A 115,343-nucleotide genomic window follows, 5' to 3' on the forward strand; every position below is an offset into this window, starting at 1 on the left:
TCATAGCAGCGCGCTGTGCAGCCTCATGGCTACCTGCAAATAAATAGTTTCGGAGTCCTAAACAGCAAGGCCTAATTGCATTTTCGCATTGATTTGTATCAATCTGTAGATTTCCATCATATAATTACGCTGAGAGCGCATCCCATCTGGTGTATGCATAAGTCATTGCTTTTCCGATCTGACTTTTAGGTAACGTATTCTTTATCTCCTGAAAGATCCATTTCCCCAATTCGTTGATAACGGGGAGCGATTTCTCAAGTCGCAGTTCCTTGGTCTGTTCTGCGGATAACTGCTGTTGCTTAGCTTGCCTTTCTATAGCATATAATTTTTGGATCATAAGAAGCGCTTTCTCTGCCCGTGGGCGATCACTATCCAACCCCCTTTCTAGTTCACGTCTCGTATGAGCCCAGCAGGCTAAATGTTTAACAACTTAGCAGGTTCACACTCGAGTTCTTCAGTAATTTCTTTACCGATGCAAACTATCTCCGACAAATCGCCTTTTGGGTGAATCTCAATTTCTTCTACAGGAAGATGTGCGGGAAGTTTCGCTCATCCTTTGTGGTTTGGACGTTTGCGAGTATATTCAATTTTTTCTTTGATATCTTCTTGCTGCTGTTCTATATCAGCAGATTCAGCTTCAAATGGCAGAGAAGTTTGACAGGGGTCACCTTCAAAGCGTTCACGCTTTTGACCGAATTGCATCCGTCGAAGCATGTCAACCTGTGCTTTTAACATGTCTCGTTCTTGAGAAAGTTCATCTATCTTTTCATCACGTTCAAGCAGTTCTTGATCACGGCTGGAAATGACCTTGAGAAGATCCTCTTTTGAAAGGTTTTCCAGTGCTGTTTCCATAGTATAAAGATACGTTTTTTTCTACGTTCTTGCAATCAAAAAGCCTGTTTTTACGGCGACGAATAGCGTTATTTCTGTATACTTTTTACAATCTGAACCCCCTCAATGAGCAATACTAGATCGCTCCACGATAGCTCACCTTATTAAGTGCAGATGTACCAAAAGTACCACTCTCTAGACGTTTGTAGTACAAAACAAAGCCGCCGTGCTCCCAGTGCAACAGCTTTATATGGGTGCGGCTACGGTTCAAGAAAACGAACACTTCACCACTGGTCGGCTGACGTTGCATCACCGAAATGATAAGACCACAAAGCCCATCAAATGATTTCCGCATGTCGCAATGCCCATCCTTATAAATAAAACTAAATTGGATAAGATCGTTGAATTTTCGAAGCAGGTTGTCTTTTGGAAGAATAATGTCATACAAACCTGAATAGCAACTGAATTGTGTATTTTTGTTGAGTGGAAAGCATTTTGGTATTCCTTATAGCCTACTTTAAGACACGAAAAAAGGAGCACCAAACTGTTGTTATCCACTCCTTTTTTTGTCTTTTTCGGTTTACACCTCTCAAGTATTTCTAAACTTATTTAAGTAGTTCTTGATATACTTATAGTAGAACATTTCCTTTCTTTACAGTGAATTATATCATATTTAATATACGTTAATACAATTTGATATAATAATTACAAATAAATAATAATTTAACATTAATTTGGTGAAAAATATTTTATCAAATTCATGACGTTACTCTTAGTATATTTATTTACAGCATTATTTATTTCATTCATTTGTTCGATAATGGAAGCAGTCTTACTTTCAACTCCAATCTCGTACTTGAAATCAAGACAACAAATGGGAGATAAATCTGCGGTTGATATGGTTAATTTGAAAAATGACATAGATAAACCATTATCAGCAATTTTGTCTTTAAACACTGTTGCACATACAGTAGGTGCAGCAGGCGTTGGCGCTCAAGCAAACTTAGTTTTTGGTGAAGCTTATTTTGGAATTGTTTCCGCTGTGTTAACTATTTTAATATTAGTGTTGACTGAAATTATTCCAAAAACTCTTGGCTCTAATTATAGTAAAGAATTAATCGGATTTGCAGCAAAGACAATTAAAATTATGATAATAATAACTTATCCTTTGGTATGGTTGTCTTCTATTTTGACTAAATTATTATCAAGAGATAAGTCCCAACTAACAACTAGTAGAGAAGAAATATCAGCGTTAGCAAGTATAGGTACTCAAGAGGGAATTTTTGCTGATAAAGAAAATAAAATTATTCAAAATCTTATTAAATTAAAAACCATCAAAATTAGGGATGTAATGACTCCTAGAATAGTTGTTGTTACTGCAGATGAAGAAATGACATTAAAGGAATTTCTACAGAATAAAGAATTTCTTCATTTTTCGCGTATACCAATTTATAAAGAAAACAGAGACAATATAACTGGTTATATATTTAGAGAACAGGTGTTTGAAAAATTAGCTGAAGATCAATTTACATTAAAGTTGAAGGATTTAAAAAGAAATATAGTTACATTTCCTGAAACTAAAACACTCTTTGAAGCTTGGGAAGAATTATTAATAAAGAAAGAACACATATCTCTTATTACCGATGAATATGGGGGAATGGATGGAATTACTACCTTAGAAGATATTATAGAATCACTTTTAGGTTTTGAAATATTAGATGAAAAGGACAAAATTGATGATATGCAAAAATATGCTATGAAAAGATGGCAGGAGAAGCAAAAAAAATATGAATTTTTAAATACAGATGAACAATTAAAAAATTTATAAATGCTTGAATAATGGATGCCCTTATGGATCAAACCGAGATTAAATCTATCAATGGGAGTCTAAAATAGACTGTGTCACATGTTCAATTACCGCCACGCGGGGCGGTAATTGAACATGTTTGTTTACTGCAAATCTAACACCATTCTTCCTGGAAACCAAATTGCTAATTTCTGTGCAGTGGTTCCCCAATTTGCTAGTGGCATCGTCCATTTCTTCATAATATTTTTATGTGCTAGATAAATCAGTTTCGTTAGTGCCATATCCGAGGTAAATGAGCCCTTTGTCTTGGTTACTTTACGAACCTAACGATGGAAACCTTCAATAATTTTGGTAATGTCGATCAATTTTCGGATAGATTTATCATATCAAAATGACCTGATCGCACTTAATATTATACATTATCATTCTCGCAAAATGCTTGACTGGTTTAATATTGATCAAAGTGGTCGCAATTCCGCGGTTACAAAGCATGTAAAGAAGAAGTGTCCCATAATTCCCAGTAGATTGCATTGCGTAATGGAGTTCGGAATGTTCGAAGGTGGAAATAAGTTTTTGATACCTTTTACGTCGTTGGTAAATTTCGCTATTTTAGATTCTATTGATCCGCAATAAGCGACAACAAATGTTTCCTTTGCAATGTCGATCCCAATAACTTTCATAAGTTATAATTAGATTATAAATCAACATCTCTGATAACTGTCGTCGCATACACAGGCTTTTTGCTTACCGAATTATTAAAGTTTGAGATGTTAAAACGCATGGGACAAAACGTGTCAAACGGTATTTTCTACTAACAGTTTATCGTTCTTGTTCCATGTGTTAATTTGAATTTAATAATTCTAATTAAAACGTACGACAGATTATTTTACAGTCTCACATCCTCTTTTTTTTGTCTAATTTAGACACCTCTGATGAAGGTTTACTCATCTCGAGGGATATCTGTATGAGTCATTATGAGTATTGTTATTCAATTGAGCCTGATAATCCTTAACTGTAGTTTGTTTATCTAAACTATCTTTATTTTCCATAATTAGTTTTGCAAGAGTTTCATTGTAGTTTTTTGTCAAGCCCTCAGTCTGCTTATGCATATTATCTCTTAGATTTTTTAATTCTCTAAAAATAAGATAGGACAATCCTCCATCAATTAGTACAGAAAGGATTAACCTTTTTCTATCCGAGAGTATTCCTTGACTATCGGTGGCTGAATGTTGGAACTTTGTACCATCTTCTAATTCAATAAGTTTACCTTTTTTAAAATCCTCTTGCTGTGAAGCAGATAATGGCAAACCATTAACTTCAATTATTTGTGGTAATCTATTAGGGTCATAGGATACAAAATCTTTGGTTTGTTTATCGTATTCGATGTTAACGGTAATAATGTTATCATCTTTGGTTTTATGTAATTTACTTATTACGTTCACCTCTCCAGAAATAAGAGCCTCATTTTCCAATGTTGTTAGTAGGGGGTGTTTTTGTGGCTTATTATAAATGGGGTGAATCTGTAGAGTAATGTTGTCTAGCTCATCACGATATAGTGAAAGTTTGGCATCGAGTTTATCAATTTCGATGCCCTCAACCTGCAACCCCTGGAGACTAACCATATCAGTCCGTCGGCCTGAGAGTAAAGACTCAATATCTTCAGGTTTTAATTTTAAGTCTCCATCTCTATATAAGCCTAATTTTTCTAAATCCTCTAAGGGAAGAGTTTCCATTTTATTTTTTGTGTTTTCCATAATTGATAGTTTGAGCGATATTATCGTTTGATTGAAATAATATTAGAATGTTCTTCTTTAATTGGTATATGAGAAGCGTCTTGATTAATGTTAATTGGTATTATCTTAGTTGGGGTTTTAGCAGACAGTAAAGAATTATATAATACATCGGATTTTGAAAGGATGAAATTATTTCCCGTGGACAGATCTTCAACTTTAAAGCGGCCCCTTTTAAGCAGACTATGAATTTTATACGAGGTATTATTGTACTCTATTACTTCTCCCATATTGAGGCTTGAGCTCATTTTTTTATTCGAAACTTTAGTGTTTTCTTGTACATCTTTTTTAGTTGTAATATCTCTTTTAATTTCGAATGCCATTATATAGTTTAATATTTTTTCGGCATCTGCTGCTGCTGCATGTATTTCATAAGGTTTATCTTTTAGTAATTGGATCCAGCTTTCCACATAAGCAATATGTTGTCCAGGATCATGTCCAATGTTAAGTTCATGTCCTATTAGCATTGAAGCAATTTCTGCCCTCAATTCTTCTCGGGCATACTCTTGAGTTCCCATTCGATTAAAAATATCTCTATTCAAGCGGTCCTTATGAGAAGTCCAATGTCCCATTTCGTGCAATACAGTTGCATAATATTTATCAGCGGAATCAAACTGATTGCGTTTGGGCATTATAATCTGGTCAGTTTTGGAATTATAATAGGCTCTATCTTCATTATTATGAGTTATATTAGCTTTAGACTCTGTAATCAAATTTTCTACTCTTTGTAGATTTTCCCAGTTTAAAATTTTAGGTTCTTTTATTAAAGGTTCTATGCCGTTTATTTGCTGGGCATTAAATACCCATGCGGTAGTTATAATTGGTGTTTTAAGCTTTTGAAATTCTTTTAAAGGTTTTCCATCTTCACGGGTTATTATTTTCCCCTGTTGGTCTCGAGAGGTGAAATAATCATGAGTTTTTACATATTGAATAAGTGTTGCTTTTTCTCCTTTTTTGACACTATATCCTTTAGATTCTGCTTGTTTAAATGTCAACCATCTAGGGTCTTCTCTTTGGGTACTTAGTAGCGATAATATATTTATTCCTTTGTACCTGTTACCTGTAATGGCATTATATGGGAGCATAAATGATGGGCCATTGCTATTCCATGGTAATTGCCATGGCGCTGTTCCTTGCTCTAATTGTTTTATTATATTATTAGCTACAATTTCATGTAAAGCCTTGGATGTGTTATTATTCATCTTCATCTCCCTCCTTAAATTGATTAGAATGATCCAAATATTCTATTCCATATATCATGGATTCTTCAGTGGTTAGTTCAATACTTCCTAGAGTTGGTAGTAAAGCTAATTTCTCTTGTAGGCTTATAAAATGATTATCCATTTTTAGTAATTTATAGGGTGTTAAAGTGTTGCGTTTGAATCGCTTTAAGAAATGTTATAGGATCTATATACCTTCCCTTTACTTTTATCGATAGATGCAAATGTTCTGCTGTTGAAAGGCCGGTGTTTCCTGAGATTCCAATATTATCTCCTGCCCAGACCTGATCATTTATTTGTATGAGTAAACTATTCAGATGTGCGTAAATTATTTCCAATTCTCCAGATTTTATGGTAATATAATTTCCCAGATACCTATGGTGTCCAGTAAAAATCACCTCACCATTCAGAATACTTTTGATCGTATCAGATTGGCATTTAAAATCCACGCCGTAATGGAATTTAGGTATCTCAAGTATAGGGTGAATTCGCTTGCCGAAAGGCGAAGTGACTTTTAGTTCAGGCAAAGGGCTACTAATGTCTAGCTGTTGTGCAGAATGAATTTTAGGAATAAGTAATAGACATATTAAATAAACAGGCAATGCATGGGTAATACTTCTGCCTATGTAACAGGAATTTGGAAATTTATAAAACATGATCTTTATGAATTAAAGAGATAATTAAAAAGAGATGGGAATTATATTAGCTTTGGATAACATGGTCTACTATCTGGTTTACCTGCTGAATTATCAGGGAATAATTCTCAAGTAGTATTTCGTCTTGTTGATTTCCAAAGTCGTAATATAGGGGCATTTCTTGGTAGTTATTTTCCTCTTGACTCAACTCCTTCATATCTAGGTTTATTCTACAGTTGATTGCTGTAGTTTGAAATTCTCCAGTAAATTTTTCAATTCTATCACGTGCAAGAATGCCTACAACTTCTCCCGCTGAAAGCGATGCTATTTTTCCTGCTGGAATGAGCGTATCTAGCTTTTCATTGACCGAAATAGAGGTTTTTGTTCTATCTATACTTAAAGTTTCACTTTGCTGTTTAACTTTTCCAAAAAGTTTTTCTAACCAATCGAGTGTATCTTTACTTCGTACAGCTCCTGATATGATGTTGCCCATTATAGCCATGATGGTATCAGCGGCCTCTTTACCATATTGCTGTCGGAGCATGGGTAGTTCCTGGATACCTAACACTACAGCAGATAAATTTGATCTGGCTTGAGCGAGTAATACATCAACTTTATGTATATATACACTAGGTGCTTCATCCACCACTAGGCCTACAGGTAGATTTCCTTTGGTATTTATAAGTTTAGTAACTCTATTAAGAACAATAGACAGGCAGGCAGAGTTAATGCTTTGTGTACTTGGGTCATTAGCAAGCACAAGAATTGAAGGAGACTTAGGGGAAGATATACGTAAGTCAAAATCGTCACCAGAAAACACCCAAAATGTTTCCTTGGTAGCCATTCTTGAGATAAATATTTTCAGAGTCCCGACCTGTCCTTCCAATTGATCAAATGCTTTAGCCTTATAGGCAGACATAAATGGTGATAATAAAGAGGCCAGTTCATTATTGCTGAATAGCACAGTAAATATGTGATCGTATGATAAATTTAAAAAGGCTAGTACGTGAGGAAATGAGGAGTATCTCCCTTGCTGATGCTTGCTGAAATAATATATACATGCCGCCAGGAAATTTATGGCCGATTGCGTAAAAAATTGATCGCTTCCAGCTGATTTATCACCCTTTTTTAAAGCTTCCACTAATGCCTCTGCTGTCTCCGATGCATCAGCTAAGGTTTTTATATATTCGGACTTAAATGGATTCACTCTTCGGCTTTTTTGGGGCTCATTTAGATTTATCACATGAAATTTGTGTTCATATCCTTTATGAACCATTTTGCTATAATGATAGTACGCAATTTTGCCCAGGTCCGGGTATTTAAGATCGTATAGGCACATGGTAAATGACTTATTTATCATCTGTCTAATTATAGGCATAATAACGCCGAAACTTTTCCCACTTCCGGGAACTCCACATACTAAAAGTCCTCGAAAAAGATTCTCAAGGCTGATGAACCCTTTGTTTACTTTTCTATTATAATAAAAAAGCATAGGTATATTGATGGCATATGGTTTAGTAGATGCTTTTGTTTGTTGCAAAAAAGACTCTTGTTGAATGTTCCACTTATCTTTGCCAAGGTTAGAGTGTATGATTTTTGATATATTATCTAAGGCAACATGCAATAATATAATACCGGCTATGCTGCATGCAGTATAGGTTAAATTCAGGTTGTTAATTTTATTTTGACTTGTGGAAGTTGGAAATTTATAATAGAGCCAAATGGAAATACATAATAGTAGTATACCAAAGACTAACGGAAAAAGAATATGTTTCTGCGGGTTGAGATCTACCTTCTTTTTTGATAAGGTTCCTATGGCTACTAGACACAGTAAGCAAAGCGTAAATAATTTACTTGCTATAGGGGTACTATACATTGGTAAGCTTAAAACTTTGTATGTTAGATTTTCAACAAAAACATACTTGCTGTATATAAACGCTTTTGTAATAGCAAATAAATAGACATCAAAACATACAGAAAGATAAACTCCCAATTGAAGCAACCTATAAAGACTTTTTTGTTCTTTAGTTTCTTCCATGATCTCTTAAGTTTTTGGTTAATAAACTGCTAATCTTGCGAAGGAAAATCTGTTAAAGAGCTTTTGCATTTGATATATCATCAAAACCTATGTTCAGATCAAGCATACGTCCGGAAATCTGCTTTTCTGTTAAGCTAATTTTGAGAACTTTGCTATTTGGGAAAATAACTTTTTTAATGACGTAAATGTTTCGTTGCTGAGATTTTATAGTGCTTAACTCCTTAAATTCCCATATAGGTGTTATTTCAACGCTTTGAAAGTTAGTTGTTTTAAGTACTTTTTTGTCTTCAACAAAAAACCTAAACTCATCGATGTCATAAGATAGTTTTGTGTCGTTTAAAAAACTGATGTCAAAAAATATATATTCACCTACTGCATAAATCTCATTAACTGAAAGGGTTATCCCAAAATCCTTTTTCTTGGTGATTGGTTTGGATTTTTTTTTGGATAGGAGTTGCATTGATATTTCTTTTTTATTGATTTCGGTTAAAAGATCACTGTTTATTTCTAGCGGCTGGCTCCTGATTGGATCGAGCTGGATTAAGGCGGGCAGGTTTGCCTGAAATGTACCCAGGTAGCAAAGTCGGTATTGAGAAACAAAGTCTTCGGCAACTATAGTTAGCGTTCCAAGCTCATGACTTAATGGCGCTAGTGCTATAGAGTCGTTTTGAAACTTAATACGCAACATATTATCTAAGGGCAAATCTCCATGAACTAGCTTAGAGGATATATCTACATATTTGATGGGCTGTGGGGATAGAAAATGTACAGAGTTATCGGCGTACAGGTATATAATAGGGAGATCCTGCATGTGCGTTTGTGGGCCTAAAGTGTTTTGTGCAAAAATATGCGTGATATATAAAACGGAGAATAGGAGAGTTAAATTGATTTTTATGGTTTTCATAAGGTATGTTTTTACGTGTAAGAGAATATAAGTTCGGCACTATTATTTTGATAATAAAGGCCATGTTTAAAGCCTACATAGGCGTGAATGCTATAAATGTTTAGAAAAATACTTTGCTGTTAATTTGTGCTATTATTTGCACTTGCGTCTACTAAGTAGACTTGGGTATTGTATTTTATTTTTGCTTTATTTTTTCTTATATGTTTATTGATCGCTGAACTTGTGGATTGAAACATACGTTGAACTGTACTCATTAATAATTGGGCATTATTTTCAGCTTGTTGATTAATCGTTAATCCCTGTGCCGAGTTGCTGGTAATCTCCTTACTAAATTCTCTAAACTGAGATTCAGGAACATATAATCCGGCCTGACCATCTTGGTCGTAGATATCCAATTTAACAGGTAATATTTGATCATTATGCATGATAGAGTACACTGTTAATTGTACCCTTTGGGCAGAGAACCCCGATACTTTGGCATAGAGAAACGTTCCCTTTTCGATTTTATATTTTCCCACTTTTAAATCTTCAAGTAGTCGTAATCGAAGCCGCGAATCCACAAAGGAGGTTCTATTTTCATCTATTATTGCCTTTAATAAGCTTTCTTGTGTATCGCTTTTAATGGTATTAAAAACTCCCTTGCTATTCGTGAATTTTTCTACATTTAAATTTAAAGTAAGCTCGGTTTGTGCTGTTAGGTGTGGCCGTCTTTGTTCACTTTGCTCATTAGAAATGTATTCGGGATCATTTGCTTTAGCGAAACTGTCGGCTAATGCCATCTGTTTTCTGAATAAATCCAAAGGATCGTGCTGCTTTACGGGGGTGCTTTCTTTTTTTTCGTTATGTTGATATGGCAAATTTTTAAGTATATTTTCTAGTTCTTTATCTGTTCTATTTGCAGGGTAAGGTTTATTCATGTCATAAGAAAGTTGAGCAGAGGATAATGATTTTTCAATGGAGTCTAATTTTCTCTTTTCCTTTTCGTTGTAGAGCTCATCGAATTTAAATTCTGCTTGCTGCTCCTGGTGTATTTGACTTATGGCGGTATATCCGTCTGCATATTTATACTGATTTTTATATGCAGCAAGTTTATCAGCTAGCTCTCTTTTTTTTATTTCATCGGAAACATCGGCTATATGCTCTTGCAATGTATTTTCGCTAGGCTGATCATTAGTTTTTTTTTGCGCAAATACATCACTAAACACGTAATAGAATATACATAAAAAGGGAAGTGCAATAACAGGGATGATATACCTTGGTTTTTTGAAGTTAATTTTCATAATGTGCTATTTATGTGTGAGTGTGTCTGGCATTTTTGAATTAATTATGCTGTTTTCAATTTTCTGCATTCTTTCAAAAACATACAATACCATGGCACTATCTTGTTGGGTTAATGAATCTTTACGAACTAATTGTTCAACTATACTTTGGAGCTCAAATAATTCTTTAGTAGCTGATGCGGTGTAGGCGATGCTACCCATTCCAGAGTAAAAGCCAGACAGCAAACTTTTAGTAGGGGCTTGCGTTTTATCTTTTTTGGTTTTAGGTAAATAAAAAAAGCATCCTAAAGAGATTAGAATGCTAGATACCATGGCGGCATATACTATTTTAGGGTAGGAATTTATAATATAAAAGAAGCTGCGCTGTATTCTACGGATATGATCCTCCCAACGATTATATAACTCCTGCCATATAGGTGGTTTATCTTTGTTATTAGATGTTATTCTTCTGAACATGGCTGATATCTTTATTTTCTATTGTTTTCCATTTGGTAATTAATACACCATGCCCGTTATTCTCGGTTCTAAGTTTAAGATCATGGAGGTATCCTTCTGTGATAAGTGTTCTCACTACAGTGGAGCTTCGTCTATCAATAGTTTGTTTACCGTAATAGCGAAAATATTTTTTTTCAGGATCTACATGAATAGAATCAGTTTGTATAGTTAATACAGCGCTTGAAGAGAGTATGGAGTTGAAAAATCCCTTTTCTCGTAAGTTGTTGTATTGTAATGCCCCTGTTTCATCAATTAAGTACATGGCTTTTTTCATTTGGTACTCCATAAATTTCTCATCTGGCGCAAGTGTGAAAAAGAGCATATGAAATAAATTCACATGTGTTCTATATTCCAGCGGCCTGTTCACATTCACATCCAACTGGTTTGCTTGATAGGGGGTAGAATTTTGATCTAAGATATATACGGATTTTCGGGAGATATGAATCTGTTTATATGCAAAGAAGCTTACTCCAAGTGAAATTATAATACTAGTTATAAGGCTTGAAATCGAAATCCAGGAGGCTAGTCTGATCTTGCTCTCGATGTTTCTAATAATCATAATGAGAAGGTTTGTAGTTTATAGTTTAGTTGCAATTTTTGTTGCTGTACGCCATGCTGCTGATGAATTCCGAGCTACGGTGCTCACTGCAGAGGTAATTCCACTTGTAGATATAATCCATGTGCTGATACTAGGAACGGTTAACATGGTAAGGCCTCCTATTATAAAGGAGATTATAACAATACCGAAACTTAGTATACCATTGGAGGCAAACCAACCCATTTTTTCTAGAGTATCACCGGAGGTGGCTAATAACTGTTCATAGCGTGTAATCTCCGCTTCCATAGCATATTGTTGAAATAAACTGGAAATATGCATCACCAGGTAAGCAATTCCTGAATAAAGATTTACACTAACAAAACGCGCAATCCAGTTTGAAAACGAATCTCTAAAAGCAGGAAGTATACTCGTAGAGACAGAAAAAGGCCCTAATATGATTAGTATGGTGGAATATATAATTTGAATCATAAAAATTATATACACGCAAATTCTTAAGACCCATAGAGCAAGGGTTTCCAGTGTAAAAGTTAAAAGTAGTTGCAAGTTGACCTGCATTCTGTTTTTTAACTGTGTTACTGTATTCCATACGTTAGTAAAACCTTCTTTTACAGTAGAGGTTACTGATTCCCAGGCTTTACCATACCAAGAATCTGCTTCTTTTTGTGCCACTTCGGTTTGGGCTTGAATGGTGGTAAGTTGATCGGCAATTTTGATCATTAAATTTGCACGTTTTATACGTAATGCATTTACTTGTAACTGCCCTGTATCGAATAAAGCTTCTGTTTTCGCTGCAATTATATCTGTGGGGTATGCTATAACTCGTGTAAAGGGGCTCCACCATATTATTACCATAGCTAGGCCAAAGGGACGCAAAAGTGGCATTATTTCTAATTTTTTATCACCTGATATCATATCGTATGACCTTATGGCAAATGATATTAGCATAAAAATGGCTGCTAAGGCTTGCGCATCTGCTATAAATACATCAAAATGTGTCCACATCGTGTCTTTCATTCCCCGTAAAAAATGCATTACACCTTCTTCATAAACACCATTGCCTTGCAAGAAATTGAATGTATCCTGAAATGATTCCGGTACGTTGGTATTTATAGATGGAATGTTTATTTTGAAAAGTGAGCATAAGAAATTTAGAATTTTCATAGCATGTAGTTTATTTAGCGTATAAACGCGTAAGAATTTTGTTCGCTATTTGAATGTCTGTCTGCCCTAGCGGAATAGCAGGTAAATGGAGGCTTAAGGAATTCGGGGAAACATCTATTTTCTTTGCTAGCAATAAATACTTCCCTTGATACTGCACTTTTGCATTCCAATTACTACGGAGTAGTTGGTAGTCTTGAAGTATACGGTGATAACTTAGTATTCTACTTCCTCTATCCAAATAACTTTGATGAGCTAATGTGAGTCTCTGTCTTAAGCTTTCAAATTCTTGTATGTACCAGTCTAGCACTCCTTTAGCAATCAAGTTTTTCTTTAATTCTTCAGGGATACCTTTCAGATGATCAATATGATCTTCCATAAGTGGACTAAGTTCATTTTTATAGTATAGATTCCATAGCGGATCGGCAGAAATTACTTGTGGGGCATAGTTATATATTTCCGTGAGTGATGTGCTCCGGAGGGTATCGCTGTGTAATTTATAGTTTTCGGTAGATTCTTTCATTGCAAGTAGCATACCCATGCGGAGTGTCTGAGGGCCTCCAGCAGATAATGGGCGATGATCTACTTTAGGATAGTTTGGGTGAAGGCCCCATGTAAGCCAATACTGCGGATTTAATCCTAGAAACCCTTTTTGGGGGGTAAATTTATTTTTATCCCATTGCTTAAAAACCATTCGCTCTTGTTGGTTAACAATATGTTTATCATTTATTTTTCGTACAGTCTGCCCATTAAGCAAGTTGCAACTTAGGATGATATAGTATAGTAATAGGTATGAAAATTTTGATTTTAGCATTTTTTAAAATTTAGTGGATGATTTATTTTAACAGGTTGTAGTACCTTAAAATTTCGTCAGCTTTCTGCTTATCTGTATTAATAAAGCTGGCATATGGATTAATTGACCTTACAATACCATTTATTTTTGCCCAGTAAATGGCACGGTGCATGGAAAATATAAGGGCTCTGATTACTTTTAATTCTAAGCTTATTTTAGTGAGTAGGTAATCCCGCTTTTGGTAATCCATAAAAATTTCTGTCCCTTCTTTTAATACAAATTCAGATACCTCAAGAGCTAGTTTAAGGCTTCTATCTTTAAAAGATTTTGAGGCTTGCTCGGCCAAAAGTAATAGCCAGGGGGCAGAGGCGGCCTGCTGCAACACTACACTACTTTCTTTATATATCTCTTCTACAAGCTTACCAATACTAACAACTTGGATAGAGGATTTCAAACCTTGATCTATATGCGTTAATGATTGATGGATGATGTTTTTTACTAATACTACTGCGCTTAAATTTATATTGATATTATCTACCTGTTGATTTATTTTACTAAGTAGTGATTTGTGGTAGCTTTCCGCAGATAAGCGTATAGCTGCATTTTCATTAATTATCCGCAAGTGATTGGCATCATGAATTATGGTTACCCCCCCTTGAGCTAGGACAAAGTTTATCGGAAAGAAGAAGAAAGCTATTATATATATTAATTTCATGGGGTCAAGATTTTTATTTTCGATAGGATACGGTCTACGATTCGTTTATCTTCATTTATGAAATCAGAAAATGAGCTCTGGGATTTAACTTTTTTAAGTTCACTGGCGTAATACATGGAGTTTGCAAGGCTTCTAGAAATACTTAGTATATTTTTCAGCTCGGTGATTACGTGTGCATAAAATATACGCCGGTCACTTTGCTTCATCTGATTAATCTCTCCGATAGTGAGCATAAGTCCTAAAATATACTTGGCTAACTGTTGCGCTCGATGGATTAATTCTCCTTGAGCATTTACGGCAAGTATTAACATGCTTGGGTCATCTTGTACATAGTGCAGGATTCGCAATTGTTCCTTAGTAATCTGCTCTACTAATCTGGATGATTCCATCGATGTATTAAGGATAAGTAATGCTGTACCTAGTACTTGAAATCGCCTGTTGATCTCCCTATATCGACTTTTTAGCGTTGCGGTTTGCTGACTGTTTATTTCTTGGTTTGTTGTAGTTACGATTTGGGTGCTTCGAAGAGTTTGCTGCTTATCATATTCTTGTTTACTGTGCGCTACAAGCTGATGTATCAATTCAATATTAAGCTGTGCTTTTGATAATTGTAGTAGGCAGATATTAAAGGTAAAGATGAGCAGTAGGTTTTTCATTTTTTAACTAGTTTGGAATTCCTTATAATATCATCCGCTATATTTTTATCAATATTTATAAAGGTGCTATAAGGATTCAATGATTGTAATATTCCACGCTGCTGCGCCCAGAACATGCTTCTTTGCATGCCAAAGGCTATACCTCGAAGTATGTTAAGCTCAATTCTTATAAAGTTTAATAGTTTAGCCCTTTCACCAGAATCCATCAGATTTTCTTTTCCGCCTTTAAGTGCAAACGTGCCCACTTCTAAAGCTAAATTTGAAGCTCTAGCTTTAAATTCTCGGGCACCTTCTTCTGCAAAAAGTAGGAGTATGGGGTTAGTTTTTGCAATTAGCAATGCTTTGTCCACATTTTCTAGTATATCGGTGGAAATTTCTGTGATATCTTTAACGGCTAATAGTGAGCGCATCACAGCTGATACTTCAGAAAGACCTTTATATATTTGATTTTGCAGATCATTGGCTATAGTTAATTGACCAGTGATCGCAAGCTGTCCACGTTGAATTAATGTTAGGTTTTCATTGACATTATTAAGTTGGTTATTTATTACACCAGCATGTGTAGCTGTTGCTGCTGCGACAGTAGGGTCAACATAAATTTGGGCATTGGCTATATGTATGCACAATACCATTATGATAATGGAGAGCGTTTTCATGAATTAGATTTTTAAGGTTTACAAATTAATCGTTTCAACTGGTGCGCCGGTGAGGTTTACCTGGTTTACAAATTTTTTAAGACTCATTGCGGATTTGTTAAAGTCTTCCACAAAGGCTGTAAGGGCATTGGGGTAGGTTTTAAAATGTTGAACGTATATTTCCACAGCACTTTTCTCGGGCTTTTCTGTTGTAAATGCCAGATGGTGATATAAGCTAACCTCTACGCCATAAACCTCACCCGAATTTCCTCTTCGAATATAGAATTCATTGAATCGTGGGCGATTGTGTTTATTATCAAGCTTATTTATGGTGCTAATTTTTAGCTGCTCGACGGGGCTGATATTTAGAAGTTCTGCTACTTTTTTTAAATCAGATTCTTTTTGCTGCAGAAGTATAACAGTATCCGAGTTGTTAATAATGCTATCTTTAATAATGGGATTTCCAATGATGTCGTTTATCTCTTGAGTCACTTCAATTATCTCTCCATAGAACTTACGTACCGTCTTATTTAAATACAAAAGAAAATTTGCCATCATTGGAGAAGAGATAGCGCGCCAAGCTTCTTCTAAAATGAGCGTTTTTCTTCTGTTTTTTCTATGCCTCATCTTTTGGATAAACATATCCATAATAATAAGGGTGACAATTGGCAGTAATATAGTGTTAGACTGAATGTTGTCTATTTCATAGACTACAAATTGCTCGTCAAAAAGAGATTTGTCTGCAGGTTCATTCAAGATTTGCTCATATTCTCCGTCTTTATAAAATTTTTTAAGTACAAAACAGAATTCGTCTATATCGAAGGGAATGTTTTCCTGTTTCATGATAGTGGGAATCTGCTTTTTTGCGAAAAGATAAAAGCTGTTAAAATTCAGCTCGTCGGTATGCTTCTCAGCTTTATAAGAGAAATAGTCTATATAGTAATCAGAAATTACTTTTGATATTACGTCACGTTCTAGGGTTGACGTTTCACCGTTAGATCCTTTCCATAAAAGGCATACTAATGTGATAAGGAAGTCTTTTTTCTCAATATTAAACTCTTCTTTGGTGATGGCAAAAGGATTCATGGTGATGGGGTTTTCCTCACTATAGGTTATGTACTTTCCATTATAGGTACTGCATAAACCCGAGTAGGAGTGCCCCACATCCACAATTACTACATCCATATTATATTGTAGATACTGCTGAACGATAGCGTTAATAGCATAACTTTTTCCCGTTCCTGAGGACCCCAGTACGAATCGGTTTCTATTTTTTATTCTTCCAGTTTGCATAGGAAGATCTGATGGATCAATAGCTACAGGTATTCCCTGCCTGTCGGTGAAGTAAAGCAAAAAGTCAGATGGCTCATCGTTGAGCAATCGTTCTTTGAAAAACAAACATAGCGCAGCATCACAGGTTGTCAGAAACCAATCAAACTTCTTTAATTCCACTGCATTTGCAGGAAGGGTTGTCCGAAATAACTCCAGTTGATTAAAGGCATTTCGCGAAGTGATGATTCCCTGTTGAAATAGTGCTGCCTCTATAAAGTTAGTTGCCTTATCCAGACTACCCGCTTGCGTTGAAACTAAGATGTTAAAATGCGCATGTACCAAGATTTGGTTTTCACGTGCAACATCAACTAATAATCTGTCAATATCATCTACACATAATGTATTTGCGGGGTCAGGTATTCCAGCATGCCTATTTCTTTTTACTTCTAGTTTATTTATCAGCTGCCGTTGTCCTGGTATTTCGATAAATTGATTGTATATGATAATTTGATAGTCAGGGACATTGTACAGAAAGAAGAAATTGTCAATAGGGAAATTTTGTGCGCTTGAATCATTCTTTAGAGTATAAGGGCTTATCTTTTCAGGAAGATCAATACTTTGGGTGTTGATAAGTGTAATAGCTCTAACGTTCTTGTTTCCGATAGATAATTCTGAGTTATCAGGTTTAATATTATCCAAAGTAATATTTTCATCTTTGAAATTTAAAGACATAACCCGCTTTACAAACATATTTATTTGCGAGCGGGAAAGTATTTTTGGTTCTAGGTTTGCCTGAAAAAACAATTCATATAATTTTTGGATATTTACAATAAATGCGGAGAGCTGTCGGGCATCAAAAGTGTAAAATGAACCTTTTTTAACCGAACGGGTAATGGTAAAATAGGTTTGAATTTCTGTATAGTCTCTGCCGGAGAAATGCTCTTGATATTTTCTTTGAAGGAATTCTTGATCTTGATTTGCTTTGTACTGTTTGCGAATAAATACATCCTGCTTTTGTAGTAGATGCCCTTCACCTAATATTTTAACAGCATTAAGAAGTATCTGGTGATGCTTAATATAAAGATCCGCGTCTGCGGCGTACTGCATAATGGGATTATTAATTTTCATTATCACGGAATAATCTCCATTTACGTGATAAAGTATATCAACACCTTGGTAATTGTCTATACCAGCGTAGGGAATATCAAATAGATTTTTGGTTACTTTTCTCATAGCTAATTAATAGTTTGGTTTGAGGGACAAAAATTCCGGGGAGTTTTTTTCTATAGTATTGTCCCTTATTTTGCCAGTGAAGGATAAAAGCAATACAGCCTCCAATGGTTGAAAGGGCGCAAAGTCCAGCTATTATTATGTTCGTTAAGGCCGCGGCAATGGCTCCTATAACAAGCCCTATTATCAATGATCCTAGTGCCCAGTAAATATAATTTCCTTTAAACCCCTTGTAGGTTAGGGGCTTTTGAAGCCCCTTGTATATGGGATAGCTTTTAGGTGTCATACGCCAAAGAATGCTTTAATTACTACACTTACTAACACCAGAAATAAGCAGGACCCACCCCAGCTCATTAGCTCTTTATTAATATCCTGATCCCCACTGTTCCATTTTATATACACGCGTATTCCACCTATCAGGCCAACCACAGCTCCAATAGCAAGTATTAAAGTTGATATAGGGTCTATGTAACCTGTTAGAGATGATGTTGCTGCATTTATTCCCACAGTTCCTCCTTGAGCGTAGATCAAGTTTATTGAACAGATGGTAAGAATAAGTGCTGAAAATAGTTTTTTTAGATGTTGTTTCATGATTTATAGTTTTTTAGTTATTTAGTTGTTGAATGTTAGTTTATTGAAATAGCCCCTTAAGTACCGAGCTAAGTATAGATAGAAATAGGCAGGAGAAAAACCACCCAGCGATTTGCACATCTATACGATCTCTTCCTAGCTGCCAATTGTTGTAAATCCGCAAACCACCTAATACGCCACAGATTCCTCCAATGGCAAGCGCCAGATCAGAAAGGCTTATATAATAGCGGTCAATTTGATTACTTGCGCTATAGAACTCACTGATTGCTGGTTGTGCAACAATTGAATGGGTGGTTAGCAGAATACTAATGGGGACTAAAAGATAGCATAGCTGTTTTTGCATGATTTGAAGTTAATAGGGAATAGCCTTAGTGTATTCTATAACCTCATTGTGCATGAGCATGACGAGCTCTTTAATGCTTAGCGGGGCAGTGGTTGCAATAGGCACAATAGGTAGAGCCTTCGAAAAATTTTCTTCAGTAGTAAGGCCTACTTTGTAAGCTGCATGATTAGAATCTTTTTCTCTTAAAGTGACTTTTATTGGTTCACTAGCCAGGGGTATTATTATTTCCTGCTGCTGCTGGCTATCAGTAGAGATCTTTGGAGTGTTGATATATAGATCATAAATAATGTTAAGCACATAATAGATCACATAGCCTATAGAAAGGCTAAATAAAAAGGTAAACCAGTTCATAATTAATTAATAAAAAATGTAAATTTTAGATTTATCTCTGAAGATACTGATGGTAAATGCTGTCTAGGGTAGGAAGGATTAAATTTAATAGGCTAGTTGGCGTATGTATGTTGTTTAATTTTTGAAAATCAATCCTATCGTAAATTACCGAGGCAATGGTTCCAAATTTTGATAGTGTGAGCTCAATATCCATTTTAGATTCAATTTTTGTAAAATTCTTTATCCTATTGGGAATAAAGCAACATGGAGCTCGAGGATTCAATTTGGTTATTACTAAACTGAAAAGCAGCGTCGCATTAATCGTAAACTGGTCATAACTAAAAGGGCATAAAATAACATCGGCAAGTGAAACGTACTCACTAGCATAGGCGTCCTCTATACTGGAAGGAAGATCTATTAGCAGAATTTTATGTGGATTCTCTTTAATCTTTGTAAGAAGATTTATGCTTTCTGCTTTCTGTCTATCATATATTGTATATAAGGAGGGAGTTTGCAGAATTTGCGTGTTTTTCTGCATATTGATCAAGCAATGCTTGAAATCTAAGTCCAATATACCAACCCATCTTCTATGCTCTTGCGTGAGATAATTCGCAAGAGCGAGCGTGAGGGTACTCTTACCGACGCCCCCTTTTATATTTCCTATAAGAATGATCATAGCTGCCTTAGGTTTTATGGAATTGTGTATTTCTTATTTTTCCTTCTTTTATTTAGTGCATTAGGCTCCAATTCTTCGATGATATCGATTTGAAAATCAAGTATGGAGATGCCAGAACTTTCTTTATAATCAGAATCTAAAGCCTGAGTTCTATCTATAAAATCGGATTGCGCTCTACTTTCAGAAATGTTATTTTTATTTACAGACCGAATAAAGTCAGACAATGGCCATATGTAACTACCTTCAAAGACCGTCTTACTTTGATGATCTATTACGCAGTAGTCCGTTGGCATTTTACGACTTCTTCCATGAAAAATAAGCTGAATATTGTGGCTGTTTTTAAGCTGCAATATAAATTCGGATGTGCATCTTATTGGGGATGATGAAAATTTTTGATATTTCATATACTCTTTAATTTGTATTGATGCATCATATTTTTTCAGATTCGCAGCAAAAATTTCTCTAAGCTCTTGTAATCTCAAACTAGAGCGCTCACCGTTTGATATCTTGTTATATATGTTCTTAAGACAAACTTCAGCTTGTATTTTTCCATGTTTTATCAAAGCCAGCGTCTCATTTTTAATTTGTGCACTGTATCTTAATGCATATAAAAGCATGATAAATTCCATACGCGAAGAAAATGTATAGTTTAATGCCCTATCTAAATCATGCTGCGCTTGTCTTTTAGAATCTATGCCAAGAACTTTGTTAAGTTCACTATACGCTTTAATTCCTTCGAAGCTGTCACTTATACCTTTTCCATTCTTGTTAACGCGTGTAGAGACAATATGGACATGATTTATGTTTGTGTCGTAGTGAAAAAAAATTAAATAGGGCTGTTTGCCATATCCCATTTCTTCAAGCCAGCTTTTAGCCATGAACGTTAAGTTCCATTTACTTTGAATTTCTTGTTGGCAAGAAATTATAGCGTGAAATTGGGGTTTTTCAATCCGGCTGGCAGCAGATATGCTGAGTAAGTAATCGATATAATCATGAGGTTTTATATATCTTAATATGCCAAGGGCATGAAAATTTTCTGCACACATTAACTCAGCTCTATCACTGCTAACCTTCGCTATGTTATACATTACACCCTTAAAAGAGCTTTGATTATTAAATATTACAACTTTCATTTCATCTTCTTTATTATTTTTAATAATTCTGAAAATGCTGCTTCAATCTTCCCTAGCGTTTGAAAATAGTCTTCAATATTAGTTAGCGTTACAGAGCTGATATTCGTATTATCTTCTAAGGATTTCTGGTTGGTAAAGTAGTATGGTATTGTAGGCTCCAGTGAATTTCTAATCTTGGCTAAATGCGTTCCTAATGAATCTAAGGCTTTTATAAGCTCCACGGTATTACAAAGTATGATGTTGGATTCTTCAATAACCATAATCCTGATAATTTTTGTTTTACTCATGCCTAAGCTTTTCGCTAATTCCGTGAACTTAATATGTTCAGCTGAGGTAAGAGACAGATAGTATCTGCTTTTAGGTTCTTTGAGCTTGGATGCTAATATTGATGTTCTATTTTTCATACTAAAAGTGTTTTAGCGCTTTAAAAAATTATTGAAGGAATGATATTTACTACCGATTTTTTCTACTAGCATCTCGTTATAATCTTTGTATCCTTGATATTGATTTGAACGGTCTTGGGCATGCGGTATAGCATTTATAATGTTCCTAGTAGCTTGCTTTCCTGCTTTATCGTTATCTAGAAATAGATCTATTTGTTTGATGTTCTGAATTCTGTCTATTGTTTTATTTAATTGTGCTATAGAGTTAAGTACATAAATAGTAGGAGAATTCTGAGTCTCACCTGTGTGCTTTAGCCAGCTCAAGTAATCCATGTAACCCTCAAATACGGCAGCATGATTTTCATCAGATCCTGGAATTATAGAAATTCCTTTTGCCCCAATACTACTTTTAAAACCTTTAATGGTAGTGAATTCAAAATTCTTATGCTCATTTTGCCAACCTATAGCATAATAGCTTGTCAAAGAGTCTTTATTCAAGTGGTTTTTATAATATACTTCTTGAAGATGCCCTTGAGCAACATCATAAATCCCCCTAGATTCTAGGTATTTAGTAAGTAAAAAGTTTGTCCCTATAGGTTTGGTCTTAACCAGTTTAAAGGCATAGTCTTGAGACTTTTGAATATTTAAATTCTGTGCTATGGAATTATTTATAGAATTGATGGACTGTGTATTAAGAGTATTTCGCATTTTAAGTAGCACTTCTTTAAAGGAAAGCTCAGGCCAGTAAGCAAGTGCGAGTTGAATAATCCCACCACCGTAAATTCCTGTATGGTTGGCGCCACCTCTATCAATCCATTTACCTCCATCATCCCAAACGCTAAAAGAAGGCGTGGATTGAGAGGTTTGCCGAAGCATGCTATGATAGAAAAGTTCTTTACCAGATTTCTTTACAGGTAGATGTCCTAGGGAGGCAAGAAAATCTGAAATCCGTATATTTTGAAATTCTTCAATATTAACATATGTTGACATGTTTAATGATTTATAAATAAAAGATTTTATTTTTCTAAAGGTTAGTGGCCCTTGATATGCTATCAGTTAAGTATATATGCTCACCAAAAGGGCTGTTTGCAATAGATTTAAAAGAATCCACTGGAAATCTAGAGGATCATCGGTTTATTTCATTTTTATTTTTATTCGGAACTACTCACGTCAGTCCGTACAGACCGGGTATTCACCTGCCAATGTGCTTTCAGTATATTGAATAGACTCTATTCTCACTTTCACAAAATTTCCTTTTTAATTAAGGATAATGTTTCGTTCCTGGCTGTCAAAGAACATCATTGAATCATTCTCGCAACGATTACTTAATGGATGGAAGCTTTGGCTATTCTGCTTTAGCTTGGCTATTTTGTTCTTATGCATTATTAGAAATAGGTTTTTATTAATTTTCGGTAGGCTATGCTTTCTGATTTAAGTATATAGCTATAGCGCTTTAGGAGTTAATCATTTAAGTGTTTGTTTAATAATTGAAAATTCTAAAACATATTTCTTCTAATTTTTATCAAATCAAAAAATTATATGCTTTATCAAAAAGTGAAAGGGGGTGAAAAAAAGAATTCACCCTAGGGAAGTTTTTTTTATAAAAACTTATTAGTCAGTGGTTAAAGGTTTTTTATGTGTCGGGTATTTATTTAGCGAAAAGTGAAAGTTCGCCCTTACCCCGTAGCATACTATCTATTTACACAATTTTTCAGAGTTTATAGTTTATTTACCTTGACCTCATATAATATTTATATTGCAATCCTAGTTTTGTGGCTATAAAGATTTATTAAAACATGAAAAAACTATCAATTCTTTTAGCCCTGATAGGCCTGCTGAATTTCGATGCTAAAGCGCAAATGCCATCTGATAATGGGATAATGAGATTGGATGAATTTCGATATCCTAAAAAGCGTGAGATTATAAATATTCCAAATGTAAATGGTTTGACTGTTTTGAAATGTGACTTTCATATGCACACCGTGTTTACAGATGGTCATGTATGGCCAAACGTCCGTATTGGCGAAGCTTGGAAAGAAGGTTTAGATGCTATCTCTTTCACAGAACATGTGGAATATACACCACATTCCGATGATGTTAAAGTTGGTAATTTAAGACCACATGAGTTAGCTAAAACCTTAGCCGCGGAGAACAACATAATTCTGATAAAAGGTACCGAGGTAACACGTAATACTCCTCCCGGGCATTTCAATGCATTATTTATTCAAGATGACAAGAACCTTGTTGCTGATCGCGCTAGTGATTTAGACGAAAAAGCGATACAAGCTGTAGTTGATCAAAATGCATTTATTTTTTGGAATCATCCGGGGTGGAAAGCTACCCAAATTGCGGGCTCATATGAGTGGATTCCATTTGTTGAAAAAATGTACCAAGAGAAAAAGCTACATGGTATTGAAGTGGTAAATGGATTTGGATTTCACAAAAAAGCATTGGACTGGGCATTAGATCGTAACTTAACCGTGATAGGTAATACTGATATTCACAATCTAATAGCGCACGATTATGACATTGAACGTGAGGGTGTTCATAGAACGATGACACTTGTGATGAGTAAAGATAGATCTGCTGAAGCAATTCGTGAAGCCTTAGAGAAAGGAAATACGGTAGCATGGTCAAGTAATTACTTGTTTGGTAAAGAAGAAAATGTACGGAATTTATTCCATGCATGTGTAAAATTCAGTAGTGCATACCACGAAAAAACCAATGCTCAAGGAAAGAAGACAAAATACTATGAATTATCAAACAATAGTGATCTTCATTTTGAATTGCACCTAAAACAAGGCAATGGAACACAAAAAGTAATATTATATCCCCAATCGACACAAATAATTACTGCTTCAGGCAATCAGTCAAAGCTAACCTATGAAGTAGTATCAACTTATATCCGAAGTGATCAGCATCTAAAAGTCGATTTAAGTTTATAATTATTTATTGATAGGAAATTTTACAAACCAATTCTTTTATAGCTTAGCATTATTGAGACAAATAATGTTCTAGCAAGTTGCGTCTGGCGTATGCCTGTAAGTTTATTCGTGCTAATTTTATTTAGCGTGAGTTCGATTTATAGGTAGCAGACGCATCTTAAAAATGGCGATTTTTTTCATTAGAATTATCGTCCAAACTCATCAGTATGATTATATCATCGACATAACTGGGCGTAATGAATAATATACATTTGCTAAATTTCGTATTTTAATGTCAAATTCTCTCAAATAATACAATTTTTTAAGCTCGATAAGGATGTACCTTCTTTAGGTTCAAACTGTAGCCCCAACATTTGTAAACCATACAGGCTGTGCATGATCCAGTAATCTTTTTCGACTAAATAGGGGTCGACTACTTTTTCTTCTGCAACTATAATAAGTAAATCAACAACAAGGTACTCTTGTGTAAGCTTTTTGGGAAATTAGGGTTTATTAGTTGTGTTTTGAAAGTGGGAGTAATATCTGATAATACTCTTAGTGTATGAATAGGAATGTTTTTCAAAAATTATATTTTGCTTTTATTCAAAGTGTAACTAAATGAATTAATGTGATATTTTAAAAAAGAGGTAAGTTTAAAGTTTATGCTAGTTGATTTTTTAAATATTTTATAGATGAAAATTTAGAACAGTTAATTTTCAGCAATTCCTTTTGAACTGCTGAAAACACTGTATAGATTATATATATATAAATTTTTATGGTACTTGACTTGTGAAGCGTAATTGATTATCAAAAAATAAGTAGGTTAGGTTAAACTTATAAGTCATTATAGCTTATTTTTACGATATGCATAATAAAACACCGTTGGCAATACCGTAAACGATAAAACTAAACAAATCATTAATCCACCTACAATCATAATGGCTAACGGTTTTTGGATTTCTGAACCCATTCCAGTAGATAAAGCTGCTGGTAATAACCCTAATGACCCCATTAGAGCAATCATTAAGATGGAACGGATACGACTTTTCACGCCTAATTTAATAGCTTTTATCAATGGATATTCTTTTAGATTATCTTTCATTACAGCTATTAAGATAATCCCATTGATGGTATTAACTCCAAACAAAATGATTAATCCAATTCCAGCGGAAATTCCAAAGATAGTATTGGTGATCCATAAGGATAGAAATCCTCCAATAAAGGCAAATGGAATTGTAATCGCTGCCAATGCCGTATCTTTCATATTTCCGAAATTACTGTACAATAACAGCAGTATTAGGACTAAAGAAATTGGAATTACTGTCATTAATTGTTTTGAAGCACGTTCTTTACTTTCGAACTCACCTGCCCATTCCATATAGTTATCTTTTGGAAGTTCCACTTCTTTTGCTACCACTTCTTTTGCTTCCGAAATCGTTGAACCTAAATCGCGCCCATCTATACTAAAACCAACACCAATGTAACGGCTGTTTCCTTCACGGTAAATAAAAGCAGGACCAGTTTTGTAGCCAATCGTTGCTATTTCTTGTAGCGGTACATTTTGTCCGTTACTTGTTGGAATTAGAATATTACCAATCTTTTCAGGAGAGTCACGGTATTCTTTCTCGAAACGTAGAATTACATCAAACTGTCGATCATTCTCATAGAATTTAGTAGCTGCTTGACCTCCAATTGTCATTTCAATTACGGCTTGAACATCGGCCGTACTGATACCATAACGTGCCATTTTGGTATCGTGTAATTGAATTTTTAATTCAGGTAAACCAATATTTTTGTACACATTAATGTCTGTAATACCTTTTACTTTTCCAATGGATGTAGATACTTTATTAGCATAATTTTCTAAATCGTATAAATCGTCTCCGAAGATTTTAATTACCAAAGAACTTTTTACCCCCGCCACATATTCTTCTACATTATCCTGAATCGGTTGCGAGAATCCAAAGGTAATTCCTGGATAATTAGCCAATTTATTACGCATATCTTGGATGATTTCATCTTTCGAAATAGAACGTGTCCAATCGGATTCGTCTTTTAGCTGGATATTAAATTCGATATTAAAAAACCCTGTTGGATCGGTACCATCGTTTGGCCTTCCTGTTTGCGTTAAGATAAAGTCTATTTCCTCAGTATCTTTCAATAGCAGTGTTTTCATATCTTTGGTTAATCGAGTTGATTCTTTCAGATTGATACTATTGGGTAAAGTGGCACGCACGTAAATTGATCCCTCATTCAATTGTGGTAAAAACTCCGAACCGTAATTCATAAATTTCACTGAACAAATCGCCAAGAGTCCAACAAATACAGCTGTTGTTAAAGTTTTGGCTTTGAATGAGATATTGAATAATTTGTAAATTGAATTGATACAAAATTTTGAAATGAAATTCTCTTTTTCTTCGATATTTTTAGTGAATAACAATTTACACATTGCTGGAACATATGTTAAACTCAAGATTAGCGAACCTAACAAAGCATAACCCAATGTAAAAGCTAATGGTGTAAACATTTTTCCTTCTACTTTTTGGAAAGAGAAAATGGGTAATAAGGCTACAATAAGAATTATTAATGCAAAGAAGATATAAGAAGCTACACTTCCTGCACTTTTCTTAATCACGCCCATTTTGCTCATTTTTGCAAAACGCTCCGACCCAACTTTGAGCTGCATGGTGGCTAAAGCGACAAAAACCGTTTCTACAATCACGAGCGTCCCTTCGAGTAATAATCCAAAATCTAAAGCTCCCATTGAAATTAAATTCGCTGGTAAACCTTGAATTTTGAGCATAATAATGGCAAATAAAAAAGCCAATGGAATTACCGATGCAACGATGAAGGTTGACTTCCAATTGTACAAGAAAATAAATACAATTAGTGATACCAATAATATACCTTCAACCATATTCTTTGCGACCGTTTTCACTGTATTGTCGACCAATTTGGTACGATCGACTACCGTTTCTATTTTGACATTATCTGGTAAAGTACGTTCGTTAAGCTCTTCAATTTTTTGTTTCAAGTTGCCAATAACTTCTGATGGATTTTGACCACGAAGCATAATCACAATACCTTCGACCAAATCATCATGTTCATTGTAGCCGACCTGTCCTAAACGTGGTTTACTTGAAACAATTACTTCAGCAACATTCTTAATTAAAATGGGTGTAGAACCATTCAGTTTTACCGTAATATTACCGATGTCTTCAATTTTATCCAGCAAACCCACGCCACGTACTACATACGCTTGATCTCCTTGTTGAATAACATCTCCACCTACATTTACATTGGATTTAGAAACGGCTTCGTATACATCCAATGGTGATAAATCGTAATTCTTTAGTTCGGTTGGATTGATTTTTATCTCATAGATTTTTTCTTCACCACCAAAGCTCACCACATCGGCAACTCCGGGTACAGAAAGCAATTCACGTTCGATCACCCAATCTTGAATGGCGGTGACTTCTTTAATTGGCAAGTCACTTTTAATAACATAACGGAAAATTTCCCCAGTAGCCCCCGAGGGCGGTTCGATCGATGCGTCGGCTCCTTGTGGTAAATCGACACCGTTTAATTTGTTAGACACATATTGTTGCGCATAAAAATCATCAATTCCGTCTTCAAATTGTACTGTTACGACGGATAATCCAAATAAGGAAATCGAACGAATATTGGATTTATGCGGAATACTATTCATCACTTTAGAAACAGGTAAAGTCACTAACTTTTCCATTTCTTCTGCACTACGACCAGTCCATTGTGTAATAATACGTGCACGGGTATTGGTTACATCCGGAAATGCTTCAATAGGTGTCTTTTTTAAGGAGAAAATTCCACCAAAAAGCAATGCTAAAGTAGCGAAAATAACAAATGTGGTATTGCGCAACGAGAAGGTTACGACTGCTTGTACTAACTTCTGCATCGGATTATTTGTTTAATTCTTCCACTAAAAGCAAAGCATTCGAACTGATAACCTTCTCGTTCTTTGCAAATTTTTCTTCTACATACGTATATTCAGCATTGGATGCGATAGCCGTAATTTTTCGAACTTCCATTGAGCAATCGTCTTTATAAACGACAACATATTCTTTATTATTCTCAAATACTTTGGCTGAATTAGGAATTGCAAAAGCAGTCCCAATCACATTTTTTTTGTCGATGATGATATCCGCACTTAAACCAGGCATTAGGTTTAAATCTTGATTTTCTAATACTACTCGGGCTTTAATAACGTGTTCGTTATCATCGAATATGTTATATATTTTATCAATTTTACCCGCATACATTCTGTCAGGAAACGCTACCGTTTTTACTTTTACGTGATCGCCTTGTTTAATGTATTTTAAATTACTCGCGTAAATATTCACCATTACCCACACTTGTTTTAAGTTAGAAATTGAAAACAAAGCTTCGTCTGCATCATTAGATATAGATTGACCAGAACTGATATTTTTCTGAACAATGTATCCGTTTTTAGGCGCCAAAATTTGGAACTGCTCGTCACCTATTGCACGATACATTTTTAAAGTTGAATTGATTTTATCCCATTCAATTTGAGCTGCTTGTAGTTCATGCTCTAATGCTAAAACCTCAGGTTGTGAACTCATACCATCTTTTAATAATTCATTTTTTGATTGTATTTGTTTGCGTAATAAATCAATCTGATTTTGGTAATAACGACGTTCTTGTGTTATCCCCTGAACTTCGGCAGATTTTACAACGGCTAATACTTGCCCTTGACGGACATAATCGCCTAATTCGAAATTGACACTATTAACGACCCCTTGTAGTAAACTTTTATGAGCTACTAAATCATTCTCATTATATTCAACCTTACCTGTAAGCGTTAGCTGCTCGTGAATAGGTTGTTCAGAAATTGTAGAAATAGTTGTTGACTTTTTCAATTGATCATTTAAACAGAAAGTTTCGTTTTTATTTACTTCAACTGTTTTTTTTTCTTCTTTGTTGGCACAACTGTTTAAAACAAACAATAATGCAGCTAAAATGTATATAGATTTGTTCATACGATTAAAAATCTTTTCCTACGATATATTGTAATTCTTCGAAAGTATTTTGATAAGTCTGTTGCAATTGGAAATACGCTTGATTGGCTTCACGATAAGCCTGAGTAAAATCAATAAATTCCAATAAAGTCACTTGATTATTTTGGAAGTGCTTTTTGTAATTATCGAGCATTTGTTTTTGATTTTTGAGGTGATCAACTGGCCAATTTTGAAGCGATTTTTCTATTCTAATCAATTGATTTCGTAATTGATGAATGGACTGAATAAGATTATTCTCCACGGTTAGTTGATTGGATTGCTCTTGTATAATACCAATTTCAGCTGCTTTGATATTGCCTTTATTTCTGTTAAAAACAGGTAAATCGAAACTAACCCCTAGACCAATAAAATCACTCATAATATTTCCACCACGATCGTAATTCATTTGTACGGTAAGATCCGGCTTCTTTTCTGCCTTTTCTAAAACTAACAGTTGTTGCGCTTTTGCTTTTTCATTTAATTGACGTTTCAATCCAATGTTCTGTTGTTTGGCAATTTCAACAAGATTGATCGGTAATATTTGGGATTTTATGTTTGCGGATGTTTCAAAAGTGATTTGTGTAACATCTAAACTGTGATTATGCGTCAAAATTCGAAGTTTGCTTAACGCTTCAAATTGTTCATTTTCTATTTCAACTTGCTGTTTTTGCAATCCAATTAATTCCGTTTGAATACGGTAAAAATCAGCCGAAGATACATTCTTCAGCTCAGATTGACGTTTGTACTGGGCATTCATTTGCGTGTACAAGTAAACAATCTCATTCAATTGCGTAACTTCTTGCTGAATGCGTTCTAGATCATAAAAGGTTAATCTTAACTCTTTACGCAATTCGCGTAGTAATTCTTCATACTCAAAAGATGCTGATTTTTGGTCTAATTTTTTTAATGCTAGACGTTTTTTACGTTTGCCAGCTGTTTCTATCATCTGCTGCAAATCAACAGAAATTTGTTGATTTTGCCCATACTTACCAAACAGATAGGGTTGCTTTTCAATATTGTACGTTTTCCAAAGGTTAACTTCAGAAATTGAAAGCGTAGGATTTGGCCATAATTTCTCCTGTATGATTTCGGCTTGTGCCTTATCAATATTAAATTTTGAAGCAAGAAGTTTTGAGTTATTGTGAATAAACTGACTTTCGAGATCGGTTAATGTGACGGTTTGAGCCTGTATAGTAGGCGCAGCACAGATTAATGCAATAGGAAATAAAAGATGTTTCATTTCTAGAAATTTGAAAGTTCAAAACTAGAAATCAAACATTAAGGAGGTTTTTAAGATAGATTAGAATTTGATTAGAATTACTTAAAATGTTAATCGCATAATGGTTCCTTTGGGCTGATTGGTTAATATCTCTAATTCTATATGATGAATTTTAAAAATAATATCAGCCATAGATAATCCAATTCCTTTACCTTGATAAGAAGATGTGTTTTTTCCACGGTAGAAATTTTGCCGAATTTGAGGTAACTCGTCAGTTTCAATTCCAATTCCGGTATCGATAATTTGAAGAATTAATCGCTCTTCAATAGTTAAAAATTGTATCTGTATTTGCTGATTATTAGAATATTTAATGGCGTTAGAAATAAGGTTTCCGATGGCTAAATTTAGTAATTGATTGTTCCCGTTGATCGTCAATAATTGATCATTTTTCACATCCAAATCTACTTTAATATCTGCTTGATGATAGACAATTTGGTTTTCTACCAATTCCCAAATCACTTCATCAATGCGAATAGGCGATAATTCAAAATTGGTTTTCGCCCCTGAAAGCAACATCATTTGATCGATTGTTTCTTGTAGATCTATCGTATATTGCTGTAATTGTTGCAATGCTTCTTGATATTCCTCAGTGGTTCTATCCTTTTGTTTTGTAACTTCCAAAGTGCCCATTAAAGCGGTAATTGGCGTACGTAATTCGTGAGAAACATAGTCTATGAAATTCTTTTGTACCGAAAATGTTTCTGAAATTTGATTAATGAAACGGTTATAAGTCGTCGATAATTCTTTTATTTCAGTATAAGAATGTTCTAGAACAATCGGCTCTTTAAAATTGATTCCGTTTCTGTTTTTTATCTGAGAAATAAAATGTGTGATGGGTTGATAAGCTATAAATCCTAAATATTGCGACAACAGGTAGATGACGGCTAAACCAACTATGGAAGCAATAAGTAAAATTTGAAGCAACGAACTCATTTGATCGTTAAAAACTACTTTAGATTCACGAACTACAACCACAAAATCACCTTGATTATCTGTATAAAAAATTCCTTTGTAAAAGTAGTCCTCCGTGTGAAAAATACCATTATTATGTTTTCTAACTTCTTGTAGAAAGTCCTTGGAAATACTTATATCATTTGTCATTTCACCATTTACCTTGTCACTGTTATTGTTGTAAACGGCAATATTTTTGCGAGAAATGGTTTTTAACAATTGGCTTTTAATATTCTCATGCTCGGAAGAAGAAAGTTCATCTTGTTCTAGATAATAAATAGCCGCTAAGAGTGATTTACTTTCGAGTGCTTTTATTTCCTTTTTTTCCATAGTAGAGTAAAAGGAAAAATAAATTATGGCCGAAACTGTCAAAATTATGACGCTGAATATTAAGACAGAATAAATGGATAAGCGATCTCTTAATTTCATATTTTAATCCGCCTTTAGCATATATCCAACTCCTTTAATAGTGTAAATATATTTTTGATTTTTATCAATCTTATTTCTCAAATAAGATATATAAACATCCACAACATTGGTGTGATTATCAAAAGTTATACCCCAAACAGCATTTAAAATTTGAATTCGAGAAACCGCCTTGTTATTATTTTCGATTAAATAATTTAAAAGCTTGAATTCACGCGGCGATAAAATAACTTCTTCTCCTGCAATTTTCACAGTATATTGGTTCAAATCGACCAGCATATCTCCAATTGCAAATGTATTGGATCTTTCATCTTTTTGTGCATACTGATGTCTACGAGTCAAAGCATTTATTCGCGATAGCAATTCATCAAAATGAAAGGGTTTCGTCATGTAATCATCAGCTCCAAAATCTAAGGCAGAGACTTTATCTTGTACAGAGCTTAAAGCCGTTAACATCAAAACTGGAGTATATATTTTTTTATAACGAATGGTTTGAACTAATTGCATACCATCCATACCAGGGAGCATAATGTCGCAAATAATTAAATCAAAAGATGATTGTAGGTAATTATTTATGAAATCTTCTGCAGATTTACATAAGGTTACAAAATGTGTATTCTCTTCTAATCCTTTTAGAATAAAATCACTAATTCGTTTATCATCTTCAATAAGAATAATTTGCATAAATGTTTTTCACAAAAATAGAAAATCATAAACCTCTAAAAAAATAACCATTGCTTTCTAATGAAATTTTAATGTATAATATTACACTATATAAATTTTAAAAACAGGGAAGTCTATTCTTTTAGAATTATAAAATTGTTATTCACAGATCATATTCTTTGATTTTTATGTGTCATTATAAAACTCGAGAATTTAAATTCCATTTTATTAAATAATAGCGTGCTATTGAAAGAAGTGTAAATTTATACTCTTTTAGACACTCCTGTTTCCGGATATATAGTAAAAGTCAAACTCAAGACTAGGAAGTGTTTTTGTGATAATTCAGTCTGTTATCGAAAGGTTTTTACTGAACGCTTCGATTGTGAAATCAGACCATATTACAGAAGAATGATTCGTTCAAATGATCTTCTTTTTAAAATGGGACTTGAATTGGGAGGAAATAGAGGTTCAGCAATTAGTCGCTATGTTGGACTGCCGGTTAGCTCCTCCACTATGTTAAGAGTGATTCAAGCAGTAGATATACAACCTAAGGCTTTGACATCTTGGGTAATTGGCGTAGATGACTGGGCATTCAAAAAAGGAAGTACCTACGGAACCGTTATTGTGGATTTAGAACGGAAAGAAGTGATAGATTTACTTCCGGATCGTGAATCGGATACGCTGGCAGAGTGGCTGAAAAATCATCCAGAAATAAAAGTAGTATCCAGAGATCGCTATGGTCCATATGCTTTAGGTATAAAAACAGGTGCCCCTGATGCCATTCAGGTAGCCGACCGCTTTCACCTAATTATGAACTTAGGGGAAGCAGCTAAAAAAGTCTTCCAATCAAAAGCAAAAGAATTGAAGGAAATATTTAAGCTTTATAATGATCCCAAAAGGAAAGAACCTTCATTAACGGAAGTTACCGGGCCTGTTGAAGCAAATTTAGAAGTTGTAGCACCAACTATTTCTACAGCAAACATTGGTGCACATAAACAATATCTATTCGACAAGGTTAAAGAGTTATATGCCAATGGTATTACGCTGAGACAAATTGCCAGAATTACAAACCTGGATCGAAAAACAGTCGCAAGGTATGTATCCATGGAAAAACTTGAGAAAAGACAATCCAGCAACTCCACCAATTTGGAATCCTTCATCAATTATCTTTTGAGCGAAGGGAACCACGGAAAAACATATCGAGAACTGCATAACACTATTGTTCAGATGGGATTCAATGGTAAGTATACCCAGTTTTGCCACAAGATGAATGAAGTTTATAATATGCCTGGGCTTAGTAGAATGAAATACAAGGCGCAGGTGGTGGTAGCAAAAACTTGGTCGCCAACCCAATTATCCTTAATGCTCTATAGGGAGTCAAAACACCTAAAGGAAGATGATAAAGAATTTTTAGAATTATTATTTGAAAAGCTTCCTCCAATAAAACAAATGGAGCAATTGATAAAAGCTTTTAAACAATTGTTTCTTATCAAGAAAGACGGTATGTTACAAAAATGGATTCAGGAGGCATCAGCATCAGAGTGCGGGCTTAAAAATTTTGCTAAAAATATTTTAAGGGACTATGAAGCAGTGAATAATGCAGTAGTAACAACAGTAAGTAACGGCCAGGTTGAAGGACAAGTGAATCGAATAAAAAATATAAAAAGAAAAATGTACGGAAGGGCAGGATTTCAGCTATTGAGGAAAATGATACTTGCAAAATCAGCATGATTCACCAAAATTGACGAAGAACCACTTTGCTGTGGAATGGTGGTGTAGTATGGTCCGGAATATTCATTAAGGGAACTGCAGAACGAGGTCAGTGCTCCATTGGCTGGTTTTATGGCTTCAAGCTGCACCTGATCATCAATGATAAAGGTGAAATATTGTCTTTTTATCTCACAAAGGGGAATGTAGATGACAGAAATCTAAAACATATGATGGATATGACTAAAGATATTTTTGGTAAACTCTATGGGGACAAGGGATATATTTCAAAAGCAATGGCCGATATATTATGGGGAAACGGAGTACAAATGGTGACCAAACCAAGAAAAAATATGAAAGGAATAAACCTTAGTCAAACGGATAAAATAATGCTCAGAAAGCGAGCAATTATTGAATGTGTGTCAATGATGAACTTAAAAACATTTGTAAGCTACAACATACAAGACATAGGTCTGTAAGTAACTTTTTATTGAATATTTTAGGAGCATTAGCCGCTTATGCTTTCTTCCCTAAAAAACCTTCATTAAATATTCAATTTGAACAGCAAGAAAATCAATTATTCCTTGCTGCTTAAACCGAACTCACGTTAAGATAGATTTATTTATTGTGGATTTTCTCTGGATAATATTGGGAATAGTTTGTTTAATAGCCCAACATAAAATTAGAGTTTATAAAAGACAATCCTTACAAAATAAGATATAATAAGTTAGGTAGAAATGTTAAGCTTTGTACTCAATAATATATCATGATTCATTAAAATTGTATTATTTAATTTGTGAACTAAAAAATAAAGTTTTTATAAAAATTGATTACAAAAACATGGGAATTTATTTTGTTAATTATTTGAGATTTAATTTAAGAATTTGTGTTATCCTTAATTTCTCTAAATAAATCTTTAACCTTTTCAGTTAACATTTTATAATATCTTTTTTTTTCAATATTTAATTTCTTTTCAAGGGTATAAGATTTTTCAATAATATTAATGTATTCATATTCTTTTTTTAATACAAACAATTTAGAAAATTCAACATTTAAGTATCTACAAAGTATGTAAATACTTGACCAATTGCTCATATGTTCAGCCCTTTCAATTCTTCCTATTGCCATACTATCAATGTCACATTTTAGAGAGATATCATGTCGAGATAAGTTTTCAGTAAGTCTTGCATGACGTAATACTATGCCAATATATATATTTATCAATTGAATTTCAGGATCCAAGAATTTTTTTGCCATCTCCTAAAGTTTAGGATATTCTAGAATTTTATTCGTTACAAATTTGTAACGAATAAAAAATTTGTTATATTTGAATTATAAGATTAATTCCCCAAATAAGGGAAAGGTATTAAAACAAAGAGTCTCGGTCACAAATTCCGACAATTTGAATCCAAAAGAGACGGTAGTTTTAATGCCCATGTTGATATTTTATGTAAATTTGATACATACTATAGCACATGGGCTACTACTGTAATTCCATTTTGGAGGGCGTCGGAACCCTGTGGCATGGTGTGTAGTAGTCCAACTATAGTTACCTATTCCACCATTGACTCTCAATTATAAACTATGAGAGCTATGAAAAAACAACTTTACAAAAATCTTATTTCAGCTCCGGAGTAGCTTCGGAAACTGTATTTTGGTCTTTAATAGATCAATTTAATCGGTTTTGTGCTCCAATTGTAATCCGAAATTATAACCAATGTATATACTTAAGAGTGAGCCTTCCCGATAACAAATCAATTATTTTTTATTAACTATTTGGCAAAACCGTGAATAGATATAACTGTATAAACGTTTTTACAGTTTAACGAATTCACTTTTTACCTTAAAACAACATCTTGAAAAATGAAGAATTTTAACGAGGGGGGGAGAAAACTGCCTATACCCAAGATTTCATGTCCTATGAAATTGAATCCGAAAATAAATCCCAACAAAGCTCAAAAGCAGGATAGCAAGCAAGACGAGAGTGCATTACGTAAGGATCAAGTCGATAGTTATGTAAGATATTTAGAGACGCTGATATTTGAATATCAATATCGAAATCTATTAGAGAAAGAAGGAGTTAAAAATTTAAATAAAAATAATAAGTATAGTTTCCAAAAGTTAAATGAATTGCGTTCACATGTAAACTCTAAATCTTTGATTGCAAAATCGATTATCCTAAATATCTTCATACTAATCATTACACTTGCTCAATTCCCAATACTTGCACAAGATACTTTGATTGACTCTGATAATAAGTTTAGTAAAACTACAACCTATGATTATTCGCTTTATCGCGCAATAAAAACTATTCCCTTACGCAGTTCAAGTTTTATTGAAAAAGAACGAAAAAAATACCCAAATGCTGATTTTCATAAATTTCCAGTTGAGCAACATATCGGTGATATGTCAATTATAAAAAGGATCAAATGTGGTGATACTATACCAGATGAGATTATGGATCTCCCACTTTGGGTAGTACATGATTCTTACGGCCGAGATACTATCAGTCTTCGACAATCAATGGATAAGCCTTGGATAATTATAGAGGCTTGGAGTGACATCTGCCCACCATGTATAGAGTCGATGACAAAATGGGAAAGTATCTATCAAGAATCGGACTCTAACTTTACATTAATGGGTTTGTATTCGAGTTATTATAATTATAAAGTGGTGAATTTTATAAGAAAAAGGAAATGGGAGAGTGTTCAAATAATTGGTAAATCTATGGCGATTTTATCACATGCCTTTTTTGGTAAAAATGCTCTTGGGCCATCAATATGGATTAAAAATGGAAAATTGTTTGGCATATCTAAAGCTCTTTCTCTTCGTGAGGGGGATTATAAGAAGATTTTAAATGAGGAGCTTAATTCAATACCAAAATATGCATCATGGACAGATTAACAAATCTGGCAATAACCTCAGGAGCCATTTACAATTAAAATAAATCACATTCGCTAAGCTTAAATTCTATATGTAATGAAAAATTATACAATAATAATTTATATTTTATTTTTTATTCCTTTGAGTGCAATAAGTCAAAAGAAGGTTGAAATTAGTGGGGTTGTTCAAGATTTAAATGGAACAAAAATATCTAATGTTTCCATTAAGACTAATAATGGTTCACAAAAATCATTTACAAATGAACTTGGTAAGTTTAATATAAAATCATCAATTCCAGATACACTCATATTTAGTCGTATTGGTTATAAAAATCTGCGTTATCCCATAAATGATATAGAGACAAATATTCTAATAGAATTGAATGTTAATGAACAGGAAATTGAAGAGGTTGTAATTAATACTGGATATCAATCTGTAAAACCTAATGAAATTAATGGTTCTGTTACCATTATTGACAATAGTACATTAAATCTTCAAAATGGAATCAATGTATTACAGCGTTTAGATGGAGTCACCAATGGATTGACATTTAATATTGGTAAACGTAACATTAATCCACAGAATAATACAGGTATTGTGATACGTGGGCATAGTACAATTAATGGGCCATTAGATCCTTTGATAGTATTAAATAATTTTGTGTATGAAGGGGATATTGATAATATTTCTCCTGATGACGTTGAATCTGTGACTATTCTTAAAGATGCAGCAGCTACTTCCATTTATGGAGCACGAGGAGGAAATGGCGTTATAGTTATAACTACTAAACGGGGGAAATATAATCAAGGTCTTCAGGTGAACTTTCGTGCAAGTAATATTCTGACTGATATTCCTAATTTGGATCCATTGACTGGAATGGATAATAAGGAATATATTGACATTGAACGTATGTTGTATGAACGGGGTAATTTCAATTCAGTTATTAATGCTACTTCAAAAACTGCTCTTACGCCAATCGTAGACATTCTTAATCAATTAGATAAGGGACATATAACATCAGAAGATGCAGAAAAAATGATAAAACAATACGAAGAAGGTAACTTTTTGAATGATTATTCTAAAGCCTTTTATAAAAAGGGAAATACACAACAATATCATATAGGCTTACGGGGTGGTTCAAATAATTACAATTGGAATCTTGCAGCAAACTATAATAAATCTTCAGATAATACAAATAATGAACTAGATCGAATTAATCTAGGATTATCAAACACTTTTCGGATGAATAAATGGATAACTGTTGGTATAGATGCACAATTAAATAATGTTAAAAGTACGAACAGTTCAATACCATCGATATCCGAACTCCGTCAGTTTGGAGCTCGACAAGTTCCTTATACATTATTGTTTGATGAAGATAACAATGAAATACCTTTTTCGCAATATAATTCATTATATCTCGATACAGTTGGCAAAGGACGGCTTAATGATTGGCATTATTATCCTGTTCGTGAAAGAGATTTTCTTCAAACAAATAGTAATAGGCAGGATATGATTGGTGTGTTTAATACTGAAATCCATCCATTTAATAGCTTAAAAGTAATTGCTTCTTATCAGTATCAAAGACAGATGTCTAATGTAAGATCAGTACATGACAGAAATAGTTATATGATGCGGAATTTAATAAACCGCTATGCATACATTAATGAGTCTAATGGTTTTATCACTTACAATATACCAAATAGTGATCGGTTAGTTCTGCAGAATTCCGGCTTGTCATCGCAGCAGTTTAGGTTACAAACTGAATACAATAAAGAGTACATGGAACATAAATTAAAAGGTATGGGAGGATTTGAAGTAAGAGAAGTTAAAAGCTGGGGAGATGCTTCTTGGATTTATGGGTACAATTATGATCCACTCTCATATGCTACAGTTAGTTTCGTGGAAAGTTTTATACAACGTCCTTCCGGCCGTACTACCATACCTGGAGGTGTTTGGCCGGATCCTAATATTACCAATAGGTTTGTAAGTTTGTATGGTAACGCATTTTACAGTTTTCGAGATATCTATTCTATCAGTGGTAGTTTTCGAAAAGATGGGTCCAATATATATGGTATTAATACAAATGATAAATGGAAACCCCTATGGTCAGTTGCTTTAGGTTACGAAATTTCTAAAGAGTCATTCTTTAATGTGCAATTTATAGATGAGCTCAAATTACGTGGATCATTAGGTTATTCGGGTAATGTTGATTTGAGACGTTCAGCCTTGCCAATTGCTAGCTTTTTTACTGGAGATGCTGCTTTAGGATCCTTGCCAATTGCACGCATTGGGACATTAAATAATCCTTCGCTGAGATGGGAGCAGGTTCAACAATTTAATCTTGCTGTAGACTTTAAATTATGGAATGGGAAGATAAGGGGGACAATAGAGTACTATACAAAATTGTCTAAGGACTTATACGGTCCTTCAGCATATGATTATACAACATGGGCTGTGCAACCAACTATTGTAATGAACGCAGCAAATTTATCAGGGAAAGGAATTGATTTACAATTGGGAGTTACACCATTAAACAAAGAATTGAAATGGGAAAGTACTTTTATTCTTAACTATAATACTGCTACAACAACAAAATATTATCTTACTTCAACGCAATACAGATCCGATATTGATCGAGTAATAGGTAGTGATGGAACTATTATTACGCCTATAGAGGGTATGCCTCCCTATGCTATTGCTGCATACAAATGGGCTGGACTTGATGCAAACGGAAATCCCCAGGGATATTTAAATGGAATACCAAGTATTGATTATAATGGTATTCGAGAAGATGTAAGAGAAAATGGGCTTAATAATGATAATGCCTCTTATATTGGATCAGCAATACCAGTTACTTTCGGATCTTGGATGAACGGGGTCAGCTTTAAGAATATTGGGCTCTCTTGGAATTTCACCTATCGGACTGGATATTATTTTAGACGTCAATCAATTCATTATGAATCTCTCATAAGTCGAGGTATTGGTCATTTAGATTTTTCACAAAGATGGCAAAATGCGGGAGATGAATTAAAAACAAATATTCCATCTTTCCAATTTCCTATTACTTCCGTTGGTAGGGATGATTTTTATGCATTAAGTGATGTATTGATAGAAAAGGCTGATCATATAAGATTACAATTTATTAATTTATCTTATAATCTTAAAAATGACAATAATTTCTTGCCCAAAAACACTAGATTTTTTATAAATGTATCGAACCTTGGAATAGTATGGAGGTCAAATAAATTTAAAATTGACCCTGAGTATCCCTACTCTATAGCACCATCACGAACTTTCTCATTTGGTGTATCAGCAAATTTTTAAAGTTAAATATTATGAAAATAAATGCATTGATAATCAGTATATTTTTAGTCGTTATATTTTTGTGCAAAGGATGCAAAGAATATTTAGACTTTAAAGGAGATAATACAACAGTTGTAGCAAATAATCTTGATCACTTGCAGGCATTATTAAATGATGCTGTGAGAATGAATCAACAAGTAACTCCTTCAATGACCGAGAATTGGGCAGATGATTATTTTCAGTTGCCTTCTCGTTATGAATTACAAGACTTAGCAAGACAAAAAGTATATATATGGGAACTTAGTCAGTACAATCATCCTAATGATTGGTCGGCGTCATATCAACCTATATATAATGCTAATTATTGTCTAGAAATGCTTCAAAAATTAAATAGAGAAACTGAAGATAAAGTTAAGTTTGATCAAATTATGGGGGCTGCTATGTTTTTTAGAGCATACTATTTCCAGCAATTACTTTGGACATTTGGAGCAACCTATGATGAATCTACTGCAGCTATTGATAAAGGTATTGTATTGAAAGAAGATACAGACTTTAATATACCAAGTAGCATATCTTCAGTACAAATGTCTTATGATAAAATAATAATTGATGTCGAGCTCTCATTACAGCTATTACCTGAATTGCCAAGTCTACCTACATTACCATCAAAAGCATCTGCTCATGCGTTATTAGCAAGAACTTATTTATCAATGAGAAAGTATTCTGAAGCATTATATCATGCAAATGAAGCGTTGAAATTGAAAGATGACCTAATGGATTATAATCTTCAATCGGATGGAGTATTTCAAGGTAGAAATCCATCCTTTAACAAATATAATAAAGAAACAATCTTCTACACGGAAATGAATCAACATCAAGGAGCACTCTATCTTAATGCAAGAGGCGGTAGGGTTGATACATTATTATATAATCAATATTTACCAGGCGACTTGCGATTAAATTGCTTTTTTTTACCCGCAGATGGATATTATGCATTCAAAGGAAGTTATGCTGAAAGTAGAATGTTTACTGGCCTTGCCACAGATGAACTCTTTTTAATCAGAGCGGAATGCAAAGCTCGTGCTAATGACTTGAGTGGTGCTATGATCGATTTAAACCATTTATTAAAAAATCGTTTTACAAATAATAATACTTTTGTCCCAATACAAGTGTCGAATTTACAGAATGCTTTAGACATAATATTATTGGAACGCCGTAAACAGTTGCTTTTTAGAGGCTTGAGGTTAATGGATATTAAGCGATTGAATAAGGAAGGTTATAATATTTCATTAAAAAGAAAAATTAATGGTGTTGAGTATGTTTTAGATCCTAATGATCCCAAGTTTGTTATTCCATTGCCATCTGATTTACATAATTTTATTAATTAATTATAGTGAATTAAAGATTTAAACGGATAGAGAATGGGGATATGGCTAAAATATGTTACTAAAATTGTGATAAAATTTTATTGATTAGTCAATATATAAGAAAGCTAAAATAATATAAAATATGGATCATTAAATTATGAAGTAAGATTTGTCATGAAACAGCTTTTATTGGAAAAGAAGACAGATCAAATTCATGATAAACTCAGGAATATCATATAAATAAAAAGCCGTATCAAAAGTTAATAAATTTTGATACGGCTTCTTCTCTTAGTATTCCCTCAATTATTTTGGGAAATAAAATATTAAGGTATAGAACGATTTATTGGATTAGTATATCCATCTGTGGATGAAGATGGAGATGTTACGCTATGTACATTTGGAGATTCCTCTTGAACATTTATTGAAACTTTACTGGGATCAATTTCCAATCCTAATCCACCGGTAGTATTAGCCATTAGTACTGAAATTGTACAAGCTGCATCATCTCCGGGTGTGAGACAGCCTTCATCTACTTTTAACCAATTTTCAGTATTTTTCACATTTGCCTCAGAATATGGATTTGTAGCAGGAGGCGAGTATTGAAAAAATACTGATGATTGAATGTTTTTAGTTGAAAAATTAATTTGATTAAAAGACATTAATGTCAAGCTTGTTGCTGCTATAACCAAGGCTAGCAATGCTAGTGAATTGTTTTTTAAATTTTTCATAGTTTTAAAATTTAAGACAGCTTTATTACTGTTTTTCGTTTATTATTTGATTATCTAAGGACTGAAATTTAATTAGTCCTTTATTTCTTATGCTACCTTATAAACATCTAGTTTTTGTTCGATGTCAAGAGTTTAAATAATTGGATAGTCTGAAAAGCTCTTTGGCTGGCTCTGCCCATTGCCTTGTTTACCTAGAATCAAGGGTCAGCTGAATATCTATTTTTGATATGTTTTAAGTGAAAGATTGATTTTTGTTGAAAGCAAATATTTATAACCTATGATCTTGCTATTTACTATGTATCCTATTACACTTATTGATAAGAAGAGAATGTTAAACCAGAAATGTTGAATCCAACTCAATCCAGATATAACAGAGCCACAACCACATGGCAATTTTTCCCAGGTTCCAAGAAGTGCCAACGCTACATATGAAGTAAAAACAAACATCAAAACGCTAGAAAGAGCAAATCCCCATTTACGATATTTCTTGAATACGAGTAAAGCTACTGTAGCAAATTCTAATACGGGAAGTGAGTATATGGCTATAAAAGCTAAATTTTTATTGAAAGGTTGGTTTAGAATACCAGTGCTGAAACTATTAAAATTTACTATTTTATCTAAAGCTACGGGTATCCATAAAAGCAGCAATAGAACTATTATGGGATAATAAATGTGTTTTAACGTATTCATAGGTAATATTTTAGTAATTGGAGAAGGACTGTTTTCCTTTTGTAATTACTAAATTACTACGTGTTTGAAATGAAATTTTATGCTAGAGTACATGACTAATTAAAAAAAAATCCATATTTTATATCAACAAATTAAAACCCTTGGCCTTGATAATATTTCTCTAAAGCAAAATAATACTGCTTTGAATTAGTATATCCGAGTAAAGAGCATAGCTGCTGAATAGTCAACTGATTTTTTACTTCCGGGAAATGATGATATAAAAATGATAGCCTGTCTACATATTTGATTTTATGTAAATGAATAAAGTGACTGCACATTGCAATATTTCTTTCTTTAAGTATATGATATATTAAGCTAAATTCTGGGAAACTCCTAATTGCATGCTGAACATTTATTCTGTTAATAATAAATCCTTCACTGTCTTTAAGGAATTCTATATTCTCACGAGATCCTTTATTACTATAAATATGTTTACTGCCTACAAAATAATTAAATGGAGTAATTACTTTAGTTAATGCAAGATCATATTTATGATTCATGATGCTGCATCCAGCTAGGCCGTCTAATAATAAGCAACTTAGATTGTTTGTGTCCTGTTGTAAAATAAAAATACTTCCTTTACGGTATTTTTTTATTCGGCCGTGAATATATAAATAATCAATTGCTTGTTCACTTAATTTGGTATACCTAGAGATGAATGCTATTACCCGATTCATATATTTTCTGCTTATTGATTGTTTAGATGTTAGATGCTTTGTTTATTATCTTTGGAGTTCAAGATGAATGTTATCAAAAATATGCGTTCGATAATCTTCAGCAAATCTTATACATTCCGAAATCTCATATTTCGGTTCAATTTCAAGTATATTTAAAATTTTATTTAACCGCTCTTCTATGTTTCCGGTAATAAAAACAGGTTCTATCCTAATGGCTTTATACGCTTTGAGTAATCGCTTTTCAGATGTAGTCCTAAATATTTCGGAGGTAGGTCTATGTCCATCAGCTACAAAAGGAAACTCCACAGGTAAATGAAAAAACATATCGTAATTTTTTTGAGTATAGACTTTAGCCATAGTTTCGAAGCCGTTTAGTAACTTTTTAAAATCTTTATACGATCTGTAATGAAAAAGTTTCTTAAAAAACATTTTATAAGGATACTCATCAGGATATGCTCCTGTGACTAAGCGTGTACTACCATAAAGCCATTCCTGTAATGGACAGCCGTCAGAAATAAAGCTATTTCCTAATTCAGATTCTTTTCGAATTCTATCTTCGAATCGTTTCATTCCTAAGCATATTAGCTCAGTATAGCTACAATCTTTTAAAGTTTTTCCTGGAAATAAATTTGGTAGGATTTCACGCATAGTAAGTGCATGGGTAGATGAAATCCCGCTAGCTTTTTCTAGAGCAAGGCTTAGTGTAGTTTTACCAGTACAATAAGTTCCACTTATAACAATTCTATTCATATTTGTTTTCTTTATGTGCAACTTCAAAATATCCTGTGTAACTACCTACAATGCCCTTTAAGCTTATAAGGTGCCAATTTTTACCATTCAAGAATACTTCGCGATTATTCTCAAATAGTAAATGAGCTTTAATGTTAGTTTTTAATGTGGGTCTTGTTTGGACTAGTTGCATTTTACGCAACCATATATTCGGACATCTTATTCTATCACTATTTTTCAATTGATAAAGTAACGCTTGCATAAGTTGTCCAAATACTCTAGTGGCATCTGTCGCAAGTAGACTATTTCTAGCGCTACCTATACCGTGAAAAATATTTTCTTCAAAATGATTCGTATAGGTGAATTCTGTTTGGATAGTTTTAGCATCAATATCTATTTCAAGGGGTGAGAAATTTAATTCTGTGGATTTGTAACCTATGGTATGTAATTGTTCTAAATCAAAAGGAATGAATTGATCTAAAGGAAGGGTTTTATACATTAAATATCCGCGATGATCAATTTCTACTTTAATAAGAGCATGGTTTTCAAAGCGTATCTCCAAAAGTGAGATGTATCCTTGCAAACTGTTGTTGTATGGGGTTGTACTTAAGAGTTTGCACGAAAAGTTGTGGGTACCCTCATCCATAGTACGGAAAATATGTAAGGTATACTTTGTAATGAAAGCACGATCAGTATCCGCTATATTTACGCGGCATATTCTATTTATTATGTAAGTAGAAATACGTGAGGTGAATGCTATAAGTTCAATGCTTCCAATATGTGGCTCGTCGCCTCTTGGTCTTTCTGGACCATTATAATTGACCTTTATTTGTCCTTTTATTTCCCTTGTATATAACTCTAAGTTTTTTAGATCTATATTAAAAGAGCGGAATCCACTTCCGAAATATCTATTTTCTGGGGCACCCAAGATTTGCTCTATTGGTATTTTGATTATGGATAACATAATTTTTTTGATTTGTTATAGCGAAGTTATCTTAGAAAGTTAAAAACTAAAATCCCTTTATATTATATGTATTCTGTTGTTTTTAAGCATTTTGTGTAAAAGTTTTATAGCTTATTTATTTATATTTATAAAGTATGTAATTATGTTATATAGTCATTAAATGTCATGTAATGTAATTATAAGTATTTGCCTATTATTTCATTTTTACGTAAGATGATAAATTGTTTGAGGCTTCTTAAACATTTTAAAGGTAAGATGAGGGAAATTAAAAAAATTTAAAATGTAGTAATTTCGTTTTATATAACCAACTTAACAAATAATTAACCTATGAAAAGTCAGAAAGAGTTATTTGATCTAATCGCAGAAAGATTTAAAACAAAAAAGGAAATGAAAAGTAAATTGGCTGATTTACTATTCAGGAGTAATGCTGCTGCTAGTAAATGGAATTCGGAAACAACTTTAATCGATTATGATAAGTTGAAGAAAATAGTTAAGTATTTTAATCTTAGACCAGATGAATTATTTCATGATAATCCAGAATACGTGTATGTAAGATACCATCCTCTCGATATGCTTGATCTTGAAAAATACCGTAATTATATACTTGGTTTAGATAAATTACTATTCAATGCTTCACAAATTGTAGGGTCTAAAATATTATTTCAAGCAGATGATATCCCTATATTTCACTTTATGCCCTACACCTCTCTTACTTATTTTAAACTTTATGTTTACGCATATGATATGAGTAAAATAGAATGTACATATGAAGAATATGTTAAGTGCTTGGAAGAATACAATCTTGAGCCAATATTTCAATCTATTGCATCAAACTATGAAAATATTGAAAGTACCGAGATATGGGATCATGGAGTTGTGGATAATTTATTATCACAAATTGAACATTTTGAAGAACTGGAAAAGTTCACTAGTGCTGATATTAAAAATAAATTGCTTGATGATTTACTTGACCTTATTACAAATTTTAAAGAATTGGCATCAAATGGTGAAAAGGCATCCGGTAAGCGGTTTGACTTTTTTGTAAAACCTTCTCCATTAGGAAGAAGTTTCATGATAATACAGGATGATGAATTAAGAAGTGTATCGCTAAAAATGGATATCATTAATAGTATAACAATGGTCTCTAGTAGAGTGTTAATGGATAATTACCATATTTTTAAATCCTCGCGGGATAAATCTATGGCATTAGGTATCGGCTCAGAAAAAGATAGGTTGAAATATTTTAAAAATCTTACCGATAAAATATTAAAACTTAGGAACCGCACACAGGATAATAATTAGTCGGCTAAGGTAAATGGTTGATCTTGAGTGAGATTCCATATGTAAGTATATGGTCGTTACACATCTACAATTTGATGATGAGATTTATTTTGCATCCGCAAAAATATATGTGAGAATAATAGTTTGTTAACCGATTTATTTAAATTATGCGGGTTTCTAAAGGTAGTACACTTTCAGGCGTGCTTTGTGATATTGAAGAATTGTTTTGTTCTGATTCCAATCGGAATAAGGAATTTGATAAAAATGATTATAAAGATTTTTTAGATTCTTTTCAGATGGAGATTAGCGGAATTAAGTCTTATTTGGTCGAATTGATTAATTCTTCAGTTACATTGGTACGATCAAATCTCTTGCAAATGTTGTTATTAAGCAATAGGGTATATTGGGCTCTACTTCTTAAATCAAAAAATAAAAACTTTCCCTTAGACCCACAATTAAGACATTCTTACATTAAAATCCTTAATATTATAGAAGAGATTATAGATTACTGTGTGCCTTTCTGTAAAGAAATTGTTCATTTTTTGCCTATTACAGATTTCAAGCTTTCTTCTTTGAAAGTAAATTACAATAATAGTTTGAAAGAATTGAAAACTAAATTTGAAATTTCGGAAATGGAATATGAAATATCTAATATTGTTGTTTATGAACTTAGAACATTAATAACACGTAAAGGCATAACAAATATCGAGTATTCTTATGCAACAGAACTAATTGCATCCATCTTAAAAACTGAAATTATAGATTCCTATAATATTGACAATATACTAATCCAAAATGGCTTTAATAGCAGCTTATTTTACGATTATTTTCTGAAAAAACATAATTCGATTCTCGTACAAAATTCTAGCTTGCATCAGCATTTAGACTTTTTTATAAGTGTGGAAGAAGAATTAAATACTATAAGAAATCAAAATTGTGTAAGTCTTTTTCCTAAACAAAAATCAATTTTAGAACTCCTTAAAACATTTTATAAAGATAAAAGGGAAACAGTTATTCAACGCTTAGAAGTCAGAAGAGCTGAAGTTTTGGATGATAAACTTTGGAACGATAGTGAAAAATTACAAATTAATTTGCCAGTAGCACAACTAGGTCTTTTAATCAGATTGTTCATAAAACATAGAATATTACCGGAAGAAAATGTTAGGAGGACTTTTGGGTTCTTCGCCAGACATTTTAGAACTCCAAACGTAACTTTTATTTCTACAGAGAGTTTGCAGAAAAAATCCACTACTGTAGAATTTGCAACAGCTAAAAAAATTAAGGGACGTTTAATTGAGATGATGAATAGTGTTAATAAGGATTTCCATGTGTCTAATCATTCAGAGTAATTCTAATAATATTTAGATGGAAAATTAAGATTATTTAAGTGATTCAATATGTTGGATAAAAGTAAGACCCGAGCTTATATACTCAGGTCTTGCTTTTTATTTATTAGTTATGAAATCCCTCATTACATTTAAACTTTCATCTAAGATGAAGTCGAATTCAACTTTAGGTTGGGGCTGCCCCTCTTTCCAAAGCGGCATATTATTTAATTCTAAAAGTTTATTAAGACGATTTCTGTTTTTAGCTTTATTCTCGTCTCTTTCTTTCTTCAGTTTAGCCTCATTCAAACTAATAGTAGAAGTTGTTGACATCGCTTTGGTGAATTCATCGATGTCTTCTAACAGAAATTTATATTCTGCAGAAGTTTTCATCCTTGCCTCATGTTTAGACGCTAACTGATTTTTGATTGCCGTTAAATCATTAATTTTTGAAAAGTTCGTAGAACGAATTTGATCCCATGGTAAGGCTGCTGGTTCTGAACTCTCTCCGTATTTTTCTGATGTAAATTGAGTTGGAAATGTGATATCAGGTTCTACTCCTTTATGTTGTGTACTACTACCATTTATTCTGTAGAATTTTGCGACAGTCACATTTATTTGCCCAAACTCAGGTGCGCCATTTGGAGTGTCCGCATCTTTAGTTTCACCTGCTGCTTTTAATTTTAATTTATTTACCGAGCTAATAAATCTAGACATATCCACCGCAGATTGAACTGTACCTTTACCAAATGAACTTGAGCCTAAAATAACACCGCGACCATAATCCTGTATAGCACCAGCGAAGATTTCTGAAGCTGAGGCTGAATAGCGATTGATTATCACGCCAAATGGTCCTTTCCAAGCAACATTACTGTCTTCATCTTGGTGTACTTCTATCTGTCCACGTGTGTCTTTAACTTGCACAACAGGTCCTTTTTCGATAAACAAGCCTGTTAGTTCAATTGATTCTTGCAAGGAACCACCACCATTATTTCTCAAATCTAAAACTACAGCATCAACTTTCTCTTGGTTTAATGTATCTAATAAAAGACGAACATCGCGAGTTGTACTCTTATAATTTGGATCACGTTTGCGATACGCCTCAAAATCGATATAGAATTTTGGTAAGGTAATAACTCCAATACGGTAGTTCTTACCGTCCTCGCCTTTAACAGTTTTTATCGTTTTCTTTGCAGACTCTTCTTCGATTACGATTTTCTCTCTTGTTAACTTTACTATGGTTGGTTGCGCTGAAATATCTGCACCAGCAGGAAGGATTTTTAGTCTTACTACAGTTCCTTTTGGACCTTTAATTTTTGCTACAGCGGCATCCAAACGCCAACCAATAATGTCTTCAAATTCACCATTGCCCTGTGCTACACCAACGATACGGTCATCCATTTTTAAAGTTTTATCTCTGAAAGCAGGTCCACCAGCAATAATCTCCTTGATTGTTACCATATCATTTTCCATTTGCAGTCTTGCACCAATACCTTCTAAGGTATTGGACATGTCCTCATTGAAGCGTTGGGCAAAAGATGGGTTATAATAGGTCGTATGTGGATCTATAGCATTTGTATACGCAGACATTACTAATTGGAATGCATCATTCGAATTCGTTTGCTTAGCCTGAGAAATTAGATTGTTATAACGCTTTTTAAGCGTTTCTTTATGTTTCGCTGATTCATCCTTTCCTTCGGCAGATGTGAGTTTTAAATTTAATAGATCAAATTTAACACGTTTGCGCCACTGATCTTTTAATTCTGCATCTGATTTAAACCAATTAAGTTTATCTCTGAAGTTCACATAGTTTTCCTCCTTATTGAAATCATGTGCAACATCTATTTGCGTCAAGGCATATTGTAGAACTTCTAGCGCTCGCTGATTATAGGTGTTAAACACATGAAAAGCACTTGATAAATCTCCTTTTTTAAAGTCTTGACTTATTGTATTGCGATACTGTTGAAATTCGTCGATTTCAGATTGTAGGAAATAATTTTTTCCCTCATCCAAGGATTTTACAAGATTATCAAAGACTATATTTGATATTGAATCGCTTGCAGCTACTTTTTTATAACTGTAATTTTCCAAAATCCCTACTACTTCTTTAGCAATAACCTCATGTTGTAAAGAAGGTTTAAGGCTTAAATCTCCTTCTTCAATGATTACTCTAGGTTTTGAGCCACATGCAACTACTGAAATAAAAGCTAAACAAACTAAAAAATTTTTAAACATATATATTGTATTGTGAAATAACATTTTTGAATTGACTTCTTCTCTGGTTTTAATAGAATCTAAAATTAGGCAAAAAATAAATCAATATTACATCCTTGGACTTCAAAAAGTGGGATAGTTTATTGTATTGATGTAATTTTTTTGCTAAACAAGCTTTTTCTTAGCGACCAATATTGATCGAGGAAGTTTTTTGCAGATTCGTAATCCTTTAGATGAACATGTGAACGTCCTAATTGTTCCGCTATAGCAAGCTGCAAAAAGTTGTCTTCTTCTCCTTTCACAAGATTCCAAGCTTCTTCTAGTTCATTTTGGGCAACTTTGTAATTAGATTGTATCATTTTTGAAGAACCAAGCATGTATTCTATTGTCGCCAATTTTTCACTAAAATCTTTTTCTTTAGCTAAATCCCTAGCTTGCAGTAGGAACCACTGCGCTTCTGTATGCTTATTTTGTGCACGGTATATATCTGCTAGAATGATCCATGCATCAACTTTTCCTGCATAGTATTTAGACTTGTTGAATAATGGAATAGCTTTACGAATTATGGTGTTTTCTGCAGTGTGATATTCTTTTTTATAAGCTTGTATCCAAGCTATTTTTGCGGTAGATACGGCTTGATCTGCTATATTTTTAGTCTTTAAAGCATTTTCCAGATGTAAACTTTCAAGATGGAGTGCTTCATCAAATTTATTAGTTAACAAATAAGTAGATGCCAAATTAGATTGAATCGTAGCAATATCTTGTGGGTTGTTTGCAGATTGAGCGTGTGAAAGGGCAGTGTTTAATGCCTCCAAGGCTTTATATATTTTGCCTTCTAGCAAATAGTCATTTGCTATTATATTATATAATCCATATACAACAGCATGGTTCTTTTGCTCTATAAATTTCTGAAGCAGTTTTGTTTGATCCGATTCAGAAATTTTATCTTGAATTATATTATGTACAAATTGATTATTAGATGTTCTTTTAAAAGTTGATATCAGTCTTTCTTTGTGGTAACCTAAATGGATAGAGTCCTGAAAAGTTTGTATTTCTTTATAGGTATCAATCATTTCATCCTTTAAAGTTCTAGGCAAAGGTAATATATATACTTTAGGGCCTATTCCATTGAATTTAGTGTCGTATTTGTTGACGAATCCGTAAGGATCTAACGTGTCTTGTGCAAGTGACTGGCTGTAAACAAGATTAATTGTAGATAAAATTGAAAAAAGCACTGTCGTAATTATTCTCATTCTCAATATAAGCGTTTTATCAAATGTAGTAAAAGTAGATAACTTTTTTGCCAAATCATTTTATGTAACTTTGTAAAGTATTTCATAATATAGCATAATGTCGACACGAATACCTCTGGCTGAAAGATTAAGACCGCATAGTATAAAAGATTATGTGGGTCAGCGTCATTTATTGGGGGAGGAAGCTGTATTATTTAACGCAATATCTCGCAAGAATGTTCCTTCAATGATTCTTTGGGGACCTCCAGGTGTGGGAAAGACTAGTTTGGCTTTTTTGATTGCTAAAGAACTGGATAGACCTTTTTTTAGTTTGAGTGCTATTAAGGCAGGGGTCAAGGAAGTTCGCGAAATAATAGATAAGGCTGAACAGCTTCAGAATTTCAATCAAGAACAACCAATTCTATTTATTGATGAGATACATCGATTCTCGAAAAGTCAACAAGATTCACTGTTGGGTGCGGTAGAGAGAGGATTAGTGACATTAATAGGAGCTACTACAGAAAATCCTTCTTTTGAAGTTATTTCTGCATTATTAAGTCGTTGCCAAGTGTATGTGTTAGAGTCTTTGGATAAGAATGATTTAATAGGTTTAGTGCATAAAGCAATTAAAGAAGATGATTTTCTAAAAACCGACAATATCGTCATTAAAGAATATGATGCTTTGTTACGTATTTCAGGAGGTGATGCACGTAAATTGTTAAATGTACTTGAGCTTGTTATCAATGCTGCTGTGCCTTACAATATCGCTATTACCAATGATTTTGTATTGAAACAAGTGCAGCAAAATATGGTGCGATATGATAAGACTGGAGAGCAACATTATGATATTATTTCCGCTTTTATCAAGTCTATACGTGGTTCAGATCCCAATGCTGCTGTTTATTGGTTGGCAAGGATGATTGAGGGTGGAGAAGATCCTTCATTTATTGCTAGAAGATTACTTATTTTAGCTTCAGAAGATATTGGAAACGCTAATCCAAATGCGTTATTGCTGGCTAATAACTGCTTTCAAGCAGTAAATGTAATAGGATGGCCTGAGTCTAGAATTATTTTGTCGCAAACAGTAACTTATTTGGCTTCATCTGCTAAAAGTAATGCTTCCTATGAAGCTATAAATAAAGCACAAGCCTTAGTCAAGCAGACAGGTGATTTATCTGTTCCTCTGCATTTGCGAAATGCTCCAACCAAACTCATGAAAGAATTAGATTATGGTACGGAATACAAATATGCTCATGCCTATACAGGAAATTTTGTAGAACAAGAGTTTATGCCTGAAGGAATACAAGGAACGAAATTGTATTCGCCAGGAAAGAATAGTTCTGAGGACAAACTTAGGAGTTCGCTGAAAGAAAAATGGAAGAACAAATATGGATATTAGATGTTACTTAACATGCAAAAAGCTAAATTCGTGTCTAATATGAGGAACTTATTATTTAATTATAACATTTAAATTTGCATAATGCAAACATTTACATCCATAGATTTTGAATTAGCTACCTCAGAATATAATAGTGTTTGTGCTGTTGGGTTGGTTAGCGTAGTGGATGGAAAAATTGTAAACGAGTATTATAGCCTCGTGCAACCTCCTGAAAACAAATATATGTGGCAGACCACACGAGTACATGGTATTAAAGCAAAAGATACTATTAATGCACCTACGTTTTTAGATATTTTCCCTGAAATATTACCATTAGTGTATGGACAAATTATGGTTGCCCATAATGAAGAGCTAGATAGAAAAGTGTTGCGACGATGCATGCAATATTATGGCCTGGTTTACGAAGATTTGGGATTACAAGAAAAATGGGAGTGTACCAGTGTCATTTATAAACAATTAGGATTTGTAAAGACAAAATTAAGTGTTGTATGTGATATTATGGGTATAGAACTAAACCCCCACGATGCATTATCCGATGCGCGTGCAAGTGCAGAATTGTATTTGTCCAAGGGTAATGCAAAGGATAAATTAGTACAATTTCAATTAGTAAATCAATAAAACTATTTCGTAATAAATCTAAAAATGGAAGAAAGAAGAAAACCTAAAGATTACAATCCTGGACCTAGAGTTGGAATTACATTTTCAACTTTTGATTTGCTGCATGCTGGTCATATTATGATGTTGGCTGAAGCAAAAAGACAATGTGATTATTTAATTTGTGGGTTACAAATGGATCCAACGCTAGATCGTCCTGAGAAAAATGCTCCGACTCAGACTGTTGTTGAGCGATATATCCAATTACGTGGCTGTCATTATGTTGATGAAATTGTTCCATATTCAACTGAGCAGGATCTAGAGGATATTTTAAGGTCATTCAAGCTAGATGTACGTATTGTTGGGGATGAATATAAAGATCGTGATTTTACAGGAAGAAAGTATTGTGAAGAAAAAGGTATAGAGTTATATTTCAATAGCCGTGACCATAGATTTTCTAGTTCTGGCTTAAGAAAGATAGTGGCTCAGAAAGAGGCGGAGAAGAATGAAAATCGTTAGGCGTAGACCTAGCGATTTTTTTTGTTAAAATGTGCTTTAATAGTATTTTAACTCAATTTTTAGAGTATAGAGTTGTTAAAATACAATATATCATTGTATATTTGTAAAAACATCTACACAACATGTATATCTATCTATTAATTGCCGGAATAGCAGCTTTAATTGTTGCAGTAATTTTTTATGTTAATTTTAAAAAAAGAAAGGTTTTCGACCAGTTCATAGATTTAAATGTTTCCATACGTTTTACAGATAATACTTTACAAAAAGCCAAAAATCGTTACGGTCTTGTAATGTTTCATATCCGTGAAGTAAAAAAAGAAGCACGCGCGCTTACAATTGACCATCTAAAGCTCCATACCAATAAACTTCAACTTCGCTCGCACAATCAGATTTCCACAAAATTGCCGCTATCACCCCAAGGGGTTGATTTGTCTGTAGGTTTCAAAAAGTCCAGAAATGTAAGTGAAAAAGAATTTAAAAACTTTTGTATAACAATTTCAGGTTATTTAATTGAAGATAAAAATAAGAAAGTTGCATTTAAGAAGAAGTTAAGAGTTAACTACGAGCCTTCATAGCACATATAACTGTAGGGTTAATATTAATATTATTAATCGTTAAAATATTTACTGTATTTTTGCTAGAAGTATTCATAATGATTGCTCATGTACGAGTATATTATTTGATTTTGATTTAGACTTTTCGTCCCAATAGACTGTTATTTAATTCGTGGTAATTTTGGAATTGTGCTTAATTAAGTTAGTTATGCTACAAAAAACTAAAATTTCTCCTTACTATTTTTGGTAAGATATTTTAAAAGTCAGAGATTTAGGACAAATTTAATTTACAGTAAAATATAGAAAATGAGTATAATTCACGTTTTATTGACTGGAGGTGTAGGTAGTCGCTTATGGCCTTTGTCTCGCAAACAATCTCCTAAACAATATCTTGATTTATTTAAGGGAAAATCATTGTTTGAAATGACAGTTCAGCGCAATCAAACGATCGCAAATAAAGTTGTTATTGTTGGGAATAAAGATAATACCCATTTAAGCCATAAAGCTATGGTGAATTGTGGGCTACCTTATCTCAATATTGTTGAAGCTACTCCCCGTAATACTGCAGCGGCAATTGCTTTTGCTGCATTAGCGCTAGAACCAGAAGATATTCTAATAGTAACGCCTTCAGATCATATGATTGCGGGTGAGAAGGAATATGAAGATGCCATCCATGCGGGTATAGAGAAAGCAAAAGAAGGTTATATTGTAACATTTGGTATATTGCCTACTCGTCCAGAAACAGGTTATGGATATATAGAATATGATAATGATTTAGTTAAATCTTTTCGTGAGAAACCAAATTTGGATACAGCGGAAGATTTTATTGAGCGAGGTAATTTTCTATGGAATTCTGGTATGTTTTGTTTTCAAGCGTCAGTTTTTTTGGAAGAATTAAAAACTTACGAGCCAAAGGTTTACGAAAATGCGAAAAAAGCATGGGAGTCATCTAAAGATGGTATACTTGATGAAGGACTCTCATTAGATATACCTTCTATCTCAGTTGATTATGCTGTTATGGAGAGGTCTAAGAAAATAAGAGTTGTTTCAACATCTTTCGAATGGTCTGATCTAGGCTCATTTGAAGCACTTTATGATTATTTTGTTGCAAGTGGTTATCCTAAAGATGACAATGGTAATATAGTAATTGGAACCGAGATTTTTACAGGATTTGTTGGGTTAAAGAATACGATTTTTGTATATACCAAAGATGCATTCTTAATTGTACAAAAAGAAAAGTCGCAGGATGTAAAGAAGATTTACAATATGTTAGATAAACACCAATCAAAACTTCTTGATTAATAAAACATGGATAAAACATCTAAGATATACATAGCTGGCCACCACGGAATGGTCGGTTCTGCAATATGGCGCCAGTTAGAGAAGCAAGGGTATCGAAACTTAGTAGGAAAAACTAGTAAGGAATTAGATTTACGAGATCAGCAAGCAGTAAAATCATTTTTTGAAGAGGAAAAGCCCAGGGTGGTTATCGATGCTGCAGCACGGGTTGGGGGGATATTAGCTAACAGCACATATCCATATCAATTTTTGATGGATAATCTTCAAATTCAAAACAATTTAATAGATTCTTCATTAGCTTTTGGTACACAAAAATTTATATTTTTAGGTTCATCTTGTATTTATCCAAAACTTGCACCACAACCGCTTAAAGAAGAATACTTATTAACAGGAAGTCTAGAGCCTACAAATGATGCGTATGCACTGGCAAAAATAGCAGGTGTGAAAACTTGTGAAGCTATCAGGAAGCAATTCAATAAGGATTATGTAAGCCTAATGCCAACAAATCTTTATGGTATACATGACAATTTTGATTTACAAACTTCTCATGTTTTACCAGCGATGATTCGCAAGTTTCATGATGCAAAATTAAATGGACATTCAACAGTTGAACTATGGGGTTCAGGAACTCCATTACGCGAATTTTTGTATGTGGAGGACATGGCAGCTTCAGTAATATTTGCTTTGCAAAATGAATTGCCAGAACACTTGTACAACGTGGGAACGGGGTCAGATCTTTCTATCAAAGAATTGGCGGAGATAATACAGAAAATTGTAGGACATAAAGGCGAAGTGATTTGGGATGCTACAAAACCAGATGGAACACCACGCAAGCTAATGGACGTATCAAAAATGCATGAGCTTGGCTGGAAGCATCAAGTCGACCTTGAGGAAGGTATAGCGAGAACCTATGCCTGGTTTTTAGAAAATCAAGCTTATTTTAAAGAAGTTAAAATCTAAATTGAAAATGAAAACAGCACTAATCACTGGTATAACCGGACAAGATGGTTCATATCTAGCCGAACTTCTTTTGGAAAAAGGATATATGGTACATGGTATTAAGCGTCGTGCATCCTCATTTAATACCCAACGTATCGATCATTTATATATGGACCTCCATGAAGAGAATGTAAGATTTAAGTTGCATTATGGAGATCTAACTGACTCAACCAATATAATACGTATTATACAAGAAGTACAACCCGATGAAATTTACAATTTGGGAGCAATGTCACATGTTAAGGTTTCTTTTGACTCACCAGAATATGTTGGAAATGTAGATGGATTAGGGACACTTCGTATTCTTGAAGCAGTACGTATACTTGGTTTAGAGAAGAAAACTCGAATCTATCAAGCCTCCACTTCCGAGTTGTATGGGGGAATGGCATCTAATAAAAATGAAAAGGGGTTTTATGATGAGAACTCTGCTTTTTATCCAAGGTCGCCCTATGGAGTAGCTAAAATTTATGGTTTTTGGATTACTAAAAATTATCGTGAGGCTTATAATTTGTATGCTTGTAATGGGATCTTATTCAACCATGAATCTCCACGGAGAGGTGAGACGTTCGTGACACGTAAGATCACTATGGCTACTGCAGCTATTGCATTAGGTAAACAAGATTGTTTGTATTTAGGTAACCTAAACGCATTGCGCGATTGGGGACATGCAAAGGATTATGTGGAAGCAATGTGGCGCATATTACAACAAGAAGAAGCAGAAGATTATGTAATTGCTACAGGGGTCACCACATCAGTGAGGGATTTTGTTAGACATGCATTTGAAGAGGTAGGGGTTGAGTTGTCTTTTGAAGGAGAACAAGAAAATGAAGTGGCTCGTGTAGTAAGCTGCGCAAATCCAGCTTTTCAGCTTGAGATCGGGAAGATAGTGGTAAAAGTTGATCCAGCGTACTATAGGCCTACAGAAGTTGATTTGCTTATTGGTGACCCAACAAAATCAAAAACTAAGTTGGGATGGGAACCAAAATATGATTTACAGGCATTAGTCAAAGAGATGGTTGAAAATGATGTTAAATTGCTGCAATCACGATAATACGAAGTCAAGTATATAACTATTAAATTATCATTTGAAGGGAAGCCAATAATTAGGCTTCCTTCTGTTTTATTAAAAATAATTAGATGCTTATTGAGAGCAAAAAATGAAATTGGATTGGAGGTTTTTGAAAAAATGTTGTTTTGGTTAACCCATGTTAGCTTAACGGTCATATTCTTATACTCACAAAAAAAATGTAATAAAAATTTTGTTTTCAGAAGAACTATGTTTTACTTTGTGTAGAGAGTAATTAACACTAAATATTATAACTCAATCTCTTCATCTACCTAGTATGAATTAATATTTGAAGAAATGCTTGATTAACCAAGGTTCTTTCGGATTATAAGCCATACTATTTTTATTTAATAATAAAATTATGAATATGCAAAGATTTATTCTTTCACTAGCATTAATTGGATTTATTGCTAATGCCTATGGACAAGTGAATAACACTAAGACCCAGACAATTGTTAATGAAAGCAAGGATAGGTATAAGGTTGTCACAAATTATTATTTTGATAACTGGTTTTTAGGAATTAGTGGAGGAGCTCAAATGTTAATCGGTGATCATGACAAGCAAATGCAATTCAAGGATCGTCTTACTCCAGCTGTTAATGCGTATCTAGGTAAATGGTTTACACCAGGTATAGGTGTAAGAGTAGGGTATAATGGATATAAACTTAAGGGATTGACACACAATAACTGGAGTTCAGCATTAACACATTCTACTGGAGAAATTTATCAAGACGTTAAGAATAGCAGTGATTTAGGGTTATTAGAGGTTCAAAAGTTTGATTTTAACCATATAAATGGAGATGTACTCTTTAATTTAACGAATATTTTAAGTGGTTATAGAGAAGGTCGATTTTATAACATTTCACCATATGTTGGTTTGGGATGGGCTTGGGTAACAAGTGGAGAACCAAAATCTAGTGAACCTTCCATTAATTTGGGTGTTTATAATTCATTCCGTTTAAGTAATGCATTTAATCTTACACTAGACTTCAGAGGATCTTTGGTAAAAGATGATTTTGATGGCGAATTAGGTGGTAGAAAAGAAGAAGGAATAGTGTCAGGTACTTTCGGGATTGTATATAATATACGAAACAAAGCTTGGAATAAGGAACGCGAAATACAAGTTATATCTTATGACGAGACAGAGTTAAATGCTTTACGTGAGCGAGTTAATCAGTTGGCTAATAATAATGAAGCTCTTAAAAAACAGCTAGAAGAGGCCGCTAGTTCGACCATTACAGATGTTAAAATTGAGCGTAATGTTCTTTTAGCACCAATTTTAATTACTTTCCCAATTAATAAAAGTACAGTTAGTAATGAAGCACGAGTTAATTTAGGATTTTTTGCCAAAGCTATTAAAGAAGGTAAATCTAATGTTGTATATAATATATCTGGGTATGCAGATAAAGGTACAGGAACTCCTGCAATTAATGAGCGATTAAGTAGAGAGCGTGCAGAAGCAATCTATAATGTTTTGGTAAGGGAATTTGGCGTGCCTGCTAATCAGCTTACAATTAGTAATTACGGAGGTGTTGATAATATGTATTATGATGATCCTCGACTAAGTCGTGCCGTAATTGTATTAGGAAATTAACAAACACTAATTTTTTTATAAAGGAGCCTATAAACTATGTTTATAGGTTTTTTTATGTTTAAAAAGTCAGAATAATTTTTTATGCATAAATAAAAGTACTCTTTCCAACTCAGTTGTTACCTCATAAATAGATAAAATATATTTTAATATAAGATCTATTTGAGAACTTTCGTTACTCAATTTGCTGTTGGCAAATATTGAGCTCAATTATTACATTCAAAACAAAATTAAAGTTGCTAATAAAGTTCTTTTTGTTAATAAAAATCGAGGTTCTTTGAATGAGAAATAAAAGATATTAGTGAATCTACCAATTTTATCCGAATAGAGCTAAATCAATTAATTTTTGCAGGTCTTATATTCCGCGAATAGAGGCCTAAAAATTTATTTATACTCAAATTCTCAGCATTCATTATTTGAGCCTTTGCAGTTTTATAATACGTAAACATCTGGATTTCGCTGAAAAGTTAGAAATGTTTATGAAAAAGCATTATTTGGTGAATTTGCAAATGCGTGTGATTGGGAGTTAAATAATAATTTTAGGAGATTCGTATGATTAATAGTATTTATTGAATTTTGCTACTTTAGTAGAAGTATTTGTTCATTAGTGGGGCTTCATTTATTTTGATGCTAGTGAAATATTTAAAGAAAAAATTGTAATATTTGAAAATAATGCCCACCATATAAAACTATAATGGAACTTAATAAAATTCAAAAGCATCAGGACTATAATCCTGGACCACGTGTAGGAATTACTTTTTCGACATTTGATTTACTACATGCAGGTCATATAATGATGCTAGCCGAAGCGAAAAGACAATGTGATTATCTTATAGTTGGTTTACAGTTGGATCCTACATTATATCGTCCTGAAAAATATACGCCTACACAAACAGTTGTAGAGCGTTACATTCAATTAAGGGGTTGTCATTACGTTGACGAAATTGTTCCGTATTCTACCGAACAAGATTTAGAAGATATATTAAGATCATTTAAAATTGATGTTAGAATAGTAGGTAATGAATATGCAAAACGCGATTTTACAGGTCGTGCTTATTGCGAGCAGAAGGGTATTGAATTGTATTTTAATGGTCGTGATCACCGTTTTTCTAGTTCAGGTTTTAGAAGGACTGTTGCAGAAAAGGAAGGTTTTGAAAAATAATGCAAAAGTGGAAGTGGTAGAAATAAAATATTTTTAATGAAAAAAATTGCGGTAATAGGTCAAGGGTATGTTGGGCTTCCATTAGCTCTTGAATTTTCGAAACATCATTCAGTAATAGGATTTGATGTAAATGAAGTTCGTGTTCGAGAATTAAATAGTGGAATTGATCGTACTAATGAGGTTGATTCAAAAGAGTTGTTTAATGTTATCGCTTTAGCAAAAGAGACAAATTTTAATAAGGGATATAGGGTATCATGTGAAGTCGAAGAAATTTACGAAGCTGATATTTACATAGTAACTGTTCCTACCCCCATAGATCGATTTAATGCTCCTGATCTAACATTTTTGTTTCAAGCCTCAGCTATGATTGGAAAAGTTTTAACTCCTGGAAATATTGTGATTTACGAGTCAACAGTATATCCTGGATGTACTGAAGAAGACTGTGTCCCAGTTTTGGAAAAAAATTCTGGATTAAAGCTCAATATAGACTTTTTTGTGGGATACTCTCCAGAGAGGATTGTTCCGGGGGACAAAATAAATACATTAACCACTATTAAAAAAGTAACTTCAGGGTCAACACCAGAAGTAGCTGAAGAAATAGATCAACTGTATAAGAATATCATTACGGCCGGGACTTTTAAGGCAGCAAGCATAAAAGTAGCTGAAGCATCTAAAGCTATTGAAAATGCTCAACGAGATGTTAATATATCTTTTGTTAATGAGCTAGCTTTAATTTTTGATCGTATAGGAATTGATACACATGATGTTCTAGATGCCGCTGCAACTAAATTCAATTTCCTTAAATATAAACCAGGTCTTGTTGGTGGGCATTGTATCTCAGTAGATCCTTATTATCTGGCGCATAAAGCAGTTCAATTAGGATATCATCCAAATGTTATTCTTTCTGGTAGACGTGTAAACGATTCTGTTGCAGAGTTTGTGGCGTCCAAAGTTGTTAAATTAATGATTGCTAAAGATATTCATATAAAAAGCGCAAATACTCTTATATTAGGAGTGACTTTTAAAGAAAATTGTCCCGATATTCGAAATTCGAAGGTTATAGATGTATTTTGGCAATTAAAAGAGTATGGTCTTAATGTGGAAATTTTTGATCCATGTGTTGAGGCAGAATTTGTTAATCAGGAACATAATGTAACTTGTTTAAGCGTATTACCGACAGATAAAAAATATAATGCTATAATCATAGCTGTAGCGCATGATGAATTCTTAGCATTAGATATATCATCTTTAAAACAGGAAAAGTCGGTTGTTTTTGATTTAAAGGGGGGGATTGATAGGCAATATGTTGATGCTAGATTATAAAATTTTATGAGGTTTATTTGTTTTTAATAAAAGAGTATGAGTAAAAAGATAATTATTACTGGTGGTGCTGGTTTTATAGGTTCCCATGTAGTACGTGAATTTGTAACGAAATATCCAGAATACCAAATAATTAATTTGGATGCGTTGACATATGCGGGTAATCTTGAAAATTTGAAGGATATTGAAAATAGCGCGAACTATACCTTTATAAAAGCTGATATTACCGATGCTACTCATATATTAAATATTTTTAAAGAACATCAGCCTGATGGGGTTATTCATTTAGCTGCGGAGTCTCATGTAGATCGCTCTATTACTAATCCTACAGCATTTGTGATGACTAATGTTATCGGTACCGTAAATTTGTTGAATGCAGCAAAGGAAATTTGGAAGGATAATTTTGATGGCAAGCGTTTTCATCATGTTTCTACGGATGAGGTGTACGGGACATTGGGTGAGACAGGATTATTTACAGAAGATACTTCTTACGATCCACACTCTCCATACTCCGCATCAAAAGCTTCTTCAGATCATTTCGTAAGAGCTTATCACGACACCTACGGGCTTCCAATTGTACTGACAAACTGTTCTAACAATTATGGTCCAAATCATTTTCCTGAAAAATTAATACCTCTTTGTATTCATAATATTCTAAATAATAAACCTTTGCCAATTTATGGCGATGGAAAGTTTACAAGAGACTGGCTCTTTGTTATAGATCACGCAAAAGCTATTGATTTGGTATTTCACAAGGGTAAGAATGGTGATAGCTATAATGTTGGAGGCTTTAACGAATGGCAGAATATTGATTTGGTAAATGAATTGTGTAAGCAAGTTGACGAGAAATTAGGTCGTCCTGAGGGCACTGCAGCGCAGCTAATTACTTTTGTCAAAGATAGGCCTGGGCATGATTTACGTTATGCTATTGATGCGACCAAGATTAATCAAGAACTGGGTTATGAACCTTCAGTAACATTTGAACAAGGATTATCAAAAACTATTGATTGGTTTTTAGACAATCAAGAATGGTTGAACAACGTCACGTCAGGCGATTATCAGAAATACTACGAGACACAATACAGCAAGTAATTAGGGAGGATGAAAGTATTAGAAACGAAGTTAAAAGGCTGTTTTATTTTAGAGCCAACAGTATTTGAGGATAGTAGAGGATATTTTTTTGAAGCTTTTAGTAAAAGAAAATTTGAGGAGTTAACCGGCGCTAGTTCAAATTTTGTGCAAGATAATCAGTCGAAATCTAGCTATGGCGTGGTGCGTGGATTACATCAGCAAGTCGGAGAATACGCTCAAGCTAAACTCGTTCGAGTTTTGGAAGGCAAAGTGTTGGATGTTGCAGTAGATGTGCGTATTGATTCTCCAACATATGGAGAACACTTGACCATAGAATTATCGGCGGAAAATAATAGACAATTATATATTCCACGTGGATTTTTGCATGGTTTCGCGGTTCTTTCCGAAACAGCTACTTTCTTTTATAAATGTGATAACGTTTACAATAAAGAATCCGAAGATGGTGTCCATCCATTAGATGATACATTAGCTGTTGATTGGCAAATTCCTTTGGATCTAATTATTTTATCAGAAAAGGATAGGGAAGCACGACCATTTTAACCCGATAATGATGAAAAAAATTCTTATAACAGGTGGAGGAGGTCAATTAGGATCTGAATTAAAAGATCTATATCGGGGCAGACAAGACGTAAAAGCAGTTTTCGTTGATCGCGAAGAATTGGCACTTGAAGATATTGATGGTATTATCGAGGGATTGCGTATTTACAGTCCAAATATAATAATTCATGGCGGAGCATATACTGCTGTAGATAGAGCAGAAACAGAAGCAGAACTCGCTGATACGGTGAATCACTTAGCTTCAGGTGAGATTGCTAAATATTGTAGTCAATACGGGGCAAAGCTTATAGCTATTTCAACGGATTACGTTTTTGATGGCAATTCTTCAATTCCACTCAAGGAATCAGCGGAGGTTAATCCTATAAATGTCTATGGTGCTACTAAGCTAAAAGGGGAGCAAGCAATTCAAGCCAATCTGCTAGATGCCATTATTATTCGTACGGCTTGGGTTTATTCTGCTTATGGACATAATTTCGTAAAAACGATGATTCGATTAATGAATGAGCGTGATGAAATTTCTGTGATAGCAGATCAAATTGGTTCACCAACTTATGCACTAGATTTGGCTAAAGCAATTGTGGATATTATTGATGGGAAAAAGTGGGAATCGGGACTTTATCATTTTAGCAACGAAGGGGAGACTTCATGGTTTGATTTTGCAGTAGCAATCAAAGAAATAAAGGGTTTGGATTGCGTAATAAATGCAATTCCAACATCTGCATATCCTACTCCAGCTAAACGTCCAAAATATTCCCTTTTAAATAAAACTAAAATAAAAGAAACTTTCAATCTTCAAGTACCATATTGGAAAGATAGTTTAATTAAGATGCTTGCTAAAATCCAATTATAAATTAAGCTTAATATGAAAGGAATTATTCTTGCCGGAGGATCCGGAACCCGTTTACATCCCTTGACACTGGCTTTGTCAAAGCAGTTAATGCCAGTGTACGATAAACCTATGATTTATTACCCATTATCAACATTAATGTTGGCGGGTATTAATGAAATATTAATAATTTCAACTCCACAAGATTTACCAAATTTTGAAAAGTTATTAGGTGACGGTTCAAAATTAGGGTGTAAATTTTCTTATATAGAGCAACCTTCACCGGATGGCCTTGCACAGGCATTTATTTTGGGTGAAGAATTTATTGGAGATGATAAGGTAGCTCTAATTTTAGGAGACAATATATTCTATGGTTCTGGAATGTCTCAATTATTACAGTCATGCGCTGATCCTGATGGTGGAGTGGTGTTTGCCTATCCAGTGAATGATCCTGAGAGATACGGTGTGGTAGAATTTGACGCTAACAAGAAAGTGGTTTCTATTGAAGAAAAGCCAAATAATCCAAAGTCAAATTATGCGGTGCCAGGTCTCTATTTCTATGATAATGATGTCGTTCAAATTGCTAAAAATATAAAACCTTCACATCGAGGTGAGTTAGAAATCACCGATGTCAATAAAGAATATCTTAACCGTAGTAAATTAAAAGTAGGTGTGTTTGACCGTGGTACGGCTTGGTTAGACACCGGTACTATTCAATCTTTGATGCAGGCGGGACAATTTGTTCAAGTCATTGAAGAGCGTCAAGGTCTGAAAATTGGGGCAATAGAGGAAGTTGCATATCGTATGGGATATATTACGAAAGATGAACTAAATAAAATAGCTGAACCTCTTCGTAAATCTGGATATGGAGAATACTTGCTCAATATCTCAAAATAAAATTTAATATACCCAAGATTAGGTATAATGTATAAAAAGCTATCTATAGGTTATTTAATGCAAAAAAAAATGTAATTTTGTGGCGCTATATACAAGCCAAAAATCAAAGGTTTCTTTAAACCATCACAATATCAGAAAATGAAAATAACAATTGTTGGTACGGGTTATGTAGGACTTTCAAATGCAATATTGCTAGCTCAACATAATGAGGTAGTTGCATTGGATATAGTTCCAGAAAAGGTACAAATGTTAAATAATAAAAAATCTCCCATAGAGGATGTCGAGATTATGGATTATTTAGCAAATAAAACATTGAATTTTAGGGCCACACTTGATAAACAAGAGGCATATAAAGATGCTGCTTACGTAATTGTTGCAACACCTACAGACTATGATCCTAATACAAACTACTTCAATACTAACAGTGTTGAATCAGTTGTCAAGGAAGTTATCGAATATAATCCATCCGCTATAGTTGTTATAAAATCCACCGTACCTGTTGGCTTTGTGAAGGAACTAAAGAAAAGTTTGCAATTTGATAATATAATATTCTCCCCTGAATTTTTAAGAGAAGGTAAAGCTTTGTATGACAATTTGTATCCATCTCGAATTATCGTTGGAGAACAGTCCGAACGTGCTGAATTATTTTCCAATCTACTTAAGCAGGGTGCGTTAAAGACAGATATTCCGACTCTTTTTACTGATGCTACTGAAGCGGAGGCTATAAAATTGTTTTCTAATACATATTTAGCATTACGTGTAGCCTATTTTAATGAGTTAGATAGTTACGCGCAGACTTTTAATTTAAACTCTAAGCAAATTATCGAAGGAGTAGGTTTAGACCCTCGAATTGGGACACATTATAATAATCCATCTTTTGGTTATGGTGGATATTGTTTGCCAAAGGATACTAAACAGCTATTAGCTAATTACGATGCTGTTCCTAATAATATAATTCAAGCAATTGTTGACGCAAATCGTACGCGAAAGGATTTTATTGCAGAATCTATTTTAGCAAAGAGTCCGAAAAAAGTAGGTGTTTACCGTTTAATTATGAAATCAGGATCAGATAATTTTAGAGCATCTGCTATTCAGGGTATTATGAAGCGTATAAAAGCTAAAGGAGTAGAAGTTGTAGTATATGAACCTGTTCTTAAAGAAGAAACATTCTTTGGGTCTAAAGTGAGTCATGATTTAGAAGCATTCAAACAAGAATGTGATGTTATTGTGTCAAACAGAAATGCTCCTGAATTAGCGGATGTTCAAGAGAAGGTGTATACTAGGGATTTATTCGGGAATGATTAAACAGAAATAAATTTAATAAATGAAAACCAAACATTTAGTGATTTTTGGAACAAGACCTGAAGCAATAAAAATGGCTCCATTGGTAAAAGAGTTTCAAAAACATGTAGATTTCGAAACTAGAGTTTGTGTAACCGCCCAACATAGGGAAATGTTAGATCAGGTTCTGGATTTTTTTCAAATAACTCCAGACTATGATCTAAATCTGATGAAGCCAAACCAAAATCTATATTCTTTGACAGCGGATATAATAACAGGTTTAAAGCCCGTTTTAGAAGATTTCAAGCCAGATTATGTGTATGTACACGGCGATACTACAACAACAATGGCTTCAAGTATTGCGTCGTTTTATTCAGGGGCCAAAGTTTGTCATGTTGAAGCTGGACTAAGAACGCATAATAAAAGATCGCCATTTCCAGAAGAAATAAATAGACAAGTTGCTAGCAGAGTATGTGATTTTCATTTTGCTCCTACCAAACAATCTCAACAGAACTTATTGGCAGAGAATGTAAAGGAAAGTGATATTGTAGTAACAGGGAATACTGTTATTGATGCATTATTAGACAGTTCTGAAAGAGTGAAAAATATTCAAAATGCGGAGATTAAGTTCTTACAGAGTATTGTCGATACATCTAAAAAGCTAATACTTGTTACTGGACACAGGCGTGAAAATCATGGACAAGGCTTTATTAATATGTGTCAAGCTCTTAAAGAAATAGCATTAGTACATAGTGATGTACAAATAATTTATCCTGTACACTTAAATCCAAATGTTCAAAAGCCAGTTCATGACATATTAGAGGGTATTAGTAATATAAAACTGATTAACCCGTTAGCTTATCCAGCTTTTGTGTGGTTGATGACAGAGTCTTATTTAATCATAACAGATTCTGGAGGTGTTCAAGAAGAGGCTCCAAGTTTAGGGAAGCCTGTGCTAGTGATGCGTGATACTACTGAGCGTCCGGAAGCAGTCGATGCGGGTACAGTATTGTTAGTAGGTACTGATAAAGATAAGATTGTCGCTGAAGCGAACAGTTTGTTGACTAACGCGAATAGATATCATTCCATGAGTGAATTGCATAATCCTTATGGTGATGGTAAAGCATGTCAACGTATAGCAGAGTTTATCAAAAATAATAACTAAAATATAAAAAATGAAACCAACTGTAGTTACCATAGGATTAGGATATATTGGACTTCCAACTTCAGCTTTAATAGCAAATAATAAAATGGCTGTGCATGGTGTAGATATTTCACAACATGTTGTAGACACTATCAATGCAGGTAGGATTCATATTGTTGAGCCAGATTTAGATCAAGCTGTAGCCAAAGCTGTTGAGGAGGGATATCTAAAAGCATCTACAAAAGCAGTCGAAGCAGATACTTATTTAGTTGTAGTACCCACTCCATTTAAGGGGGATCATCAACCAGATATTTCTTATGTCCAAGCTGCTACAGAAGGTATTATCCCTTTATTAAAAGAAGGCGATTTATATATTATTGAATCAACTTCGCCAATAGGTACCACCGAAAAAATGATGGATTTAATTTTTTCTAAAAGACCAGAGTTGAAAGACAAAATATTCCTAGCTTATTGTCCAGAACGAGTTCTTCCAGGTAATGTTATGTATGAATTAGTGCATAATGATCGTGTTATTGGAGGGGTTAATGAAACTTCAACGTCAAAGGCTATTGCTTTTTACAGCCAATTTGTTAAAGGAGAGCTTCATCCTACGAATGCTCGTACAGCTGAGATGTGTAAATTAACTGAAAACTCTTCTCGTGATGTGCAGATCGCTTTTGCCAACGAACTTTCTTTAATTTGTGATAAAGCAGGAATCAATGTTTGGGAATTAATACATTTAGCTAATAAACACCCTCGAGTTAATATCTTACAACCAGGCTGTGGTGTTGGTGGGCATTGTATTGCAGTAGACCCATATTTTATTACAGCTGATTTTCCAATGGAATCTAGGATTATTTCTCAAGCACGTGCGACAAATAATTATAAACCATTCTGGTGTGCTGAGAAGGTAAAATCTGCGCGTTTAGAATTTGAATTAAAGCATGGTCGTCAGCCCGCAATTGCTATTATGGGATTATCTTTTAAACCAAATATTGACGATTTAAGAGAATCACCAGCTATTCATATTGCTGAGCGAGTACTACAAGATTCTGGAAATGCGGATATGTACATTGTAGAACCAAATGTACGCGAACATAAAGTTTTTAAATTAACAGAATATAAAGTAGCTTTAGAGAAATCAGATATTATTGTTTTTTTAGTCGCACATAATGAGTTCAAGGGACTTTCTATTAGTAAAGATAAGATTATATTAAATTTTTGTGGAGTTGAGCTAAGTTAATATTTTGTTAAAGAAAATTTTTTCCTACGGTTTAACTGAGGCCTTTTCTAAGGGGTTAAATAAGCTAACTGTTCTTGTTTTACCTCTTTTACTATCCAGTCCAGGAAATTTTGGCATCATTGGACTTATTATTTCAATTGAGACCATTCTTCCTTTTATAACTTTATTAGGTTTAGAGAGAGCGATATTACGTTTTTATTCTGATGAGAAGAATAAAACAAACTTTATAAACACTATAGTTTCATCGATTAATATCATACATTTAGTTTTATTAACGGTTACTATAATTTGTTATTTTTCGGGAATTAATACGGTCTTAGGCTTAAAATTGTTTCCTGACCTTGTATTAGTTATATTACTCGTGTTTTTGCAGGGTATGAATACAATTAATTTAAATCTGTATAGAGTCAATGAGCAGCATAAAACTTTTTTTAAAAATAGAATATTTTTACAATTATTTAAGTTTACATTAGTAATTTCCCTTATTTATTTTACAGGGAGTTATTTGGGTTATTTGATTGGGGCATGTATAGCCGCACTTTTTACAAATGTAATTTTTAAAAACACTAAATTTTTAATATTTAAAATTCATTATCCTACATTAATATTACTGTTAGCTTTCTCATGGCCATTTATTTTTCATGGTATTGCAGGAAATATATTAGGTAATGCCGATAGATTTATTATAGAAAAGTTTTTAAGTATTGATGAAGTTGGAATTTATACATTAGCATATTCATACGGATCTTCAATAGTTTTTGCCTTTTTAGGGATTACTGTATATCTAGAACCGCTGATATATAAGCAAGAAAATCTTATAAAAAGATATCAGCTACTAAATAATTTAGTTTTATATCTTTTTATGGCAGGAATAGTGAGTTTTATTATAATTGTAATTATTGCAAAGTATTTTTTGCCAGCTGTATATACTAGAGAATATAGTGATGCATTTACTTTAATACCTTTATTGGCAGCTAGTTTTCTAGCTCAACCATTCTATTTTAAGGCTAATTATCTATTGATTTATAATAAGAAAACTAAATTAATTGCTACAATATCTGTGTTTTCTAGTCTTCTTAGTTTAGGGTTAAATTATTATTCAATACCGATGTATGGTATTTTGGCATCTGTTTATTGTACATTAGTATGTAATCTATTACAATATTTAATGTTTACTTATGCAGCAGAATCATTTAAGGTTAATTATGATATACTTGAGGCAATTGTGGTAAGTCTATTTATAGTTTTTTATGTTACAGGAATAATTGGTGTTGAGTTATTTATAATTTTTGTATTGGTTTTTATTGTCTATAAAAGACATCGCTTAGTAAAAAATGAATTATAACTTGTTTCTTATAGTTTTGCATTTTTTTTTATTTGCTATTTGTATTTTTACAGATAAGCATTTTATAGATTCATATGCCTCATATATCTATTTGTCTCAATTACTAAGCATTTTTTATGGAATATATAAAGTAAAAAATAATCTTATTTTATTTTTATCACCTAGCTTTCTTACTATTTTTTACATATCCTTGAATTTTATTTTTGGACATTATGCTGTGACTAATGATTTAGGGTTAAATAATAATTATTACAGTACATATCAATCCTATTATAGCATTAATTTTATTACTGCATTTTTTATTGCTTGCAATTTTGTAGTATATTTTACTATTCCTTTTAAGAAATTTACAAGTATTAATTTTATCACATTCAAAACTGCCAAATCTCAAGTTAACCTATTCTCAGTTCAAATTGTTACATTATTTTTATTTCTTTTTGCTGTCGGTTCATTCGAAATTAATCTAAACTTTTTAGGTGCTGATGGAAATTTCAATTATGCATTTGAATTTGCGATTGTAATTATCCTTGTTTTGATAAATAGGAATAATTCAACAAAGTACAGAGCTATAGTTTATTTATTTATTTTAATTATTTTTATAATAAATCATTATGATTCTAAAAGAGAGATAATGTTTGTATTAATACTTATATTATTCTTAGAATCAGTAAAAAACGGCGGGAATATTTTAGTTCGTTTAAAAACTTTGTTATTAAGCTCTATTTTAGTAATCGTATTTATATATATTGTGGTAGTTTCTTCTATTTTAAGGGGATACGGAAACTACAATGTTGATTCTCCTATTGAAGCGTTTGGTTTAGTAGGTGATTATTTAGAATCTGATATTGCTAGTGATGCTCTGGTGATGAATTTTGAGATTAACCACGTTTACGGGAACGCTACTAATGCTGTAAACTATGTTTATACAAATAATGCAGATTTACTTTATGGGTCAACTTTTTATAAACTAATCTTTACTCCTATCCCTCGCAGTATGATGCCTAATAAACCAGAGAGTATGGTGCATATATATACAAGCAAGTTTGATCCGACATTTAGAGCCATAGGAGGATCTTTTCCAATAATAGTTTATTCTGAAGTATTTTGGAATTTTCACTTGATAGGGCTGTTACTTTTATATTTTATTTTTGTAATATTTAATAAGTATTACTATTTAATACTGAAGTCTCTGGTATTAAATAGAATATCTCAATTTACTATTCTATACCTTTATTTATATTCCACATTCATTCAATTTATTAGAGGAGCTGGAATAGAAGTATGGTTAATATATGGTATTATTTCATTTCCTTTTATATATGTTATTTCTAAACTTTTAATAAAAAAGGGTTGCTAATAAATATGAAAATTAATATTATCATCAAAACAGTTTTGCTTCTATTTATATCAATGAAAGTTACTAACTTATTTAGTCAAACAAAACTAGTTATTAATGCAAAGCCAGGGGGTGTTTATCATTTAAATGATATAAAAAATGTAAAAATAATTGTTAATGGTAACGGTGGGATTGATAACCCTTTCATAATTCGGGGGAATAGTTCCGTAGTTTCAGGTAATTCATTTATTCAAATTAATGGAAATAATATAAAAATTGAAAATGTTAAGTTTATAAATAATAACATATCTTTTTCAGAATCCAGGGGTTTATTATCTATAGGTACTAATATTTTAAAAGTAAATAATATTGAAGTAGTAAACTTAAGTTTTTTTGGCAGAGATTCCTTTAAAAAATACGACATGAGTACTCAATTTCATTTTATTTATGCTAACGCTGATAATCTGATTATTAGAAATTGTGTTTTTAAAAGAAAAAAGAATAGGCTTCCAATTATTCATGTAAATGCAAACCTTAAAAATGTTTTGATAAAGCATAATAGCTTTTTAGATGTAGAAAATCCACCATCTGATTTAGCTATAGAAGCAATTAGAGCGGGCTTGGCTGAAGGTCAAACGACTTTGTTGAAAATCGAAGAAAATATATTTAAGAACTATTTTGGAGATACTGAAATCATTAGTATTAAAACTAACGGGGTGATTATTTCAAATAATAAATTTATAAATTCTAGGTCTGGTGTTTGTATTCGCTGGGGAAATAATTGTGAAATAAAAGGAAATTTGTTTGAGGATGTTGGTATGCCCATTCGTATAAGTGGTAATAATATAGTTGTTTCTGAAAATATATTCAACAATTCAAATAATCGATCTATATTTCTTATGTATGGAGGGAAAGAATATCCTAAAGTAAATAATATATATTTAAATAATAATATATTTCATAATTATTATAATTTACACGTAACTAAAGTTAAGAGTAATGATATCCCCCCACAAAACATACATCAATTCAATAATATTCTATATAAAAATGAAAAGAGAATACCTATTAAAAATCTAAGTTTGTCTTTAGGTCAAACAGAAAAACTTTTACTTAATGAAAAGTTTTCAAATAAAAATGTAAAAGAATATTTAATAACACAGTAATAATTTAGATTTTTAAAATATGGTAGTTAAAGAAAAAGTACTTGTTGTATATCCATTCTATGCTCATTATAGAGGGCCTATAATAAACTCTTTGTTGAATAATGATAAATATGAGTATTATTTCATTGGAGGGAATGCTACTCCGAAACGTTATTCCTCATTAAAATTACATGATTTTAATAATGATGCTAGATTTAATATAGTTGAAAATTTATGGTTGTTTAACTATTTTTTAATTCAATTTTCAGTTTTAAAATATATCAATAAATACAATGTTGATAAAGTAATTTTTTTAGCAGATTGGAAATATATTTCTTATTGGTTTTACGTTTTGTATTGTCGCTATAGAGGTATTAAGTGTTTTTTTTGGTCCCATGGTTTATTAAACGAAAAACGCACTGTTAATAATTTTTTGAAATTTCAATTTCACAAATTGTTTAATGGGGGGGCTGTTTATTCGATGAGATCAAAAAAAATTATGCTAAAATTAGGTTACACAAAAAAAATCTGGGTTGTTAATAATTCTTTGGATTTTTGTAAACAGAAAGATACTTTAAACAATACTTTAAATAGTAAAAACCTAAAAGACACTTCTAAATATAAGCCATATATTATATTTACAGGGCGTTTAATTAAAGAGAGGAATTTAGAATTGCTTTTTGAAGCTTTGAAACACCTTAAAGCTTTAAATGTACATTTAAATGTCGTTATTTTGGGTAGTGGTCCTCACGAAGATAACCTTAAAAATTATTCGAAAGATTTAGGTATTATGGATAATACTTTCTTCAAAGGTTCCTGTTATGATGAAAATTTATTATGTAATTTCTTTATAAATTCTGAAATGTGTGTATTTCCAGGTCCTATAGGGTTAAGTATAATACACTCGATGACTTATGGAGTGCCAGTAATAACAAATGATAATCTAGATTTACAAAAGCCAGAAATAGAAGCTCTTAAAGATGGATATAACGGTTTTTTATTTAAAGATGGAGACTATAAGGATTTATCAAGAGTGATTTTTGAATTTTATAACCTTAACCAAGAAGAAAAAAAGAAAATGAAACATAATTGTCAAGTTACAATTGAACATAACTATACACCTGAATTTCAGAGAAGTGTTTTTAATCAAATGTTAAATTCATAATTTTTACAATGTTAAGTCCAATTAAAATTTATAAGTTCTCGCATTACTTATTTAAAAAAAAGTTTATTAAAGCAGCAAAGTTTTTAACATACGTAAATAGAGTAGTTTTTTCTGTATGGATACCTCACAGCGTAATTATAGGTGAAAACTTTAAATTAGGATATTTAGGTTTGGGGATAGTAATTCATCATAATTGCAAAATAGGTAACAATGTGACGATAGCCCAAAATGTAACAATAGGACGCAATTTTGGAGATAATTATGTGCCCAAGATTGGTGATGACGTATATATTGGTACTGGAAGCGTAGTATTTGGTGAAATTACTATAGGAAACAATGTTATTATCGGATCAAATACAGTTGTTAATAAAAATATACCGGATAATTGTACAGTTGTAGGGAATCCATTCAAAGTTATTCAAACTAATAGGACGAAAAAATACTATCAATTAGATGAAAATAGGGAAATATTTTAACACTATCATACATCTTAAATTTATTCAGTTGTTTTATCAGCTAGTATACCGTTTAAGATCCAAAACCGTATTAAAAAGTAGGGGTTTTGTATATGATGTTGTGTGTGTTGACTTCGGATATAGAATTCCACAATATGGAAAATATCTTGGAAACAATTCATTTCAATTTCTTAATCTGGAAAAGGATTTTAAGGAAAGAATTGATTGGGACTTTTCTGAATATGGCAAACTTTGGATTTATAATTTAGAGTACTTTGATTATCTTAATCAAGATAATATACATAATGATGAAAAGATTAGATTAATTCATGATTTTTACTCTTTCAGTATTGATAATAAAAGAATATTAGAACCTTACCCTGTTTCTTTGAGAAGTATAAATATTATTAAATTTTTGTCATTAACAAAGATTAAGGATGAAAGGATAATAAATTGTTTACATCAAGAATTGACATATTTATCGCGAAATTTGGAGTTTCATATTCTTGGTAATCATCTATTGGAAAATTTATTTGCGCTACTTCTTGGCGGATTTTATTTTAGAGATGCATCCTGGATTAAGGTAGCTGAAAAAAATCTAAGAGTACAATTGGGTGAACAAATTCTCGATGATGGGGCGCATTTCGAATTGAGTCCAATGTACCATCAGATTATATTATATAGACTGTTAGAACTTATTGATTGGTATAGTAAACAACAGGATAAAGATCATGCATTTTTCGACTTCTGTGTAAGAAAATGTCGTTCGATGCTTGGCTGGTTAAAAGCAATATCATTTAAGAACGGAGATATTCCATTATTCAAGGACTCCGCCAAAGGCATTGCGAATTCTTCACAAGACTTATTTGATTTTGCTAAGTTTTTATATTTAGATTTTGATGTAGAAAATTTGTCCAAATCAGGTTATAGGTCTTTTCAAAGTAAAACTTTTGAAATAAAAATGAATTTTGCTCAGGTAGGAGCTTCCTATCAGCCTGGTCATGCACATGCTGATGCCTTGAGCTTTATATTATACTTTAATAATAAACCTATATTTGTAGAGCAAGGAACTTCTACGTATCAAATCGGTGCACGTAGAAATCTTGAAAGATCAACAGAAGCCCATAACACTGTAGTTGTAGATAATATAAGTCAATCAGAAGTTTGGGGGGGATTTAGAGTAGGTAGAAGAGCAAAATCCTTTATTTTAGAAGAGGAAAATAATAAATTTGTTGGATATCATACTGGGTATAAAAGAAGAGGAACGATTCATCAGCGTACCTTTGAATTAAGTGATAACCTTGTTTCTATTAAAGATAGTTTAACAAATAAAAAATCTGGAGTAGCTTATTTTCACTTGGCACCTGAATTGGTCTTGATCCCAAAGAATAATTATACTTTTCTGGTAGAAGATCATTGTGTTTTAGAATTTACACAAGCAGACGACATAATTTTAGAAAAATATTTATACGCAAATTCTTATAATGTATATAACGAATCTCAGCGGTTAAAAGTAAGTTTTACATCGGAGTTAAAGACATCTATTAATTTTATAAAGTGAAAAGAATCTTATATCTAACTTTTTATTTTGAGCCAGATCTTTGTGCAGGTTCTTTTAGAAATACGCCATTAATTAAGGAATTGGCCTCTCAAACAGAAGGCAAGGCCTTAGTGGATGTGGTCACAACTTTACCAAATCGATACAGTACATTTGATGTAAGCGCTCCTCAGTTTCAAGATGGCAATAATTATACGGTTTATCGCATAGCCATACCGAAGCATCAAAGTGGCATGAAAGATCAAGTCTTGTCTTTTAAGGAATACTATCAAAAAACACTAGATTATGTTTCCGGTAAAGATTATGATTTGGTTATAGCATCCTCTTCGCGTTTGTTTACCGCTTATCTTGGTTACAAAATAGCAAAAAAGAAAAATATCCCATTGTATTTAGATATTCGTGATATTTTCTATGATACATTACAAGATGTTTTAAAAGACGGTATTATAAAATCTTCAGCCCTTCCTTTCATAAAGTATATTGAAAAGAAAACCTTTAGTTATGCTTCTCACATAAATTTAATTTCTAAGGGTTTTGAGTCTTATTTCGAAAATTATAAAGACTGTACGTATTCCTATTTTCCAAATGGGATAGATGATGTTTTTATTGAGGCTAATTCTGAAGAGAGTCTAATTTATACACAAAGAGACGTCAAAACTATCGTTTATGCGGGTAATTTAGGAGAAGGCCAAGGGTTACATAAAATAGTCCCTGAAGCGGCAAAAAAATTAGGTACAGCATATAAATTTGTAATCATAGGTGATGGCGGAGCTAAGTCCAAATTGGTTGCTGAACTTGAACGATTAGAGGTTAAGAATGTGGAATTACGTGATCCAATTAAACGAGTAGAACTTATAGAAGCATATAAAAATGCTGATTTCTTGTTTGTGCATTTAAATAATTATAAAGCTTTTGAAAAGGTTTTGCCCTCTAAATTATTCGAGTTAGCGACTTTTGCAAGACCGATAATAGCAGGTGTTGGGGGGTATGCAAATAGTTTTGTAAAGGATAATTTAGAGAATACAATTCTTTTTGCTCCTTGTGATGTGGATGATTTTGTAGATAAAATGAAATCCTATACCTATAAAACAATTTCTCGTCAAGAATTTATTCAAAAATATAAGCGAGACCAAGTTAATAAGGATATGGCTAAGTCAATGATTACATTGTTGGAATCTAATTAGAAAATGAAAATTACTATTACAGGTATTTCGGGGTTTGTGGGTCAGAATTTATCGACATACTTAATTAACAAAGGATGTGCTATAAATGGTCTGTCTTTGCGTACGATCGACTGGAAGAAAAGTTTTGTATCAAATGCGGACGCTTTAATTCACCTTGCAGGAAAAGCTCATGATACAGCTAATACTTCTGCTGATGAGGAATATTTTAAAATAAATAGGGATTTAACTATTGCATTATACGATGAATTCTTGCAATCTGATGTTATGGATTTTTTCTATTTTTCCTCAGTTAAAGCCGTTGCTGACCAAGTTGAAACTATTCTTATAGAAGAAGTAAAAGCAGAGCCTTTAACTCCTTATGGAAAGTCGAAGTTAGAAGCAGAAAACTATATGCTTTCAAAACCCATCCCATCTGGTAAACGTGTTTTCATCATTAGGCCATGCATGATACATGGGCCAGGAAATAAGGGTAATCTTAATTTATTGTATAAGGTCGTAGAAAAGGGCGTTCCATGGCCATTAGCAAGATTTGATAATCAGCGTTCTTTTTTGAGTATAGACAATTTGTCTTTTATGATTTATGAAATGCTTAGAAGCTCCAATTTACAATCTGGTGTATACAACTTTGCAGATGATGACGCACTATCTACCAATGATTTGGTACGTATAATTGGTTCTGTTTTGGGTAAAGATGTAAATCTGTTAAAAATTCCTGTAGGATTGGTTAAAAGCATTGTAAAAATTGGTGATGTTCTTCCTCTTCCTTTGAACTCTGAGCGCCTTAAAAAGTTAACAGAATCTTATGTAGTATCAAACACTAAAATTAAAAAGGCTCTTGGGATTGAAAAACTTCCTTTATCAGCTAAAGAAGGTTTAGAAAATACCATAAAATCGTTTAATCAAGCTAAATAATTAATGATTTATTTAATCGTTTTTGTAACACTATTTATTTTGGAGTTAGTATACTTCAAGATTGCAGATCGCTATAATATTATTGACAAACCAAATGAGCGATCATCCCATACGCAAATTACATTACGTGGGGGGGGAATTATATTTTATTTGGCAGCGCTTATATATTTTATTTGGTCAGGATTTCAATACCCATGGTTTTTTCTTGGTTTGACTATGATGGCTATCGTTTCGTTTGCTGATGATGTATTGACCTTATCCAATAAATTGAGATTGCTAATTCATTTTTCATCAGTATTATTAATGGCGTATGAATTGCAAATATTTTCTTTACCATGGTACTATTTGATAGGTTCATTTATAATTATTGTAGGGGTAATTAATGCCTACAATTTTATGGATGGAATTAATGGGATAACAGCTTGTTATAGTCTAGCAGTAGGAGGACTGTTAGCAATTGTAAATAATCAATTAAAATTCATTGACCAAGACTTATTGCTGTTTACTTTGTTGGGGGTAGTTGTATTTGCTTTTTTCAACTTTCGAAATAAGGCTAAAAGTTTTGCTGGTGATGTAGGATCAGTAGCCATCGCCTTTATTTTACTATTCGCTATAGGTAAACTAATTCTGGAAACAGGTAATTTTATATACATATTATTTTTAGCAGTATATGGTATTGATGCTGTCTGGACGATAGTAAGACGTTTATATCTCAAAGAGAATATCTTTAAGGCGCATCGATCACATTTATATCAATTTTTAGGAAATGAAGCGGACATGAATAAATTGCTAATATCATTTTTGTACGGAGTTTTACAATTTCTGATAGGATACATAACAATTATTATTACTAAAGAGAATTTCCAATTTCAAATGTTATTTGCTATAACTACACTAACTGTTTTAAGTGCTTTATATTTAGGTTTTAAGACTTATATAATCAATCGATATGTTAAATCATAATAATAAACGGAATACCGTTGAAACTATAAAAGGTGGGGTAGCAAAAGATGCGCGAGGTCAAATTCGTTTTGTTAACGATTTTGACATGAGTTTAGTAAAAAGATTTTATATCATAAAAAATGGTGATACAGAACTTATAAGAGGATGGCGTGCGCATCGTATAGAACAACGTTGGTTTTATGTATTATCGGGTAGTTTTGAAGTTAAAATTGTTAAAATAGATAACTGGGCTAATCCTTCTAAAGATTTGCCAATAGAGACTTTAAATCTATCAACAGAAAACTTAGAGGTATTACATTTACAAGTTGGCTATGGTACAGCACTAAGGGCTTTAGAGGACAACTCAGAATTATTAGTTTTTGCGGATCATGGAATTGAGCATGCTTCCTTAGATGATTATACTTGGCCTGTAGATTATTTTGTTGAAATGAGGGATATATCTTTGGGTCTCTAAACTAGAATTAGGTATATTTTTATTAGTTGCTACTAGATAGTACAAAAATGATTATTTTTGCTGATATGCAATTTAGATTTTGCGTCTTATAATTTCAATTATGAAAAGGAAAACCCTATATATTTTATTTATACTCAGTTTGACTATTTTGTCTTGTGCTTCTCGCAAAGACCTTGTATATTTTCAACCATCAGATACTGTTGAGTTGAGGACTAATTATGAAAATAATACTCCTAAACTGCAAGCTGGAGATATTCTTGCAATATCTGTTACAGCAGATGATGTAAGAGCTACGCAGCCATTCAACCAAATTTCTGCATATCAGGGAACAAATGGAACTATACAAAGTACTAATCCCTTTATACCTACTTATGCTATTGATAATAATGGATTTATTGATTTTCCTAAGCTGGGTAAAATCAAATTGGCTGGAAAGACCAGGACAGAGGCAATTGATTACTTACGTACAGAAGTAAGTAAATATATTGTTAGTCCAGGCATTAGTATGGAAATACGCAATTTTAGGGTTACAATATTGGGGGAAGTTAAAAGTCCAGGAACATACCCTATTAATAACGATCGTATTACATTGCTTGAAGCAATCGGACTTGCAGGAGATTTAACTATAAACGGAGTTAGAAAAAATGTATTAGTAGTTCGCGAACAGAATGGTGTAAAAAGCGAATATCGAGTAGACTTGACTTCGAGAAACGCATTAAATTCTCCTGTTTTTTATTTAGCGCAGAATGATGTAGTTTATGTAGAGCCAAACGGGGCGCGTATACAATCATCAAAGTATACACAAAATACGTCAATCTTTGTCTCTGTAGCAAGTATTGTTATTGGTCTTATTACACTTATTGTTCGAAATTAAAATAATTTATGACTAACGAATCACCGCAACCTGTTCAAGAGGAATCAGAAATAAACTTAAGACAATTATTCGAGCAGTATGCTTATTTTTGGAAATGGTTTTTATTGTCATTAATTCTATGTGTTTGTGCATCCATACTTTATTTGCGTTATGCGGAAAGAATATATAAAGTAGAGGCGAAAATTTTATTGCAAGATGAAAAACAAGCTTCCGGAGAATTAGCAGGTCTATCAGAGTTGGCTTCAATAGCTGGTGGAGGAAGTCAGACATCGGCATTTGTTTCAGATCAAATTGATGTAATCAAATCTCGAAGAATTCTGAGAAAAGTTATTGAATCAAATAGACTCAATATAACCTATACAGCTAAAGGTAATGTTAAGAAATCAGGGTTATTAGAGAAGGATTCTCCTGTAAAGATTGTTCTACTGGATCCGAACAATAAAAATGTTGATAGTATATCATATCAGGTTAAAGTGTCTCAGACTGATGGTAAGATAAGAGTTACAGATGACAATCAAGTTATTGAAGATTATACGTACGGAAAGAAATTCGTAACTCCAATAGGAGCGATGATGATTGTTCCAAATCCCTCTAGAAACATTAATTATACATTAATTATTCAGGTTTCCCCTATAGAAAAAGTAATTGACAATTTGTTAGCGGGTATTCAAGTTACACCTAATAAGGAGAAGCAATCATTTATTGTAAATTTTTCAATGAACCATCCTAATAGGGAAATGGCTGCGTTGATTTTAAACTCTTTAGTTCAACAATATGATGCAGATGCTGCAAAGGATAAGATTAAAGTTTCTAGGACTACCTCTGATTTTATTAATAATCGTTTAGCGTTAATTACAAAAGATTTGTCCTCTTCAGATTCTCGTGTTGCTGATTATAAAGACCGAAATAATTTGGTTGATATGAACTCTGAAGTGCAGATGTATATGCAAACAGCATCAGAGAATGAACGGAAGTTAATTGAATATCAGACACAGTTACGCTTAGCTGATATGATGCGCGAAACGGTAACAGAGGATAATAGTTTATTGCCATCTAATATTGGTCTTAACGATCCGTCGATACAAGCTACCGTTAAGTCTTATAATGATTTGGTGTTAGAGAGGGAAGATTTATTAAAATCAGCAACACCCGATAATCCCATAGTTCAGAACCTAGATAAGAATATTCGGGATTTAAAAGTAAACTTAAATACTTCTTTAAATAATTATAGAAATGTTTTAGCGACCAATGTAAATAGTATACAAGCACAAACAAGTAAGTATACTAACAAATTGGGGCAGTTACCAAATCAAGAAAAAAATTATAAAGATATTTCAAGACAACAGCAGATCTACGAATCATTATATTTGTTTCTACTTCAAAAGCGCGAAGAAACGGAGATAAAATTAGCTGCAACACCAGATAATTTGAAGATTATTGATGAAGCTTATGGATCTTCAATTCCTGTAGCTCCTAAAAAGGCTATAGTTTTATTAGGTGCAATTATTCTAGGTTTTATTATTCCTTTTGTTGTTTTATATATAAAATTCTTATTAGACAATAAAGTTCAATCTCGTCGTGATATAGAATCTGAATTTCCTGCGCCTATACTTGGTGAAGTTCCTAGTTCAGAATACCCAATTATTAAAGAGAATGATAGATCTTCGTTGGCGGAAGCTATTCGTATTTTACGTACGAACATCTCTTTTATGCTCACGAAGAAAAAAGGAGAAAGCGCTGTAATTTATGTCACTTCCACTACTTCTGGTGAGGGTAAGTCTTTTATAGCTACTAACTTGGCTAAAATATTAGCTATGTCGGGAAAGAAAGTTTTGTTGCTAGGAGCCGATATTCGTTCACCAAAGGTTTTAGATTATTTAGGATTGTCACACTTACAGCATACTAATATTGGTATCACGCAATATTTAATTAATCCTGATATGCCATTATCAGAGATTATAATACGTAAGCCAGCTCCGTATGATTTTGATATTATTTATTCAGGTTATATTGCTCCTAATCCTGCGGAATTGTTGATGAATGGTCATTTTGCAGATATTATTGAGTTTGGTCGTGAAAATTATGATTTTGTTATCGTAGATACAGCCCCAGTAAGTTTAGTTACTGATACAATTTTAATAGCTGAACATGCTGATTTAACAATATATGTAACCAGAGCTAATTACCTTGACAAGCGTTTACTTAATGTTCCAAAAGAGTTGTATTATCAAAGAAAACTTCAGAATATGGCAGTGGTAATCAATGATGTAGATTTCAAACGTGGTTATGGCTATGGTTATGGCTACGGATATGGCTATGGAGACGATATTAAGAAAAAATCCTTTCTAGAAAGAGTGAAAAAATTTCTAAATATTTAATAAATCAAATGAGTTCTTTAAGAACTCATTTTTTTTTGTAACTTAATGCCTACATATGATAAACATCTTAACCGTAAGTTTGTATTTACGTTAAATTAACCTATTAATATTTGTATTTTTGCATTCTAGTCGAGGTTTGTATTCCCATGGAAAATAATGCTCGATAGATATAATCTATTATGGAATATTTAATACTTTCAGTTCCTTTTATTTTAGCTATCCTTATAGGGAGGACAATCATTCCTTACATTTTGCTTGTTACCTATAAGAAGCGTTTGTTTGATCCAATTGATGCTCGTAAACTCCATCATACTGCGATTCCAAGATTAGGTGGGCTAGCTTTTATGCCAATTCAATTATGTTTACTCGCAATATTTTTAGTTGTAATGTATAATTTTGGACTAGAAAAAAATTTTTCCAACACAATAAGCACTTGGAAGATAATGCCCATGTTTGTCGTATGGGGTGTGGGCATAGTTATGCTTTTTATCGTTGGAATAGCTGATGACTTAGTACATGTACATTATAAATGGAAGTTTTTTGTACAAATTCTTGCTGCGTCATTATTTCCAATGGCTGGCTTATGGATAAATGATTTATATGGTTTTTTGTTCATTGTAGGAATTCCTTTTTGGCTAGGTGCATTACTGACTGTTTTTGCAACAGTATTAGTTATTAATTCTATTAATCTTATCGATGGCTTAGATGGATTATGTTCAGGTTTAGTCTGTGTCAGTTGTTTAGTAATGGGCGGTCTCTTTTTGTATTATGGAGCCTGGATTCATACTTTGTTGGCATGGATAACCGCTGGTGTATTGTTCCCTTTTTTCTATTATAACGTATTCGGAGTTTCTAAGCGTAGAAGAAGGATTTTCATGGGTGATACTGGTAGTATGACATTGGGTTATACCGTAGCATTTTTGGCTATTAGTTATTCTATGAATTTGAGAGAAATAAAGCCTTTTACAGAGGGTGCAATTGTTGTCGCTTTTTCAACACTTTTAGTTCCCATTTTTGATGTAGTGCGGGTAATCGTTGTGCGGTTTTATAATGGTAAGCCTTTGTTTAAAGCAGATAGGAGTCATTTACATCATAAATTATTAAGAGCAGGATTGTCACATAGAGCAGCTATGTTGTCTATTATCGGCCTATCTTTATTTTTTTCAATATTCAATTTAATATCTGTAAATTATATTAGTAATAATATAGTAATATTAATAGATTTAATATTGTGGATTTTACTAACTATATCCTTCAATTTTGTAGTTAGAAGTAGAGATATTGCTGGTAAATAAATTTTAAACCATTCAAACATGAATATTGCAATAATTGGTGGATCTGGATTTGTTGGTAAAAATTTGATTAATAAATTATTACCATCTGAATATATAACTTCTATTATTAATATTGACAAGAATGTCAATTCTTCTCATCCATCATTGACTTATCAGGGTAATGTATTAGATGTTGAGAGCCTTAAACAACATCTCAAAGGCATTGATATTGTTATTCTTCTAGCTGCAGAGCATCGTGATGATGTGACACCTACATCATTGTATTATGATGTAAATGTACAAGGTATGCGAAATACATTAATTGCTATGGAAGTTAATAATGTGAAACGGATAGTGTTTACAAGTTCTGTAGCTGTTTATGGGTTAGATAAAGCTAATCCAGATGAGTCATTTCCAGCAGATCCTTTTAATCATTATGGAATCAGTAAATGGCAAGCGGAGCAAGTGTTACAAGAGTGGTACAAGGATCATGAAGATTGGAATATTAATATTATACGTCCTACAGTAATTTTTGGAGAGGGAAATAGGGGAAATGTATATAATTTGCTCAACCAAATTGCTTCTGGGAAGTTTATGATGATTGGCAAAGGAAATAACCAAAAGTCAATGTCGTATATTGGTAATATTGTTGCTTTCATACAGTTCTTAGTAGAAAACGTTAAATCAGGATATAATATTTATAATTATGTAGATAAGCCTGACTTCACAACTAATGACTTGGTATATCATACTGGACAAATTCTTGGTACTAATATCCCTGCTGTAAAAATACCGTATGCATTAGGCATGTTGGGAGGATATTGCTTTGATGTATTAGCGTTTCTAACTCGTAAAAAATTATCAATAAGTTCTGTTCGAGTAAAAAAATTCTGCGCCGTTACTAAATACGATTCTACTAAAGCAATGTCTTCTGGATTTGTTCCTCCATATACTATGGAAGAAGGACTCCGTAGAATGCTTAATGCTGAATTTGGGAAATAAAAATAATACTATTTTATATTAACTAATTGAACCAAAAGATAAAGAATAATATGTTATCAGGTAAATCAATATTAATCACAGGTGGTACTGGATCACTTGGAAAGGCCTTAACATCCCATATATTAAGTAATTTTCCAGATGTTAAACGCTTAGTAATATTTTCTAGGGATGAGCAAAAACAATTTCAGATGGCTATGGATTATCCATCAGATAAATTTCCGCAAATTAGATTTTTTATTGGAGATGTTCGCGATAAGGAGAGACTAAATCGTGCATTCAATGGAATTGATTATGTTATTCATGCTGCTGCTATGAAACATGTACCAATAGCTGAATACAATCCAGATGAATGTGTGAAGACTAATATACATGGGGCACAAAATGTAATAGATGCATGTTTTGAAACTAATGTAGAGCGTGTAGTTGCTCTATCCACAGACAAGGCCTGTGCTCCGATTAATCTTTATGGTGCTACAAAACTAGCGTCTGATAAGCTATTTGTTGCAGCAAACAACATTACAGGCAATAACCCTATACGCTTTTCTGTAGTTCGATATGGGAATGTGATGGGATCAAATGGATCTGTAATACCATTTTTTATAAATAAAAGGAAAGATGGAGTATTGCCTATTACGGACCCGAATATGACAAGGTTTAATATTAGTTTGCAGGGTGGAGTCGATATGGTAATGCATGCATTATTTAATGCTTGGGGAGGCGAAATCTTTATTCCTAAAATACCATCTTACAAAATTACCGATGTTGCAGAGGCTATTGCACCGTACTGTGAACATAAGGTAGTAGGTATTAGACCAGGAGAAAAAGTTCATGAAGAGATGATTACACCATCTGACTCATTTTATACCTACGATTTAGGTAAGTACTATACAATTTTACCTGCTGTGACGAAATGGTCTCTAACTGATTTTATTACAGCATTTAATGGGGTAAAAGTTCAAGAAGGATTTGCTTATAATTCTGGAGAAAATACAGAGTGGGAGACTGTTGATGGATTAAGAAAACTTATTAAGGATCATGTTGATCCTACATTTGCCGTATAAGATTATGCAGAATCAAGTAATTCCTTATGGACGCCAAGATATTACAGAGGATGATATTCAGGTTGTCATTGAAACCTTAAAATCAGATTATTTGACTCAAGGGCCAAAGATCAAAGAATTTGAGGACAATTTTGCAAAATATATAGGATGTAAATATGCGGTAGCAGTTTCAAACGGTACAGCTGCACTACACCTTTGTGCGTTGGCTTTGGGAGTAAAACAGGGGGACAAAGTTATAACTACTCCAATTACTTTTGCTGCTTCAGCAAATTGTGTACGATATTGTGGTGGTGAGGTGATTTTCGGAGAAATTGATTCGGAGACTTACTTGTTGGATATAAATTCTGTTAAGGATTTGCTTAAATCTTCTCCAAAAGGGACATATAAAGGAATAATTCCAGTTGATTTTGCAGGAAGGGCCGTTGATTTGGAGCAATATAAAAAATTAGCTGAAGAATATGATCTTTGGATTATAGAAGATGCCTGTCATGCTCCAGGCGGTTATTTTATAGATTCATCTAAGTCTAAGCAATTATGTGGAAATGGTAAATATGCCGATTTGGCAATATTCTCATTTCACCCTGTAAAACATATTGCATCTGGTGAGGGCGGAATGATTACTACAAATGATGAGGAATTGTACAAAAAGCTATTGCAACTAAGAACCCATGGTATCATAAAGGAAAATGAAGGGTATAAAAATAGTATAGAGTTTGCAGGAGGAGATGATCAATATCCAATGTGGTATATGGAAATGCAAGTTTTAGGATACAATTATAGGATTACAGATTTTCAGGCCGCATTAGGGAATAGTCAACTAAAACGTGCTGGAGAAGGATTAGAGCGAAGAAGAGAAATAGCATCACTATATAATAACTATTTTTCAGGTAAATCGTACGTTAGAAGTCAGTCAGGAGTTGTTGAAGGCCACGCGTATCATCTCTATTTATTGGAAGTCGAAGACAGATTAGGATTATATAATTATTTGCGAAGCAAAAACATTTTCGCACAAATACATTATATCCCCTGCCATCTTATGCCATACTATAGAAAGTTTGGTTGGAAAGAAGGAGATCGGCCATATGCAGAGGACTATTATAGACATTGTATTAGTTTACCAATGTATCCTACGCTTACAGAACAGGCTCAGATTTACGTAATGGATTGTGTTAATGAATATTATGAAGAATAATATTTGTATTATCCCTGCTAGAGGAGGAAGTAAAAGGATTCCGAGAAAAAATATTAAAGATTTTTTGGGAAAACCAATTATTGCTTATTCTATTAAAGCTGCATTAGAATCTGGTATTTTTTCTGAGGTTATGGTTTCAACAGACGATATAGAAATTGGAGAATTAGCCATAAAATATGGTGCGAAAGTGCCATTTTATAGATCGGGAGAAAATTCAAATGATTACGCAACAACATTAGATGTTCTGCGAGAAGTAATTGAATGGTATGAATGGCAAAATGAATATTTTGATAATATTTGTTGTATCTATCCAACAGCGCCATTTGTTACTGTTGAAAAGTTGAATTTTGCAATAGATCTATTGACGCATAGTGAATACGACAGTGTTGTTCCTATTGTTCAATATTCATTTCCTATTCAACGCTCTTTCGTACTAGATACTTCTCACAAAGTAAGCTATAAGTTCCCTAGTGATAAGAACGCAAGAAGTCAAGATTTAGAAGCGACTTATCATGATTGTGGACAGTTCTATTTGATGCATAGAAAAGTTTTAGATAAAGATTCAATAGTAACTTCAAATACAGGTGCAATACTATGCACAGAACTTGAGGTTCAAGATATTGATAATGAAATTGATTGGAAATTAGCTGAATTGAAATATGAACTCTTACAAGGTATTAAATAATCAAGTCTTTGAAAGTGGTCATTACTCTATAGTTCCCATAAGATATGAGGATAGGCTAGATATTTTGAAATGGCGTAATGAGCAAATATATCATCTCAGACAAGCAAATCCTTTAACAGAAGATGATCAGGAGGAGTATTTTTCTAATGTAGTTTCTAAACTATTTGATCAAGAAAAGCCTAATCAAATATTGTTTTCCTATTTAAAAGATGAAAATTGTATTGGGTATGGAGGGTTGGTTCACATTAATTGGGTAGATAAGAATGCGGAGATATCATTTATAATGGATACAGCATTAGAAGCTGAGGAGTTCGAATTTCATTGGATGAAATATTTGTCTCTTCTAGAGCAAGTTGCTTTTGATGGTTTAGGATTTCACAAGTTATACACGTATGCTTTCGATATAAGACCTCATCTTTATTTAGCATTAGAAAAATATGGATTTAGTAAGGAAGCCATTCTCCAAGATCACTGTTTGTTTAATGGTGAATTTATAGATGTAGTAATTCATAGTAAGAAAGATTCGGTCTATCTTAGAAAAGCAACATTTGAAGATGTGACCATTACCTACAATTGGGCAAATGATCCTATTACAAGAAAATATTCGTTTAGTAAGGATTATATTCCTTTTGAGAATCATCAAAATTGGTATAAGTCTAAAATAACGGATAAAAATTGTACCTATTTAATATTAGAAAACAGTATCAAAACACCTTTGGGGTCTATTAGGGTAGATGTAAAGGGTGAGGTTGGGTTAATTAGCTATTTGGTTGCTCCAAAGTACCAAGGGAGAGGACTTGGGAAGTTGTTGGTTAAAAATTGTGAGGAGTATTTAGAAAATTACAATCCAATGGTAAAAATATTGGAGGGATATGTTATGGAAGAAAATTTAGCTTCTATCAATATATTTAAGGGATTAGGCTATACAGAAGTATCTACGCAAGAAGGTTTTAAGTTTATAAAAAAGAGACATGAAAATAGGTAATTTTAACATCGATAATTCTAGCCCCGCTTTTATTATCGCTGAGCTTTCGGCAAATCATAATGGCAGTATAGATACCGCCTTGGAGACTATTCGGGCAGCTAAGCGAGCAGGTGCTAATTGCATAAAATTACAAACTTACACTGCAGATACTATTACAATTGATAGTCGAAAAGAAGACTTTTTAATAAAAGGGACAATTTGGGAAGGACGAAATCTGTATGATTTGTATCAACAAGCTTATACACCATGGGAGTGGCATGCTAGGTTATTTGAAGAAGCAAGAAAGGAAGGGCTAGAAATATTTTCATCGCCATTTGATTTTACTTCGGTGGATTTTCTTGAAACTCTTGATGTTCCAGCTTATAAAATAGCTTCTTTTGAAATTACGGACATACCTTTGATCGAATATGTCGCGTCAAAAGAGAAACCTATAATTATTTCTACAGGAATAGCAACCGAACAAGATATTCGATTAGCACTCAATGCTTGCAGTAGAATGGGAAATAATCAAGTCGCATTATTGAAATGTACATCATCATATCCTGCTCCGATTGAAGAAGCGAATATGTGTATGGTGAAGGATTTCAGTGAGAGGTTTAACGTCATCGCTGGACTATCTGATCATACTATGGGTGCTACTGTACCTGTAGTGGCGACATGTTTTGGGGCAAAAATTATTGAGAAGCATTTTATCTTAGATCGATCTATTGGAGGTCCAGATGCATCGTTTTCTATTAATGAACAAGAGTTCACAGAGATGGTAAAGGCTGTAAGAGAGGCTGAAAAGGCAATAGGAATTGTTGATTATGAACTAACGGATAAACAAATAAAGGGAAAGGATTTTTCAAGGTCGTTGTATATTGTTGAAGATTTGAAGGCTGGAGAAATACTTACAAGCAATAATGTACGATCAATACGTCCGGGATTTGGGATGCACCCTAAATATTATAAACAAATTTTAGGCAGTAAAGTTAATCGTGATTTAGAAAAAGGCGAAAGACTTTCTTTTGATATGATTGAGACCAATGCTTAAAAAGCTTTTTTCCCATACTGCTATTTATGGTTTGGCACCACAAGTTGTGAAATTAGCAAATCTTTTTGTTTTGCCTATTATTACACCTTTTTTGACAGAAGAAGATTATGGTATTAATGCTATTATATTAGCCGTTACTGGTGCATTATCTGTTTTTTCTACATTGGGATTGAATATAGTTCTAGCAAATAGTTTCGTGAAATCTGTAAATCAATTTAAATGGTTGTGGAGGCAGATTTATGGTTTTTTGATATGTTGGAATATAGTTTTTTCTATACTTATTACTGGGGTAATTTACCTGTTTATTCCTAAGGAAGCTTTAGAAAATAAATGGGAAATCATATTATTAAATGTTGCTCCATTAGTGCTTTTTTCATCATCGAGTATGTTGGGTACATTATATTATCAATTGAGTCAAAAACCAATGCAAATAGCTATTCGAAACATTATAATAGGAATAGTAGCTGTAGGTCTAAATGTCTATTTCATAAAATATAAGGGAATGGGATATATGGGTTGGTTTTGGACAGGTACAATATCAGGAATATTAATGCAATTAAGCTATTGGTATCACTTAAATTATAAATTGGGAATTAAGCCTATTTTTAATTTTAAAAGGTCTACTATTATGAAGCAAATAAAAACTTGTCTTCCTACTATACCTCATTATTATTCTGGTTATTTGCTAAGTGCCTTTGATAAAGTAATTATGCGATTCTATGCGTTGCCCACAGCAGATATTGGTCGTTACTCAGCAGCACAGACTCCTTCACGATTATTTGAATCCGGGACTTTGGCCGCTAATCAAGCAATTGGTCCATTATTACTTCAGTCTTATAAAAATGATGATAGACAGGCTGAGCGTAAGTTGAATTTTACAGTCATTATTCTTACACTTAGTATGACAAGTATTATCTGCTTATTTATGAAGGAATTACTTCCATTATTAATTAAATCAGAAGGAATGCAGGATATTTATAAGATGGCAATTATTTTAGTGATGGGATATAACTATAGACCAATGTATGTTGCGGCTAATAATAGATTGTTTTATGTTGAAAAAACGAAAGCGCTATTAAAAGTATCTACAATAGCATCAATTATTTCGGTTGTTCTTAATTTGATTACACTCTATTTTTGGGGCGTTGAAGCTGCTGTCTTTACATTTTTATTGTCATTGATGTATATGGGGTATTCCGGATTTTTTATTAAAGAATTTAAGGAGTCCAAAGGTACAAATCATTATCCATTGTTTTGGTTAAGTTTAACCTTACTACTAACAATATGTGTTTATTTTGGGGTCGACCTTAATCTATATATCAAAGCTTTCTTAGCGATATTTTTATTTATTTTAGGTCTAGCTAGCCTGTTTATAAATATTAAAAAGCACTCTTAATGAAAATAATAATTATAGACCATGAACCATACTCTTATCGGCGTGCAAAACATTATTATATTAATGATTTTAGAGCTGTTGGATATGAAGTGGAATACTGGTGTGTATGGCAAGTTTTCGAATATTGTAAAAAACTAAAATATTCTTACCAAGAAAGCGGGGATGGAATTGTTTACTTTTTTGACCTAAACACGCTACTAGCAGAGTTAAACGTGCAGAATACTAAGAGTACCTTCTTGTTTGTAGATTTAAGGTTTAAATTTGATACTGCAATTTTGTTTGAAAAAATTAAAAATAATAACTTTAATTGGGGTAAATTAGCTTATTACCATAATCCAGTTCAAGGTTATTTACATGGTTATGATAAGCACCTTGAGACAGGGATAATTTACCGATTTAAATTCTGGATTCATACAATTTTTAATATTTTAAAGAATATTAAAAACTTGAAAATGTCTGTATTTTTAATTAAGCTGAACTTTATACCAGGATACTACGAAAGCCTCTATACCTCTACTATTCAGTTTTTAACAGGAAATGCAAGAGTTGATCTTAGTCCCAGTAAGAAATATGTTTCATTGAATTATTTTGATATACTTGAATACAATCATCAAAAAACAAAATTATCTTTAATTGATCAGCCTTATATAGTGTTTTTAGACATTTTTTTAGGAAAACATCCTGATTTGGAAATCAATAATTCTGCTAATTATATGGATGTGGAATTATATTATAGCAAGCTTAATCTTTTTTTTGATAAATTGGAGAAATTTTATCAAATGCCAGTTATTATTGCGGCTCATCCTAAATCTGAATATACTAATGAGTTTGGAGAAAGATTATGTATTAAACATCAAACTTCAAATTTAGTGATAAATAGCGAATTGGTCTTGAACCACTGTAGCTTGTCATCAAGCTTTGCTTTGCTATCTAAGAGGCCTTTGGTACATATATATGATTCAACTTTTATCGAAAATTCTGTATTAAGACCTATATATAAAATAGCGTACAATATAGCATCCCAAATAAATGGACCAATAATTAATATCGATAATTTTGATTTAAAAGAATTAAAATATTATAAAGTAGATGATATTTTATATGATAAAGCTTTGGAGAAATATTTTAGATCAAAAAATCAAAATAATCTAGACGATTATGAAATAATTCGTGAAAATATAGAAATAATACTTAATTAACCTTTATGGATAAGAATGCTGAAACCAAGGTGTCTGTCATTATACCAGTTTATAATTGTGCAATATATCTGGAAAGGTGTGTAGAATCTTTGTTAAACCAAACACTGCAAGAGATTCAATTCTTTTTTATTGACGATTGTAGTACGGATGACAGTTATGATAAATTAGTAGAATTAATAGATAGATTTCCACATTTGAAAGATAGGGTAAACTTGTATAAGCTAGATAAAAATTCTGGAAGTGCATACGTTCGTAATTATGGTATGAGTTTGTCTACAAGTGAATTCATAGGTTTCGTAGATGCCGATGATTGGGTAGATTCAGAGATGTTTGAACAGCTTTATCAAAAAGCAAAAAAAGAAAACGCACAAATAGTATGGTGTGATTATATAAATGTTTTTAAAAATAGACAAATTTATATTTCACAAACTCATAATGAGGATTCTGAAACTTGTATTCATGCAATGATGAGTGGTCATATGCTGGGAGGTATGTGTAATAAGTTAATAAAGAGAGATTTATTTGAAGCCACACAAGTTTCCTTTCCTAATGGCCTTAATATGTGCGAGGATTTACGTGTTAATATTCAATTGTTTTATTACGCGGACAAAATATCATATCTAAACAAAGGGTTTTATTATTATGTGAAATATAAAACAGACTCAATAAGTGCTAAATCAGCTAAAATTGATGTCGTTAATTATGAATGGCTGGAAAATGTAAAGGCTATTGTGAGTTTTTTGAATAAGAATTTGAAAATAGATAAATTACAGATTGATAAATTCAAATTATCTCCTAAAAAGAATCTATTGGTAAAGGGCAAATCAATTGAGTCATTCCAGTTATGGAAAAGTATTTTCCCCGAATCAAATTATGCAATACGATATACTGATTATCCGTTAGTATATAAACTATTAGCATTCATAGTAGTTAAGGAATGGTGGGATATTGCAAGATTTTGGATATTTTTTAAATACAAATTGTTAAAAAGATAGTGAAGAAAGTTATTACTTATGGTACGTATGATTTGTTACATGAGGGACATCTTAATCTTTTGCGTAGAGCTAAAGAATTAGGTGACTACCTTATCGTAGGGGTCACTTCCGACAGTTTTGATCAGGAAAGAGGGAAGCTTAATGTGCATAATAATGTGTTGGAGAGAATTCAAGCTATTAAAGATACTGGGTTTGCAGATGAAGTAATAATTGAAGAACATATAGGTCAGAAAATTGATGATATACAGTTTCATCAAATAGATGTTTTCGCAATTGGCTCAGATTGGGAGGGCAAGTTTGATTATTTGAAAGAGTATTGTGAAGTAGTTTATTTGCCACGTACGGAAGGAATTTCTTCAACGATGTTACGTGCAGGTAAAGATAGAGTTTTCAAACTTGGAATAATTGGTTCTGGCCGAATAGCTAACCGCTTTGTTCCAGAGGCAAGATATGTGAGTAGAGTAGAAGTGGTGTCAATTTATAATCCTGATAGTAGCGAAGCATTTGAATTTAAGCAGCGTTTTGGATTAAATGAATCACATAGTGATTTATCTGAATTTTATAAAAATATAGATGCCGTTTATATTGCATCCCCTCATTTGACACACTACGAGTATATTAAATCGAGTCTTTTGAATGGGAAACATGTACTTTGTGAAATTCCCCTATGTCTCAAGGGGGAGGAAGCTAAAGAAGTTTATGAATTAGCAAAATCAAGAAACTTAGTGCTTCTAGAGGCTTGTAAAACAGCATTCTGTCCAGCTTTTTTACATTTGGTTCGTATTATTAAATCCGGAATAATAGGAGATGTTGTTGATGTGCAAGCATCGCTATCTAAGTTAGTCGATAGATCAATGCGAGAATTTAATGGAAGTGAAGCGGGAGGATCAATTACGGAATTATCTCCATTGCCCTTGATGGTTATTTTAAAACTATTAGGTAGAAAGATTAAGAACGTAACATACTATTCACTTTTTGAAAATGATGTGGATATTTTTACCAAGGGTATTTTCACTTTTTCTGGAGCTGTAGCTTCTATTACAATTGGTCTGGGAGTTAAGACAGAAGGAAATTTAGTTGTCTCAGGTACAAAAGGTTACCTATATGTACCATCCCCATGGTGGAAGACGGAGTATTTTGAAATCAGATACGAAGATCAAAATAATAACCGTAAATTTTATTATCACTTTGCGGAAGAAGGATTACGTTATGAAATACAAGAGTTTATTTCGATGATAGCAGGACAAAGAACTAGTACCTATAAAATGAAAGCGGAAGAATCTATTACTATTGCCGATATAATTGAGTGTTTCAGAAAAGGTGAAAATCTAACTCGTCTATAAAAATATGAAAAAAGTCGCTTTAGTCACAGGAGGAACAAAAGGTATAGGTAAAGGTATAACGTTAAATCTTTTGAAAAAAGGATATAAAGTTGTGGCGACTTTTGCAAGCGATTATACTAACGCAGATGCAATGATGCAATTACTAGATATAGAAGAAGGTATGCTTCTAATTCGACGATGTAATCTTTCTGTTATAGATGACCTTTATGACTTAATAGATTATGTAAAGGGGATCACTGATCACTTAGATTGTTTGGTTTGTAATGCTGGGAGCACCATTCGTAAAGATTTCCAGATGGTATCAGATGAAGATTGGCAAGAAGTTATGCAGGTGACCGTTAATTCCAATTTTACACTTGTGAGAGAATTTAAGTCAATTATTCCTAATGCAAGTAGATTGATTTTTATTGGCTCTATGATGGGCGTATATCCGCATGCATCAAATGTGGTGTATGGTGTTAGCAAGGCGGCAGTTCATGCATTAGCCCTTAATTTGGTTAAAGAGTTTGAATATACCGATACGACCATAAATGTGATTGTACCTGGTTTTGTAGAGACAGAATGGCAAAAAGATAAGCCACAACATATACGCGAAAGTATTTATAGTAAGACTGCTGTGAGTCGTTTCGCAACTGTTTCAGAAATAGTTTCTGCGTTTGATTTTTGTTTAAATAATGGTTTTGTAAACGGTGCATTATTAGAAGTGTCAGGAGGGTATAATTACAAATAGTATAAAATGGAACAACCGATAGAGATAGATAAACTGAAGTATAAAAGCAAATTAATAGATGTTTTTAAGGCGTTTATTGCTATTTGTGAAGAACATAAACTACAGTATTATTGTATAGGAGGTACTCTTATTGGAGCGATTCGTCACCAGGGAATGATTCCCTGGGATGATGACATTGATGTGATCATGCCGAGACCGGATTATGATAAATTAATCCATCTAAAATTTTCTGCAAGTTCATCGTTTGAGTTAATAGCGATGGAAAATAATACACAGTATTATTTGCCGTATGCTAAATTTTGTGACAAAGAATCTTCTTTATTAGAATATACTAATATACCGAGTGTTTTAGGCTTATTCGTTGATGTTTTTCCTCTTGATGGGGCGCATGATGATGAAAAACTTCGTACACAAGATTTACTCGCGTATAAGAGATTAGCGAATAAATTGCATATACAGCCAAAATTGCCAAAAGATAATCTGAATAGTTTTTTGCGATGTTTATTAAAAGGTCAATTACGTACAGCATGGAATGAATTTAATTTATCATTTAATAAGGAAATCAAACGTAAAAAATTGATTTTCGAATTGAGAAAAAAAATAAACACTTATTCTTATGAAACAGCTGAGATGGTCGGTAATTATGGAGGTATGTGGGGGATTAAAGAATTTTGGCCAAAGAGTTGGTTTTCAGGCTTTGTGTTAAAAGAGTTTGAAGGATTAAGCGTACGTGTTCCGGCAATGTACAATGAAATCCTAGTACAAGTATATGGTGATTACATGAAACTACCACCTTTAGAAAAGAGAATAAGTCATCATAATTTAGCTTTTATTAATATAGAGAAAAGGGTTTCAATGGACCAAATTCGCATTTATATGAATAATCAAAATAGCTAATAATGAATAAGATTCCTATTGTATTTAGTTTTGATGATAATTTATTATTACCGGCGGGAGTTTGTATAAGTTCTTTGCTATTTCATGCGAATAAAGGTACGTTTTATGATATTTTTATTCTACATGATGAAAATGCGCAATTCCCTAAATCAAATTTTTTAGAGAAGCTTAATTTTAAGTACAGCAACTTTTCTATTACGTATAGAAATGTAGGCAATCCATTTCCTCATGGTTTTGAAATCAGGGGAATAACTATTCCTGCATATTACCGATTATTAATTCCTAGATTTATCCCAGAATATTCGACGATCATGTACCATGATGTTGATGTGATATTCAGAAGTGATTTGTCGGATTTGTATTTATCTCAAAATCTTCAAGACTATTATATTGCAGGCGTATTATCTGCGAGTTCCTCTGACCCTAAGGCTAGAGAATATCGATTGGGTCTGGGCTTGGATCCTGTAAACTATATCAATTCAGGAAATTTAATTTTCAACTCTGAAAAATTGTTACAAGATGGGATAGTGGAATTATTTGTGTCTAAAATTGAAAATAAATATAAATTTCAAGATCAGGATATCATTAATATAGTTTGCATGGACAAAATAAAGTTCTTACCACCAAGTTATTCTGGAACTGTTGATATGTATAAATATGCATCAAATGGTGAAGATCATCCTGTATTTAAGGCGTCAGAATTGGAAGAAATGCTTATAGATGGGAATATTCATTATAATGGAGCAAAGCCATGGAAGGAATATTGTATAAATTTTGACATCTGGTGGCAGTATTATCGTAATTCAGTATTTTATGATCCGAAATACTATTTTAATTTTTATGCAAACAAGCTAAATGAACTTGATAATTTTTCATTTATGAAAAGACTAAAATTGTTGATACGCTATTTTATGTCTTAATAACAACCCATTATCAAATAACCAAATTTTAAACTTAAATAGGCCCTATTCAAAATTCATTATTATGAAAGTAGCTGTACTAATTACTGTATTTAATAGAGTGGATAAAACACTGAAATGTTTGGAAAGCTTGTTTACTTCTAGAATTCCTGATAATTTAATCTATAAAGTATTCCTGACAGATGACGGGAGCACAGATGGTACAAGAGAAAATATACAAGCCCAGTTTACTAATAAGAATATTGATATATTAGCAGGGACAGGTAATCTCTATTGGAATGGGGGGATGAATAATTCTTGGCAGGCTGCTATTAATGAAGGAGGCTTTGATGGATATTTATGGCTTAATAATGATTCCATTATTTATGAGAATCTATGGGAAGAAATTTTAATTGCAGATAAATACGCAATCGATAATTATAATAAGCGAGGAATATATGTCGGGTCAACTAAAGATAGTGTAACTGGTAAGTTTTCATATGGAGGATTTGTGTTTACAAATAAATGGACATTGTCTGATAAATTTTTGCCTCCGAATGGTAACTTACAGGTGTGTCATGCCGCACATGGTAATATTACTTATGTTTCAAATGAAGTTGTAATTAGCGAAGGGATTTTCTGTGAGAATTATGTTCATGGAGGTGGAGATCATGATTACTCCTATTTAGCTTATAAACATGGTTTTCCCGTGCTAGTAATGCGTGATTACGTTGGGGAATGTGAAAACGATCACAAAGGGTCAGATGTGGACTTTATGAATTTGTCTTTGAAAGAAAGATTTGCGTATGTTAGAGCGCCTTTAGGCTATAATCTCAACAATGCCTTATTGTTTCAAAAGCGATGTTTCCCATATAGATATCCTTTTGTGTGGGGACTCTCATACTTTAAATTACTTTTCCCCAAAATGTATTATAAAGTTTACAGACTTATTAGAAACTAATTATAACTCTATTGAAATGATATATAAAGTATCCGTCATTGTTCCAATATATAATGTTGAAAAATTTATTGAGAAATGTGTCATTAATTTACTTGAACAGACCCTTTCAGAAGTAGAGTTAATTTTTGTTGATGACTGTACACCTGATAAAAGTATTGAAATCCTTGAAAGTTTAATTCAACAATATCCATCGAGGATACCACATGTTAAAATAATTAGACATGAAATAAACAAGGGGTTACCGGCTGCAAGAAATTCTGGATTAAAAGCTGCTACAGGAGAATATGTTTTTCATTGTGACTCAGATGATTGGTTAGAAAAATATAGTTTAGAGTTGCTTTATAACAAAGCTATATCTGATGATGCAGATATTGTTTGGTGTGATTGGTTTTTGTCGTTTAAGGATAATGAACGTTATATGAGCCAAAATGCTGCATTGGACTTTCCTATAACAAACTTTGAAGCATTAAAACTATTATTAGGTGGACAAATTAAATACAATGTTTGGAATAAGTTAGTTAAACTAGATCTTTATAAAAGTAATAATATCTTTTTTCCTGAAGGATATAATATGGGAGAAGATATGACTATGATTAAATTGTTCGTACATGCTTTAAGGGTAACATATTTAACAGAAGCACTTTATCATTATATGCAAATAAATACCAATGCCTACACAAAAAAAATTCAACCGTCTCATTTAGGACAGATTTTATATAATGTAGATAATGTTGTTGAATATATACAGAATTTTTTCGCGAATAAACTAGATGTTTATATTCATTTCTTTAAATTAAATGTTAAATTACCTTTTCTTATATCTTTAGATTCTATGTCTTATGAAAGATGGAATGAATGGTATAAGGATTCTAATAAATATATTGACCAAAATCCAATGTTTAATATTCGTACCAGATGGATTCAGAAAGCAGCTATTAAACGACAGTATTGGTTTTTAAAATTATATAATACATTACTGATTCGTGTTATATACGGAATTGTATATAAGTAAAAGAGGAATTGACTGATGAAGTATATATCAATTATATTAACAATAACTCTAACTAGTATGTATTATTTCCCGTTTGAATTTACTTTTCTTCGGGGAATTAATACGAAGCATATGATGTTTGTTTTCGGAGCAATTTGTTTGGCATGGGATGCAATATCATATAGAGAAATCAAATTTTCTAAAGAGTTGCTAATTGCCTCTATTATAGCCATAATATTTTCTATAGTAGGTTTAATATCTCTGGATTATAATAATACAGAGGATTATGCATATGCAATTTACATAGGATCAATGTGGATGTGGCTAATAGCCTGCTATGGGGCGTGTTGTTGTATACGTATTACCCATGGTTATATTTCAGTAAAGCTAATTGCTAATTATTTAATAGCTGTATGTCTGGGACAGTGTATAATAGCTTTAATGATAGATTTTATCCCAAGTGTTAAAAGTTTTGTCGACGCTATTTTTGTTACTGGTGATAGATCATTCATGGAAAAGGTGCGTAGACTCTATGGAATCGGCGCATCATTAGATGTTGCAGGTATCCGCTTTGCATCGACTTTGGTTATTACAGCTGTTCTGCTTAGTGAAGAAAAAGAGATACGTACTAATAATAAGCTTTTAATTTATTATATAATTTCATTTATACTAATAAGTGTTATGGGGAATATGATGGCTCGAACGACTACTGTAGGTTTAGGATTAGGGCTAATATATATATTTCTACGATCTGGTATTATTTCATTTACTATTAAAATGATAAATATTCATTTTTGGAGAGTCTTATTATTAAGTCTAATAGTTTTGGTTAGTATAGCTGTTTATATGTACCAAGTAAATAGGGAGTTTTATGGATTAATACGATTTGCTTTTGAAGGTTTTTTTAATTGGGTAGAAACTGGAACTTGGGAAACCAATTCAACTGAAGTGCTTAAGAATATGTGGGTTTTTCCCGATAATGAAAAGACTTGGATAATTGGGGATGGGTATTTCAATAATCCAATAACACGAAGTTTCTATATGGGAACTGATGTAGGCTATCTTAGATTTATATTTTATTGTGGTCTAATAGGGTTATCGGTTTTTATTCTGTTTTTTATTTATTTATCCGGTGCGTTAAGTGTTAGGTTCTATTATATTAGATACTTGTTTCTATTACTTTTGGTCATAGTATTTGCAAATTGGGTTAAAGTAGCCACAGATATATTTTTAGTTTATGCCTTCTTTTTAGTTATATCACAGCCATATTTTGAAAACTATTACGAAGAAGATTTTGAAAAAATATGAGAATAGTCTACACTATATTAGGCACATTTAATTCTGGTGGGATGGAACGCGTGTTAGCTAATAAAGCAAATTATTTGTCGACTCGTGGGTATGATGTTTCAATTGTCACTACGGATCAGAAAAATAGAAAATCTTTTTTTGAACTAGATTCTTCGATTAAATTATATGATTTGGGAATCAACTATACAGATGATCTGCATAAAGGAATTTTGACTCGAGGAATATCCTATTTAAATAAGCAAAAAAAACACAAGAAGAATCTTAAAGATTTACTCTTTAGAATAAAACCAGAAATTGCAATATCTATGTTTGATAATGATGCAAACTTTATCACGGATATTGATGATGGTAGTAAAAAGGTGTTAGAAATTCATTTTTCCCGATTCAAAAGACTTCAATACGGTAGAAAAGGTATTTGGAACATAATTGATTCATATAGAAATAAAGCTGATTTAAAGACTGTCGGGAAATTTGATCATTTTATTGTCTTGACAGAAGAGGATAAAGGTTATTGGGGTGATTTGCCAAATATTCAGGTTATTCCTAATGCAAATTCATTTGAATCGGAAACTTCATCTCCACTTTTGAACAAATCTGTAATAGCGATAGGACGTTTTGATTACCAAAAAGGTTTTGATGATTTGATAAAATCATGGAGTATAGTGCAAAAATCGAGACCTGATTGGAAATTAAATATTTATGGACACGGTCCTTTAGAAAGAGAATTAAAAAATTTAATCACCTCACTTAATTTAACAGATTCGGTTCAATTACATGCTCCAACAAAAGACATAAAGTCAGTATATCTTAATCATTCGATTTTAGCAATGACCTCAAGGTATGAAGGGTTACCAATGGTATTGTTAGAGGGCCAAGTGTGTGGCTTACCAATGGTTTCATATGCTTGTAAATGTGGGCCGAAGGATATTATTACTAATGGCAAAAATGGTTTTTTGGTGGACGAGGGTAATAAGGAGGATTTTGCAGAAAAATTAATGATATTAATGAGCGATGAAGCGCAAAGGATAAATATGGGAAAGGAATCATTTGCCAATTCTAAAAACTTCTCAGAACACAAGGTGATGGAGCAGTGGATTAAATTATTCAAAAGCTTATAGTTTAAATAATGGAAAAAAAGACTATTGTTGTCTCTGCTGTAAATCTGATTGAGGCAGGGACATTAGCCATTCTTCGTGACTGTCTTCAATACCTCTCTACGCTAGCGGATGATAATAGCCATTATCGGATAATCGCTATTGTATATGATAAAAATTTAGCTTATTACCCTAATATAGAGTATATCGAGACGCAATGGCCTAAAAAGCGTTGGGTTAATAGGCTTTGGTATGAATATGTTTCTTTAAAGAAAATTTCAAAGCAACTTTCTCCTGTATATTTATGGTTTTCGCTTCATGATACTAGTCCATCTGTTGTTGCAGAACGAAGAGCGGTATATTGCCATAATTCATATTCATTTTATAATTGGAAGTTACATGATCTAATTTTTGCACCAAAAATAGCCTTATTCTCAATTTTTACTAAATACATATATAAAACGAATATTCAGCATAATACTTATCTGGTTGTACAACAAGAATGGTTTAGGGAGGCGATGTCGAATATGTTTTCGTTTAATAAATCAAATATTATTGTCGCTAAGCCTAGTAAGTCAGAAAAAGTGGTATTATCTTCAAATAATCAATTTGAGTTGTATTCATTTATTTTTGCAGGATCACCAAATAGCCATAAGAATTTTGAAGTAATTTGTCGTGCGGCTGAAATCCTTGAGAAAGATGGCATAAATAACTTTAATGTTTTTTTGACCTTGAAAGGTGAGGAGAATAAGTATGCAAATTGGTTGATAAAAAATTGGGGACATCTAAAATCCATAAAATTTATAGGTTTTCAAAGTAAAAGGGATTTAACTGATTATTATGAGAGAAGTCATTGCCTGATTTTTCCATCAAAGGTCGAGTCTTGGGGCTTACCAATTTCAGAATATGCATTATACAACAAGCCAATGCTTTTGGCCGATTTGCCTTACGCACATGAAACTGCCGCAGGAGCTGAATTAGTTACTTACTTCAATCCAGATTCTGCCAATGATTTGGCTAATAATATGCAAAAGTTAATACAAGGTGATATTTCTATGTTAAAAAGTGAGTTGCCATTGGAATATCAACAACCCTTCGCAAACGATTGGAGAGAATTATTTACTATTCTATTAAACGAATCTAAATTATGAAGATACTTCAGCTTGGTAAGTTTTATCCTATACGAGGCGGGGTAGAAAAGGTTATGTATGATATTATGCTAGGCTTATCAGAGCGTGGTATTTATTGCGATATGCTTTGTGCATCTACCGAAGATTATCCCCAAGAAGATATAAAGGTGAATGATTTTGGTAATGTTTTCGTAGTCAAAACATCTATTAAGGCAGCAGCTACTATGCTGGCTCCGGCAATGATAACAAGATTGATAAAAATTGCAGCAAATTATGATATAATTCATATTCATCATCCTGATCCAATGGCCGCATTAGCTTTGCTTTTGTCGGGTTATAAGGGTAAGGTTGTTCTACATTGGCACAGTGATATTTTAAAGCAAAAAACCTTATTAAAACTATATAAGCCTTTGCAAAATTGGCTTATAAAACGTGCTAATATAATTGTAGGTACCACACCAGTATATGTTCAAGAATCTTTATTCTTAAAAGATGTTCAAGACAAAATTGATTATATTCCTATTGGTGTGCTTCCCATAAGTGCTGATGTTGATTTAAAAGAATCGATTCTTCGCAAACATGAAGATAAGACACTAATATTCTCTCTTGGGAGATTAGTAGAATACAAGGGGTTTGAATATTTGATAGAAGCTGCCAAATATCTTCCAGTTAATTATAAAGTAGTAATAGGAGGAAAAGGTCCCTTGAAGGATTCTTTAGAAACTTTAATTGCGGAATTTAAACTGCAAGATAAAGTTGAATTACTTGGGTTCTTAACAGATGAAGAGGCATACGCATATTTCGAGGTAAGTAAGTTATTTGTTCTAAGTTCAATCTTTAAAACTGAAGCTTTTGCTATAGTACAAATTGAAGCAATGTCCTGTGGGACACCTATAATAACTGCAGATATTCCAGGCTCAGGAGTAAGCTGGGTTAACCAGAATGAAATTTCAGGATTAATTTGTGAAAGAAAAAATGCAAAAGATTTGGCAAAAAGTATTAACTTAATCGAACAAAACGAAATCTTGTATAAAAAATTATGTGAAGGAGCAAAGAATAGGTTTGAAAACAACTTTCATAGAGATGTAATGATTGATAAAACTATCTCTTTATATTCAAAATTATTGGCTAAAACTTAAGTTCTACAAATTTTCGAAATACATCTACAAAAATTAAATAGTTACATTATCTAATAGGTTTCAAATATAATATAATTTCTAATTTCGGGGGCTGGTATGCATAAGTCACAAGGTGATTCTAAATTATTACGTGTTGCAAATGATGTTTTTTTTCAGGAAGTTAAAAAACATTTGATAGAGGGAAAGGAGGTTCTATTTACTATTAAAGGGAATAGTATGCAACCATTCTTATCAAATGGAGACAAAATAATAATTACACCCGCTGATGAAAGAGATTTTACTTTTGGAAAAATCATACTAGCAAACAGTGCCTATGGATATGTATTACATCGCTTAGTTTGGAGATTTAAAACTAATATTTGGCTTGCGGGTGATAACAATTTAGTACAGCTTGAAAAAGTAAATAAGCGAGATGTATTAGGGGTTGTTAAATATGCCTTAATAGATAATAAAAGAATAAATGTCCATAGTTTAGGTCGATTAACATTATCATTTATATGGTTTTTACTTAGGCCTTTACGGTTAATTTGGTTTAAATTGAGAAGATTATTATAATATATTACAATATGAGGTTAAAAGAAGGTTTGACAGTGCGTAAGGTAGGAGATGATTATGTAATTGTTGCTCCAGAGCAAGGTATGGTAGATTTATCCAAGGTTTATAGCCTTAATGAGACTGCAGCTTGGCTATGGGATGAACTGGATGGCAAAGATTTTGTGGTCTCTGATATGGTTGAGTTAGTGCGAAATCAATATGATGTAGAGGACATTGATGATACTCAATTAATACATGATATGCAAGAGCTTATAGAATTTTTCAAAGTTAATGATTTGTTATTAACTGAATAAATGACACAAAGAGTTAAAGAATCATTTCTAGAGTTATTAAAATTAGGGTTGTGGGGAGAAAATCAAACTACCCTAATTCATTTTCCGTTAACTATTGAAGAATGGACTTTACTCTATGAGCTTTCTCTTAGCCAGACAGTGGAAGGTGTAGTGTATGATGGAGTATTATTGTTGCCAAAAGAACATTTACCACCATATCAGGTTTTATTAAGATGGACGGCTAGAATTGATGGGATCGAGAGGTATAATAAGACTATGAGAAAACAACTTAGTATTCTTGCTAGCGGTCTTAAGCAAAATAATATTTCTTACCAACTGTTGAAGGGTTTAGGTTTAGCCGAGAATTATAGAAAGCCCTTATTGCGAGTGAGTGGTGATGTTGACTTATATTTTTCTACTTCAGAATCTTATAAAAGAGCGAATGAATTGCTGAAGTCCAAAGGGTGCGATTTACAAAAGGGGGATCATAAAAGTGTGTTTTACAACTTTAATACTATTCAAGTTGAGCATCATACCAAGATGATAGATGTTTTTAATCCTTTTTGTCAAAAGTTTATTAAAAATTTAATCTCAAAAGAGGAAGATTCAGTCAGAGAAATACTAATTAACGATCAGAGAGTCCGTGTTCCATCTTATCTAATTAATCAAGTACAAACAAACGCACATATTTTGAAACATTATATGGGATTTGGAGTAGGATTAAGACAGTTTTGTGATGTGGCACGATTATGTTATGTTAAGGATAACCATTTTGATGGAGAGAAATTACTGTTTATTTATAAAAAAATTGGTTTAAGTAAATGGATGAACGTGATTCATAACTTTATGGTTAAGGATTTGGGTTTAGAACGTGAAAAATTGCCGTATCCAATTGAATCAGATTGTGATACCAAATCAATTCTTCAAGACGTACTTCATAGTGGAAACTTTGGGTTTCACGATCTAAGATACCAAAAGGATAACACTTCTAAGTCAAAAGGTCATTATCAGAGAGATTATGCAGTAAAAAGGATAATGCCACACTTAGCGAAAATAGTAAGTTTGGCACCAGCAGAGGTTTTGTGGTACCCAATTAATAAAGTGTATTCAAAACTAACTGGCAGATAGTTATAAAGGAAGATGAATAGAATTTATTCAGAACATTTGGATTGGATATTGTCTATTGCAAAGGGACACAAGAGACAACTGTTTCTCTACTTTTTGCTAGAAGTGTCTGCTATATTGTTAACATTATTGTTTATTTTCTATTCAAAAAAAACAATTGATATTGCTCTTGATGTATCAATTGGAGATCTTAATGTTACACTTTTTCTAGTAGTTTTATTTGCTTTACTAGGTGTAATTGTGCGTACTATAAGTCAAAAAATTAATCAACAAACGCAAATTGACATGACATTAAGCTTTCAATATAGCATACTTGAGAAGCAGATGTTATCAATTTGGCAAGTTATAAAAAAGTGGGACACTGGTGACCTACTTGTGCGAATTAATACCGATTGTGCAGAGATTGTACAAATGATAAGTAATACTTGGATTTCTTTTGTCATCACAAGTATTAAAATTATAGCATCTTTTATCTTTCTATACACGATGGATAGTATGCTTGCACTTGTTATCTTGGCAATTACGCCGTTGTTTTTGTTTGTAAAATTATATTTTCAAAAAATGCGCGCTCTTAATTCGCAAGTTAAGCAGGCGGAAAGTGAAATTGGTACTGCGGCACAAGAAAATTTGAGAAATCGTGTCACGCTTAGGGCTTTAGGGATATTGACAGAACGACTCACATATTTTAAACAAAAGCAAGAAAAATATGCTTCATTAAGATATAAATATTTAAATTTCAACTTATTATCTCAAGGAATGATGCGCTCAGCCTTAAGTGTAGGTTATTTAATCGCATTCGGATGGGGTATCTACAAGCTACAAAGTTCAGCTATTACTTTTGGAACTATGACCGCGTTTTTGCAGCTTGTAAATCAAATACAAACACCAATTTTGACTTTAGGTTCTTTTTTTCCGGCATTTGTTCGATTTGGAGTCTCATCTGAACGTATTAAGGAAATTAATGTTTTGGCACAAGAGCCATTACATCAGCATATTAGGTATGCTAATATTAATAGCTTAAAATTGGAAAAGGTCAATTTTAGTTATGATAAAGAAATTATAATTAAAGATTTAACTACATCTTTTCAAAAAGGAGAGATTGTAGCCATATTAGGAGCTAGTGGAAAAGGTAAGACCACATTGATTCGACTATTATTAGGTCTTGTAAAACCCAACACGGGAGCAATATATATAGAGCATGATGATAATTTAACACAATTATCTACTGCTCATATAGACAATTACTCCTATGTTCCTCAAGGAAATACTTTGTTGTCAGGCTCGATTCGAGATAACGTCGTATTAGGACAAAGACATATTTCAGATGAACGTATAAAAGAGGCGTTATATTTGAGTTGCGCCGAATTTGTTTATGACTTGTCCGATGGGCTTGACACCAAAATAGGTGAAGGTGGTTTGGGATTATCTGAAGGTCAGGCACAAAGAATAGCAATAGCAAGAGCAATACTGAGAAATAGAAATGTTTGGTTATTTGATGAGGCGACATCTGCCTTGGATCAAGATACAATTAACCTAATGTTGCAAAGAATAAAATATTTAATTCAAGATAAGATTGTTATTTTTGTTACACATGACCAAAACGTTGCTTTAACGTGTGACAAAAAATTATTAATTAACTAAACTTACCTGTATTTTAAAGTAGGAATAAAAAGATATACTGTGATAGAAAAAACACTTTATTATAACATTGCAGATTTACAACTGGAAATTACGCTTCCAAAAGAAAGTGATTTGTCCATAATATTACCAAATTTTCAACCTTTTTTATCGGATTTTATTTCAGATAAGCCTGTTTCATGTCGTGTTTATTTCTCATTAGTAGATTTAGATTTTGATAGGGAAAATTCTACCTTATTAAGTGATATATCTATTATATGGGGAGATAGATTTACATTTCATGAAACAGAAGATTTTTATTGGACTCTTATACAATATGGCTCTGACCCATCTAAATATTGGAAAATGCGGAGTTCAAAAGATTTTAAGTTAAATACAATATACTGTGGAAATATTGGTGATAAAAAGAATAATTTTATTAGCTGGTATTGTATGGTGGCATTTGCGCAGTCTGCTCTTTTGCATAAATGTATATTAATCCATGCTTCTGTCGTTACTAATGATAAATTTGGGTATGCATTTTTAGGGAAAAGCGGAACGGGAAAGAGTACACATAGTCGATTATGGCTCGCTTATCTTCAGGGATTCAACTTGTTAAATGATGATAATCCAGCTATTCGTGTAACAAATGATAGTATTTTGATTTACGGTACGCCGTGGAGTGGTAAAACACCATGTTATATTAATGATGTACGACCATTAAAAGGATTAGTCCGTTTGAAACAAGCGCCTTATAATTTATTTGAAATACGCAAAAATAAGGATGCTTTATTGGCACTTTTGCCGAGTTGTTCAGCGATTCGTTGGAATAAAAACTTGTATTCTACACTAGTTAATATATTGATAGATATTATTAATCTAACTACAATAGCAGAGTTACAGTGCTTACCTAATGAAAGCGCAGCGAAGCTATGTTTTAATGAACTAAATAAAGAATAAACTTAGCGTTATGAAAAAAATATCATTATTTATTGGGATTATTATTATAGTATTCTTAGGGTCTTGTGGTATGTCTGAGAAAGTGGTGTATTTAAAAGATCTAGAACCTAACACGTCCTATAATGTCGTACCAATTCCTCCATTAAGAATACAGAAAAGTGATCGTATAAGCATTCAAGTTAGTGCTAAAAATCAGGAATTAGCAGCTCCTTTTAATAATCGTGATGGCGTATATTCGATTTCTGAAGATGGGATTACAAATCCTGTATTAATTGATAGGGGGTATTTGGTTGATCAACAGGGAAATATTGAATTTCCAATTCTAGGGACTCTAAAAATAGAGGGGATGACATTAGAAGGGTTGAGAGATTACATAAAAGATCAATTGTCAACAAAAAATTTGTTAAGCTCACCTGTAGTTAAGATTGAGTTGCTAAATCTAAAGGTTGTTGTAATGGGAGAAACAGGAAATAAAATCATTACAGCTCCAGATAGTAGATTGACCATATTAGAAGCCATTACAATGGCTGGTGGCCTAACACCTAATTCACAGCCTCATAACATTGCAGTAATAAGAGAAGAAGATGGTCAACGCAAAATCTATCATAATAATATTGAAAGTAAAGACATATTTAATTCTCCAACATACTATCTTCAACAAAATGATTTACTTTATATAGAACCTAAATCTGCTCCTCGAACTATTAAACAACAGCAAAATAGGTTGATATTAACAACTGTATTAAGTCTAGTATCCACGATTACATCTGTTTGGGCAATAACAACACGTTAAATAAATCACAATGGATCAAAATAAAAATAAATCTATAAATGTTTTAGATATACTTAAATATCTATCCTTACATTGGAAGTGGTACTTATTGTCATTATTAATTTTTTGTGGGTACTATTATTATAATTATAGTATTTCACCGTATGTTTATTCTAAGAATCAAACAGTATTAATAAAAACCGCAGGTAATACTCTTTCTGCATCTAGAATGACGAGCAGGAATAACTATTTTAATGTAGTAAATGTTAATAGCGAAATCTTGCAATTAAAGTCCAAGCATTTAATGCGGATAACAGTTAAAAGATTGAATGCTAATATTAACTATACTGTTCAGGAAGGGCTTAGACATAATGAATTATATATTCATACACCTTACAATATTGATTTTCTGGATACTACAGAAACATATAAATCTTTAGATATAAAGGTTCTTGATACTAATAGTTTTGAATTATCTAACTTTTCTAATAATAAGGAAATTCCAACAATAACCGCATCGCTTAATAAACCTATTTCCACACCTATTGGTAAAATTGTAATTAAAGAAAATACCAATCCTAAGAAAATAGAAATAGGGGAAAACTTTAAGTTCAAAGCCTCTCATATTCCAATTGAATCCGCGGTATCATCGTTTATAAGCCGGCTTCTCATTCTACAGATGGAAGACGTTGCGTTATTAAGCATGGGGTTAACAGATTTTTCGCCTGAAAGAGCTACAGATGTTTTAAGTACATTAATTACAGTCTATAATGAGGAATCTCTTAATGAAAAAAATAAAGTTGCTGCCGTTACCGCAGATTTTATTAAGGAGCGATTAAATATTATTGAAGAAGATTTAGGAGCTGTAGAAAATAAACTTGAAGGAATTAAAAGTGCGAATTATGGTTTGGATATAACATCTGCGGGACAGCAATATTGGTCTGAATCTAGAGAGTATATGTCAACCAGCAAAGATATAGAGATTACAAAAGAGGTTGTAGAAAACTTTCGTGATCGACTAATAAATGCTGATAAAGATGATTTTATTCCAGCTAACACAGGGCTTTTAGATGCTAATATTGAGTCTCAAATTTCTGCATATAATGCACTTCTATTAAAAAGAAATAGTTATTTAGATGCAAATAGTGGAGCAAATCCAATTGTTGAAGATCTAAATGCTTCACTTATTTCTATGCAACGTAATATATTACGTGCTATAGATAATGTTATTATTGGCTTTAATGTTAAGATATCTAATTTAAAAAGAGAAGAAGCAGTGGCTATGTCCAAAGCTAGAAGTTTGCCTTCTCAAGAAAGAATGATTTTAGGTGTTGAGCGTCAACAAAAAGTTAAAGAAGATTTATATATTTTCTTATTAAACAGAAGAGAGGAAAATGCTATAAATCAAGCAATGGCAGATGATAATATACGCGTAATAGATCCTGTTTTTGGCAGTGATAGTCCTGTAGCGCCTACAAAGCTTAATAAAATTGCTCTAGGGATTGCTTTAGGACTTACTTTACCGACAATTATTTTCCTGTTGCAGTTATTCTTAAATAATAAAGTATATACGCGAAGAGAAATAGAGGATGCCACTAGTGTGCCTGTGATAACTGAAATTCCCTTAGCCCCTCGAGCTAAAGGTCGTGGTAGTGATGTATTTGTTTCTGAACAAGCCACCGATGAAGTGACAGAGGCTTTTAGAATATTTCGAACCAACTTAGGTTTTATGACTGCGGGTGAGAAGGATCATAAGGTAATGATGTTTACCTCATTTAATGTTGGTGCGGGAAAAACGTTTTCGGTAATCAATCTTGGTGTAAGCTTAACCTTCTTAAAGAAAAGAGTTATTTTGGTGGACTTAGACTTAAGAAAAGGTACCCTAACAAGTCGTACAAATTCTCCTATGCCTGTCGGATTGACACATTATCTATCTGATTCGAATGTTTCTATAGATGAAATTATTTATAAAGATAGATTAATAGATGGATTAGATGTTATTCCAATTGGAGTAATTGCTCCAAATCCCGTAGAGCTTCTTTTGAGTAATAGATTAGATATGTTATTCAGTATATTAAAAGAGCAGTATGACTATATATTGGTCGATAGTGTTCCATTGGGAATTGTAGCAGATTCATCTATAATTAATAGAGTTACAGATTTGTCTATTTTTATCATTAGATCAGGAAAAATGGATAAGCGACAATTAACTGCTATTCAAAAAGTATACGAAGATAATTTATTAACAAATATGTCTGTTTTACTGAATGGAGTTGACTTTAAAGATAAAAAATATGGTTACGGCTATGGTTACGGTTATGGCTATGGTTACGGCTACGGTTATGGCTATGGTTACCAATTAGAAAAGCCTTCATTGTGGGGAAGATTGAAAAAGTTCTTCTTAAATTAGCAGCCAAATATTTAATAAAAGCCGTTGTAGATGTAATTCTACAACGGCCTTATATTTTATGCTTATTCTAAAAAAATATTAACAATAAAGTTAAATTTGTGAACAATTTAATTTAAAACAACTGATTAATACTATTTTATATGAAAATTAAAATATATTCTTTCACAATTGCTTTATTAACTATTTCATCATTGTCTTTTAGCCAAGAGGTTACAAAGGATTCTGTAGTTACTGAGAACAGTGATAAATATAAAGTTGTCACAAATAAATTTTTTGATAACTGGTTTTTAGGAGCTGGTGGCGGTGTGCAAATTTTATTTGGTGATCATGATAAGCAAATGCAAACTAAGGATAGGCTAACACCAGCTTTTAATGTGAGTCTTGGAAAATGGTTTACACCAGGTGTTGGTATACGTGCTGGATATACAGGAAACAAGTTAAAAGGTCTTACACATAATAATTCAGCTATTTCAGGTGGGTCTTTAAAAACTCATTCAACAGGAGAAATCTATCAAGATGTAAAAAATGCAGGCGATAAAGGATATTTAGAAGTACAAGAGTTTAACTATAACCATATTCATGGAGATATATTATTTAATGTAGCGAACATTTTTGGCGGTTACAGAGAAAATCGCTTTTATACAATAGCTCCTTTTGTAGGCATAGGATGGGCCTGGGTTAATGATGCACCAAAGACTCGCCAGCCATCTATAAATGTTGGTTTATATAATGCATTTAGATTAAGCAGTGCTTTTAATCTAACACTTGATTTAAGAGGATCATTAGTTAAAGACGATTTTGAAGGAGAAGTTGGTGGACGTAAAGAGGAAGGGATAGTTGCAGGAACTTTGGGGTTAGCATATAACTTCAAAAAACGTAATTGGGATAGAGAGAAGGTTGTAACAATTTCTACTTATGATGAAACCGAATTGAATGCACTTCGTGAACGCGTAAATAAATTAGCAAACGATAATGATGCATTAAGAAAGCAACTTGCAGAATCAGCAAACAAAGATATAACTGATGTGAAGATTGAAAAAAATATTTTAATCTCTCCAATATTAGTTACTTTCCCAATTAATGAAAGTACTGTAAGTAATGAAGCAAGAGTGAATTTAGGTTTCTTCGCAAAAGCTATTAAAGAAGGAAAATCAAATGTGGTTTACAATATTTCTGGATATGCTGATAAAGGAACAGGATCTCCTGCTACTAATGAGCGATTAAGTAAAGCTCGCGCTGAAGCTATCTATAATGTATTGGTGAAGGAGTTTGGTGTGCCTGCTTCGCAGTTAACAACTAGTCATTATGGTGGAGTGGATAATATGTACTACAATGACCCTCGTTTGAGTAGAGCCGTTATTGTATTAGGGAATTAATTTTAAAAAAACACTATTTTTAAGCCTCAAATGTACTATCATTTGAGGCTTTTTTAATTGGTTTGTATATGAAATATATTTTGTTACTCTTGTTATAAATTAAAATCAACAATTAGATGCTTGTCACTTCTGATGTATGTAGATACAACCTCGTAAGTAAGTTTGGAAGGATTATCAGTAGTAGTGATTATTTGAGATGATTCCGGGTATAGTACTACTTTTTGAGTGCCTTTTCCTGATTTCAAGTGTAATTCAAAATGCAAATCACTATTATTCGATATCTCATAGTATTTAGTTTTTACACCCTGTGCATTTGATTTTTCGTGATAAGTAGGACTAACCTTTACACAAGCATTAAATAGGTTACGCACATTTTCTTCTTTTCCAAATAAGTATTTGCTTGACCATACAACAGTATTACCTTTTTCTAAAGCTTCGCGAATAGACGACGCTGAGCGATCTTTTGCCATAACTAATGTCATAGTACGATGTACACCTTTTCGTTCAATATCATAATCATGTGCGATCAAATTGTGAATGTCTGTATTTCCTAATATAGTTAGATTACGGTCAAGTGCCCAATCTAACGCCTTTTTATGAAACCCGAAACCATTAACGACTTCTATACCGTGAAGATTTTTCTCTTTATACATTTTTTCCACGAATGGTAACCATTCGTATGATCCAGGTATTTGCGTAGCTTTCCACCCTGGGTGATTCCAAAAGATAAATGCTTTCTGATTAACCACCGCTTGAATTGCTTTTTCATCTAAATCATTAGACCTGTCAACCACGAAATCTTTGTCATCCTGAATAAAGAGTGCATTAAAATGTCCGGGAGGAGTATTTCTTGTAACTTCAGTTCCTTTGATAAGAATAAGATTATTTTCAGCCGCAAGATTTTTAGCTAATTCATGAGGTCGCATCGGGTTAGGTTTAACATCAGCAGAATGTGGTCTGTATTCAATATGCTCGGTGAACGAAATCGCATCTAATCCTTCTTTCCAAGCTTCTTGTACTCGTACATTAGGCCAAACATGACCGTCAGTAAATACGGTATGCATATGAAAATCGCACTTAAGCACTGTTAAACCATTTACTTGTGGGATATTGATAATTTCACGCTTTTTTTGATAGCGGAACTCATCCAATCTCATTATACCATTGTCATTACTTGTTTGGGCTTTAGCCTCAATGTTTAAAAGGCTTAATACAGCAAATAAAATTGATAATTTTTTCATTTTCAGTAAATAGATGTCACAAAACTATTGTTGCTATATAAACAATTTGTTATGTGAAGGTTATTAAATAAATTCTTGTATTTGTTATTAAAATTGGTTAAATCTATCTTATTATAAACCACATTAACTGATTAGTTATTTAGGTTTAATCGATTAAATTTGCATATATGAATTTACTACTTTAATTCTAACTTTTATAGACTCATTTTTAGTTTTTTTAAATATTCAGCTAAATATGCTGGTCTATCAGTTTGAATGATGCGTGCATTTAAATCTCTGATGAGGTAACCATACGATCCATTAATATCCTCAACTGCCATATCATCATCGTGACCTCCAGCCATAGTATCCCATAGCGTATTGTACCATATTAAGCTTTTACCTTTTAAAGACTTAGTGAGTAGCTTGGGTAAAGGGTTGGTGTCATTCTTAAATAATAACTCAAAGGCAACAGGTTTAAGTTCTCTTAGAAAAT

At 32.8% G+C, this 115,343-nt stretch carries 104 protein-coding genes and 3 pseudogenes (2 of these 107 cut by a window edge); 66 read left to right on the forward strand and 41 right to left on the reverse strand.

Annotated elements, in window-relative coordinates:
- Together GOQ17_RS03150 and tnpB are read right to left on the reverse strand one after the other, a co-directional pair.
- A pseudogene (locus GOQ17_RS03150) lies at positions 1-852 on the reverse strand (IS66 family transposase); it reaches 142 nt to the left of the window's first position.
- A gap of 115 nt (positions 853-967) precedes the next feature.
- On the reverse strand, positions 968-1,279 hold the full coding sequence (gene tnpB, locus GOQ17_RS16310; protein ID WP_159634659.1) for an IS66 family insertion sequence element accessory protein TnpB: 312 nt from the start codon (positions 1,277-1,279) through the stop codon (positions 968-970).
- A 312-nt stretch (positions 1,280-1,591) separates the two neighbouring features.
- Here tnpB and GOQ17_RS03160 point away from each other — a divergent pair, with 312 nt between their 5' ends.
- Positions 1,592-2,659, forward strand: coding sequence for a CNNM domain-containing protein (locus GOQ17_RS03160; protein WP_159634663.1), 1,068 nt, complete (start codon positions 1,592-1,594; stop codon positions 2,657-2,659).
- Between the two features lie 122 nt (positions 2,660-2,781).
- Here GOQ17_RS03160 and GOQ17_RS16640 read toward each other — a convergent pair.
- The 24 genes and pseudogenes from GOQ17_RS16640 to GOQ17_RS03280 all read right to left on the reverse strand — a co-directional run.
- A pseudogene (locus tag GOQ17_RS16640) lies at positions 2,782-3,024 on the reverse strand (IS256 family transposase); the annotation flags it as partial.
- 72 nt (positions 3,025-3,096) lie between these two features.
- Positions 3,097-3,318 carry a hypothetical protein gene (locus GOQ17_RS16320; protein WP_236537031.1) on the reverse strand — a complete coding sequence of 74 codons (222 nt, stop codon included), beginning with the start codon at positions 3,316-3,318 and terminating at the stop codon, positions 3,097-3,099.
- Positions 3,319-3,582: 264 nt separating this feature from the next.
- Entirely contained in the window at positions 3,583-4,392 is an 810-nt protein-coding gene (locus tag GOQ17_RS03170; protein ID WP_159634666.1) for a DUF4099 domain-containing protein, read from the reverse strand.
- Positions 4,393-4,412: 20 nt separating this feature from the next.
- On the reverse strand, positions 4,413-5,630 hold the full coding sequence (locus GOQ17_RS03175; protein ID WP_236537032.1) for an ArdC family protein: 1,218 nt from the start codon (positions 5,628-5,630) through the stop codon (positions 4,413-4,415).
- Positions 5,623-5,772, reverse strand: coding sequence for a hypothetical protein (locus tag GOQ17_RS03180; RefSeq protein WP_159634672.1), 150 nt, complete (start codon positions 5,770-5,772; stop codon positions 5,623-5,625). The genes GOQ17_RS03175 and GOQ17_RS03180 overlap by 8 nt, the downstream gene beginning before the upstream one ends.
- Positions 5,773-5,782: 10 nt before the next feature.
- A complete protein-coding gene (locus GOQ17_RS03185) occupies positions 5,783-6,175 on the reverse strand; it encodes a M23 family metallopeptidase (RefSeq protein WP_159634675.1) in 393 nt (130 codons plus the stop codon).
- A 175-nt stretch (positions 6,176-6,350) separates the two neighbouring features.
- On the reverse strand, positions 6,351-8,321 hold the full coding sequence (locus GOQ17_RS03190; protein WP_159634678.1) for a type IV secretory system conjugative DNA transfer family protein: 1,971 nt from the start codon (positions 8,319-8,321) through the stop codon (positions 6,351-6,353).
- 52 nt (positions 8,322-8,373) lie between these two features.
- Complete coding sequence (gene traN, locus GOQ17_RS03195; RefSeq protein WP_159634681.1) at positions 8,374-9,225, reverse strand: conjugative transposon protein TraN; 852 nt, start codon at positions 9,223-9,225, stop codon at positions 8,374-8,376.
- 119 nt (positions 9,226-9,344) lie between these two features.
- A complete protein-coding gene (gene traM, locus GOQ17_RS03200; protein WP_159634684.1) occupies positions 9,345-10,505 on the reverse strand; it encodes a conjugative transposon protein TraM in 1,161 nt (386 codons plus the stop codon).
- A gap of 6 nt (positions 10,506-10,511) precedes the next feature.
- Entirely contained in the window at positions 10,512-10,961 is a 450-nt protein-coding gene (locus tag GOQ17_RS03205) for a hypothetical protein (protein ID WP_159634686.1), read from the reverse strand.
- Positions 10,939-11,559, reverse strand: a complete 621-nt coding sequence (gene traK, locus GOQ17_RS03210; protein ID WP_201288492.1) for a conjugative transposon protein TraK — start codon at positions 11,557-11,559, stop codon at positions 10,939-10,941. Before traK ends, GOQ17_RS03205 begins: the two co-directional genes overlap by 23 nt.
- 18 nt (positions 11,560-11,577) lie before the next feature.
- Positions 11,578-12,720, reverse strand: coding sequence for a TraJ family protein (locus GOQ17_RS03215; protein WP_236537033.1), 1,143 nt, complete (start codon positions 12,718-12,720; stop codon positions 11,578-11,580).
- Positions 12,721-12,730: 10 nt separating this feature from the next.
- Entirely contained in the window at positions 12,731-13,531 is an 801-nt protein-coding gene (locus GOQ17_RS03220) for a hypothetical protein (protein WP_159634689.1), read from the reverse strand.
- Positions 13,532-13,553: 22 nt separating this feature from the next.
- A complete protein-coding gene (locus GOQ17_RS03225; protein ID WP_159634692.1) occupies positions 13,554-14,225 on the reverse strand; it encodes a hypothetical protein in 672 nt (223 codons plus the stop codon).
- On the reverse strand, positions 14,222-14,881 hold the full coding sequence (locus GOQ17_RS03230; RefSeq protein ID WP_159634695.1) for a hypothetical protein: 660 nt from the start codon (positions 14,879-14,881) through the stop codon (positions 14,222-14,224). Before GOQ17_RS03230 ends, GOQ17_RS03225 begins: the two co-directional genes overlap by 4 nt.
- Positions 14,878-15,537 (reverse strand): hypothetical protein, encoded by a 660-nt coding sequence (locus GOQ17_RS03235; protein WP_159634698.1) that lies wholly within the window; start codon positions 15,535-15,537, stop codon positions 14,878-14,880. The genes GOQ17_RS03230 and GOQ17_RS03235 overlap by 4 nt, the downstream gene beginning before the upstream one ends.
- A gap of 18 nt (positions 15,538-15,555) precedes the next feature.
- Entirely contained in the window at positions 15,556-18,021 is a 2,466-nt protein-coding gene (locus GOQ17_RS03240; RefSeq protein WP_159634701.1) for a TraG family conjugative transposon ATPase, read from the reverse strand.
- Between the two features lie 279 nt (positions 18,022-18,300).
- Positions 18,301-18,609 (reverse strand): DUF4134 domain-containing protein, encoded by a 309-nt coding sequence (locus tag GOQ17_RS03250; RefSeq protein ID WP_159634707.1) that lies wholly within the window; start codon positions 18,607-18,609, stop codon positions 18,301-18,303.
- 40 nt (positions 18,610-18,649) lie between these two features.
- On the reverse strand, positions 18,650-18,952 hold the full coding sequence (locus GOQ17_RS03255; RefSeq protein ID WP_159634710.1) for a DUF4134 family protein: 303 nt from the start codon (positions 18,950-18,952) through the stop codon (positions 18,650-18,652).
- A gap of 9 nt (positions 18,953-18,961) precedes the next feature.
- Positions 18,962-19,303: a hypothetical protein gene (locus GOQ17_RS03260; protein ID WP_159634713.1), complete on the reverse strand. Its 342-nt coding sequence runs from the start codon at positions 19,301-19,303 to the stop codon at positions 18,962-18,964.
- Between the two features lie 31 nt (positions 19,304-19,334).
- Positions 19,335-19,958 carry a ParA family protein gene (locus tag GOQ17_RS16545; protein WP_159634716.1) on the reverse strand — a complete coding sequence of 208 codons (624 nt, stop codon included), beginning with the start codon at positions 19,956-19,958 and terminating at the stop codon, positions 19,335-19,337.
- Between the two features lie 14 nt (positions 19,959-19,972).
- A complete protein-coding gene (locus GOQ17_RS03270) occupies positions 19,973-21,091 on the reverse strand; it encodes a relaxase/mobilization nuclease domain-containing protein (RefSeq protein WP_159634719.1) in 1,119 nt (372 codons plus the stop codon).
- Positions 21,088-21,495, reverse strand: coding sequence for a hypothetical protein (locus GOQ17_RS03275; protein WP_159634722.1), 408 nt, complete (start codon positions 21,493-21,495; stop codon positions 21,088-21,090). Before GOQ17_RS03275 ends, GOQ17_RS03270 begins: the two co-directional genes overlap by 4 nt.
- Before the next feature lie 12 nt (positions 21,496-21,507).
- A complete protein-coding gene (locus GOQ17_RS03280) occupies positions 21,508-22,464 on the reverse strand; it encodes a DUF8464 domain-containing protein (RefSeq protein ID WP_159634725.1) in 957 nt (318 codons plus the stop codon).
- 806 nt (positions 22,465-23,270) lie between these two features.
- Here GOQ17_RS03280 and GOQ17_RS03285 point away from each other — a divergent pair.
- Complete coding sequence (locus GOQ17_RS03285) at positions 23,271-24,419, forward strand: Sb-PDE family phosphodiesterase (protein ID WP_159634728.1); 1,149 nt, start codon at positions 23,271-23,273, stop codon at positions 24,417-24,419.
- An 823-nt stretch (positions 24,420-25,242) separates the two neighbouring features.
- On the opposite strand, the gene GOQ17_RS03290 is transcribed toward GOQ17_RS03285, so the two are convergent.
- From GOQ17_RS03290 to GOQ17_RS03310, 5 genes are all read right to left on the reverse strand, one after another.
- Positions 25,243-28,332, reverse strand: a complete 3,090-nt coding sequence (locus GOQ17_RS03290) for an efflux RND transporter permease subunit (protein ID WP_159634731.1) — start codon at positions 28,330-28,332, stop codon at positions 25,243-25,245.
- 4 nt (positions 28,333-28,336) lie between these two features.
- Positions 28,337-29,434 carry an efflux RND transporter periplasmic adaptor subunit gene (locus GOQ17_RS03295; protein WP_149913430.1) on the reverse strand — a complete coding sequence of 366 codons (1,098 nt, stop codon included), beginning with the start codon at positions 29,432-29,434 and terminating at the stop codon, positions 28,337-28,339.
- Between the two features lie 4 nt (positions 29,435-29,438).
- Positions 29,439-30,692, reverse strand: coding sequence for a TolC family protein (locus GOQ17_RS03300; RefSeq protein WP_159634734.1), 1,254 nt, complete (start codon positions 30,690-30,692; stop codon positions 29,439-29,441).
- A gap of 81 nt (positions 30,693-30,773) precedes the next feature.
- The gene (locus tag GOQ17_RS03305; protein ID WP_159634737.1) at positions 30,774-32,012 is read right to left on the reverse strand and encodes a sensor histidine kinase; all 1,239 of its coding nucleotides are present in this window, start codon (positions 32,010-32,012) and stop codon (positions 30,774-30,776) included.
- A 102-nt stretch (positions 32,013-32,114) separates the two neighbouring features.
- A complete protein-coding gene (locus GOQ17_RS03310) occupies positions 32,115-32,792 on the reverse strand; it encodes a response regulator transcription factor (RefSeq protein WP_149913427.1) in 678 nt (225 codons plus the stop codon).
- 240 nt (positions 32,793-33,032) lie between these two features.
- Here GOQ17_RS03310 and GOQ17_RS03315 point away from each other — a divergent pair, with 240 nt between their 5' ends.
- Together GOQ17_RS03315 and GOQ17_RS03320 are read left to right on the forward strand one after the other, a co-directional pair.
- Positions 33,033-34,502: an ISL3 family transposase gene (locus GOQ17_RS03315; protein ID WP_159635062.1), complete on the forward strand. Its 1,470-nt coding sequence runs from the start codon at positions 33,033-33,035 to the stop codon at positions 34,500-34,502.
- Between the two features lie 68 nt (positions 34,503-34,570).
- Positions 34,571-35,073: pseudogene (locus tag GOQ17_RS03320) on the forward strand (IS982 family transposase); the annotation flags it as partial.
- Between the two features lie 281 nt (positions 35,074-35,354).
- Here GOQ17_RS03320 and GOQ17_RS03325 read toward each other — a convergent pair.
- Positions 35,355-35,735, reverse strand: a complete 381-nt coding sequence (locus GOQ17_RS03325; RefSeq protein ID WP_159634740.1) for a helix-turn-helix domain-containing protein — start codon at positions 35,733-35,735, stop codon at positions 35,355-35,357.
- Between the two features lie 606 nt (positions 35,736-36,341).
- Between GOQ17_RS03325 and GOQ17_RS03330 the strand changes: the two genes are divergently transcribed.
- The 3 genes from GOQ17_RS03330 to GOQ17_RS03340 all read left to right on the forward strand — a co-directional run bounded on the left by GOQ17_RS03330 (position 36,342) and on the right by GOQ17_RS03340 (position 42,055).
- Positions 36,342-37,382 carry a hypothetical protein gene (locus GOQ17_RS03330; RefSeq protein WP_159634743.1) on the forward strand — a complete coding sequence of 347 codons (1,041 nt, stop codon included), beginning with the start codon at positions 36,342-36,344 and terminating at the stop codon, positions 37,380-37,382.
- A 75-nt stretch (positions 37,383-37,457) separates the two neighbouring features.
- Positions 37,458-40,688 carry a SusC/RagA family TonB-linked outer membrane protein gene (locus GOQ17_RS03335; RefSeq protein ID WP_159634746.1) on the forward strand — a complete coding sequence of 1,077 codons (3,231 nt, stop codon included), beginning with the start codon at positions 37,458-37,460 and terminating at the stop codon, positions 40,686-40,688.
- 11 nt (positions 40,689-40,699) lie between these two features.
- Positions 40,700-42,055, forward strand: coding sequence for a RagB/SusD family nutrient uptake outer membrane protein (locus GOQ17_RS03340; protein WP_159634749.1), 1,356 nt, complete (start codon positions 40,700-40,702; stop codon positions 42,053-42,055).
- A gap of 302 nt (positions 42,056-42,357) precedes the next feature.
- On the opposite strand, the gene GOQ17_RS03345 is transcribed toward GOQ17_RS03340, so the two are convergent.
- From GOQ17_RS03345 to GOQ17_RS03365, 5 genes are all read right to left on the reverse strand, one after another.
- Complete coding sequence (locus GOQ17_RS03345) at positions 42,358-42,693, reverse strand: hypothetical protein (RefSeq protein ID WP_236537035.1); 336 nt, start codon at positions 42,691-42,693, stop codon at positions 42,358-42,360.
- Between the two features lie 285 nt (positions 42,694-42,978).
- Entirely contained in the window at positions 42,979-43,452 is a 474-nt protein-coding gene (locus tag GOQ17_RS03350) for a MauE/DoxX family redox-associated membrane protein (protein WP_201288493.1), read from the reverse strand.
- A gap of 131 nt (positions 43,453-43,583) precedes the next feature.
- Complete coding sequence (locus GOQ17_RS03355; RefSeq protein ID WP_159634755.1) at positions 43,584-44,168, reverse strand: cyclic nucleotide-binding domain-containing protein; 585 nt, start codon at positions 44,166-44,168, stop codon at positions 43,584-43,586.
- Positions 44,169-44,213: 45 nt separating this feature from the next.
- Positions 44,214-44,918 carry an ATP/GTP-binding protein gene (locus GOQ17_RS03360; protein ID WP_159634758.1) on the reverse strand — a complete coding sequence of 235 codons (705 nt, stop codon included), beginning with the start codon at positions 44,916-44,918 and terminating at the stop codon, positions 44,214-44,216.
- Positions 44,911-45,861, reverse strand: a complete 951-nt coding sequence (locus tag GOQ17_RS03365; protein WP_159634761.1) for an AvrD family protein — start codon at positions 45,859-45,861, stop codon at positions 44,911-44,913. Before GOQ17_RS03365 ends, GOQ17_RS03360 begins: the two co-directional genes overlap by 8 nt.
- A gap of 327 nt (positions 45,862-46,188) precedes the next feature.
- Between GOQ17_RS03365 and GOQ17_RS03370 the strand changes: the two genes are divergently transcribed.
- Positions 46,189-47,163, forward strand: coding sequence for a hypothetical protein (locus GOQ17_RS03370; protein WP_159634764.1), 975 nt, complete (start codon positions 46,189-46,191; stop codon positions 47,161-47,163).
- A 146-nt stretch (positions 47,164-47,309) separates the two neighbouring features.
- Entirely contained in the window at positions 47,310-48,491 is a 1,182-nt protein-coding gene (locus tag GOQ17_RS03375; RefSeq protein WP_159634767.1) for a hypothetical protein, read from the forward strand.
- Between the two features lie 96 nt (positions 48,492-48,587).
- On the opposite strand, the gene GOQ17_RS03380 is transcribed toward GOQ17_RS03375, so the two are convergent.
- Both GOQ17_RS03380 and GOQ17_RS03385 read right to left on the reverse strand, forming a co-directional pair.
- The gene (locus GOQ17_RS03380; RefSeq protein ID WP_236537036.1) at positions 48,588-50,702 is read right to left on the reverse strand and encodes a carboxy terminal-processing peptidase; all 2,115 of its coding nucleotides are present in this window, start codon (positions 50,700-50,702) and stop codon (positions 48,588-48,590) included.
- Positions 50,703-50,821: 119 nt separating this feature from the next.
- Positions 50,822-51,988: a tetratricopeptide repeat protein gene (locus GOQ17_RS03385; RefSeq protein WP_159634773.1), complete on the reverse strand. Its 1,167-nt coding sequence runs from the start codon at positions 51,986-51,988 to the stop codon at positions 50,822-50,824.
- 43 nt (positions 51,989-52,031) lie between these two features.
- Between GOQ17_RS03385 and GOQ17_RS03390 the strand changes: the two genes are divergently transcribed.
- From GOQ17_RS03390 to GOQ17_RS03670, 57 genes are all read left to right on the forward strand, one after another.
- A complete protein-coding gene (locus GOQ17_RS03390; protein WP_159634776.1) occupies positions 52,032-53,312 on the forward strand; it encodes a replication-associated recombination protein A in 1,281 nt (426 codons plus the stop codon).
- Positions 53,313-53,393: 81 nt separating this feature from the next.
- Entirely contained in the window at positions 53,394-53,930 is a 537-nt protein-coding gene (locus GOQ17_RS03395; RefSeq protein WP_159634779.1) for a 3'-5' exonuclease, read from the forward strand.
- A gap of 24 nt (positions 53,931-53,954) precedes the next feature.
- A complete protein-coding gene (locus GOQ17_RS03400; RefSeq protein WP_159634782.1) occupies positions 53,955-54,425 on the forward strand; it encodes an adenylyltransferase/cytidyltransferase family protein in 471 nt (156 codons plus the stop codon).
- A 122-nt stretch (positions 54,426-54,547) separates the two neighbouring features.
- Positions 54,548-55,000, forward strand: a complete 453-nt coding sequence (locus tag GOQ17_RS03405; RefSeq protein WP_159634785.1) for a hypothetical protein — start codon at positions 54,548-54,550, stop codon at positions 54,998-55,000.
- A gap of 285 nt (positions 55,001-55,285) precedes the next feature.
- Positions 55,286-56,281 (forward strand): mannose-1-phosphate guanylyltransferase, encoded by a 996-nt coding sequence (locus tag GOQ17_RS03410; RefSeq protein WP_159634788.1) that lies wholly within the window; start codon positions 55,286-55,288, stop codon positions 56,279-56,281.
- A 6-nt stretch (positions 56,282-56,287) separates the two neighbouring features.
- A complete protein-coding gene (locus GOQ17_RS03415) occupies positions 56,288-57,238 on the forward strand; it encodes a GDP-L-fucose synthase family protein (RefSeq protein WP_159634791.1) in 951 nt (316 codons plus the stop codon).
- A 7-nt stretch (positions 57,239-57,245) separates the two neighbouring features.
- On the forward strand, positions 57,246-58,328 hold the full coding sequence (gene gmd / locus GOQ17_RS03420) for a GDP-mannose 4,6-dehydratase (RefSeq protein ID WP_159634793.1): 1,083 nt from the start codon (positions 57,246-57,248) through the stop codon (positions 58,326-58,328).
- 382 nt (positions 58,329-58,710) lie between these two features.
- Positions 58,711-59,937: an OmpA family protein gene (locus GOQ17_RS03425; RefSeq protein ID WP_159634796.1), complete on the forward strand. Its 1,227-nt coding sequence runs from the start codon at positions 58,711-58,713 to the stop codon at positions 59,935-59,937.
- A gap of 691 nt (positions 59,938-60,628) precedes the next feature.
- The gene (locus GOQ17_RS03430; protein WP_159634799.1) at positions 60,629-61,096 is read left to right on the forward strand and encodes an adenylyltransferase/cytidyltransferase family protein; all 468 of its coding nucleotides are present in this window, start codon (positions 60,629-60,631) and stop codon (positions 61,094-61,096) included.
- Positions 61,097-61,132: 36 nt separating this feature from the next.
- Entirely contained in the window at positions 61,133-62,419 is a 1,287-nt protein-coding gene (locus GOQ17_RS03435; protein ID WP_159634802.1) for a nucleotide sugar dehydrogenase, read from the forward strand.
- A 36-nt stretch (positions 62,420-62,455) separates the two neighbouring features.
- Positions 62,456-63,508 carry a dTDP-glucose 4,6-dehydratase gene (gene rfbB / locus GOQ17_RS03440; RefSeq protein WP_159634805.1) on the forward strand — a complete coding sequence of 351 codons (1,053 nt, stop codon included), beginning with the start codon at positions 62,456-62,458 and terminating at the stop codon, positions 63,506-63,508.
- Between the two features lie 9 nt (positions 63,509-63,517).
- Positions 63,518-64,048 carry a dTDP-4-dehydrorhamnose 3,5-epimerase gene (rfbC, locus tag GOQ17_RS03445; protein ID WP_159634808.1) on the forward strand — a complete coding sequence of 177 codons (531 nt, stop codon included), beginning with the start codon at positions 63,518-63,520 and terminating at the stop codon, positions 64,046-64,048.
- A 10-nt stretch (positions 64,049-64,058) separates the two neighbouring features.
- Entirely contained in the window at positions 64,059-64,916 is an 858-nt protein-coding gene (rfbD, locus tag GOQ17_RS03450; RefSeq protein ID WP_159635065.1) for a dTDP-4-dehydrorhamnose reductase, read from the forward strand.
- Between the two features lie 12 nt (positions 64,917-64,928).
- Positions 64,929-65,789: a glucose-1-phosphate thymidylyltransferase RfbA gene (gene rfbA, locus GOQ17_RS03455; RefSeq protein ID WP_159634811.1), complete on the forward strand. Its 861-nt coding sequence runs from the start codon at positions 64,929-64,931 to the stop codon at positions 65,787-65,789.
- A gap of 138 nt (positions 65,790-65,927) precedes the next feature.
- Positions 65,928-67,094, forward strand: coding sequence for a nucleotide sugar dehydrogenase (locus tag GOQ17_RS03460; RefSeq protein WP_159634814.1), 1,167 nt, complete (start codon positions 65,928-65,930; stop codon positions 67,092-67,094).
- A 19-nt stretch (positions 67,095-67,113) separates the two neighbouring features.
- Positions 67,114-68,235, forward strand: a complete 1,122-nt coding sequence (wecB, locus tag GOQ17_RS03465) for a non-hydrolyzing UDP-N-acetylglucosamine 2-epimerase (protein ID WP_159634817.1) — start codon at positions 67,114-67,116, stop codon at positions 68,233-68,235.
- A gap of 10 nt (positions 68,236-68,245) precedes the next feature.
- Positions 68,246-69,457, forward strand: coding sequence for a UDP-N-acetyl-D-mannosamine dehydrogenase (gene wecC, locus GOQ17_RS03470; protein WP_159634820.1), 1,212 nt, complete (start codon positions 68,246-68,248; stop codon positions 69,455-69,457).
- Positions 69,458-69,461: 4 nt separating this feature from the next.
- Positions 69,462-70,802, forward strand: a complete 1,341-nt coding sequence (locus GOQ17_RS03475; RefSeq protein ID WP_159634823.1) for a lipopolysaccharide biosynthesis protein — start codon at positions 69,462-69,464, stop codon at positions 70,800-70,802.
- Entirely contained in the window at positions 70,792-72,159 is a 1,368-nt protein-coding gene (locus GOQ17_RS03480; RefSeq protein WP_159634826.1) for a hypothetical protein, read from the forward strand. The genes GOQ17_RS03475 and GOQ17_RS03480 overlap by 11 nt, the downstream gene beginning before the upstream one ends.
- A gap of 5 nt (positions 72,160-72,164) precedes the next feature.
- Positions 72,165-73,304 carry a chondroitinase-B domain-containing protein gene (locus tag GOQ17_RS03485; RefSeq protein WP_159634829.1) on the forward strand — a complete coding sequence of 380 codons (1,140 nt, stop codon included), beginning with the start codon at positions 72,165-72,167 and terminating at the stop codon, positions 73,302-73,304.
- Positions 73,305-73,323: 19 nt separating this feature from the next.
- The gene (locus GOQ17_RS03490; protein ID WP_159634832.1) at positions 73,324-74,448 is read left to right on the forward strand and encodes a glycosyltransferase; all 1,125 of its coding nucleotides are present in this window, start codon (positions 73,324-73,326) and stop codon (positions 74,446-74,448) included.
- 8 nt (positions 74,449-74,456) lie between these two features.
- Positions 74,457-74,924, forward strand: coding sequence for a serine O-acetyltransferase (locus GOQ17_RS03495; protein WP_159634835.1), 468 nt, complete (start codon positions 74,457-74,459; stop codon positions 74,922-74,924).
- Positions 74,902-76,464, forward strand: coding sequence for an alginate lyase family protein (locus GOQ17_RS03500; protein WP_159634838.1), 1,563 nt, complete (start codon positions 74,902-74,904; stop codon positions 76,462-76,464). The genes GOQ17_RS03495 and GOQ17_RS03500 overlap by 23 nt, the downstream gene beginning before the upstream one ends.
- Complete coding sequence (locus GOQ17_RS03505) at positions 76,461-77,645, forward strand: glycosyltransferase family 4 protein (RefSeq protein ID WP_159634841.1); 1,185 nt, start codon at positions 76,461-76,463, stop codon at positions 77,643-77,645. Before GOQ17_RS03500 ends, GOQ17_RS03505 begins: the two co-directional genes overlap by 4 nt.
- 3 nt (positions 77,646-77,648) lie before the next feature.
- Positions 77,649-78,557 (forward strand): NAD-dependent epimerase/dehydratase family protein, encoded by a 909-nt coding sequence (locus GOQ17_RS03510; protein ID WP_159634844.1) that lies wholly within the window; start codon positions 77,649-77,651, stop codon positions 78,555-78,557.
- Positions 78,558-78,560: 3 nt separating this feature from the next.
- The gene (locus GOQ17_RS03515) at positions 78,561-79,520 is read left to right on the forward strand and encodes an MraY family glycosyltransferase (protein ID WP_159634847.1); all 960 of its coding nucleotides are present in this window, start codon (positions 78,561-78,563) and stop codon (positions 79,518-79,520) included.
- Entirely contained in the window at positions 79,507-79,974 is a 468-nt protein-coding gene (locus GOQ17_RS03520; protein ID WP_159634850.1) for a WxcM-like domain-containing protein, read from the forward strand. The genes GOQ17_RS03515 and GOQ17_RS03520 overlap by 14 nt, the downstream gene beginning before the upstream one ends.
- 100 nt (positions 79,975-80,074) lie before the next feature.
- On the forward strand, positions 80,075-80,848 hold the full coding sequence (locus GOQ17_RS03525; RefSeq protein WP_159634853.1) for a polysaccharide biosynthesis/export family protein: 774 nt from the start codon (positions 80,075-80,077) through the stop codon (positions 80,846-80,848).
- Between the two features lie 8 nt (positions 80,849-80,856).
- Positions 80,857-83,226: a GumC family protein gene (locus GOQ17_RS03530; protein ID WP_159634856.1), complete on the forward strand. Its 2,370-nt coding sequence runs from the start codon at positions 80,857-80,859 to the stop codon at positions 83,224-83,226.
- 179 nt (positions 83,227-83,405) lie between these two features.
- Complete coding sequence (locus GOQ17_RS03535) at positions 83,406-84,521, forward strand: MraY family glycosyltransferase (RefSeq protein ID WP_159634859.1); 1,116 nt, start codon at positions 83,406-83,408, stop codon at positions 84,519-84,521.
- Positions 84,522-84,539: 18 nt separating this feature from the next.
- Complete coding sequence (locus GOQ17_RS03540) at positions 84,540-85,502, forward strand: NAD-dependent epimerase/dehydratase family protein (protein WP_159634862.1); 963 nt, start codon at positions 84,540-84,542, stop codon at positions 85,500-85,502.
- A 50-nt stretch (positions 85,503-85,552) separates the two neighbouring features.
- Positions 85,553-86,563, forward strand: coding sequence for a UDP-N-acetylglucosamine 4,6-dehydratase (inverting) (gene pseB, locus GOQ17_RS03545; RefSeq protein WP_159634865.1), 1,011 nt, complete (start codon positions 85,553-85,555; stop codon positions 86,561-86,563).
- A 4-nt stretch (positions 86,564-86,567) separates the two neighbouring features.
- Positions 86,568-87,755: a UDP-4-amino-4,6-dideoxy-N-acetyl-beta-L-altrosamine transaminase gene (pseC, locus tag GOQ17_RS03550; protein WP_159634868.1), complete on the forward strand. Its 1,188-nt coding sequence runs from the start codon at positions 86,568-86,570 to the stop codon at positions 87,753-87,755.
- Positions 87,745-88,440, forward strand: a complete 696-nt coding sequence (pseF, locus tag GOQ17_RS03555) for a pseudaminic acid cytidylyltransferase (RefSeq protein WP_201288499.1) — start codon at positions 87,745-87,747, stop codon at positions 88,438-88,440. The genes pseC and pseF overlap by 11 nt, the downstream gene beginning before the upstream one ends.
- The gene (locus GOQ17_RS03560) at positions 88,415-89,425 is read left to right on the forward strand and encodes a GNAT family N-acetyltransferase (RefSeq protein ID WP_159634874.1); all 1,011 of its coding nucleotides are present in this window, start codon (positions 88,415-88,417) and stop codon (positions 89,423-89,425) included. Before pseF ends, GOQ17_RS03560 begins: the two co-directional genes overlap by 26 nt.
- A complete protein-coding gene (gene pseI, locus GOQ17_RS03565) occupies positions 89,412-90,458 on the forward strand; it encodes a pseudaminic acid synthase (protein ID WP_159634877.1) in 1,047 nt (348 codons plus the stop codon). Before GOQ17_RS03560 ends, pseI begins: the two co-directional genes overlap by 14 nt.
- Positions 90,451-91,854 carry a lipopolysaccharide biosynthesis protein gene (locus tag GOQ17_RS03570; protein ID WP_159634880.1) on the forward strand — a complete coding sequence of 468 codons (1,404 nt, stop codon included), beginning with the start codon at positions 90,451-90,453 and terminating at the stop codon, positions 91,852-91,854. Before pseI ends, GOQ17_RS03570 begins: the two co-directional genes overlap by 8 nt.
- Positions 91,854-93,053 carry a hypothetical protein gene (locus GOQ17_RS03575; RefSeq protein WP_159634883.1) on the forward strand — a complete coding sequence of 400 codons (1,200 nt, stop codon included), beginning with the start codon at positions 91,854-91,856 and terminating at the stop codon, positions 93,051-93,053. Before GOQ17_RS03570 ends, GOQ17_RS03575 begins: the two co-directional genes overlap by 1 nt.
- Positions 93,054-93,058: 5 nt before the next feature.
- The gene (locus GOQ17_RS03580; RefSeq protein ID WP_159634886.1) at positions 93,059-94,048 is read left to right on the forward strand and encodes a glycosyltransferase family 2 protein; all 990 of its coding nucleotides are present in this window, start codon (positions 93,059-93,061) and stop codon (positions 94,046-94,048) included.
- Complete coding sequence (locus GOQ17_RS03585) at positions 94,048-95,391, forward strand: Gfo/Idh/MocA family oxidoreductase (RefSeq protein WP_159634889.1); 1,344 nt, start codon at positions 94,048-94,050, stop codon at positions 95,389-95,391. Before GOQ17_RS03580 ends, GOQ17_RS03585 begins: the two co-directional genes overlap by 1 nt.
- 4 nt (positions 95,392-95,395) lie before the next feature.
- The gene (locus GOQ17_RS03590; protein WP_159634892.1) at positions 95,396-96,121 is read left to right on the forward strand and encodes an SDR family NAD(P)-dependent oxidoreductase; all 726 of its coding nucleotides are present in this window, start codon (positions 95,396-95,398) and stop codon (positions 96,119-96,121) included.
- A 6-nt stretch (positions 96,122-96,127) separates the two neighbouring features.
- On the forward strand, positions 96,128-97,018 hold the full coding sequence (locus GOQ17_RS03595) for a LicD family protein (protein ID WP_159634895.1): 891 nt from the start codon (positions 96,128-96,130) through the stop codon (positions 97,016-97,018).
- Between the two features lie 2 nt (positions 97,019-97,020).
- Entirely contained in the window at positions 97,021-97,938 is a 918-nt protein-coding gene (locus tag GOQ17_RS03600; protein ID WP_159634898.1) for a glycosyltransferase family 8 protein, read from the forward strand.
- 64 nt (positions 97,939-98,002) lie between these two features.
- Positions 98,003-98,878, forward strand: a complete 876-nt coding sequence (locus GOQ17_RS03605; protein ID WP_159634901.1) for a glycosyltransferase family 2 protein — start codon at positions 98,003-98,005, stop codon at positions 98,876-98,878.
- Between the two features lie 16 nt (positions 98,879-98,894).
- A complete protein-coding gene (locus GOQ17_RS03610) occupies positions 98,895-99,890 on the forward strand; it encodes a glycosyltransferase family 2 protein (protein ID WP_159634904.1) in 996 nt (331 codons plus the stop codon).
- Between the two features lie 111 nt (positions 99,891-100,001).
- Positions 100,002-101,177 carry a hypothetical protein gene (locus GOQ17_RS03615; protein WP_159634907.1) on the forward strand — a complete coding sequence of 392 codons (1,176 nt, stop codon included), beginning with the start codon at positions 100,002-100,004 and terminating at the stop codon, positions 101,175-101,177.
- Positions 101,174-102,295 carry a glycosyltransferase family 4 protein gene (locus tag GOQ17_RS03620; RefSeq protein WP_159634910.1) on the forward strand — a complete coding sequence of 374 codons (1,122 nt, stop codon included), beginning with the start codon at positions 101,174-101,176 and terminating at the stop codon, positions 102,293-102,295. The genes GOQ17_RS03615 and GOQ17_RS03620 overlap by 4 nt, the downstream gene beginning before the upstream one ends.
- A gap of 8 nt (positions 102,296-102,303) precedes the next feature.
- The gene (locus GOQ17_RS03625) at positions 102,304-103,422 is read left to right on the forward strand and encodes a glycosyltransferase family 4 protein (RefSeq protein ID WP_159634913.1); all 1,119 of its coding nucleotides are present in this window, start codon (positions 102,304-102,306) and stop codon (positions 103,420-103,422) included.
- Complete coding sequence (locus GOQ17_RS03630; protein WP_159634916.1) at positions 103,419-104,540, forward strand: glycosyltransferase; 1,122 nt, start codon at positions 103,419-103,421, stop codon at positions 104,538-104,540. The genes GOQ17_RS03625 and GOQ17_RS03630 overlap by 4 nt, the downstream gene beginning before the upstream one ends.
- Positions 104,541-104,636: 96 nt before the next feature.
- Entirely contained in the window at positions 104,637-105,095 is a 459-nt protein-coding gene (locus tag GOQ17_RS03635; protein WP_159634919.1) for a S24/S26 family peptidase, read from the forward strand.
- Positions 105,096-105,130: 35 nt separating this feature from the next.
- Positions 105,131-105,388 carry a PqqD family protein gene (locus tag GOQ17_RS03640; protein ID WP_236537037.1) on the forward strand — a complete coding sequence of 86 codons (258 nt, stop codon included), beginning with the start codon at positions 105,131-105,133 and terminating at the stop codon, positions 105,386-105,388.
- Positions 105,389-106,495: a nucleotidyltransferase domain-containing protein gene (locus tag GOQ17_RS03645; RefSeq protein WP_159634925.1), complete on the forward strand. Its 1,107-nt coding sequence runs from the start codon at positions 105,389-105,391 to the stop codon at positions 106,493-106,495.
- 12 nt (positions 106,496-106,507) lie between these two features.
- A complete protein-coding gene (locus GOQ17_RS03650) occupies positions 106,508-108,133 on the forward strand; it encodes an ABC transporter ATP-binding protein (RefSeq protein WP_159634928.1) in 1,626 nt (541 codons plus the stop codon).
- Between the two features lie 39 nt (positions 108,134-108,172).
- The gene (locus GOQ17_RS03655) at positions 108,173-109,069 is read left to right on the forward strand and encodes a hypothetical protein (RefSeq protein ID WP_159634931.1); all 897 of its coding nucleotides are present in this window, start codon (positions 108,173-108,175) and stop codon (positions 109,067-109,069) included.
- A gap of 10 nt (positions 109,070-109,079) precedes the next feature.
- The gene (locus GOQ17_RS03660) at positions 109,080-109,862 is read left to right on the forward strand and encodes a polysaccharide biosynthesis/export family protein (protein ID WP_159634934.1); all 783 of its coding nucleotides are present in this window, start codon (positions 109,080-109,082) and stop codon (positions 109,860-109,862) included.
- A gap of 10 nt (positions 109,863-109,872) precedes the next feature.
- Complete coding sequence (locus GOQ17_RS03665; protein ID WP_159634937.1) at positions 109,873-112,251, forward strand: GumC family protein; 2,379 nt, start codon at positions 109,873-109,875, stop codon at positions 112,249-112,251.
- Between the two features lie 140 nt (positions 112,252-112,391).
- Positions 112,392-113,627: an OmpA family protein gene (locus tag GOQ17_RS03670; RefSeq protein ID WP_159634940.1), complete on the forward strand. Its 1,236-nt coding sequence runs from the start codon at positions 112,392-112,394 to the stop codon at positions 113,625-113,627.
- A gap of 92 nt (positions 113,628-113,719) precedes the next feature.
- Here the strand turns inward: GOQ17_RS03670 and GOQ17_RS03675 are convergent, their stop codons facing one another.
- Positions 113,720-114,868: an Sb-PDE family phosphodiesterase gene (locus GOQ17_RS03675; protein WP_159634943.1), complete on the reverse strand. Its 1,149-nt coding sequence runs from the start codon at positions 114,866-114,868 to the stop codon at positions 113,720-113,722.
- A 194-nt stretch (positions 114,869-115,062) separates the two neighbouring features.
- Positions 115,063-115,343, reverse strand: partial view of a glycerophosphodiester phosphodiesterase family protein gene (locus tag GOQ17_RS03680; protein WP_159634946.1) — the 3' portion only. The gene runs 610 nt beyond the window's last position; 281 of the gene's 891 nt are visible here — the last part of the coding sequence; the start codon falls outside the window, past its right edge; its stop codon occupies positions 115,063-115,065.

This window comes from Sphingobacterium composti (assembly GCF_009829075.1).
GTDB classification, from domain to species: Bacteria; Bacteroidota; Bacteroidia; order Sphingobacteriales; family Sphingobacteriaceae; genus Sphingobacterium; species Sphingobacterium composti.

Coding starts and splice junctions, on each gene's coding strand:
- GOQ17_RS03160 (WP_159634663.1), top strand. CDS start 1,592: ATGACGTTACTCTTAGTATATTTATTTACAGCATTATTTATTTCATTC.
- GOQ17_RS16320 (WP_236537031.1), bottom strand. CDS start 3,318: ATGAAAGTTATTGGGATCGACATTGCAAAGGAAACATTTGTTGTCGCT.
- GOQ17_RS03170 (WP_159634666.1), bottom strand. CDS start 4,392: ATGGAAAACACAAAAAATAAAATGGAAACTCTTCCCTTAGAGGATTTA.
- GOQ17_RS03175 (WP_236537032.1), bottom strand. CDS start 5,630: ATGAATAATAACACATCCAAGGCTTTACATGAAATTGTAGCTAATAAT.
- GOQ17_RS03180 (WP_159634672.1), bottom strand. CDS start 5,772: ATGGATAATCATTTTATAAGCCTACAAGAGAAATTAGCTTTACTACCA.
- GOQ17_RS03190 (WP_159634678.1), bottom strand. CDS start 8,321: ATGGAAGAAACTAAAGAACAAAAAAGTCTTTATAGGTTGCTTCAATTG.
- traN (WP_159634681.1), bottom strand. CDS start 9,225: ATGAAAACCATAAAAATCAATTTAACTCTCCTATTCTCCGTTTTATAT.
- traM (WP_159634684.1), bottom strand. CDS start 10,505: ATGAAAATTAACTTCAAAAAACCAAGGTATATCATCCCTGTTATTGCA.
- GOQ17_RS03205 (WP_159634686.1), bottom strand. CDS start 10,961: ATGTTCAGAAGAATAACATCTAATAACAAAGATAAACCACCTATATGG.
- traK (WP_201288492.1), bottom strand. CDS start 11,559: ATGATTATTAGAAACATCGAGAGCAAGATCAGACTAGCCTCCTGGATT.
- GOQ17_RS03215 (WP_236537033.1), bottom strand. CDS start 12,720: ATGAAAATTCTAAATTTCTTATGCTCACTTTTCAAAATAAACATTCCA.
- GOQ17_RS03220 (WP_159634689.1), bottom strand. CDS start 13,531: ATGCTAAAATCAAAATTTTCATACCTATTACTATACTATATCATCCTA.
- GOQ17_RS03225 (WP_159634692.1), bottom strand. CDS start 14,225: ATGAAATTAATATATATAATAGCTTTCTTCTTCTTTCCGATAAACTTT.
- GOQ17_RS03230 (WP_159634695.1), bottom strand. CDS start 14,881: ATGAAAAACCTACTGCTCATCTTTACCTTTAATATCTGCCTACTACAA.
- GOQ17_RS03235 (WP_159634698.1), bottom strand. CDS start 15,537: ATGAAAACGCTCTCCATTATCATAATGGTATTGTGCATACATATAGCC.
- GOQ17_RS03240 (WP_159634701.1), bottom strand. CDS start 18,021: ATGAGAAAAGTAACCAAAAATCTATTTGATATTCCCTACGCTGGTATA.
- GOQ17_RS03250 (WP_159634707.1), bottom strand. CDS start 18,609: ATGAAACAACATCTAAAAAAACTATTTTCAGCACTTATTCTTACCATC.
- GOQ17_RS03255 (WP_159634710.1), bottom strand. CDS start 18,952: ATGCAAAAACAGCTATGCTATCTTTTAGTCCCCATTAGTATTCTGCTA.
- GOQ17_RS03260 (WP_159634713.1), bottom strand. CDS start 19,303: ATGAACTGGTTTACCTTTTTATTTAGCCTTTCTATAGGCTATGTGATC.
- GOQ17_RS16545 (WP_159634716.1), bottom strand. CDS start 19,958: ATGATCATTCTTATAGGAAATATAAAAGGGGGCGTCGGTAAGAGTACC.
- GOQ17_RS03270 (WP_159634719.1), bottom strand. CDS start 21,091: ATGAAAGTTGTAATATTTAATAATCAAAGCTCTTTTAAGGGTGTAATG.
- GOQ17_RS03275 (WP_159634722.1), bottom strand. CDS start 21,495: ATGAAAAATAGAACATCAATATTAGCATCCAAGCTCAAAGAACCTAAA.
- GOQ17_RS03280 (WP_159634725.1), bottom strand. CDS start 22,464: ATGTCAACATATGTTAATATTGAAGAATTTCAAAATATACGGATTTCA.
- GOQ17_RS03285 (WP_159634728.1), top strand. CDS start 23,271: ATGAAAAAACTATCAATTCTTTTAGCCCTGATAGGCCTGCTGAATTTC.
- GOQ17_RS03290 (WP_159634731.1), bottom strand. CDS start 28,332: ATGCAGAAGTTAGTACAAGCAGTCGTAACCTTCTCGTTGCGCAATACC.
- GOQ17_RS03295 (WP_149913430.1), bottom strand. CDS start 29,434: ATGAACAAATCTATATACATTTTAGCTGCATTATTGTTTGTTTTAAAC.
- GOQ17_RS03300 (WP_159634734.1), bottom strand. CDS start 30,692: ATGAAACATCTTTTATTTCCTATTGCATTAATCTGTGCTGCGCCTACT.
- GOQ17_RS03305 (WP_159634737.1), bottom strand. CDS start 32,012: ATGGAAAAAAAGGAAATAAAAGCACTCGAAAGTAAATCACTCTTAGCG.
- GOQ17_RS03310 (WP_149913427.1), bottom strand. CDS start 32,792: ATGCAAATTATTCTTATTGAAGATGATAAACGAATTAGTGATTTTATT.
- GOQ17_RS03325 (WP_159634740.1), bottom strand. CDS start 35,735: ATGGCAAAAAAATTCTTGGATCCTGAAATTCAATTGATAAATATATAT.
- GOQ17_RS03330 (WP_159634743.1), top strand. CDS start 36,342: ATGAAGAATTTTAACGAGGGGGGGAGAAAACTGCCTATACCCAAGATT.
- GOQ17_RS03335 (WP_159634746.1), top strand. CDS start 37,458: ATGAAAAATTATACAATAATAATTTATATTTTATTTTTTATTCCTTTG.
- GOQ17_RS03340 (WP_159634749.1), top strand. CDS start 40,700: ATGAAAATAAATGCATTGATAATCAGTATATTTTTAGTCGTTATATTT.
- GOQ17_RS03345 (WP_236537035.1), bottom strand. CDS start 42,693: ATGTCTTTTAATCAAATTAATTTTTCAACTAAAAACATTCAATCATCA.
- GOQ17_RS03350 (WP_201288493.1), bottom strand. CDS start 43,452: ATGAATACGTTAAAACACATTTATTATCCCATAATAGTTCTATTGCTG.
- GOQ17_RS03355 (WP_159634755.1), bottom strand. CDS start 44,168: ATGAATCGGGTAATAGCATTCATCTCTAGGTATACCAAATTAAGTGAA.
- GOQ17_RS03360 (WP_159634758.1), bottom strand. CDS start 44,918: ATGAATAGAATTGTTATAAGTGGAACTTATTGTACTGGTAAAACTACA.
- GOQ17_RS03365 (WP_159634761.1), bottom strand. CDS start 45,861: ATGTTATCCATAATCAAAATACCAATAGAGCAAATCTTGGGTGCCCCA.
- GOQ17_RS03370 (WP_159634764.1), top strand. CDS start 46,189: ATGAAAAGTCAGAAAGAGTTATTTGATCTAATCGCAGAAAGATTTAAA.
- GOQ17_RS03375 (WP_159634767.1), top strand. CDS start 47,310: ATGCGGGTTTCTAAAGGTAGTACACTTTCAGGCGTGCTTTGTGATATT.
- GOQ17_RS03380 (WP_236537036.1), bottom strand. CDS start 50,702: ATGTTTAAAAATTTTTTAGTTTGTTTAGCTTTTATTTCAGTAGTTGCA.
- GOQ17_RS03390 (WP_159634776.1), top strand. CDS start 52,032: ATGTCGACACGAATACCTCTGGCTGAAAGATTAAGACCGCATAGTATA.
- GOQ17_RS03395 (WP_159634779.1), top strand. CDS start 53,394: ATGCAAACATTTACATCCATAGATTTTGAATTAGCTACCTCAGAATAT.
- GOQ17_RS03400 (WP_159634782.1), top strand. CDS start 53,955: ATGGAAGAAAGAAGAAAACCTAAAGATTACAATCCTGGACCTAGAGTT.
- GOQ17_RS03405 (WP_159634785.1), top strand. CDS start 54,548: ATGTATATCTATCTATTAATTGCCGGAATAGCAGCTTTAATTGTTGCA.
- GOQ17_RS03410 (WP_159634788.1), top strand. CDS start 55,286: ATGAGTATAATTCACGTTTTATTGACTGGAGGTGTAGGTAGTCGCTTA.
- GOQ17_RS03415 (WP_159634791.1), top strand. CDS start 56,288: ATGGATAAAACATCTAAGATATACATAGCTGGCCACCACGGAATGGTC.
- gmd (WP_159634793.1), top strand. CDS start 57,246: ATGAAAACAGCACTAATCACTGGTATAACCGGACAAGATGGTTCATAT.
- GOQ17_RS03425 (WP_159634796.1), top strand. CDS start 58,711: ATGCAAAGATTTATTCTTTCACTAGCATTAATTGGATTTATTGCTAAT.
- GOQ17_RS03430 (WP_159634799.1), top strand. CDS start 60,629: ATGGAACTTAATAAAATTCAAAAGCATCAGGACTATAATCCTGGACCA.
- GOQ17_RS03435 (WP_159634802.1), top strand. CDS start 61,133: ATGAAAAAAATTGCGGTAATAGGTCAAGGGTATGTTGGGCTTCCATTA.
- rfbB (WP_159634805.1), top strand. CDS start 62,456: ATGAGTAAAAAGATAATTATTACTGGTGGTGCTGGTTTTATAGGTTCC.
- rfbC (WP_159634808.1), top strand. CDS start 63,518: ATGAAAGTATTAGAAACGAAGTTAAAAGGCTGTTTTATTTTAGAGCCA.
- rfbD (WP_159635065.1), top strand. CDS start 64,059: ATGAAAAAAATTCTTATAACAGGTGGAGGAGGTCAATTAGGATCTGAA.
- rfbA (WP_159634811.1), top strand. CDS start 64,929: ATGAAAGGAATTATTCTTGCCGGAGGATCCGGAACCCGTTTACATCCC.
- GOQ17_RS03460 (WP_159634814.1), top strand. CDS start 65,928: ATGAAAATAACAATTGTTGGTACGGGTTATGTAGGACTTTCAAATGCA.
- wecB (WP_159634817.1), top strand. CDS start 67,114: ATGAAAACCAAACATTTAGTGATTTTTGGAACAAGACCTGAAGCAATA.
- wecC (WP_159634820.1), top strand. CDS start 68,246: ATGAAACCAACTGTAGTTACCATAGGATTAGGATATATTGGACTTCCA.
- GOQ17_RS03480 (WP_159634826.1), top strand. CDS start 70,792: ATGAATTATAACTTGTTTCTTATAGTTTTGCATTTTTTTTTATTTGCT.
- GOQ17_RS03485 (WP_159634829.1), top strand. CDS start 72,165: ATGAAAATTAATATTATCATCAAAACAGTTTTGCTTCTATTTATATCA.
- GOQ17_RS03490 (WP_159634832.1), top strand. CDS start 73,324: ATGGTAGTTAAAGAAAAAGTACTTGTTGTATATCCATTCTATGCTCAT.
- GOQ17_RS03495 (WP_159634835.1), top strand. CDS start 74,457: ATGTTAAGTCCAATTAAAATTTATAAGTTCTCGCATTACTTATTTAAA.
- GOQ17_RS03500 (WP_159634838.1), top strand. CDS start 74,902: ATGAAAATAGGGAAATATTTTAACACTATCATACATCTTAAATTTATT.
- GOQ17_RS03510 (WP_159634844.1), top strand. CDS start 77,649: ATGAAAATTACTATTACAGGTATTTCGGGGTTTGTGGGTCAGAATTTA.
- GOQ17_RS03515 (WP_159634847.1), top strand. CDS start 78,561: ATGATTTATTTAATCGTTTTTGTAACACTATTTATTTTGGAGTTAGTA.
- GOQ17_RS03520 (WP_159634850.1), top strand. CDS start 79,507: ATGTTAAATCATAATAATAAACGGAATACCGTTGAAACTATAAAAGGT.
- GOQ17_RS03525 (WP_159634853.1), top strand. CDS start 80,075: ATGAAAAGGAAAACCCTATATATTTTATTTATACTCAGTTTGACTATT.
- GOQ17_RS03530 (WP_159634856.1), top strand. CDS start 80,857: ATGACTAACGAATCACCGCAACCTGTTCAAGAGGAATCAGAAATAAAC.
- GOQ17_RS03535 (WP_159634859.1), top strand. CDS start 83,406: ATGGAATATTTAATACTTTCAGTTCCTTTTATTTTAGCTATCCTTATA.
- GOQ17_RS03540 (WP_159634862.1), top strand. CDS start 84,540: ATGAATATTGCAATAATTGGTGGATCTGGATTTGTTGGTAAAAATTTG.
- pseB (WP_159634865.1), top strand. CDS start 85,553: ATGTTATCAGGTAAATCAATATTAATCACAGGTGGTACTGGATCACTT.
- pseC (WP_159634868.1), top strand. CDS start 86,568: ATGCAGAATCAAGTAATTCCTTATGGACGCCAAGATATTACAGAGGAT.
- pseF (WP_201288499.1), top strand. CDS start 87,745: ATGAAGAATAATATTTGTATTATCCCTGCTAGAGGAGGAAGTAAAAGG.
- GOQ17_RS03560 (WP_159634874.1), top strand. CDS start 88,415: ATGAACTCTTACAAGGTATTAAATAATCAAGTCTTTGAAAGTGGTCAT.
- pseI (WP_159634877.1), top strand. CDS start 89,412: ATGAAAATAGGTAATTTTAACATCGATAATTCTAGCCCCGCTTTTATT.
- GOQ17_RS03570 (WP_159634880.1), top strand. CDS start 90,451: ATGCTTAAAAAGCTTTTTTCCCATACTGCTATTTATGGTTTGGCACCA.
- GOQ17_RS03575 (WP_159634883.1), top strand. CDS start 91,854: ATGAAAATAATAATTATAGACCATGAACCATACTCTTATCGGCGTGCA.
- GOQ17_RS03580 (WP_159634886.1), top strand. CDS start 93,059: ATGGATAAGAATGCTGAAACCAAGGTGTCTGTCATTATACCAGTTTAT.
- GOQ17_RS03590 (WP_159634892.1), top strand. CDS start 95,396: ATGAAAAAAGTCGCTTTAGTCACAGGAGGAACAAAAGGTATAGGTAAA.
- GOQ17_RS03595 (WP_159634895.1), top strand. CDS start 96,128: ATGGAACAACCGATAGAGATAGATAAACTGAAGTATAAAAGCAAATTA.
- GOQ17_RS03600 (WP_159634898.1), top strand. CDS start 97,021: ATGAATAAGATTCCTATTGTATTTAGTTTTGATGATAATTTATTATTA.
- GOQ17_RS03605 (WP_159634901.1), top strand. CDS start 98,003: ATGAAAGTAGCTGTACTAATTACTGTATTTAATAGAGTGGATAAAACA.
- GOQ17_RS03610 (WP_159634904.1), top strand. CDS start 98,895: ATGATATATAAAGTATCCGTCATTGTTCCAATATATAATGTTGAAAAA.
- GOQ17_RS03615 (WP_159634907.1), top strand. CDS start 100,002: ATGATGTTTGTTTTCGGAGCAATTTGTTTGGCATGGGATGCAATATCA.
- GOQ17_RS03620 (WP_159634910.1), top strand. CDS start 101,174: ATGAGAATAGTCTACACTATATTAGGCACATTTAATTCTGGTGGGATG.
- GOQ17_RS03625 (WP_159634913.1), top strand. CDS start 102,304: ATGGAAAAAAAGACTATTGTTGTCTCTGCTGTAAATCTGATTGAGGCA.
- GOQ17_RS03630 (WP_159634916.1), top strand. CDS start 103,419: ATGAAGATACTTCAGCTTGGTAAGTTTTATCCTATACGAGGCGGGGTA.
- GOQ17_RS03635 (WP_159634919.1), top strand. CDS start 104,637: ATGCATAAGTCACAAGGTGATTCTAAATTATTACGTGTTGCAAATGAT.
- GOQ17_RS03645 (WP_159634925.1), top strand. CDS start 105,389: ATGACACAAAGAGTTAAAGAATCATTTCTAGAGTTATTAAAATTAGGG.
- GOQ17_RS03650 (WP_159634928.1), top strand. CDS start 106,508: ATGAATAGAATTTATTCAGAACATTTGGATTGGATATTGTCTATTGCA.
- GOQ17_RS03660 (WP_159634934.1), top strand. CDS start 109,080: ATGAAAAAAATATCATTATTTATTGGGATTATTATTATAGTATTCTTA.
- GOQ17_RS03665 (WP_159634937.1), top strand. CDS start 109,873: ATGGATCAAAATAAAAATAAATCTATAAATGTTTTAGATATACTTAAA.
- GOQ17_RS03670 (WP_159634940.1), top strand. CDS start 112,392: ATGAAAATTAAAATATATTCTTTCACAATTGCTTTATTAACTATTTCA.
- GOQ17_RS03675 (WP_159634943.1), bottom strand. CDS start 114,868: ATGAAAAAATTATCAATTTTATTTGCTGTATTAAGCCTTTTAAACATT.